This window comes from Psychromonas saccharinae (genome assembly GCF_051201515.1).
In the GTDB taxonomy this organism is placed as follows: domain Bacteria; phylum Pseudomonadota; class Gammaproteobacteria; order Enterobacterales; family Psychromonadaceae; genus Psychromonas.
Genome location: NZ_CP195153.1, coordinates 4383032 through 4492551 on the forward strand (window position 1 = coordinate 4383032; position 109520 = coordinate 4492551).

A 109520-nucleotide genomic window follows, 5' to 3' on the forward strand; every position below is an offset into this window, starting at 1 on the left:
TAAATGGTATGAATTTGATGTATCTGCAAACGCTTATAACCGAACTCAAAAAATAAGAATTAAGTTTAAAGGCAGTGAACCAGATAAACTTGATACTTTTATTCGAGGTGGAGATGAAAATTATCAAGGGGGTGAACGAGTTTTTGATTCATCTTCTTTTCCAGATAAAGAAATTAATTTTGAGGTATTGGCTTTTGATGAAAATGACGTTGAATATGTATTTAAAGCGAGCGGACTTTCATCTGGTATAGTGTTTTATAATGAGGGGGAGCCTCTTATCGGAAAAGTGATAAAAAAAATAAAGGTAAAAGCCAATCTAACTCTCACTAATGCTCAAATAACATGGATTTCTTACACAGGAAAATAATGCTCGCCACTGGGATAAGTAAGCATTGCCATAGCAGCAATAACTAATTGTTTTTAATGAATTTATCAACAAGTCATTCGATGTTTTTAACTTGCTTATTAATGCACTTTTACAGTAAGAAGAGTAACAACTAACGAAGTACAAATAGCATTTTTTCGTTCACTAAAACAAGCCAAAAACAGCAAAGTGAAGAATGATTCGCTTTGGCTGTAAAACCAAGTGAAAACAACTAAATAAATCATATGTTATCTCTACCAGAGTAATTATTTTATCCGTACTAAACCTTTGATAAAATACTCACAACCAACTAATAAATATACACATTTCCCATAATTAATTATCCTCAACTTACTTTTCACGCTCTACCCCTTTAGAGGTATTTGGGTTTCAAATTGATTTCAATCAAGATTGAAACTGTTTTTTTCACTAAAAATGTTCCTATTACGTATCCAAAGGAAATACATTTTATGTGCGACAAAACGAAACTTGTCATCATAGGCAATGGCATGGTTGGGCATCGTTATATTGAAGACCTTGTTGAAAAAACAGATGCTTCAAATATAGAAATTACTGTTTTTTGTGAAGAGCCATTGGTGGCTTATGATCGAGTGCATTTATCCTCGTATTTTTCACATCACACAGCTGAAGAATTATCTTTAGTCTCCCCCGGCTTTTATGAAAACAATGGCATTAATATTCTAGTCGGCGAAAAGGCGATTAATATTAGTCGCGAAAAACAAATTGTTTTTTCCAGTAGTGGTCGTGAAGTTTCCTACGATAAATTAATATTAGCAACCGGCTCTTACCCATGGGTTCCACCAATTAAAGGCTCTCAAAACAGAGACTGCTTTGTTTACCGTACCATCGAAGATCTAGACCTAATTGAAACCGCATCTAAGAAAAGTAAAAGCGGTGTCGTTGTTGGTGGGGGTCTATTGGGTTTGGAAGCAGCAGGTGCCTTGAAGGCATTAGGCGTCGAAACTCATGTTATTGAATTTGCACCCGTGTTGATGGCTGAACAGCTGGATCAACAAGGCGGCATGCAACTGCGTAAAAAAATTGAAAGCATGGGTGTGCAGGTCCATACCGGCAAAAATACACAGGAAATTGTGGCTGGCGGAGAAAATGCGCGTAATACCCTGCTATTTGCCGACGGCAGCAAGCTAGAAGTCGACTTTATCGTATTCTCCACTGGTATCCGCCCTCAAGATAAACTAGCTCGTCAGATGAAGCTAGATATTGCCCCTCGAGGCGGTGTTGGCATTAATGATTATTGTCAGACATCCGATGAAAATATCTACGCTATCGGTGAGTGTGCGTCATGGAATGAACGCTTCTTTGGTCTAGTCGCACCCGGTTATAAGATGGCAACCGTCGCAGTTGATCATTTGCTCGGTAACGAAAGCCGTTTTGAAGGCGCCGATATGAGCGCTAAGCTAAAATTGCTAGGCGTGGATGTAGGCAGTATCGGTGATGCCAATGGCCGGACGCCTGGCTGTAAAAGCTATGTTTATTTGAACGAAGATGAAGAAACCTACAAACGCCTGATTGTTTCTGAAGATGGTAAAACCTTACTCGGTGCGGTACTGGTTGGCGATACGTCCGATTACGGTGATCTACTGCAGTTGAAACTCAATGACATCGAGTTGCCAGAACACCCTGACACTCTCATTTTTCCTGCCTATGCGGGTGGAGAAAAACCAACTTTAGGCGCGGATGCTCTACCGGAAACTGCGGTGATCTGTTCTTGTTTTGATGTAACCAAAGGCAGTATTGCTCAGGCAGTAACAGACGGAAACCACACGATTGCAGCAGTCAAGGCGGCAACGAAAGCCGGTACCGGTTGTGGAGGTTGTGTGCCTCTTGTAACATCGGTGCTTAATGCCGAGCTAGAAAAAGCCGGTATTGAAGTATGTAACGATCTCTGTGAGCACTTTGCATATTCGCGTCAGGAACTATTCCACCTAGTTCGTGTTGAAGGTATTAAAAGTTTTGATGAACTACTGGAAAAACACGGTAAGGGTTATGGTTGTGAAACCTGTAAACCCGTTATCGGCTCTATTCTCGCCTCATGCTGGGGAGATCATATTCTGAAGCCTGCACATGTCGGTCTTCACGATACCAATGATAATTTCCTAGGTAATATACAAAAAGACGGTACCTACTCGGTCATTCCACGTATGGCCGGTGGAGAAGTCACCCCTAAAGCCTTGGGGGCATTGGTTGCTATTGCAGAGGAATACAACCTCTATACCAAGGTAACCGGTGCTCAACGTATTGGTCTTTTTGGTGTTCATAAAGATGATCTCTTAACTATCTGGAAAAGGCTAATTGCTGCTGGATATGAAAGCGGACAGGCCTATGGCAAAACACTGCGTATGGCAAAAACCTGTGTCGGCAGCAACTGGTGTCGTTACGGTGTACAAGACAGTACTGGTCTTGGTGTGATGCTTGAAAACCGTTATAAGGGGATCCGTACTCCTCACAAAATGAAGTTTGGTGTTTCTGGCTGTACCCGTGAATGTTCCGAATCTCAAGGTAAAGATCTAGGTATTATTGCCACCGATAGCGGCTGGAATATGTATGTCTGCGGTAACGGTGGTATGACACCTCGTCACGGCGATTTGCTGGCATGTGATTTAGATGAACAAACACTGCTGAAATACATTGACCGTTTCATGATGTTCTACATCCGCACCGCAGATAAACTGCAGCGCACCTCGGTCTGGATGGACAATCTGGAAGGCGGTATTGATTACCTTAAGGAAGTCATTATGAATGACAAACTGGGGATCAATGACCAGCTTGAGAAGGATATCGGCACCCTGATTGAGAACTACAGTTGTGAGTGGAAAGATACCGTTGAAGATAGCTCCTTGCATCCGCGTTTTGCCCATTTCATCAATACTGATCAACGAGATGATAACTTGGTTTATACGCCTGAACGCAAGCAACACAGACCGGCAACATTTGCTGAAAAGCAATTACAAATGAAAGGTGAAATCATACACATGGAACTGGAGAATCAATGATGAGTGAGTGGCAAAAAGTTTGTGATATAAAAAAAATAACTCCAGGAACTGGCGTATGTGCACTGGTTAACGGAGAGCAGGTTGCCCTATTCCGTCCTTATCAAGATGAACAGGTGTTTGCTATCCATAATATGGATCCGTTTAGCAAATCGAATGTTCTATCTCGAGGTATTATCTGTGAACATCAGGGTGAACTTTGGGTTGCTAGTCCATTGAAAAAACAGCGTTTTAGCCTCAATAATGGACGTTGTCTTGAGGATGAAAAGGTTAATATTGCAGCTTATGAGGTGCGTGTTACCGATGGCATCGTAGAAATGCCGGTTTAAATACTTACATTAGGAATTGTTACAACATGCCCAGTCATTTTGTAACGATTCCTGGTCCAGCTTTAAATAACCAAGGTTGGACAGCCATTATTATTGAAAGCATTAGTGTTTAAAGTAGAAATAAGCTTTTCTGATAAGAGTTTATCTCTGTTTTAAACCTCATTTATTGAGTTCAAATCCTTTCCGATGACGAGCTTTTTAATATGAATAAATTTTGATTTTTAATGGAGTAATTCAATGTCAGATATACAAAAGTGGGATGTAGAAAATCCCGATTTTTGGGAGTCCGAGGGAAAGAAGATTGCTAACCGCAACCTTTGGATCTCAATACCGAGTTTGCTTTGCGGTTTTGCCGTATGGGTTTACTGGGGAATCATTACCATCCAGATGTTGAATCTGGGCTTCCCATTTGCAAAAAGTGAACTATTTACATTAATGGCTATTGCCGGCTTAACCGGTGCAACCCTTAGAATACCAAGTAGTTTCTTTATTCGTTTAACGGGTGGTCGTAACACAATTGTTTTCACAACTGCTTTATTAATGATTCCTGCTCTTGGTGCGGGTATCGCCTTAGAAGATAAAACGACACCTCTCTGGGTATTCCAGGCATTAGCGCTACTATCCGGCTTTGGTGGTGGTAATTTTGCATCATCAATGTCTAATATCAGCTTCTTTTTCCCGAAAAAGAAACAGGGTCTTGCACTAGGCTTGAATGCAGGTTTAGGTAACTTTGGTGTTACTACCATGCAAATCCTGGTTCCACTTGCGATGACTTTTGGTCTATTCGGTGGCGAATCAATGGAGCTGGTTAATACGTCTGGTACGTTAATTGGTAAAATTCCTGCTGGCTCTGAAGCATGGATCCAAAATGCCGGCTATATTTGGCTAGTGTTCCTGATCCCTTTAACGGTTATTGGCTGGTGGGGCATGAACAATATCAAGGCGTCACACGTAACACCTGACCTGCCTAATCCGGTTACTTCATTCTCACTTATATCAGGTATGCTTCTAATTGGTTTTATTACCTCAATCTTCGGTTTGTGGTTAATGCTGCCTGAAACAGTCGGTGGATCTGGTTTTGGTATAAGCAAGTGGATTGTATTACCCATCGTTATTGCGTTGACGGTTTACCTATTAAAACTGATCCCTGGGCAAGTAAAAGAAAACCTAACCCACCAATATAAAATATTCAATAATAAACACACATGGGTGATGAGTATCATCTACACCATGACCTTTGGATCATTTATTGGTTTTTCTGCTGGTTTTGGTTTAGCAATCAAGGTTATCTTCGGTTATCAACACCTTATGGTTGATGGCGTAATGACGCATGATACCATTAATGACCTCGGACCCAGTGCGCTAATGTATGCTTGGATGGGACCTTTCATCGGTGCCTTGATTCGTCCTGTGGGCGGTTGGATTGCCGATAAAGTCGGTGGTGCATTGGTAACTCAAATCTGTGCAATTGTGATGACAGGTAGTGCGGTTGGTGTTGCTTACTATATGCAAATTGCTTATTCATCAGCTACACCGCAGGATGTTTTTGTTCCATTCCTACTTCTGTTCTTGGTTCTATTTACAGCGACGGGTGTCGGTAATGGTTCTACATTCAGAACTATCTCAATGGTATTTAATAAAGAGCAAGCAGGTCCAGTATTAGGTTGGACTTCGGCTGTTGCGGCATACGGCGCATTTATTATTCCTAAGGTACTCGGTGAACAAATTAATCTAACCACTCCGGAAAATGCGCTTTACGGCTTCGCTGTTTTCTATGGTGTATGTATCCTGCTTAACTGGTTCTTCTACCTAAGAAAGAACGGTCAATATTACAATCCTTAGACACTGTCATTTTTAAATACAGCAAGGTGGCTTAGGCCGCCTTTGTTGTTTTATACCAACCGTAATAATTAGCTGATCTATTTTACTTATCAAACACCTATTCAAAATACCCAAAAATATCAATGATTAACAACAAATATTGTTTATCTAAATTGGCAGGCAATGTTGTAGAAGATATTAAAACAAGTGGATGAATTAGCAGCCCGGTAATACTGATTTATTCCGTAGGCTGCTTTTTATTTTGAAGAAGTTTGGTATTAAAAAGTGAACTCGTGGTTATTTTTCAATTTAAAAAAGTCTGAATAATCAATCTTAAAGAGTGATTTTTTAACCTTAGATATGTCCATTTTAGATCTGATTAACTGAGTCAATATACCGGCATAGGAAAGGTCTCCCTGCACGATTGCACCAAAGATAACACCGTCTTTATGGATGATTTTCTTATAGGTTCCCTTGCCGCCCTCATCAACCTCCACGCTATATCCCTGTTCGACATATTCCTGCTCAGGTTTAATAGAATCACCTAGGGAAAGGGTCGGTATATCAAAGAAATTCATGGTCGCCTTTGAGGTAAAGAAGTCGGTCATCTCACAGGCTTCGCCGGTCATATTATTGGTGGCAATGATCCCTTCTTTTACTGCAACGGGCCAAATTGGCGCGATGCCGCTTACATCACCCGCACCATAGACATCTTTGACATTGGTTTCGCCTCGGGCATTAAAGACTAGGCCACACTTGCTCAGTTCCACGTTGGTTCCCTCAAGAAACTCGACATTGGAGCGCACACCGGTTGCGACAATCACCAGATCCGCCGTAACAACTCGGCCATCTCTTAGCCCCAGAGATATCACCTCTTTCTGTTCATTGAGGTTTGCCACCTGAACAAAGCTTTCGAGATAGAGATCAACACCGCCCTTGATTAGTTCATTTTCATATTGGATAGAAGCCTTTTTATCCAACTGAAGTGGTAGTAATCGGTCGTTGGTTTCCACCAATGATAGTTTGGCAGAAACTGACTTTGAATGAAGCAGTCCGGTGACGGCATCCATTCCAATAAGCCCAGCACCGACCACAGCAATGCTTTTGGCTTGTTTAGCCAGCTCGATAACTCTGTCGCAGTCATCAAGTGTTTTCATACCCACGACATTAATCCCCTCTCTCAGGTTCTCAATGGGCGGGATAAAGGGTCTAGAGCCGCTTGCGATAAGCAGTTTGTCATAGTCCACTTCTTGACCATCATCCAATACTACTTTTTTTTCATCTTCAAGAAGTTTGACAGCCGATCTTCCTTTGATCCAGTTGATGTTGGTTTTCTCAAAGAAGTCCTTATCGACAAAGTTGATCCCTTCCTTGGTTCTTTCTCCGGAGATATAGTGATGAATGATGCAGCGTGAATATATATACTCATCGGTAGATACCACTGTAATTTCACCATTGGGATCCATTCTTCTTAGGTTTTCTGCACCGTTCATTCCTGCAGCTGAGGCGCCAATTACTACATATTTCATCACTATTTTATCTCCTCAACGGTGATCGCTTCCATTGGACACTTGGTGACACAGGCAGGTCCCGTTGGATTTTCAACACACATATCACACTTTAAAATCTCTTTTTTGGTTCGATCGTCTTCTTTTAGCACACCATAGGGACAAGCCATCACGCACATATAACAGCTGGCACATTTTTCCTTGTCGTATAGTACCAATCCGGTTTCCAAATCCTTTCTCATCGCGCCGCTCATACAGGTGTAGACACACTCTGGCTGATCACAGTGTCTGCAGAATATTGGTGTCGGCTTCAAGTCGCTGCTCATTACCACACGGTTTCTTGATTCTTCCGAATCTTTTTCAACCATACAGGCGCTGACACAGGTCAGACAGCTGATACATTTATCGCGGTCTATCTGAATTCTTTTCTTCTTTAATTCTCTCATTTTTACCTATTTCCAAAATTTTTAAATACTGTTAAATGCCAATGCACTTAATTCAGGTAAACATAGAAACTTCCAACAGTGCACCACACAAATCATTAATGGGTTACGACCCATCAGTCATTTTCTCTGTGTTGTGCGCAGCACCTCTGTGTCCTCTGTGGTAAACCACCTAAATCATCTACATAAGCATGTATTGTTAATTCACTATCAAACCAGCTTCTCGATATTAACCGGTGCATATTTATATGATGGCTCCTTGGAATAAGGGTCATAGATAGAAAGCGTGAGGTTGTTGGTCTCAATATAGTGGATCGGGGCATAGAGTTGATCCATCGGGACATCTTCAGTCAGTATTGCAATAAATTCGCTGCTTTGTCCGTTTATCGAGCTCACCTTTATATTATCTTTGCTTTGGATATCGAGTTTATTGCCAAGCTCGTTAGAAAGGTAGATATAAGCGTCTTCAGAGGTCGCATCGTTTACCCGCGTTATCTCTTTGCTTCTTGTCTGGGTATGCCATTGACCTACGGTGCCCCTGCCGGTATTAAGGATATAAGGGAACTGATCATTGACCGGTACCGGATTATCGACAACATCTTCAAACATAAACTTGGCTTTTTTATTCGGCGTGTAGAACTGATTATCTTCGTATAGCCTTCTTTCCGCCTTAGCGTCGCTGTGTGTCTGCCCTGCTTTGAATGGCCACTGTGCGCCATATCCTTCATCAAGCAGCGCATAGTTCACACCAGTAAAGTCACAGGGCGAATCTTGGGTGGCTTTGGCCATTAGGTTAAATACATTTTCTGGGGTTTCCCATCCTTTAAGAAGATCGCCCATGCCAAGCGCCTTACCTATGTTGTAGATCACCTCAAAGTCGCATTTCTGTTTTTCGGTTCTAGGAAGCACTGGATTTACCTTGGAGATCCTGCGCTCGGTATTAATAATTGTTCCCTCTTTTTGTAACCCAGAAACCACTGGCAGGAAGAGATCCGCCATCTCAGAGCTATCGGTATTATCGTAAAGATCCTGAACAACAAAGAATTCCAATTTTTTTAATGCTTCGGCAAACTGTGAGTTATTCGCCCAGGAGTGTCTTGGGTTAGTACATAAAATCCACAGTGCTTTGATCTCGCCGCTGATGATCTTTTCAATAATCTGGTTATAGGCGATAGTCGGCGCAGTCGGGAAGATACTCGGATCGCATCCTAGGGCATTACCGACCTTTTCTCTCTGCGCTTGATTAGCATAGTCTCCACCACCATATAAGCCCGTGGTGTTGCTGAATAGTCTAGATCCCATAGCATTACATTGGCCGGTTAATGAGTTAGCACCCGTTCCCGGTCTACCAATATTGCCTGTCATCAATGCTAGGTTGATAATACTTTGTGCCGTTCTTACCGCTTGGAATCCATGGTTGACTCCCATCGTCCACCAGAAAGAAACATTCTCTCCCTGATGGATAAGCTCAGCCAGTTTTTCTACCTGTGCTGCCGTTATTCCCGTTGTTTCCTCTATTGTTTCTAATGTATATCCCTTAACCTGCTCAACAAATCCAGCAAAGTTTTCAGTGTACTTGTCAATATAGCTATTATCGATCCAACCTTTTTGGATAAGCAGATTGGCCAGAGTATACATAAAAGTGATATCTGTTTTCGGCTTGATAGGGTAATGGTAGTCAGAGCGCTTGGCCGTCTCACTTTTTCTCGGGTCTAGGGTAATAATGGTCTTATTGGTGTTTTTTCTGACCCGATCCCAAACGATAGGCTGGGCGACAATCGGGTTTGCACCGATAAAGATAATCACATCGGATAGCTCTAGATCATCCAATGTATAAGGAGGCGCATCAAATCCAAAACTTTGTTTGTGCGCCACCACTGATGTTGCCATACACAATCTGGTATTGCCGTCTAGGTAACCACCGATATGATTTCTGACAACATGGCCAGCCAGTGCCATTTCTTCAAGTGTCAGCTGACCCGTACTGATACCCGCAACACTTTCCGGACCATGTTTTGCAACGATATCCTGAAGCCTTTCTGCCATTGTCGAGTAGGCTTTATCCCAGGTAATCGTTTCCTTATTGCCATTCTTATCTTTTAATAGTGGCTCTAATGGAAAGTCCTGCGAGGTTAATTGTTTGCTAAGACTCAATCCTTTAATACAGCTAAATTTTTTATTTACCGGGTATTTCTTACTGGGTATTACCTTCCTTATTTCACCATCTTCAACAAAGAAATCCATATTGCATGCGATGGAGCAGTAGTTACAGGTAGATTGAATCTTTTTCATCTAGTTCTCTCTTATAATTTTGTTTCAAATATTTTTAATAGCTTTGTTAAATCTGTTTAATGCTTAATTATCGGGTTGAGAAAACCACTTCAACGTATCGTGCAGCTGTGATGCTTTTTCTATGGTAGCGGTTGATGTATTGTCCGAGCCTTAATTGCTCATTGATATACCCGCTCTGTTTAAGGCCCCTATAGAGCACCAGAGTGTGATTTGTCTGTACCAGAGATAACCAGCACAGATAGTCTCCATCTTGCTTGATATGTCCGGTAATAAACTGTTCCCCTGTGAATAACCTCTATGGTCAGTGGGATCTCGGCGTAAGCCATCACACCAGATGCAGTCGTAATACCTAGCACTATTTCTGCGCGGATGTGCTGCTTTGCTAGGTATTCAACCTCTTCACAGCCTCGACTAAAAAATAAAGGGATCGGCTGCCTTGGTTACCAAAGGTAAATAATGTATTTTTAGTGAAGAAACTGATTTGAATCTTGATTTAAATCAGTTTTGAATAGAAATACCCCTAAAGGGGTAGGTGGGGGAATCACAATATTAAACAGTATATATTTGAACTAACAGGTGATTTACTCTTTTTATCCGCAAACGGGGTCTTGCAGGTTTTTACTAAGAACAATAGTTTTGTAGATGCTGCTTCATCAACTCAGCTTTAGCTACACCAATATAATCAGCTTGATAGACCATCACTCCGTTTCTGAGAATCAAAGTCAGATACATTTTAGTAGACCAATTCAGGCAATTGCCGGAGGAAATCGCTTTAATTCTTCTTTTCTAGATAAAGCACAGTCGCCGCAATTCTGGATTTTACTTTCAGCTTTTTCAATAAGCTTTTGATATGTACTTTGACGGTAGATTCTGAAATAAATAACCGGTCGGCTATCTGACGATTACTCAGTCCCAGAGAGAGCTCCCCAAGTACCTGCGCTTCGCGCTCGGTCAGACTACTGAAAAAATCCTCCTCTTCACCTTCCCGGTCAAGTGTTTCCTGTACGAGCTTGCTGTACGCATTGCCGCCTGTCATCGCCTGCTTAATCAGCTGGATCAGCTCATCAGGATCGGTATCTTTGAGCAGGTATCCGTCTGCACCCGCTGCTATCAGAGTTCGGATATCCTTGCTGCTGTCTGATACGGTCAGAATGATCACTGTTGCAGTAATACCTTCCTCCCTAAGGGCTTTTAATGTATCTAGCCCAGACATCCCCTTCATATTCAAATCCAGCAAGATCATATCTGGTTCATTTTGGCAGGCATAGGCAACAGCATCCGCACCATTATTAGCCTCGCCGACAACACTAAACTCCTCTTCAAAGGAGAGCAGTTGATTGATGCCTCGGCGCATAAGAGGGTGATCGTCCACAATTAGTACATTACACTTGTTCATTATTATCTCTTTCTTGCTTTAATTTTTGTATCGGGAAACATAACTGCACCTGGCAGCCACCAGATCCAGTTCTGTTGACCGTGACCTGACCTTCCAGTCGCTCTGCCCTTTCTGTAATGATACTCAGGCCGTAGTGATTAGGCTTTGATATTTCGGCACAGAAACCAATACCGTTATCAATAATAGTCACACTGGCTGATTGATCATTTTGTATGCAACTAACGGTGATTTGAGAAGCTTGAGCATGTTTAATCGCATTAATAACCGCTTCGCGAATGATCTGCAGGACATGCACCTGATGATTAGCCCTAAGTGCAACAGAGGAGAGTTGGTTATCTAAAACTAATTTTGCAGATGTTTGCTCACCCAGAGAGTCGAGTAATTCTTTCAGTGCCTCACCAAAATTAGCATTATCGATAGTAAGCCGGAAGGTACTAATAAGCTCGCGTAGCTGTGTGTAGGTGGCATTAAGCTGCTCTTGGATCTCTTTGGCTGTAATCTTTGACTGGTCGATATCGAGCTTGGCTAGGCTACGGTTCAGTAATGTAAGCTGAATTTTCAGGTAAGAGAGTGATTGTGCAATAGAGTCATGAAGCTCTCGGGCGATAGTTGCTCTTTCTTCCATAAGCAGCAATTGTTGTGTCTGTTTTTGTGATAGGTTGTAATAGATCCCCAAGGAAATTATTTTACTAACATTGCTGATAAGCTCATTATCCGCGAAAGGGGGAGTAACTTGCCATTCAAGGTGACCAAATATTTCACTATCCAAATACAAAAGTTCCTGATTCCACTCCTTCGATAAAGATGGTTCACCTACATCAATATTCCACCCAGCCCCCTGCTCTTCAACGACTACTAGTCTAATCGCTGTTAGTCCATCAGTAACCAGCAATCGGTTAAGAATATTACGGAAAGTATCCTCATCTAAATAACTAGCAGAAAGTTCTTGGGAGCAACCGTAAAGTGTTTCCAGAGAAGCGTTGGCGTGTTTCAACTTGCCGGTTTTTTCCTGAACTTTATGTTCTAGGCCTGAATATAGTTTTTCCAGCTCAGAAGCCATATTATTAAATACATTAGCTAAAATACCGAGTTCATTTTGCATACCATCTGTTAGCTGGATCCGGAAGTTTCCCCCCTGAACTTGCTTACTTGCAGCCACTAATTGGGTTAAAGGGAAAACAACTTTCTTCTGAATATAAAAAATACAGTAGAAAGCAATCAGTGCAATAAGGGTAAAGCCAAGACCATAGGACAAGGTCAGTAACAATAGTTTGCGCTCTGAGAATTCCTGCAGCTCGAACACAAACTGGTCTATCTGATTAACAAAGTCAGCCACATTTTCAATATAAACTCGTTTATGATCAGACTGTAGCGCTGGTTGTAGCTCCTGCCAGCGCTGAATCAAATTATGGTACTTATCGATCAGCGACTGTGGCGTTATCCAACTATCAATAGACTTCAGAGAGGCGGCATCCATCGATGTTTGATAACTAGCCAAGTGCTGACTAAACTGCTGCGATCCTGTTTCAATATCATAAGCCAGTCGATAGCTTTGCATTCGTAATGAACCGGCAACATTAATTGCCCCTGCGTCATCCAAACTGGAAAATAAAGTGAAAATAGCACCTCCGCCCGTCGTTATAGATAACAGCAGTATAAAGAACATCGAACGCGCGATGGTTGTTGTCACTGATACTTGAGGTTTATACACACTTTTCCTTTATTATTAGCAGCGCTTACTGAACTAATTTTCTACTTGATACCTAGAATATGGTCACATCTCAGCTTGCTGATTTGTGCATCTTGATTGGCAATGGGTATTTTGCTGGAGAAACTACGGAATCGATTACCAATCAGGAGGGAATATAACAATTATATTAATAATTGAGAAAGTGTCCTCCCGATTTTCGGGAGAAACCAATCATAATAAACAGTAATTTATTTAACAATTATTCGATATTTTGAACTTGCTCCCGCATTTGTTCGATTAACACCTTGCATTCAACGGCTGCAGCGGTGATTTCGCTATTGATCACTTTCGAGCCCAATGTATTGGCTTCACGGTTAAATTCTTGCATCATAAAGTCTAAACGACGTCCGATTGGACCGCCCTTTGCTAATACTTTACGGGCTTCTGAGATATGAGAATCTAAACGATCGAGTTCTTCTGCCACATCGGTTTTTTGGGCAAGTAACACCAGTTCTTGTTCAACTCGGGTACTGTCTAGGTCTACTTTAGCATCTTCAAATTTTTTCAAAATACGCGATTTTTGCCACACTTGTACTTCTGGCATAGATAAACGAACCTTACTCGCCTGTTCACCAATAGCGACTAAACGTTGCTCGATAAAGACACCAAGATTTGCACCTTCCGCTGCGCGCGCTTCAATAAATTCATTAACAGTTTGTTCAAAACCGGCCATCAGCTCAACGGTAATCGCATCAACATCTTGCTCTGGCGTTTTCATAACGCCAGGCCATGCTAAAACATCAATGGGGTTTAAGGAGCCTGTACCGGCACGATCGATAACCCATTGTGCATTTTGAATAAGCTGTCCGGCTAATTCTTGGTCCATATGCAATGCGTTATCGTTGCGACTACTCGCATCAAAACGTAGGCTACATTCGATTTTTCCACGTTGTAGGCGCTTACGGAATGTTTCTTTTAATTTAGTTTCAAGACCACGAAATTGTTCTGGTAAACGAAAGTAGGTTTCTAAGTAGCGTTGATTTACTGATCGTATTTCCCATACCGCCGTACCCCAATCACCTTTTAATTGCTTACGTGCAAATGCCGTCATACTGTAAATCATAATCACCTCTTTTAATTTGAGCGCTTAGTATAACTGAGATAAGCGCAAACATGCTACGTTAGCACACTATTATTGAACCTTATTTATACCTGAAATCTCTTATCACGGACAATGCATCTAATTCACTGAAAATCTGTCTATTCGTCTGATATTAAATAAATAATAATAAACTTGCTTCACTTATCCCCATGACCAATCAAGATGCATTTATTAGCCTCTCAGATAACAATGGGTATATTATAGCTTAGTGATTTTTGTATTTTGCAAGGTCGCGGGAATATAGTGTTTAAGTGAGAAGATATGTTATGTATTCTCAGGTTAGAAAATACACAACATATATAAATTTAACCTTGTCTGACCGGTATTAATTAGCGATTAAACGCCCTAGTTCTTCACCTGCTTCAATCAGTCCTGCAAACTCTTCCACCAAACCGTCTTTGTTTAGGTTCAGATAATCAGTGAGCAACGGTGGGAAACGGGCAACAATCATTTCAGCGGGTAAATTAGCTCCCCATGCAAAACCGGAGAAGACAGCTAGACGAATTAAAATCGCTTCTTTTGAAGGGTTTTCATAGGACAAGGGATCAAGTTGTTGTTCAATAGCATCACAAAATACCGCTGAAAAGTTCCAGTGTTTGGCTAGCTCAGCGCCAACTTGCGTGTAGTCAAATCCAAAGGTTTCTCGTTGAGCAGATAAACGTGGCTCCCCCATTTCGATGGCCATATCAATCAAAGAACATTCCTGTGGTTTCAATATTTGCAGTAATAATTCCCCGATACTATGCATCATTGCACAGGTAAATGCAGTTTCTTGATTAAGTTTACAATGTCTTGCTAATGCTTTTGCAATATTGGCAGTGGTGAAGGTATCTTGCCAAAATTTGTTTTTATCAAACCCAGGGGTTTCAGGAAATACATTAGAAATAGTGGCTGCAACCACAATGCTACGCACTTGATTAAAGCCTAAACGGATAACGGCCTGTGTGATTGACTCGACTTCTTTACCACGACGGTAAGCCGTTGAGTTTGCCATGCGGATAACCTTGGCACTAATTGCCTGATCCATGCCTATTTTTTTAGCTATTTCTTCAACTTGTACATCTTCATCGGAAAAGCTTTCCATTAACTCCAGTAATAGAATAGGTAAAACCGGTAATTGTTTTACGTTACTAAATAGCTGCGAAAGCTCACTCATTGGACATTCCTTTAATAATTAATAATATTCATGCTAAGCAGAAGGTATAAAGATAGATAATAGGTCTTTTATGCAAATAAAATCAATAACCGACAAAAGCTTTAGTGAAACAGCGCAAATTGTAGACTATTTATGTGCTGAGTTTGTTCAGTCTGGTTATTTTTTAATATTTTGTGCGAACGTATTTATGGTTGTTAAAGTCAGGTGGGAAGATATAATAAATTGTTTCACTATATAAACGCTTTAACTTCACAAGGATTTAACAATGAAATTTAGTCCCTGTACCGATCAATGCACAAGCGATGGCACCCATTGTCGTGGGTGTGGCCGTAGTCATAATGAAATTAGAGATACCAAAGCTTTAGTGCAAAAAGTGGTCGCACATATGCATGATTATGACTATGAAGATCCTGAAAACTTCCTCTCGACGCTGAATAGAAAATCGCTCAAACAACTCGACAGAATTCAAAGCATGAAGTGTAAAAAATAATGGCTAAACATAAAACTGACGTTTCCCAAGAAACTCAAAATGAAGCGATGCAAATTGCCAAAAAAACACAGAAACAAGGCCAAACCAAAGAGCAAACCCGTTTAATTGCTCAGGGCATTCAAAAAGGCATTGCTGAATACAAAAAAACAATCAAAAGCAAACAACGACAAGCAGATAAAGCCAAGAAGAAACACCACAAACAGACCACCGAAAACGAACAACCGGTCGCGGAAACTCAACCTACCGAACCAACTCAAAAAAGCACGGTATTGCCTTGGAGCTTGCTCATTATCAGTTGGTTAGGTTTTGCAGCTTATCTCGCTAGTCACATGAATCAATAAACAAAGGAAGCAACATGATTAAAGTTATCGTAAACGGCGCGAAAGGTCGTATGGGCAGTGAAGCAGTCAACGCAGTTAATAAAGATGAAGCGTTACAACTTGTTGGTGAATGTGATTTCGGTGATGATCTTGCTGCTTTAATCAAACAAACTGGCGCACAAGTGGTTGTTGATTTAACAGCTGCATCGGCAGGATTTAATAATACCCAAACGATTTTAAATGCAGGCGCATGCCCTGTAATTGGCACCAGTGGCTTCCAAGTTGAGCAAGTAAAAGAGTTACAAGCATTAGCTGCGGAAAAACAACTAGGTGGTTTGATTGCTCCTAACTTTTCAATTGGCGCAGTATTAATGATGAAGTTTTCGGCAGAAGCTGCGAAATACCTACCCGATGCCGAAGTCATTGAAGCACATAGTCCACAAAAAGAAGAAAGCCCTTCAGGTACGGGTATTCGCACTGCAGAACTAATTGCAGCCGCTCGTACACAAGCAACCACACCTTGTAGCGATAAAGAATTAATTGAAGGAGCTCGCGGTGCTGAATTACATGGCGTGAAGCTACATTCAGTACGTTTGCCTGGTGTTGTGGCACAACAAACGGTCTTTTTTGGTGGATTAAGTGAAACATTAAAAATTGAACATAATTCTCAACATCGTGAATCGTTTATGCCCGGTATCTGTTTAGCATGTAAAGAGGTGGTTAAACATAGCGAACTTGTTTATGGCCTTGAACATCTAATGAATTAACCTTTACTATCACTCAACGCTGGCACTGTCAGCGTTGTTCATTGCCCTATTCATTTATCCCTCTCTCCTTTCCTTTATGTTAGGCCTTGTATGCTTAAAAAAATTATTTTTTCTATCATTGGCTTAATTTGCTTTTCATTACTCTTTATCGATATCGGCAACTTAATTTCAGAAAGAATCATTGATGCATTATGGCCAATTGGTCACGTCACTGTATTTGCTTTTTGGAGTTTTCTTTTATTGCGTTATCAGCCAACCATAAAAACGGCGAGCCTAAACAAGCAATTCATTTTATTAACTTTATTCTGCTTTTCCTTGGGTATTACCATCGAGCTTATTCAACCTTTTTTCGGACGTTCTCGAGAAGTTGGTGATGTGTTTATGAACTATGTAGGCGTGCTATTAAGCATCTTCATCGTTAATAGGCATCGCATTCATTGGGGATTCAAATTCGCTTATATAAGTTTATTCGGTTATCTGTTACTGCCTTCTGCACTGACTCTTTTTGATGAAGCTAAACTGCGTTATGAATTTCCCGTGCTAGCGTCGTTTCAACAAGATATTGCACTAACCCGTTGGAAGTCTGATCAGCCCTTAAGTCTTGCCTCACCGCTTTCAGAGGGTCATGACATGATGAAAATCACTTTTGTACCACGTCAATACAGCGGGGTTGCATTACGTTATTTTCAAGGTGATTGGGTAAGCTATAAACAGCTAACGATACGTTTTTATAATCCAAACTCAGCTGCGTTGCCTGTCACCCTTATTATGACGGATAAACATTACAATAAAGGGAAACCAAACAGCCAAGATCGCTTTGATAAAGACTTACAAGTTAAACCTGGTTTAAGTCAAATTAAGATCCCCTTAACCACCATCAAAAATGGTGTCGCATTAAGAGATATGGACTTAAGCCAAATGGCTGGCGTCGATTTTTATATGTATGATCTGACGGGTCCCGTGTATTTATACTTAGAAAGTGTGTATCTTGAATAGCTTACAGTATTTTTTTTAAGACTAAATCTGTTTGAATATCACCCGCCATATCAAAGGGATGCTGTCCTATTTCAAAAAATTGATGGTGTTGATAAAACTGTATTGCGCGAAAATTATTTTCCCAAACACCTAACCAAACATAGGCTTTATGGGATTGCTTTGCTAAATCACAAGCAAATTCCATTAGTTCATTGCCTAATCCTTTTCTTAAAAACGTTTTTCGAATATAAAATCGCTCAATCTCAAAAGCATCATCATCGGTAATATCAGTTTGCGCGTTAAATTCATTCACTTTTAAAAAACCAGCAATTTGATCATCAGAATAAATAAAATAAAAGTGACTATTAGGTTGATTAAATTCTGCCGTTAATTTGTCTATATGCAATGCCTCATTGAGATAAGACGCCATTAACGCTTCGCTGTTTGAATCACTAAACGTATCGCGATACGTTTCAATGGCAATCTGTTGTAACTCACCTAATTGTTCACGAGTGCAAGGCTTGATTTGATTAGACATGTTAATTCCAATATTTTGTTAAATAAAAGATGTTCGTATTGCCATTCAATATTCAGCATCTTAATTAGTAATGAGTATTGATGGTTATATCAAATTCACCATTTAAAAGTAACAGGGTAAGATTTAATACTTGTTATTTTATTCATCGCAATGTTAGTTTTATGGTTCACTCTTATACAAATTGTTAGAGGCAATAATGAAATTAGAATCACTTGCGTTACATCATGGCTATAAATCAGAAGAAACAACCAAAGCAGCTGCAGTTCCTATCTATCAAACAACCTCTTATACCTTTGATAATACCCAACACGGCGCGGATCTATTTGATTTAAAAGTGCCCGGAAATATTTACACCCGTATAATGAACCCAACCACCGATGTACTTGAGCAACGTGTTGCGGCAATGGAAGGCGGTATAGCAGCAGTTGCCGTTGCATCGGGTATGGCAGCGATCACTTATGCGCTTCAATGTATCTGTGAAGTGGGCACAAATATTGTCAGTACCAGCCAACTTTATGGCGGAACCTATAACCTATTTGCACATGCTTTTCCAAAACAAGGCATTGAAACGCGCATGGTATCCTTTGATGATTTCCAAGGGTTTGAAGACGCGATTGATGAAAACACGCGCGCTGTATTCTGTGAATCAATCGGTAACCCTGCCGGTAACATTGTTGATATTCAAAAACTGGCAGATATTGCCCACAAACACGGTGTACCATTAATCGTCGATAACACAGTTGCAAGCCCAGTTATCTGTCGTCCCTTTGAATTTGGTGCCGATATTGTTGTCCATTCACTGACTAAATATATTGGTGGTCATGGTACGTCAATCGGCGGTGCGATTGTTGATTCAGGCAAGTTCGATTGGGTTGCAAACAAAGAACGTTTTGCCATGCTAAATGAACCTGATCCCGCTTATCACGGTGTGGTTTATACGGAAGCATTAGGTGCTGCTGCTTATATTGGTCGTTGTCGAGTCGCTCCATTACGTAATACCGGCGCAGCGATTTCACCAATGAATTCTTTCCAAATCATGCAAGGGCTAGAAACCCTTTGTCTACGTATGGAACGTCATTGCGAAAATGCAGAAAAACTTGCCGCTTATTTAAATAATCATGACAAAGTAGAGTGGGTTAATTATGCTGCATTGCCAGACAGTCAATATCACGACGTCTGTCAAAAAATCTGTGGCGGAAAAGCATCTGGTTTAATGAGTTTTGGTATTAAAGGCGGTGCTGTGGCAGGCGGTAAATTTATTGATGCACTGCAAATGATCCTACGTTTGGTGAATATTGGTGATGCAAAATCACTGGCTTGCCATCCTGCCTCAACAACTCACCGACAACTTAATCCCGATGAGCTCAAGGCAGCTGGCGTGAGTGAAGAGTTAATCCGCATTTCTGTGGGTATTGAAAATATCGACGATATTATTGCCGATGTTGAACAAGCTTTAGCGGCCATCTAAATAAACGGCTATAAACAAGCAAGAAACCACAAAAAAATGGTGTGTTTCTTGCTTTTAAACTCATCAATAATTACATTTAATCGTTAATGCCATCCACATTTGATTTAGGGAACGAATATGAGTAGAGAGCAATTATTTGATGAGCACGAAATATTATTATCGACAACCGATATAAACAGCAAAATAAAATACGCCAATGACAATTTTTGTAAAATAGCAGGCTATTCGGTCGAAGAATTGACCGGTCAACCCCACAATATGGTTCGACATCCCGACATGCCCAAAGCTGCGTTTGCAGATTTATGGCAATATATTCAGGCTGGTAGTTCGTGGATGGGACCGGTTAAAAATAGTTGCAAAAATGGCAACTATTATTGGGTTAATGCCTTTGTAACGCCAATTAAAGATGAGCATGGAAAAATTCATGAATATCAATCTATTAGAACTAAACCTGACCGAGAAGTTGTCGACCGAGCTGAAAAAACATATCAACAATTAAATGCCGGTAAAACCCCTTTTCCATTACGCTTTAGCGTTGATCTTACGCTTTGGTTCCAATTATTCTTTCTTTGTTCTTTATGCTTTTCATTGTTTATTGCAATAGCCAGTGATGTAAGCCTGTTTATTAGTGTGCCCATGGTGATCATCTCTCTTATCTTTTCTTTTTTATTCTTTAGCTGGCGATTAAAATTTCAAAAGCTAATCCAAGAAGCGAAAACCGTTTTTGATAACCCATTAATGGCCTACCTTTACTCTGGTAATAATAATGCCATCAGCGCCATCACCTTGGCACTCAGAATGCGCAGTGCAGAATTGAAAGCAATTGTTGGGCGTGTCTGCGATGTATCAGATGACGTTATTAAAACCGCAGAGGAATCCGCAGAATGTGGTCGTACCGTTTCATCAACCTTAGCGCAACAGGCGGCAGAAACAGAACATGAAGCAACAGCAATGAACCAAATGTCTTCTACGGTACAAGAGTTATCTCGCGCCGTGGAAACTGCAGCACAAACAGCGCAAAAAGGGTCGGATATTGCAACGCAGGGACATGTTATCGTCGATAAAAATATGACGGCTAATAATAAATTAGCAGAGCAATTACAAGAAGTTAGACATGCCGTTGAACGATTAATTGATGGTAGCAAGTCGATTGAAACAGTATTAAATGAAATTAACGGGATTGCCGATCAAACCAACTTGTTAGCCTTAAATGCAGCCATTGAAGCCGCGAGAGCCGGTGATCATGGCCGTGGGTTTGCCGTCGTTGCAGACGAAGTTCGCGCACTTGCGATGCGTACTCAACAATCCACCAGTGAAATCAACAACTTACTTGCACAATTGCAGTCTGAATCAGAACTTGCCAACAGCGCCATGCACAAGGGTAATTCGCTATCGGATAACTGTGTTCAGCTTTCCCAAAAAACCGGAGAATCGATCGATCAAATTATGGAATCAGTCAGTGAATTAGCCGACTTAAATGCACAAATAGCAACGGCAGTTCAAGAACAGTCAGTGGTTAGTGAAGAAATCAACCGTAACATTGTGACTATTTCAGATATGGCTGGCACTAGTGAACAAAGTAGCCAGCATTCCGTTGAACTTTCAAATAAACTATTAATAAAACTCAAAGAACAACAATCACTGGTCACTCAGTTTCTTTAGGTTAATAATTGAATAAGGTAAAGATGTGTTAAACGATCCTAAACTGCTTAGCGAAGCCATTAATCAAACCATGCCCTTTGGCAAATATGCCGGGCGGAAATTGATTCACCTGCCAGAACCTTATTTAGTTTGGTTTAATAGTAAAGGATTACCGGAAGGCAAGCTTGGAGAACAGCTTGCCTTAATTTACGAAGTGAAATTAAACGGTCTAGAGAAAATGTTAGCACCGTTAATCAAAGACGAGTATTAATCTAATTCAATCCCTTAGCTTGATGAATCGCATCAAGTACCACATCGGAGGTTAAGATAGTTTGTAATGGGATACCTTCCGGTGCATTGGGGCCATAAACAATATTAAATGGCACTGCCACACGACCATAGGATTGTAGATATTCAGTCACCTCTTCCGATGCCGTTGTCCAATCGCCCTTCATCGCAACGACATCATCCTGTTGCAGTCTGCTATAAACAGGATCTTGTAATATCACCCCAATTTTATTGGCTTTACAGGTAATACACCACGCAGCGGTGACATCAACAAAGACGACTTTCCCCTGTTCAACTTCACGGTCAATCGTTGCACGGTTTAATGTTGCCCATTGCAGTTTATCACCCTGTTGTGATTGCATATTGTAATAGCTGAAGGCAGCAGCACTCGCAACGGTTAAGAAGATAGTCACAGCTACGATTCTAAATAATTTTTTCTGTTGTTTTTGAGATAAGAAATACAGGAAAAAGACCGTTAATAACAACGCTAGATACAGTGTTAAGCTAATACCGATAAAGCTAGTTAATAAACTTAATAACCAATAACTTGTCACTAAGACCATTAAGCCAAAAAAGATTTTTAAGCCATTCATCCAATGACCAGGTTTTGGCAGCCATAGGGCCAAGGAAGGAAACAAGGCAATTAATATCCACGGTAGCGCCATGCCTAAGCCAAGTGCAGTAAAGATTATAAATAACTGTAACCCTGAAGCCCCTAACGAAAATGCCACAGCGGTCCCTAAAAATGGTGCACTACAGGGCGTTGCTAATAGCGTTGCAAAGACACCTTGGAAAAAGTGACCGATATAAGAATGGCTTCCCTTAGTTGCCAACCACGTTTGCATATTCACGGGTAACTGAATGGTAAAAATATCTAACATATTAGCCGCAAACAATGCCGTAATAATCACCATAAAACTAATAAAGTAGGGACTTTGGAATTGAATTCCCCAGCCTAATGCTTGTCCTGATAACTTCAATGTTAAGAGGAAGATAGCAAGTAACCAAAAAGAACTTAATATCCCTAATGATGATGCAATAAATTGTTTACGCACCTGACTACGGTCGATGCCTTGTGCTGATAACACCGCACTTAATTTCATACCCAAGACAGGTAAAACACAGGGCATAATATTTAATATTAACCCACCCAGTAACGCGATAAAAAACATAGAGAGTAGCGTTTCTAGATCACCATTTTGTGGAGACTCGCCTAATGTTGTCGGTACTTCGACAGCTAAACCATTATCGGTCACGGTTAAATTTAACGGGTATTTATCTAAGTTAAGTTCATCACCCCATCGCGTTGCGATTATCTTTGCCGTCAAAATATTTTTATTGATCACTATTTCTGGTTTAGAGAAAGTCACATCATGTACGTCTTCCCTCGGTGAATCGACAAAAATATCTGGCGATGCCCAACCTAAATTATTATTCACTTCAAGGGTGAGTGTTTGTGACTTATTATCCCAAGAAGAATTTAAAACGGTAACCGGAAGTTGTTGCTCTGCAGCCGAAGGTTCAAGTTTAATGGGCACTTGCGCCATCGCTTCTCGATAGTCATATAGTATGGCTTCATCGACACTTAACTGCTCGCTAACAAAAGACAGATAAATGGGGTAATCGTGTTGTACACAAATAGTTGTGCAAGAGGAAACCGTTAATATTCCGTTTAAAATTGACGGTTTTGAAGGATCTTTTACATGTATTGTTATTGGAAAATCGACTTCTCCCTTATAACCTAATGTATCCACACCGAGCACGTTATAACGTGTCGGCGCAGGCCAAGACCACACTACATCATCGATATTAGTCGATGAAGAAAAATCAAATACCGGTGCTGCGCCACCATCGCCGGGTGAACGCCAGTAAGTTTTCCAGCCATCCTGTAATGTTAATTGCAACAGGGCATTCACCGTTTTTAAATTTGAACTCTGCTCACCGGTTAATTGCATCTGTAACGAAACAGCAGAGCCAGCAGACACCGGCGCATCTTGGAAATCGAATAAACCACTCGATGTTGATGAACTCGATACTGATGATTGAAAAGGCGACTCTGCAGCGACAGCGTGTTGAGTCATCACCGTTACAGCAAGTAATAGATACAATAAAATAGTGCGAGAATAATAAATTGCGTTATGCACGTTGGCATCTCCAGAACAACTAGGGAAAGCGAATTGAATAAATTTTTTCCATCTTGAAGTAGATCAAGTATATTATCAAGCCTATTTATTATGAGGAAATACCATGACTTATCAAGCGGCTGTCTTCGATCTCGACGGTCTTCTTCTGGACACCGAAAAAGTATGCATGCAAGCTTTTCGCGATGCCTGTGAAGCGTTATCTCTGCCAATGTTAGAAGATGTTTACTTGGGAATTATTGGTTGTAATGCGCAGGGAATCGAACGAGTTATTCAAACCGGTTACGGCGCCGATCTGGATTACCCAAGATTACGCAATAAATGGATGAGCCTCTACCATCCCATCATCGAGCAACAAGAAATTCCTAAAAAGGAAGGCGTGGTTGCATTATTGGAATGGTTAACATCTCAAAAGATTCCGATTGCCGTCGCAACATCTTCACACCAAAAAGAAGCTTCTGCTAAATTAAAATTATCCGGCTTAGACAATTACGTCTCGAGCCTAAGCACCGGTTGTGAAGTAACCCATGGTAAACCTGATCCTGAAATCTATTTACTTGCTGCACAACGTTTAAATATTCCACCAGCACATTGTCTTGCCTTTGAAGACTCCAGTAATGGTGTACGCGCCGCCGTTGCTGCCGGTATGCAAGTTCATCAAGTACCGGATCTAGTAAAACCAACGGACGATATTATTGCATTAGGCCATAATATTGATGATTCATTGTTGAACGTATTGAATCATTTACAAGCAGCGCAAAAATAACTCGTCGCTCAAAGTAACTTCCATCATTATTTGCCAAAAACAATCTGGGATACTTTTGTGATAACTTAACCATCATCATGGGATATTTACTTCATAGACTGTACTTACTTAATCAAGGAGGCAGTCATGAAACTAAAACAAACAGTAAAATCACTCGCAGTTATCTCTACACTATTTTCAGCCGCACAAGTAAGTGCCGCTAATCTAGATATCACACTTGTCAATTTAACTCACTCTCTTGCGTTTACACCGGTATTAGTGGCTGCACACGATCAAGACAATTCATTATTTACCTTAGGTGAAGAAGCGACGCTTGCTTTACAAAAAATGGCAGAAGGTGGCGATACGTCCGATTTAAAATCTGACGTATCAGCATCGGGCGGTACAACACTAGACTTAACATCAGCACCAACACTAGCAGGCACAACATCAACAGGTACTATCGATACAGAAAGTAACGAATACTTATCGCTCACGGCAATGATACTCCCTACCAATGATGGTTTTGTCGGTTTAGATAGCTGGAAAATCCCGACGGAAGCGGGCACTTATACCATTATGCTGAATGCGTATGACGCTGGTACTGAAATCAACGATGAAATCATCAATGGTGGCGGTTCACCTGGTGTTGCCGGTATCCCCGCAGACCCAAGTGGTAATGCTGGCACAGGGGGAACTGGAGCAAGTCTTAATGAAGCAAACACGAATGTCCATATTCACCCTGGCAGTGTTGGTGATACCGATACCGAAGGTGGTATTTCAGATCTAGATAGCACAGTACACAGATGGTTAAACCCAGTCGCTAAATTGGTTGTCACTGTAAACTAAGGGGATTTGTCATGAAAAAAAATCAAAAGTATAAGTTTATCGGATTATTAGCCATGACAGCCGTTTTATCCGCCTGTGATTACAATGATGACGATAATGATAGCGTAGACAATGATATTGAAGCCGTAGAAACCACAGAGTCCTATGTTTATGAAGTCACATTCACAAACATCACCCAGGGACAAATGTTTTCGCCACCAGCATTAACCACACATGCTTCAGGCGTCACCATGTGGCAAGCTGGGGAATCGGCTAGCGTTGCACTCGAAAGAATAGCGGAAGGTGGCGACAGCAGTGAATTTATTGTCCAAGATGGCGTTGAACATAGTGTCGTCGGCGATAGCGGTCTTGCACCAGGTGAATCACAAACACTGACTCTAGAATTAACACCAACCGATTCGATGAGCATCAGTTTAGCGTCCATGCTAGGCAATACGAATGACGGTTTCACTGGTATTACCAATCTTGACATTAGCAATATCGGCCTTGATCAAAGTTATCAACAAACTTTAATGGGGTACGATGCTGGTACTGAGAAGAATGATGAAATTGAAGTTCCCGGTGTTGGCGGCGAAGCATTTAATGCAAGTCGTAGTGGTGATGTAGACCGTGTTGCAGTCCATGCTGGCATATTAACTGAGCATGAATTATCCGGTTCAATTTTACTTCCTGAACATAAATTTGATAATCCAACTGCACAATTAATTATCACTCGCGTGCAATAAAATCGTTATTTAACCGCTCTTATCTATACACCTTATGGATAAGCGCGGTTAATGTTATGACAAAAAAAATATTATTAGTCGAAGATAATCAAGATATAGCCAATATTATTTCCATTAATTTATCGATGATGGATTATCAAGTTGTTGTCTTTCACGATGGTAGTGAAGCCTATAAACAGCTAAATCAACCCTATGATTTAGCTATTTTAGATATAACGCTCCCTGGTACCGATGGTTTAAAATTATGCAAACGATTACGTCAACTACAACCCGATATTCCCATTGTCATGTTAACCGCTAAAACCTCAGAACTCGACGTCGTAAAAGGCTTAGAGAATGGTGCCGATGACTACTTAACCAAACCTTTCTCAGTGCTCGAGCTACAGGCCAGAGTGAAAGCACACCTAAGACGAAATGCAAACAAGCAGCAAACGCAAGATCCAAGCAAAGACATTCTACAGTTTGGCGATTTAACTATTGATCCGAATTTATACCAAATACAACTCGCAGATAATATTTTAGATAGCACCGCTAAAGAGTTTGAACTCTTGTACTTTCTTGCACAACAGCCACAACGCGTGTTTAGTCGCGAGCAACTACTCGAGAAAATTTGGGGATGTCGTCATGAAGGCTCTGCGCATACGGTTAACTCAACGGTCAATCGGCTTCGCTCAAAACTAGAAATTGAACCCGCAAACCCATTTTGGTTAAAAACCGTGTGGGGCGTAGGTTATAAATTTTCACATTAACATTTTTGTATTCATCGAGGTAAACCATGCTCCGTTCACTCGCTAGTCAACTCACACTGACCATCAGTGCCCTGTTCCTCATTGCGGCATTGGCATTATTTCAATGGTATCTGCATAGTAGTGAAAAATTTGCCGATGAAGTCGAACAAGTTTTGCACCGTGACTTAGCTGCGCATATTGTACATGACAATGAAAAACTCAATAACGGAATCATTGAAGCCAGCAGTTTAACCTCAGCTTTCCATACAAAAATGCTACTCGGGCCAGAGTGGGAATTTTATGCATTAGACATCAATGGCAAGGTGTTAGCCTATTCCGCCCCCGAAGGTGCAGTAAAGCTTAAGTCAGTAAACTTAAAACCAATCAACGATTACCTCAATGGGAAAAACTTTCCCGTTTACGGAGATGATCCTAGAGCATTAGGCACCCAGAAAATATTTTCAGTCACGCCTATTATCAGTGCGCAATCATCACAAACACAGGGGTATTTATACGTTGTTATTGGCGGACAAAAACGCGATTCTGCCACCGCCCTACTTGCAGGGAGTAAAGTATTAAAAGATAGCGCCTTTATTCTCGGGCTTGCTATCCTATTTGGTCTCGCTGCCATGCTAATAGCGGTAACCATTATTACCAAACCACTGAAACAACTCAGTCAACGTACCATCGAATATGTAAATAATGACTTTACCCACCTTAATCAGAGCAAAAATTCATGGCTAGTCAGCAAAGAAATTCAAGATTTAGAAGCGAGCTTTGCCTCCTCTGCGCAACATATCAATAAACAGCTAAGCCAGATAAAAAATACAGAGCAGTTAAGGCGTGAACTGTTGTCCCATATATCACACGATTTTAAAACCCCATTAACTGGCTTAAACGGATATTTAGAAACATGGTTAATTAGCCCAGAAAATAAACGCAGTGTAGAGCTTATTCAACTCGCATTAAAAAATGGTCAACAAATCAATCAATTAGTTGAACAACTCTTTGAATTGGCCCGATTAGAAAGTGGCGATATTCAATTTATCCCCGAGCCAGTAAATGTTGTCGAACTTGCCTACGATGTGATGCAGCGATTACGCTACCAAGCAGAAACACAACGCGTTGCACTTAGCGTCGAAGTCGACACCAACCACGGTATTATTGCCTATGCCGATATTGGTAAATTAGAGCGTGTGTTAGTAAATTTAATTGATAATGCAATCCGCCATACCCATGCCAATGGCGCCGTAAAAATCGAAATCAACGACTTCCGAAATAAAGTTGCGATGAGTATCACCGATAATGGGATGGGTATTCGTCAAGATGAACTCGACGCTATTTTTGAGCCTAAATATCAGGCTTCAAATACGCAGGGTAACCTCAATAATGCAGGACTTGGTTTATCTATTGTTAAGCGTTTACTTGAGATACACAAGAGCGCAATCAGCGTTTCCAGTAAACCAGGAATGGGCAGTAAATTTACCTTTGAGTTAGGAAAAACAGCTCTCTGAAAATAATCATGAGTTGAATTATTTTTACCAAATTTATGTGATAATCACCTGTATTAACCGCAACAAATGATGTATACCCTGAAACGTTTAGTGAATCTTTATCCTATATTTGGGTTCCACCAGCAGGCATAGAGTAAACACAAAAACCTTATAAACAATTGATTTAAAATATATAGCCAACTCCATACTTACTGATTTTTTGCATATTGAATGGTAATGGATATAATTATTTTTTAATTGTCGATCACACCTCAGTGAACGCGACGGTCACAACCCGATACTATCTAATATCTCTAAAAATACAGACTCTCGATTTTTACTGGTTAACGCCGGATATAAACGACATAAACGAATACACTGACCAAATTTCGCTTTACCTAATACGCTGAGTACGCGCGTAAATAATTGTTCATCTAAGTGGAAAGTTTTCACCGCGTGAGTCACAGCCTCATCTAAGCTAACATAGGTGACACCATCAAAATCGAAGCTTTGATGTTCCTCTTCAATAATCAAGGTTTCGTTATTAATCACTAATGGCCAGCCCTTGAAGTTAATTCGCCCTTGAATAATTTCAAACATCGACCACGCACTACGTTTAAATCCTTCAAAAGCACTACCCTCAAGTTCCGATTCTTCAAGCTCTCGTTTAGTCCAATTCGACCCAATGCTTAATGTTTTACGATGCTTTGCCGCCAATGCTTTTTTTATCGCATCGCGATAGGCATAAAGCGAACTAAAAGCACTGCGTTTAACAATAGAAGCACATTCATTACAGCTCGGTAAGCATATAGGTTGGTGGCTTAATAATGTTTCTTCACTGCTATACCTTGGAAAATTAATGATTTTGTCCTTTGGCTCACCACAAAACCAACAACGATCTCGTTCATTAAAAGGAATTTCAATAACAGTATAACGATTCATATTTATCCTTTAAAAGCCTTAAGTTAGTTGTTATCGCTCTCTGGCTTACAACGGTTAGGTAACATTTATGTTTAAAAATTCTGCAATATTGCCAGAAGTTGCCTATTCTCTGCAAGGAAAGCCATTTACGATAACATAACCAAAATCAATGTAAGCAAGGTGATCCATGATCAGACATTTGCCATTTTAACGATAACAGAAAAATTAATTTACAATAATTTGAATTAATTATTCTATTTGGCAGGTCTACTTATTATACCCATTGCAACAGGATGTAATTATTTTGACTAAATCAGAAACCAACATGAATAATGCCTACGTATCTCCAGGCATGCCTGAAATAGATATGAGTGGCAAAAGCACGTCATTTTTTGAATTTTGGCCAGCTTGGGCAATGTATACACCTGTTGTTATACAATCATTATTATTAAGTATTCGTTACCGCTCACTTACTTTACCCTTAATCGCCAACCCTAAATTGCCTTTATCTGGCATGGTTGGTGTTGGAAAAAGTGAGCTATTCAGCCAAGCCGAAGGGGTTTGTCACGATTCGATACTCGCATGGACAACGGTGTTGCGTAATGAAAAATCCATCGACCGACAAGTTACCGATGCATTGGCAAAAATGAAGGCACATAACTTGCAATTTCCAGTGGTTGGTAAACCCGATATTGGTTGTCGCGGTGTTGGCGTTAAGCTATTACATAATGTTGAACAATTAAAAGCCTGTTTAGCAACCTACCCTATTAATTCGATTTTATTGCTGCAAAAATTGGCCAGCTTCGAAGCTGAAGCTGGCATCTTTTTTGTTCGCCACCCAGACCAAGCAGAAGGTAAAATTGTTTCTTTGGCGCTAAAATATACTCCTTATGTCGTAGGTGATGGCGTAAAAACACTCAAACAATTAATTGAAACCGATCCGCGTGCCAGTCAATTGCAACACTTATACATTGAACGCCATAAAGCACATTTAGATGACGTTATTGCAGCGGATCAGCCCTTTAAACTTATCTTTGCCGCTAGTCATAGTCGTGGTGCCATTTTCCGTGATGCTAATGATTTAATTACACCTGAACTTAATAGCGCAATTAATAAAATTATGGCCGATTTACCTGAGTTTTATTACGGCCGCATGGATATTAAATTTTCTGATATTGAACACCTACAACGCGGTGAAGACCTGCAAATAGTGGAAATCAATAGTGCTAGCTCCGAGTCTCTGCATATTTGGGATCGTAAAACGCCCTTTTTAGAAGCGATTCGTTCTTTATTATTTCAATATAACACGCTGTTTAAATTAGGTGCTGCTAACCGCAAACGGGGCTATCGTCCACCTAAATTCAAACAATTGTTAGCACACTGGAAACTAGAACGATCGCTTACTAACCATTACCCAGAAACTGATTGAGGAGCGAACCAATGCGACAGCAGAAAAATCCGTTCAGACTACCGATTAAACCGAAATGGTTAGCAAGCTTGATCGAAAAAGCCTTGTCTCTTTCTGATTTAGCGGATATCTACGAAAAAATGCCGGAAACTCAGCAAACACCTAAAACACCATTGCCTTTTTTACAGCATGCGATTAAATCGCTTGGTTTTTCATTTACGGTCGATAATCCTGAAGCACTTAACGCAGTGCCATCTGAAGGCCCTTTAATTATTGTTGCCAATCACCCTCTTGGTGGATTAGAAGGCATTGCAATGAGTGAACAATTACTAACATTACGACCTGATTTAAAAGTGTTGACCAATGAGCTGTTGGCTACCATTCCAGAAGTGTCCGAACTCTTTATTGGTGTTGATGTTTTGTCAAAAAATGCAGCTAAAAGTAATGCAAAGGGTCTGCGTCAAGCAAGTTCTCATTTATCAAAGGGTGGCGCTTTATTAATCTATCCTGCAGGCAAAGTATCTGAGATGGATCCAAAGACTAAAAAAATAGCAGACAGAAGCTGGAGCACCTTAGTTGGCAGTTTATTAAAACGCCATCAGGCACATTGCCTACCCTGTTATGTTACGGGGCAAAACTCCAAGTTGTTTTATGCGGCAGGTTTTATCCACAGACGATTACGTACTGCTTTATTAGCACGTGAATTAGTTAACAAACAGGGTAAAACCTTTACGATGCGAGTCGGGGAGTTAATCACACCAAAGGATTATCAGTCCATTGATGATAAACAAACGCTAACTGACTACCTTCGTGTCACAACAGATTTATTGAGTATTAAGAAAGAAACAGTCCTCAAAAAAGAAAATAACTTTGCACCATTAAATTTGGTCACTAATTTGCCTAGTAGAGAACAAGCAATTGCGAAGCAACTTCGTTCACTAGAAGACTGCCTGCTAGTCAAAAAACGTAATTTTAGTGTTTACTGTGCCAGTTACCAACGCCTCGGCTTAGTGATGGAAGATATTGCTTTAGCACGCGAAGTCACTTTCCGAGCGGCAGGAGAAGGAACGGGAAAACATTTAGACAGTGATCAGTTTGATCCACATTATTTACACTTATTTGTTTGGGATAATGATGAGAATTGCCTAGTGGGTGGCTATCGTCTCGCTAATGTTCAAAAAATAGTTGCTGAACGAGGCATTGAAGCCCTTTACAGTAATTCGCTTTACCATTTCGATGAAGCTTATATCGAACGTTTAGGCGGATGTCTAGAAATGGGCCGTTCCTTTGTTGTGCCGAAATATCAACGTCATCCACGTGCGCTAGATTTATTGTGGCAAGGGATCGGTCAATATGTTGCGAAGAACCCGCAGTATCACACCCTATTTGGTTGTGTAAGCATTTCTCACGAACACTCGGAGCTAGCACAGGCATTTATTTCAGACTCAATGATCTCCGCCTTTAGGGCAGAACAGCATTATTTGAATGATGTGAAACCACGCACGCCATTGATGGTCAAAGGTAAAGTGTGGTCGACTAAGGTACTCGCTTCATTAAGTAACATCGCCGTCATTAATAAACTCGTCGGACAATGTCAGCCGGGTAAAGCAATACCAATTATTTTAAGGCATTACCTTGCGTTAAATGGACGCTTCGTATGCTTTTCGGTTAATAACAGTTTTAACCAATCACTCGATGGTCTGATTATTGTCGATTTACGAAAAACCCCTGAAAAGTATTTAAATCGTTATCTTGGTCAAGAAGGTAGCCAACGATTCCTAGCGAAATGGAGAGAACATGAAGCAGCTGCATAAGGCCACAACCGAGGCACTTCAACAGGTACAACAACTCATTGATGCCTGTGATCGAGCACAATATAACCAACCTTGTATTCACAGTGAATCCGGTATAGGACGCCATGTTCGCCATATATTGGATCACTTTTTAGCCCTACAAGCTGGATTAACCGATAACTTAATCGACTATAACCGTCGTCATCGTGACAGCAATATTGAGAATGACCCGGAAATTGCATCACAATTAGTGAATAACTTATTACGATGGTTTGCCGATTCTGAAGACGCACTAGCCGATAAAACTATTCAGGTTGAATCTGAAATATCCATCAGTGAAGAACAGAATATGTCCTTTGAAAGCACCATTAATCGTGAATTATGTTATTTGATTAACCATACTATCCACCATGTGGCCTATGCGAAATTAGTCGCGAAAAACCTCGGTGTTAGTCTTGATTCAACTATCGGGATAGCACCAAGTACCGCCACTTATTTACGTCAGCAAGCGAGTTAAAATGTGTACGTTAAGTCTATTTAAAAATGATTCAGAACTGATTATTACGATGAATCGTGATGAGTCGAGACTGCGTCATGAGGCGGGTATCAAAGAGCACACTGACAACGGTATTCATACTTTATTTCCCGTTGATGGCTTAGCAGGAGGAACTTGGTTTGGTGTTAATAACGCGGGCGTTGTCATGGCATTATTAAATCGCTATCAAGATCCGCAGAAACAAGGTGCACCGACTCGTGGCCAAATTATCCCAACGGCATTGGCAGAAGGTCATTACAGCAAGATAATCAAACATTTAAGTGGTGTTGATTTTAGTGACTTTAATCCCTTTGATCTGTTCATTATTGAACTTGAAAATAATTATCATTTTAGCTGGAATGGCCGGGTTATGACGACAAGCCAACATAATGAAAACGCATTGCAATTTAGTTCTTCAGGCTTAAATACAGATTCAGTACTCGCCACCCGCCAAGCACGTTTTGAACAACAGTTACCACTGCATAAAACTTGGCAGGCACCAACAATATTAACGCAATTACACTTACATCAATCACCTCAGGACACCAGCCAATCTGTGCTAATGGCTCGCCCACATACCCATACTAAGAGTATTTGTCAGATACGCTTGCAAGCAGAAAAGTGCCAATTTAGTTACTACCCTGAAACAAGTTTAAACCAATGGCGTACACATTCTGATGCCATCAATCATTTACCACACCAACAACACGAATTAAAAATTAATATTCCCATTAAGGATTTAGTATGAAAAAGTTAATGTTTCTTCTATTTTTATTCAGTAGCTCCGTATTTGCAGCCGATGCTATTTATACACCATGGCATAATAATCTTGCGATCAGAGGCTACGACACCGTTGCCTATTTCACGGAAAATGCGCCCGTTAAAGGCAAAAAAGCGCATAGCATGGAATGGCAAGGGGCCACTTGGCGATTCAGTAGCAACGAAAATTTAGCTCTATTTAAAGCCAATCCTGAAAAATATGCCCCACAATATGGTGGTTACTGTGCCTATGCTGTTGCCAATGGTAGCCTTGCCAGTATTGAACCAGAACAATTTACCATATTAAATGATAAGTTATATCTAAACTACAATGCGGATGTACAACAACAATGGCTAGAAAAAAGAGATGCTTATATTGAGCTTGCCGATAAAAAATGGCCAAGTATCCTCAATGATTAAAGGTTATCAGCGACTACTTAATGCATTCAGTCCTTGGCAAATTGCATTGCTAGCGGCAGTCGGTTACGGCTGCTGGGCGGGATGGGTTAATAGTGAATATGGCAATACGATTGCGTTAAAAACTGGATTAATTCAAGGTACCTACGCTTTTATCTCAACGGCGATTGTTACCCTTATCGCAAAGAAAGTATTAACCCTATTCAGTTACAGTCGCGGATCGCGTTGGCTCGCATTATTGGCAAGTTGGTCGGTTATGTTAGCCATTCCGATCTCCTTGCATACTTGGCAACATACTCCTGATTTACTCCAAGCTATTATCCCCGGCGCCATTATTGGTACGCTGTATTTATGGACTTACTGCCATAGTTGTCAAGCGCCTCAATAACGCTACCTAGGCAAAAAGGCCATTGGCGAGAAAATACTGTACTTGAGCAATAACGCGATTATTTCTCATCATAAATGGGTGTGTTACTGGCATCACTAAATGTGCTTTCATCCCTTCAAGTTTAGTACTTTCAACGGAGACTTTGCCATCATTTTCCCCTTCTAACAATAATGAAAGAATTGGGTTTACCGTCCGTTTCCCAGCAATAATACCTAACTCAAAGGTCGCTTTACCTAAACGATTTGGAAGACTATTTGCAGTGGTACTTAATTGCATACCTGACGTTGATTTTATATCGGGATGGGTAAGGACTTTCTGCAGGATATCAATTAATCGAGAGCCTTTATTTGGCGGCCCTAACATAACCACTCGCCCCAAATGACTTACTTTTTTATTTTGTAAATATAAGCGAACCAAAATACCGCCCATGGAATGAGTTACAAAATGAATGGTATTGTGTTTCTTCACCAGCGCCAATGCCTCATGTATGGTGTTGTCAGCAATCATTTCGATAGGAAGCTTAAAGGAAGCATAACGACAATTAATCACCTGATACCCTGCTTTCTCTAAACTAGCAGCAATTTTTCGCATGCAGTAATCTGTCTTTGCTAAACCATGCAGCAGAATAACGGTTTCATTTTCAACCAGACCAGTTAGTTTATTCATCATCACGCAAACCTCATTTCAATTGAATTATGAATGAGTATGATGAACTTTTAAGGTGTAGCAATTGGAATTAGCTAAGTAGCACAGATAGAGCCACGGGGTATTATATTTTGATACTTTTAGACACTAACAGAATAAATAATATGTTTTATTTAGAAATAACGCAGGGTAAAATTAAACGCAGAATATCTTATGTATTTCACTCCAAACTAATGCAACTGACTAGTTTAACTATTGAACTTAGCCCATTGGTTATAACCAATATCAAGATTATTAACAGGACTAATATTAACTTAGCTTCGATATTTTAATCACTTCTAAAGCACTGATATAAAAAATTTTCAGAGCTCAATACTGAGCTCATTTCATTTATTAACAAAGACTATTAATCAATACAACCTAAAACATTTGAATTTTAAGCTGTAAGATACATGTCTGCCCCTTATTCGTTAGGCTCTGACTTACAAGATCCAATATATCTTCCATTCTCACTCGTTTTTATCTTCATTTTCAAATGACCAGATACACCTAACTCATTATTAAAATTAGATTCCACGAGTTCTTCTCCCATAATAGTAAGGCTTTCACCATTAAAATTCGTTTCCGCAACCCACAACGATGTTCCATTTTGACCTATAGCACATGATATTTCTGATTCCATCTTATTAGCACTAATTCGTTTTATATTTTGATTACATACAACTTTTTCATGTTCATCTTCATCTTCATCAGCATTTTGAATTTGATTTCTAATGTAATGTTCAAAGTCATTAATACATTCGACTTCAGGATCGTCTGAACTTTCACTTTCATAAGACATGCGTATTAATTTTTCCATTCCAGGAGGCGCATCAATTTCTATAATTTCATCTATCGAAGTAAATTCCCACAATCCAGGCTTAAAATTATAATCTTCTGCATAAAGATTCGTTGAAGCGATGATTAATCCTAACAATGCCGCTTTAGATGTTACAACTCTCATTAATTACTCCTTTAATTTATAAATACCAACTTTGATTTCAGCACCTGCTTAACAGATAAAAACGTTGGAGTTATATCCATATTTCAGATTATCTAAAATTAATCAGATACACCAATACCACTAAACCCTCGCTAAACAGACTAATATTATTGCTTCTAATATATAAAACTTCACAAATTAAAATAGGCTGAATTAACCGCTACTTATAAAACAGAAAAATTAATTGATTGGGCATATTTTAGAATATCTTTTTCAACATTAGCTGGACCCTTTATCATAATTACAGACATATTATTTAGCACCATCATAATATTTATTTCATCTCCCCCAAATGGACTGTAAACAGCTTTATTGCCCTGAATATCTACAACCTTAGCACCATATATTGCGACAAGCTTTGGATCCATCATTCCCTGGTACACCTCTACCATAGCTGGAGAATTTGAGAATATTTCAATTGTAATGCGGCTACTTTTCATAGAATAGGACTTAGATATGTTTATCCCGAGCTGACTAACATCGCTATCCTCATTATTTTCTTGCCATCCTGACAGCGGCTTTGGAAAAGCAGCTATAATTTGTTCTGATTTTTTTTGACGAATTAATAATGTAGCATGATCTAGCTGAGATAAAGCACTAGATAAATCGCCGGCTTTGTAGCTTTCAACCCCCTCGGAAAGTGCATTTTCAATTTCTCCACTTATAGCAAAGTGGCTAGTCACTAATAATGATGCAAATATCAGTGATTCTATTATTTTTTTCATTTAGTTTATTTCTCCATCGGTAGAATATTAATAATTAATGACTTAAATTAAGCAAAATAATTGCGTGTAACAATGGAGATATGGCAACTATTTAAATTTGACGCGATAGTAACAAAATCACACTTCAAATCAACAAATATGGAATAACAAAGCAAACAATAGTCACAAAAAATGAAATTTATATATTTAAAATATTTATACCCATAAAATAGGATTTTAGAATAAGCTATAATAATTCCGCTTTGCAAAATGCTTTGAAGTTACTTAAATATTACCCCAACATCGGGTACGTGAATAAGATTGTTAATGCTCAAAGGATTATGTTTTTAATATCGATGCAGCATCTCTGTGATCAATTTTCTAATATTTAAATCACTCACAGTTTAATCTTTAAGCAATTATATTTTGGTTCAGAATGTATAGGACTATCAAAGCAAAGTTGTTTTTTATCTTCACTTAGATAGGGAGCAATATTTTTCTGATCTGCATATATGCTTTTTGTGGTGTCGATAATGTCGCTGATTTCATTATTATTTAGTGCAGCATTAAATAGTTGTATTTTACTATCCATATCCCAAAAATCGGCAATATATTCCTGATAATTTGGAACAGAGACTTGACTTAGCACTGTGCCAATAGAATTCCGAATCCAATGCGTTTTGATGGCAGGTATACGATCACTCAATTGAACCTCCTGAACAAATTCGTTAGCCGGAAGCTCGGAGAGCATAGCAAAATATAAATACCACTTATTACTCTGATTCGTTGTCATATTGGGTTTATACAGTATCCGCGTGACCCAAGATGGAATATGTGGAGATGATAGGTTTGAACTGAAAATATTTTCTGCTCGATCTAATTTACTATACAGTTGATAACCACCTCGAGCATCTCGACTAAAACTATTTACTAGACTTCGATCTTGTTTCGTCAATAATAACAATGGGGTTGATAACGTCAGATTATGAGTCATTGCAAGCAGATTGATAGCATCAATATTTTCCGAAAGAAGGTTTAATACAATCAACTTACCAATCAGCATATCTTGCTTCGTTAGCAGTTTCCTTAATTGCTCATGGCTTTGATATAACGCATTGATAGCTTGCGCTTGCTTCCCTTGAGAAGCTTGCCAAATTTGTTGTAAATTAATTATACGCGTTGCCATAGAAAGATATTCATAGGGAGGGAACGGTTCATCGACACTGGGTTGCGTCAATGTATGGTAATCATCAAGGTGTAAAAAAGTCTGATAACGTTTAATAAACAATGTATTTTTTGACAACAATTGAGGGATTCTATCGAGATTATTATCGATTACAGTCATACATTCTGATTGCCCAACACTACACAACAATTCATCTTCCGGAAAAATTGATTTATCGAGCATTAACTGAATCGGTTTCTGATCTAAATAATTTGCCCTTTGATTATGATTTTCTATTAATTTAATGCCTTCATATAGTTTTTTCCCTTCACTGATAGGGTCTTTATTTTTATCTACCGCTAAGCCTAAAAGATAAAAATAAGCATCACTTTGAGCGGGTGTTTCGCTTAGTTTCATAAAACTAATCTGGTCTTCATCCAATTCGTCATCCATTTGCAATGCAAGGCAAGCAAGTAATAATAAAATGAGAGTACCGACAATAATTTTAACCATTATTTTTAACATTATATTCATCCGTGATTATGTAGTAATGTTGTTCTGCCCTAAATTTCATTTATCCTATGACGAAGCCAAATTATGATGGATTAATTTGTCGATTAAACAGACTTCAGTTTAAAAATAAGCGATAATTTACAATCACCATTCAACATCTATTTTAGCTTTAGGAATTAATTGTTATGTCCCAAGTCGGCACACTTTATATTGTATCAGCCCCAAGTGGCGCAGGAAAATCGAGTCTTATCAATGCACTTTTAGCTGAAAAAAGAGATTGGACGGTACAAGTTTCAGTTTCTCATACAACGCGCTCACCTCGTGTTGGTGAAAACAATGGCGAGCATTATCATTTCGTCGACGTGCCGACTTTCAAACAATTAATTGAAGAAAAAGCATTCTTTGAATGGGCTGAAGTCTTCGGCAATTATTATGGTACGTCACGCATTACTATCGAGAAAGCCTTAGCCGAAGGTATAGATATCTTTTTAGATATTGATTGGCAAGGCGCACGTCAAGTGAGAGAAATGATGCCACAGGCTAAGGGTATTTTTATCCTTCCCCCTAGCCGAGCTGAATTAGAATCACGTTTGAATAAACGAGGACAAGATAGCAAAGAGATCATCGCTAAACGTATGCAAGAAGCACAATCTGAAATGTCGCATTATGATGAATACGACTATCTAATTATTAATGATGATTTTGAACAAGCCACAAAAGAGTTCTCAGCAATTGTTACTGCAATGCGTAATAAAAGAGAGAATCAAGTCAGCAAACACCAACATACAATTAATGAATTATTACGTTAAACAATAACCTTATCGCAACTTGTCGCTTTATTTAAGAAGCAGGTGGCGGCATATCACTATCGCCCATTGGTGGTAGTTGCTCACCTGTTTGTTCACTATTGTTATCATTACTTGGCGGACCTTTTTTATCGCTTTGCTGCGTTTTCTGCGCCTCAGGTTTATTTTTAGTCATTTGATCGCGTGCCATCGATGCACCAGTAGAGTGTATTTGCACATTCACTTCTTCAGAACCTTCATTCGGTGTATCTGAAAAATGTGTATTTCCGTTATCGTCCACCCATGAATACACGGTTGCTTGTGCATAAGGTATCATTGCAATCATTGCGGTTAATGCCAAGTTACGTATCAATTTAAACATACTACTAATTCCTTCTAGTAAAGATGCCCTAGGAGCACACTTTATTATCCTATTTGGTTAAGTGCCCTAATTTAAACACTTATTTGCGCTATAATTTATAGCAAAAGCACATTTTGCTAAAGATATTTCTTTTTAAAGATAAGGAAATTGAGAAGTGTATAATAAAGTAACGGCCCATTTTCATAAATAGACACTCCCTATGACTCAAAAACCCGATCGTGCAACCGCTATGCTCAACCTGATTGAACTAGTAAAAAATGATTTTCCGTTCGATGATCCTAATCGACAAGTGTGTGGTGATGATTGTGTCGGTTGTCCCAAAAAATTATTAGAGCTGGTTGAAACTGAAATAATCTATTGGGAGAATAATATTAACCACGGTGAACAGCCAACATTTAAAGAAATATCTCGCTTTGCCAAGCTGTGTAAAAACGTAAGAAGAGGCCTATTGCGTAATAACCTCGTCTCTCCAGAGATCCCAACCTATCCTATAAAATCTATCGTCCAACCAACATAAACAATGAATTTACATTAATGAAAAGCTGTTCAAGATAAAAATACCCAGTGTACAGGTTAATAATGATGCAACGGTTGTCAGTGCGATGATATTTGCAGCCAACGTTGCATTACCGCCCATGGCTCGCGCCATAATATAACTTGCCGCTGCCGTTGGGGCTGCACTCATAAAGAAAACAATTCCAATTTCAACGCCTCTAAAGCCAAACCAAATCGCAGCCATCGTAATTAACAACGGAGCGATCAATAACTTATTAATGGTCGCAAACCAGGTAATATGTTTATCGCCTCGAAGCGATTTTAAATCCAATGAACCACCACTACATAAAAGGGCAAGAGGTAATGTCATATTGGCAAAATACTGCCCAGCATCAATGACCATATCGGGCACAGGAATTGAGATAAAATAGAAGATTAAACCAACAATAATAGAAATAACTAATGGGTTTTTAGTGATAGTCTTAATCATAATACCCATCACTTTCACAGAACTACTATTATCGCCTTCTTGCTTTTCGGTTAAGGCAATCACGGCCAAAATATTATAGAGCATGGTCATCGGCGCCACATAAATAGCAGCCAATGCAATACCTGCATCGCCATAAACATTGGCAATATATGCTAATCCAACAATGGCGGTATTTGCACGAAAACTACCTTGAATAACAACCCCATTATCACGCGATCCTTTAAATAACTTTTTGGTGAAAAGAGTAACCGCAATAAAAAAAATAACATTACAAGCGAGGCCAAAAATAATAAGTGGCATGCTGCTCGAGAAATCATGCTCGGAACGAACAATGCTTAAAAATAATAATGCGGGTAAAGTAACCTGAAAAACAAGTTTAGAAGCGACATCGATAAAATTATCATTAATTAAACCAATACGTTTTAGCACGACACCAAGTAACAACATTAAACAAATGGGGCCAGTAATACTTGCAGAGAACTGCAGTTGCACTAAAAAATTGTCCATTTTCTTCTCAATTAGTTGATGATGTTAAGCAAGTCACAATAAAAATCAACTTACTCCTACTATTAGTAATACAAATACTATATCGTGCCAAGATACTGTTAACAATCAAAATATTCAGCACATTTAGTAAGGGTTGAAATCAAGCATTCAGCAGAATACTTATATTTTTAAGTCATGACATAATATTACTTGATTTAAATATACTAAAGCCTATATTAATATCTCGAAAATAGGCTTTCTAAGTTTCCTGATTCTTGCATATCCGCAGCAGTTGGGTATATAATAGCCGCCCTTTTTTATGTAATTAATTTTTTGGAGTGCAATAATGGCACGTGTAACCGTTGATGATGCAGTAAATGTAGTCGGTAATCGTTTTGATCTTATCTTAATGGCATCTCGTCGAGCTCGTCAGCTTGCAACTCAAGGAAAAACACCTTTAGTTGAGCCTGAAAATGATAAACCTACGGTTATTGCTTTGCGCGAGATTGAAGAACGTCTTATCACAAATGAGTTGATGGATATTCAAGATCGCCAAGAAAAACATGAAAAACAAGCAGCCGAGCTTGCTGCTGTGGCGGCAATTGCAGAAGGTAGAGGATAATATAACCCACCTTTAACAAACGTCATACACACCATTTTGAGTAAATGGGTGTAGATGTTTTTAAGAACGTCGCACATGTAAATGTCCGGCGTTTTTTTATATATAAAAAAGGATTTACAGATTGTGATAACTTTATTTTTACCCGTGCTGTACATTGTTATTGGCTTTGCTTTACTTATATGGAGTGCTGATAAGTTTGTATTAGGTGCATCAAATACAGCACGAAGCTTTTCCATCTCACCGCTAATTGTGGGTGTTGTTATTGTTGGATTAGGTACCTCGGCGCCAGAAATGTTAGTTTCTGCTATCGCGTCTTTGCAAGGGAAAACCGACTTGGCGATTGGTAATGCCATTGGCTCTAATATTACCAATATCGGTTTAGTTATTGGTTTTGTAGCTATTATTTACCCGATGCATATTCACTCTAAGTTACTGAAGCGTGAGATGCCTTTTTTACTGACAATAACAGTCGGTACTATCTGTTTACTTTGGGATCTTCGTCTTAGCTTTATAGATGGGCTTATCCTCGTTTCATTAATGTTTACAATGCTTGCATATACTGTTTATGAAACAAAAAATAGTAGTGGTGATACTCTGCCGCAAGAAATTCTTGATGAAATGCCGGAAGAAATAAGTAAAGGTGAAGCGTTAAAATGGTTATTATTCGGTGCAATCGTATTAGTTGCTTCCTCACGCCTACTCGTACTCGGCGCTGTCGAAGTGGCACAATATTATAATGTTAGCGATCATGTTATTGGGTTAACCATTGTTGCCATCGGTACTAGCTTACCTGAACTAGCAGCGACCCTTGCAGCGGCACGTCAAAAACAATTTGACCTTGCTGTTGGTAATATAATTGGCTCGAATATTTTTAATTTATTAGGTGTGCTTGGTGTTGCAGGCTTAATTGGCCCTACGAATTTCGAAGCAATTGTCATCTCTCAAGACTCACTGGTTATGTTTGGGTTAACAGTGGCATTAATTGTTTTTTCAATTGCATGGGGCAAAGGCAAAAAAGCCATTATTTGTCGATTGGAAGGCGCTATTTTATTACTGAGTTATCTTTCATATATGGGGTGGCTATTGTACAAAAATGTACTCGTTTAGCTTATCCAAGTAAATAGACAATAAAAAGGCGCGAGGGTTAATTACCCTCGCGCCTTTTTTAATACCCATTTTATATGCTTTAGATAGTAAGACTAACTTATGGTATTACTTAGCATCTATTGCTGGTGCTGTTTTAGCATGAGTTAAGTAAAGTAGAAGACTCGCAAGTACAATACCACCGACAAGGTTACCCAAAATAGTTGGAATTAAGTTAAAGTTCAACCAAGTCGCAATACCAAAATCAGCCCCTAACATCATACCAAGTGGGAACAAAAACATATTAACTACTGTATGTTCAAATACTAACGCAAAGAAGATAAATATTGGCAACTCCATTGCGGTTATTTTTTATTGTGGCTAAACGAAAAAAGCAGAAGACAAGGCCTCTGCTTTAATAACGATAAGTGAGTTATAATTAAACGGGTGCAATCGCTAATGATAGGCCTAATCGATAACACGCATTAGCTTCTTCAAATCTTTCTAATTTTTCCAATTGTTCTGCTAATAACGCATAATCTTTAACGTTTGGATTGGTTTTAATACTTTCCTGTAAACGTTCTATCGCCGACTCAGATTTTTCTTCTTTTATTAAGAGATAAGCAAGCGTTTGATTCAATTCGGCGTTTTCTGGATCATTCAAAAGTTTATTCTCTAATAACAAGATGAAAGGAGCAGGAATGCTGATTACACACTGATTAATATAAGGCACAAGCTCCAATGAAAACTGTTTGTTAAGTTTATCTAATAAGAACTTCTCTGCAAATAAATCATTACCGGCACCAATTTGTGCATCTAAATAGGCTTTCTGATAAGCGAGCTCTTTACGCATCCAACGTGATATATTTTTATCCCAAAATAGCTGCAAAGCTTCGCCACTTTCCGCTGCTTTTTCTTGAAAAAGATGCAAATAACCATCAACTAGCTTTTCCGCTCTATCTTCTTCAGAAAGCGGTAATGGATTACGCTTACGGCTAAGTAAATCAATATAGCTTTGCCATTCACTAAGTTCAGGATAAACCTTAGCTAAAAGATCGCCAATACGTGGTTTTTTCGGGTACTTTTTCTCAAGATCCAATAACGTTTTTTGTGCTTTATCATATTGTTCTGCATCAATCTGCAGCTCAGCCCAAGCCAAACCGGTTGCTAAATGCGATCCTTTACCTTCATCATAAGCATGTTGAAAATGCTGGTCTCGTAGGTTGTATTTACCCTGATTATGAGCGGCACGTGCAGCAGCCATATAAGTGAGTGCAGGAGAATCACTACGCGCGGCTGATTTTTCAAGTAATTTATGCGCTTGCTTGTCATTACCTTCAAACAAAGCCAGCATCCCTAAATTTTTATTTTTTTGCGCTTTCTTGGTTTTTCTTGAAGAGAACCATCCGCGTGTCACGCTATTCATCGATAGCAACTTACGAAGAACCCACTCAATCGCGATCAGTATTAAGTAAAATACAATCGCAATCAAAACCGCACTTATAATAGTTGTCTCATAGGTGGTATAACCATCAATCGACAGTAAAATATAGCCCTTATTAGCACTTAACTCCGGTGCTAAAATAAGTCCAGCCAAGAGTGCAACGATAATAATTAGAATTTTTATCATAATTTACCCCTGTTTTACGCTTGGAGTAGCAAGTGATGTTTTTATCCGTAAATCAATAATACGCTCTAAGATTGGCTCGCTTTTTAATTGATCCGGATACTTCACTGAAATTTTACGTTTGCTAAGCTCTTTAACCGATTTATAAAAATAGTCTGTCGCGCTATCGTTAAGATTATAATAATTATCAAGCATATTGATAACTTCTTGTAACGCTTGGTCATAAACGGTTTGCTGTTCACGATAAACCGCTAATTCTGCCTTTCCTAAATTATGACGTACATTTTCTTTTAAGTACCAACGCTGTTCAGGTGAAAGTAATGCTTCGATTTTACTATCGCGTTTATTTATAACGATAAAACTCCCCATAAAATCAGACCAAGAGCTTTCTAAATTTTGTTTCCAATCCTTCACATCATCGGATAATTGGCCCGTACTTTCAGGATTTTTATCAGATAACTCTGCACCGATAATAGCTAATTTATCGATACGACGTTCTAACTCAGATAAAGTAAGCACCATGCCATCTGGGTCGCGATTAGGAAGCGCGCCAAGCGTATTAATATCTTCTAAAAATGCTCTGCGTAAGTCACTTAAACTGGCATCATTAAGTTCAATAATACGTTGGTCAGCAGCATGCAGTAGTGAGATTGCACTTGGTACATCTTTTTCTAACCATATTTTTCTGCCCGCTAAATTAACCAAATATTCGACTTCAGATAAGATCCAATCATTCGGGTGACGCGCTTTATTAGCCGCCAAAGCACGTTGTAGAGATTGAATATCAGTCTGAGATATCTTACTGGTGTTATTCAAATCCTGTAATTGCAGATTAGTTTGCTCAACTTCACTTTGTAGACTGAGTGTTTTCTGTGATTGCGCACTAAAACTGCTCTTTTGGCTATTAAACTCATTGCTTAATTGGGCAATAGTGGCTTGCTGATTAGCAACAAGCTGCGTGTTTTGTTTATAAAAATAGATAGCCGCTAGAATAACTAAAATGGTCAAAATAAGTGATAATAGGGCAATAACAATCGCTACCTTACTGGTTTTTTTTGATGGTATGTTTTCTGATTCGGTAGTAGTGGATTCCGAGGATAATATCTCCTCTTCAGCTAACACCTCTACTTCATCATTATTTGCATTTCCATTCATAATTTTCCTCGCATCCATTAAGCAATATAGCTATTAATTATTTTAATTATTTAAAATAGTTCAAAACCTGATCATCTTGAACCCCTGGAAAAACTTGAACATTGTTCAAGCCACAACAACGGGCCTTTTCCGCTAAACGTGTACTTGGTACATAGATAGTCAACGTCTTTAGCCAGTCGATTTTATTTTCAGGTACTAATGTTAGTAACCTTTGTAATAACTCGCCACTACTGATAATAGCACCATTAATGCATTGATGTTGCCACTGTTGCACTAATAATTCACCATTTAAGTTTAAAGCAAAACGCTGATATGGTTGATAATATTCAACCTTTGCGCCTCGCTCTGTCAGTTTTTGTGCAAGAAGCTCTCGCCCCCCGACGCCACGTAATATTAATATTTTCTTGCCGGTTAATGTTTCCATACACGACAAATCAAGCAAGCCTTCACTACTAAACCGTGTTTCTGGTATCGTAACCGCTTGTCCCGTGGCCTTAATTAAGGCGGCTTGAGTCGTTTGACCCACTGCAAAATAACGACTAGCCGGCCACTCGCTACCCGATAATGCTTGCTCAGTATAATTTACTGCATTAACGCTAATCGCGATAATATAATCATAAGAATTTGTGAACATAAAACCGACATTATTGAACTCAATTGACTTTCTTACCGCCAACAAAGGTTGCGCGATTGAGAAAATACCATTTGAATTCAGAACATTAGCTAATCGTTGGGCATCTTCTGCAAAACGCGTCACTAATAGCCGTGGTTTATCCATAAACAGCCGCTAAGATTTCTTTCGCGCCACTATCTAATAACTCCTTACCTAAGGTAATACCTAATTGTTCAGCATCGTCTTTATGGCCGATAATTTCTTTACGAACAATTTGTTTTCCATCAACGCTACCAACTAATCCTCGCAAATACAGTTGGTCATTCTCTAATAATGCAAAACTACCAATTGGTACCTGACATCCACCTTGAAGTGTTAAATTCATTGCTCGCTCAGCTGTTACTCGAATTCTTGTTTGCTCATCTTCAAGTGGTTTTAATAATGCAATTGTCGCTTGATCATCCAAACGGCACTCAATGCCGACAGCACCTTGACCAACAGCGGGCAAACTTTCTTCTGTAGGAATAAAACGAGCAATACGCTCTGGCATTTCTAAACGAATTAATCCTGCCGCTGCAAGGATAATCGCATCATATTCACCAGCATCTAACTTCGCTAAACGTGTAATCACATTACCACGTAAATCTTTAATGTTTAGATCTGGACGTAATTCACGCACTTGAGATTGACGTCTCAGGCTTGATGTCCCCACTACGGCGCCAACCGGTAACTCATTGATAGATTTATATTGATTCGAGACAAATGCATCGCGAGGATCTTCACGTTCGCATATAACAGATAACCCCAATCCCTCTGGAAATTCTACCGGGACATCTTTCATTGAATGTACGGCAATATCAGCGCGGTTTTCCATTATCGCGACTTCCAATTCCTTTACAAACAGACCTTTTCCACCAATTTTAGCTAAGGGAGTATCAAGAATTTTATCGCCTTGCGTTTTCATTGCTAACACTTCAACGGTTAAGCCAGGATGATATTTCAGCAACTCTGCTTTAACAAAATTAGCTTGCCACATAGCGAGTAGACTGTGTCTTGTAGCGATACGAATTACTTGTTGAGTCATGTTCTTTTGCTCTCTTTAAGGCTAAAATTGATATCCGATGCTACCAAATATAAAAAAATTTAGCATGTGTAATGGTGATAGAATAACATTTATCGGAAAATAAATAATGTTCTCCCATTGCAGCAAAGAAAGTGCCTGCTAAAATAAATATTCCTTCAACAATCATGTCTCACTGATTTGAGTCTTTGAGTATCGTAATTACTCGCCAGTTGATAAAGAGAGTCTCTATGAATTTACCATCTCCAGAATTACCAAAAATTTTAAAACGTACGCTTGTCGCTAGTAGTCGTTTTTTTAAAATTGAATCATTACAACTAAAATTTAGTAATGGTGAACAACGCGAATTTGAACGTATGCAAGGCGGCAATACCGGCTCAGTACTTATTGTTCCTTTTTATGATAAAGAGACTATTTTACTTATTCGTGAATATTCAGCGGGTACCCACTCTTATCAAATAGGCTTTCCAAAGGGGTTGATTGATCCCGGTGAAACACCCGAAATTGCGGCAAATAGAGAATTGAAAGAGGAAGTCGGATTTGGTGCGCATTCACTTCATGAACTTAAAAAAGTCACGTTAGCCCCCAGTTATTTCAGCAGTCAAATGACTTTATTTATGGCATTTGATCTTTATCCTGAAAAACTATCTGGCGATGAGCCAGAGCCATTGGAAGTCATTAGGTGGCCAGTTGATAATATAGATGAGTTATTAGTAAGGGACGACTTTCAAGAAGCACGTAGTATTGCCGCTTTATTGCTGACAAGAAAAGTATTAGCTGAAAAATAATCGAGATCCGGCTTAGACTTATCACGAGAGCAACTTGCTGATTATTAAATATTGAAGTAGATTAAATATAAATAAATTATAATCAAGTTAAGGAAATCCTTTATGAGTAGTAATTCCATTTCAATCAAATGGCTTATTTATGCATTCATCGTTGGGCTTGCAACCAATGCCTGTTTTGCAATGTTTACCCATCCGATCATTGATCCATCACCTTTCCCGTTTATTGCACTATTTTTTGCTATCAATAATTTATATACCGCTTACGTCTCTGAAACACGCAATGAAATCAGTGTTGGTTCAGCATGGATTGCACTGTTTATCGGTCTTTTCTCTTATTCCGCCTTTCTCGGTGCATTACATCCAGAGTTTGGCTCAAATTTCTTCTCAATCACCACTACGCTTATTTTAGGTATTTGGTTAATGTATAAAATAATGTTTGGCGACAAACATTATTCCGCATAAATAACAAACAAGATGAATTAAAATAAAAAGGCGTATTCATTAATACGCCTTTTTAATATCCAATCTTTCCTATTTTCGATCCATACAATATTAACCAGTAAAATAGATCAACTAATTACGATTTGTATCAGACTCTAAACGCTTCATTAAATCATTGAATAAAGCAATGGATTTTAGTTTCAATTGTTGCGCGTCTTCTTTTGATGCATTTTCATCAAACTCACCTAATTCAGGAAACAAGGAACAAAACATCGGTTGTGGATACATATTTACCGTACCAATTGAAGCAGACTTGGGGGTTTCAAAAAAGACAAAGGATCCCGCCTTATCAAAGTTCTGTAATTTATCTAATAGACAGTCAGCGGTTAATGCTTCAAGAAAGAACTCCTCTTCTTCACTATTCCCGTCCCAATCAGACACGGTAACAAGCGCTCTAAATGGAAATTCTTCCACGGATTCATCTTTTTCGATATAAATAGAATGCAATGCGATTTGTTCAGGGCTTTCTTTTATTTTTAGACCAATAAATTTAAACGTAGGATGAGCAGTAATTAAAGCGGGTAATTGTTTAGCAAAATAAAGCGATAATTGTTCACTATTTTTCATATGTGCACCTCAAAAGAAGAGGGTTAGCGCTTTTAATTAAGGCTAACGAAGATAATATGAGCTTAACTTATGATCGCTATTTTACAAGTTATTATTCATACCCGTTTATAAAAGTAAACCTCATGTCGAATATCTAAAAACATCCACTAGTATCTACTACAAGACCGAGTAATATTTATGAGGTAAAACAGAATACACCAGTCATTTATTCAATCACGAGGAAAAATGATGAATACACCATTAAAATCAAACCATGTGCCTGAAAACGATACTGAAAAACTGATTGAAATATTAGGACTAACCCATAACATTAATGAGGCAGGTTATATTCTCCCTGATGGTCGCTTGCTCCACTTAAATCGCAGCAATACATTCAAACGTAAAAACCATCTCGATGTCTTAAAACTATTACCTGATTTTATTGGCCAGGAACATTCCATTATTGATACCGACATGATTGCTTTTATGGCAAAAGAACATTTAGTGCGGTTTTGTATCGATGGAAAAATTCATACTGCCGTCAAACCAACGGCCATGCAATTAAGAAAAATATACAGTGTGCTTGCCTATCGCTCTAATCCATTTGAAATTATTTTATCCAATCCAATGGGCATGACTTTATCACAGCATACGGTCTCAGGACCCAGTATGAACACCTTAATGAATATATTTAAGGAATATGAAGCTGTTATTGAAGATCGCCTTTCTGAAGATGAGTTTTGCGTTGAAGAAAGTGACGACTGTTTTCGATTAGTATTCCGACCAACCATGAAGCACATTGGTAAAATGAATAAAAAAAGCAAAATGATAAAAATGGATCCACAATACACCGAAGCGACTACTTTATTTTTAAAGCTAATCCGAGAAATCGCATAATCTAAAAACAACAAAGGAGGCTATAAACCTCCTTTGTTAATAATCAATTCACCTCAATGATGAATCAAGGTTTATTAATAACGTTCAAACAGTTTTAATAAAGCATCACTCGTATCGGGGGCAAATTTTTCTTCCTGCTCATTGCCGTACACGCTATCGGCTAATTTTTGTTTACGTGCCTGTAATGCCAATACACGCTCTTCAACGGTTTGCTCACAGATAAGTTTATAAACAAATACCGGCTTGTCTTGGCCAATACGATAAGCTCGGTCAGTTGCTTGGTTCTCTACAGCAGGATTCCACCATGGATCAAAGTGAATCACCGTATCTGCAGCGGTTAAATTGAGCCCGACACCACCCGCTTTTAAAGAGATGAGGAAAACGGGCACATCGCCAGACTGAAACTTATTGATAATATCCGTACGGTTACGCGTTTGTCCGGTTAATTTCACAAAATCAATGCCTTCATTTTGTAGTGATTCTTCAATTAAGCCAAGCATTTGTGCAAATTGAGAGAAGATCAGCACGCGTCGTCCCTCTTCAATCATTTCTGGCAGAATTTGCATCAAAAACTCTAATTTTGCAGAGCCTTTTATATCTTTAGCATGGTCCAATTTAACTAAACGCGGGTCACAACAGACTTGGCGTAATTTGAGAAGAGCATCTAAAAATTCAATGCGACTCCTTGCCATTCCTTTTTCCTTAAGGAGATCACGCACCTTGGCTTCCATCGTAATGCGAATACTTTCGTATAAAGTACGCTGATCGTTAGGTAGCATAATTTTATGAACAATTTCAGTCTTAGCGGGTAACTCTTTAGCCACTTCATCTTTTGTACGACGAAGTAAAAATGGCCGAGTTTTTTGAATTAACCAATCTTGAACCTGTTCGTTACCTTCACCTTCGATCCCTTTACGATAGAATCGATTAAAACTCGTATAAGTACCGAGGAAACCAGGCATAAGAAAATCAAATAATGACCAAAGTTCACCTAAGTGATTTTCCATTGGCGTCCCCGTTAAACAAAGACGCTGCCCCGCATTCAACTGTTTGATGCTTTTGGTCATCTTGGCCAATGGGTTTTTAATGGTTTGTGCTTCATCTAAGATCAAATCTGAGAATTTAAATTCATTAAGATGTTCAAAATCACGACTAACTAATGGATAAGTTGTAATCAATAAATCATAGTCGTTTAATGATGAAAAATATTGATGACGCTCAGTACCGTGCAATACCAATACATTTAAAGTTGGTGTAAATTTTTGCGCTTCCTGTAACCAGTTACCAACTAATGATGTTGGACAAATCACCAATGCAGGCTCATTAATCTGCCCTAACTGTTTTTTATACAACAGATAGGCCAATGTTTGAATCGTTTTCCCCAAGCCCATATCATCGGCCAAAACACCAGAAAAACCATATTCATTTAAAAAAGCGAGCCAGTTCAAGCCACTTAATTGATAATCTCGCAAGGTTGCATTTAATTCAGTCGGCAACTCAACATCTTGAATACCTTGGAAGTTAGTTAGTTTTTCAGCCAAAGCTTTAACATGTCCACCACCGACCCAACGATTTATTTCAGGTAATTGAGCGAGCAAAGCAGCCTGGCTTTGTGGTAAACGAAGATTATCGTTATTAACCTCTCCAAGCTCTTGTAAAATAGATAAAATAGGTTGAATAGATTCACGTTTAATGCGTAAAGGACGGCTATTCGGCTGTGCAAGTAGAATATCAAATTGATGCTGTTGCCAGTCATCATTGCTACGTAACCATTCTAATAAAAGCGGTAATAATTCAACACGCTGCCCTTCAACGTCAATTGAAACACCTAAATCAAACCAACTTCCCTGCTCTTCTATTTCTAAATCAATGCTATTAACTTGTTCGCTATCTAGGGCAAGCTCAGGCGCAATATTAAAATGCCAACCAAGCACTTCTAAACGCGCCTTATGGGCTGTTAATAACGATAACCACTGGAATTGCTGAGTACCTCCTAATTCCGGCGGTAGAATACCTAATAAATGACTGGTTTTAGGTTGTTTAGGATCATACATATTTAAGTCTAGCAAACATAACTGCTCAAACTGCTTTAACGCCAATGATTCAAGTTCAATATCACGATCAACGGTAACAATTTCATTTTCCCACATAAACTGAGTACGACCAGGCTCCTCCAAAACGGAAGGATTCAATATCAGATCTCCGTAATGAAAAGCTAAACGCGCCACAATTAATGGGTGATCTTTAATTTGCTTTTCGTTCAAAGAAAACACGACTTGTAATTTATTTTCAAGCTGACGTTGTGGATAAGTAACCGGGTTTGGTAATACAACATCATCAAAGCGTAGTGAAACTTCTTGGGTAAAGTGCTGACATTGTTTTTCCGCAAGCGCAGGAGTTTGTAATAAAGAAAGGATCCATTCGCGGTCGAATTCGCTGTCGATTTCACCAATCAAGCCGAGTTCAGTATCAATATAATAAGGAGTCGGTGTCGGGATCAGTAGCCATTGCTCACTTCCCTCAAGTGTCACCTCTAATTTCTTCAGGTTTTCTTCTTGCTCAAGCCAACTCAATGATAACTTTTTCTTTTCTGCAGCCTGCAGAGGCAGAGATAACTTCTCCCAAAAACAACGTCCTGTTGCAATAATTTTTTGTAATGCGAGTAAATCATTTTCATTATGAATACAGGTTTTAGCTAACTTAGGAACTCGACCTTCTTTCGCAATAAGTAATTGCAAGATAGAAACATCTTCAGGTTTAACCCACTTATAACTTTCCATCCACGTTTCATTTTCAGCAACAGATACTAAATCTTTTTCAGCAAAGACACTGATATTTTCACCCTTGAGAAAACGAACCGAACCATATTCAACCTGTAAATATTGTAGGGCATGGTTATAAGCCCCCTTATTATAGGACAGACGGAAGTAACCTTGGTAGACGCTGCTATTAACACTATGGTGTTTTTTATCTAACTGACCTTGTAATAACTCAAACCAAGTTTGATAACTGTTCTCGATATTATAATTCGGGGTATCGGCTTGGTAAGCTAATAATAATGCAACCGCATGCTTACAGTTCCAACCGACCGGACAACTACAGGTGCTATGGATAATAAAGCCACCTTTGTTAGATTTTTTGATTACAGCACTAGTTTGATATATTTTTTCAGAGCGCCCTTTAACACTCCCGATGAGCTTTTGTCCTTCTTCATCAAACTCACAAGATAATACGCGGCTTTCTTTAAAGTAACGGGTACCTCGATCAATAATATTACGACCGAAACTAGTGAAAATATCTTTCTGAGTAATTTTAGGCATCTGTGCAAACCAACTTAAAAACGGATCGCTTATGATAGAGATAGTGAGGCAATAAATAAAGGGCTATTCAGGATTTTAAGCGAAACGATGATTATAAAAAAAGGAGCATACGCTCCTTTAATAAAGATAAATCAACCATTAAAAAATTTAAAAACAATAGGTTAAGATAACTAGTTCAATCTATAAATTAAGATTTGGCCCTAACCACTTTTCTGCTGTTAATAAATCCCAGCCCTTACGTTGGGCATAATCTTCCAATTGATCACGTTGAATTTGAGCAATCGCAAAATAACGACTATCGGGATGAGAAAAAATCCAACCCGATACTGCGGAGCCAGGATACATTGCATAACTTGAGGTTAACTGCATCCCAATTTTCTGCTCAACATCCATTAAGTCCCAAATAATTTGTTTTTCTGTATGTTCTGGACAAGCAGGATAACCAGGTGCCGGACGAATACCTTGGTATTTTTCACGAATGAGATCATCATTTAAAAGTGTCTCATCGGCAGCAAACCCCCAATAATCTTTACGTGTTTGTTGATGTAAATATTCAGCAAAAGCTTCAGCAAGACGGTCACACACCGCTTGTACTAAAATCGCATTATAATCATCGTGATTATCTTTATAGCGTTGTGCCACTTCACGCTCACCAATTCCACCGGTAACAGCAAAGGCCGCAATATAATCAGCCACACCTGATTTTTTAGGTGCAATATAATCGGCTAAACAATGATTAACAAACGGGGCTTTTTTCTCACTTTGCTGACGAAGTTGATTACTGACCTGAAGAACTTCAGTACGCGATTCATCACTATAAATCTCGATATCATCACCAACACTATTCGCCGGGAAAATACCCACGATCCCATTGGCAGTAATTTCACCGTCTAAAGCAATTTTATCTAACATGGCTTGTGCATCATCAAACACGCGCTGCGCTTCTTCACCAACCACTTTATCGGACAGAATACGAGGGTATTTTCCTGCTAAGCCCCAGGTTAAAAAGTATGGCGTCCAGTCAATATATTCGCGTAATACATCAACCGACATTTTATTAAACACCTGTATACCTAGCTTATTAGGTACTGGTGGTTGATATGTTTTCCAATCAATTTTTGCTGCATTTTCACGCGCACGTTGCAAAGAAATAGGTTTACTACGTGGTTTTTTATTCGCATGTTGCTCACGAACACGATCATAATCAATATTTAATTTTTCAACGAAAGCCGATTTACTCTTATTACTTAATAACTGCTGACAAACCCCAACAGCACGCGATGCATTTGAAACATAAACAACCGGCTCATCATAATTTTGTTCTATTTTAACAGCCGTGTGTGCCTTAGATGTCGTCGCACCACCAATTAAGAGTGGCAATTTAAAGCCCTGACGTTGCATTTCCTTTGCAACATACACCATTTCATCTAAAGAAGGTGTTATTAAGCCAGACAACCCAATCATATCGGCTTTTTCTGCGATAGCTGTTTTCAGAATTGTTTCACATGAAACCATGACACCGAGGTCAACAATTTCATAGTTATTACACTGCAAAATAACCCCAACAATATTTTTGCCGATATCGTGAACATCGCCTTTTACTGTCGCTAGTACAATTTTACCGTTAGTTTCCCCCACTTCTTTAGTGGCTTCAATAAAAGGATTTAAATAAGCAACCGCTTGTTTCATAACACGTGCTGACTTTACAACTTGAGGTAAGAACATTTTACCGGCACCAAATAAGTCACCGACAATGTTCATTCCATCCATTAATGGTCCTTCGATAACTTCAACCGGCGTATCAGCCTTTAAACGCGCCTCTTCGGTATCGGCTTCGATAAATTCAGTAATTCCTTTAACGAGCGCATGTGCAATACGTTCATCTACGGGCGCATTACGCCACTCTAATGCTTTGCCATCGTCCACTTTTTCATTACTAGCATCACGGTATTTTTCTGCAATATCGAGCAAATCATCGGTTGCATGCAAGCTTTTGTTTAACACAACCGCTTCAACCGCATCCTTTAATTCCTTAGGAATATCATCGTAAATCGCTAATTGTGCTGCATTTACAATCCCCATATCCATACCATTTTTGAAACAGTAATAAAGAAATACAGCATGAATGGCTTCACGAACGGGGTTATTACCACGAAAAGAAAATGACACATTCGAAACACCACCAGAAATCATCGCATGGGGTAAGTGCTCTTTAATGTCTTTAACGGCTTCGATAAAATCAACAGCGTAATTATTATGTTCTTCAATACCCGTTGCAACGGCAAATATATTAGGATCGAAAATAATATCTTCAGGTGGAAAGCCAACCTGTTCTACTAGAATTTCATAGGACCGTTTACATATCTCAAATTTACGTTCGCGGGTATCTGCCTGCCCTTTTTCATCAAAGGCCATCACTATCACAGCAAAACCATAGCGACGAATTAATTTAGCTTGAGCAATAAACTTATCAACACCTTCTTTCATGCTGATAGAGTTTACAATCCCCTTACCTTGCACACATTTAAGGCCAGCTTCTAAAATTTCCCATTTCGAAGAGTCGACCATAATCGGCACTCTTGAAATATCAGGTTCAGATGCACATAAATTAAGGAAACGTTGCATTGCATGTAATGAATCAAGCATCGCTTCATCCATATTAATATCGATAATATCAGCACCCGCTTCAACTTGATGAAGGGCAACTTCTAACGCTTCATCATAAAGTTCATCTTTAATTAAACGTTTAAAACGCGCTGAACCAGTGACGTTCGTCCTTTCACCTACATTTTGAAATAAAGATTCTTTCTTAATAGTAAGTGCTTCCAAACCACTTAAGCGACAAGCAATTTCGATCTCTGGTAATTCACGTGGCTTTATATTAGCAACGACATCGGCCATCGCTTTAATATGTTCCGGTGTTGTACCACAACAACCGCCCACCATATTAACGAAGCCACTTTCCGCCCACTCTTTAATATGAGTCGCCATTTCATCGGCTTCGAGGTCGTATTCACCAAAAGCATTAGGCAATCCCGCATTGGGATGAACAGACACAAAGGTTTCTGATATACGGGACATTTCTTGTACATACTGGCGCAATTCATCAGGCCCGAGTGCACAGTTAAGACCAAATGAAATGGGTTCAACATGACGTAATGAATTATAAAAAGCTTCCGTTGTTTGTCCAGAAAGCGTCCGTCCAGAAGCATCGGTAATCGTACCAGAAATCATAACTGGTAATTTATAACCTAGCTCCTCAAACACACCACTTACTGCAAAGGCAGCAGCTTTCGCATTTAGGGTATCGAAAATGGTTTCGATTAAAATAAGATCACAACCACCTTCAATCAAAGCATGGGTTGATTCGGTATAAGCCACGACCAATTCATCAAAGCTAACGTTACGAAAAGCGGGATCATTCACATCAGGTGAAATAGAACATGTACGGTTAGTTGGCCCTAACACACCCGCCACAAAACGAGGTCTATCTGGTGTTTCAGCCGTTTTCTGATCCGCTGCTAAACGTGCTAAACGTGCGCCCTCTCGATTAATTTCAGCCGATAACGATTCCATTTCGTAATCTGCCATGGCAATAGTTGTTGCATTAAAGGTATTCGTTTCGAGAATATCAGCACCGGCATCTAGATATTCTTTGTGAATACTTAAGATAGTGTCAGGTTGCGTTAGTACCAATAAATCATTATTGCCTTTCACATCACAGGGCCAATCAGTAAAACGTTCCCCTCGGAAGTCCTGTTCTTCAAATTTATAGCTTTGGATCATGGTACCCATTGCACCATCGATAAGAAGAATGTGCTTTTCTAATTGTGCTTTTATAAGCGCACTACGATCACGACCTGACATATATTTCCCTGATACTAAATAATGAACAATGCAAACAACGGATGCACAATTTCGAACCGCAGATATTAACATAAAAGCGCGATGGGTTAGCGTACCAATATAATTTGTTACTTGAAATATTCTATTAACAATAGTGAAAAAATTGAAAGATAGGTTTTTTAGAGGAAAATGTTGCGGTAAAAAAGAGGATTAAAACGGAAACATAAAAAAACGAGCCATCGTTCATAGCTCGTTTTCAATTAAAAAGAACATTGTCATGTCACCATATTAAACAAACATTTTTTATTAATGACTAATTTCAATCATAAAACACTAAGAATTCATCGTATACAAAAATGCGTTTACGCTATGATCAACTCCCTAGCTATAGAAAAGTGGTGAATAACGTGCCAATTTGGCGTTGAGTTGTTTTAAAACAAACTCCTAAAATGTATTACCACTTTTACAAAACTGAGATAAAGTATAAATAATTATTCCCTCCCTAATATAATAAAAAACGATAATTGGTTTTCTTTCAGTCCCAAAACTTATCCGTTCTATTCTATTTGCCGCTAGGCTGATTTGTTACCTAAAGTAACAATAAATTAATTAGAAATAGCCTAATAAGAATAACAATGAAATAATCGCCATCTTTTTATACTGCCTTTAATACACTAATAAATACAAACACTTAAAGTACTTTGTATTACACTAATTCCCTTTAGTGAATTCAGTATAGCAACTAAAAACAGGATTTTTTTCTACCTTTATCACACTTTGACTTAGTTATTTTAAATCCGATAAATCATAAGGTGTTACTTGATAAACACAGTAATTTAACCAATTACTGTAGAGCAAGTTCCCATGGCTTCGCCACGTTGCATGAGGAGCTTGTTTCACATCGTCATTGGGATAATAATTGATAGGTAGCGCAGGGTTAAGACCTTCGCTTAAATCTCGTAAATATTCATTATGTAAGGTTTCTGCATTGTATTCAGGATGACCACTTACAAACACTTGGCGACAATCGGGACTGGCCGCAAAATACAAACCAGCATCGGGTGCATCGGCAAAAATAGTCAAATCGGTATTTTCTAAAATAGTTTCAGAATCAAATTCAGCAAAGCGTGATAAAGGGGCCCAAAAATGATCATCAAAACCACGTACTAAGGGGTGATGGTGATGATGAGTCGTATGTTTATAAATACCCGACAATTTAGTCTCACGGGTTTCCTTTTCAAGATCATATAAATATTTAAATGCAGCCTGTGCAGCCCAACATAAAAAGAGTGTTGAGGTGACATTGTGTTTAGACCATTCCACTATCTCAGTAAATTTATCCCAATAATAAACCTCTTCAAAAGGAATTGTGCCTAGGGGCGCACCTGTAATAATAAAGCCATCCCATTTTTTATCTTTTACACGTTCAAAATCACCATAAAACTTATCAAGGTGATCCTTTGGTGTGTTTTTTGATGCACGCGCGTCTACACGTAGTAATTCGACGTCAACCTGAAGTGGTGTATTAGAGAGTAATCGCATCAACTGTGTTTCGGTCTCAATTTTCTTCGGCATTAAATTTAAAATAAGTACTTTTAACGGACGAATATCTTGAAGACTCGCACGAGATTCAGACATGGTAAAGATGTTTTCTGACTTTAAAATACTTGCAGCGGGAAGACCATCAGGGATACGAATTGGCATTACAATGCTCCATAAAAGTTTTAGACATCTAGAAGTCTAACTGAATTTTAATAAGACAACAAAACATTTATAAAATGATATGCTCTGATGTTCCAACGAATCAACACCGCCACAAAAGGATTTACTATGTTTGACATTATTCAAGCGGATTTAACGCGTCCAGAACATGCACAGGCTTACCTTTCTCTGATGTCTCACTATGCAACGGATCCAATGGGAGGCTCTGAAGACCTCTCTGACTTTACTAAGCAAAATCTTGTAGAGGCACTTTTACAACGTTCCGATGTATTTATTGTGTTGGCATTTAAAGATAATAAACCTGCGGGACTGTTAACGGCTATTGAAGGTTTTTCCACTTTCGCTTGTCAGCCATTACTCAATGTACACGATGTCGTTGTCTATAAGGACTTTCGAAGTCAAGGGATCACTACTTTGCTATTTTCAAAAATTGAAGAGATTGCCAAGCAGCGAAACTGCTGCAAAATCACCTTAGAAGTATTAGCAGGCAATGAGATCGCCAAAAAAGCCTATACTAAACAAGGATTTTCTGGCTATCAACTTAACCCTACATACGGTGATGCATTGTTTTGGACTAAATCATTGCATAATTAACTGCTTATTTTTATCTAGCCTGCTATAAATCCAAAATAAACTCATACCACGTGCCAACATAAAGGCATTCATTGCCAACCATAGGCCATGATTGCCTTGCTCTTCCGCCAAAAACCAGGTGGGAAAATAAACAATACATAGAGAAAAAATCATGCTATTACGCATATTTGTAGCCCGTGTCATGCCGATAAAAACACCATCAAACACATAGCCTAGCATCGAAGTTAATGGAATTAATATTAACCAAGGTAAATAACGATAGGCCTGTTCTTGAACACTCACAATCGAGGTTATTTGGTTGATAATACTTTCACCAAAACAATAAAACAGTAACACTTGCACCACACTAAATAACAATGACCAAAAGATAATAACTTTAATTGCCTCTTTTAGTTTATCTAAACGACGACTACCAATACTTTTCCCGACCAAAGCCTCAGCTGCATATGCCAGACCATCCATTGAAAAAGAGATAAGCGATAAAAATTGCATTAATACCGCATTTGCAGATACAACATCATCACCTAATTTAACACCTTGTAATGTCATAAATGTAAACGCAATTTGCAAGCATAAAGTGCGAAGGAAGATATCACGATTCAACGCAATAAAATACTTGAGCGAAACCCAATTTAATACTGATTTCAACAATACTTGTAACTGCGTTTTATGCCAATCAGGACGAACCATCTTAACAACAAAACTAATACCAACAGCAAGCGCAACGTAATCTGAAATTAATGAAGACCATGCTACTCCCGCTACTCCCCAATGAAAAACAACGACAAATAAAACACTTAAAATAATATTAACGAGATTAGTAATAATCAGCAAAAACATCGGCGCTTTCGCATTTTGCATCCCTAAAAGCCAGCCAAGTAACACCATATTCATCAAAGCCGCTGGCGCACTCCAGATGCGAATAACGAAATACTCACGCGCATAAAACAACACCTGTTCACTACCATCGACAAAATGAAAGGCAATTCGAGCAATAGGCGTTTGCAGCAATAGAATAGCGGAAGCTAACATAACAGCAATAAACATTGATTGAGCTAATAAATGCAGACTTTTTTGGCGATTATTCGCTCCATAGGCCTGCGCAACTAAGCCGGTTGTCGACATACGCAAGAAAATTAATATCCAGAAAAGTAAAGTCACAACCATCGAACCGATGGCGACACCAGCTAGATAATAAGATTCAGGGAGATGACCTATCACAGCAGTATCAACCAAACCAAGTAGTGGAACGCTGATATTAGAAAGCATCATCGGCAAGGCGATGGCAAAGATTTTTTTATGAATAGAACGAGTAAAAAAGTTGGATTTTGTCATTAGAGTAGACATCTTTATTGGCTATCGAGAAAGAAAAACAAATAGTAACATCTAATGTGCTGCAGAAATATACTCAACGCATTGATCACGTCAGCAGGTAAGCCATGCTAGTTATAAAGGCTATTTACTTTATTTTTGCCACTCCCTTTACTCAAATAAAGTAATGTATCGGCTTCTTTTATTAATTCACTCGCCGTTCGACATTGATTATCTAACGAGAAGCTAACGCCAATACTCACGGTGACAATAAACTCACTTTGCTGCCAAGAAAAGCGATGATTATGCAATCGCATTCTAATTTTTTCGGCAATGCTCGTTACCCCCTCAAAAGAGGTGTTTGGTAGAAAAACAATAAATTCTTCACCTCCCCAACGTCCTGCAACTCCATTTTCAGCAACGATATCCAATAAGATACTCGCAAAATACGCAATAACATGATCACCTTGTTGATGCCCATAATTATCATTTACTTGTTTAAAATCATCAATATCAATTAATAAACAGCCAATTGGCTTGGTTTCTCTATATTGCACTTCTAACCAATCATAAATAGCAGAACGATTAAACAGGTTCGTTAATTGATCGTGGGTTGCCTTATACAGCAACTCTTTCTCTAGCAACATTTTCTCGGTTATATCTTCTAAAATTCCCTGAACTGCTGGTAATCCATCCCAATAAATCACATTGTCAGTAATTTTAAACCATCGTTTTTCACCGTCATAACACAAACACTCTGCAATGATATTTTCACTTTCAAGTTTAACGCCTGCAATAAGCGCTTCATTACGTTGTATTGCATGATCTCTACATCCAACAGGCAGTCTGTCTAAAATACTTTGCTGAGATAATACAAATTCAGGCGATGTAGCCCTCATGACATTTGACCACGATTGATTAACTAAAATAGGAACAAAATTTCTATGTAGAACAATAGCCTGCGTAGAATTTAGAATTAAGTTTCTGTAATTCTGATAATTTTCTTGAAGTTGACTTTTCATCTCAACTAGCGGCGTTAAATCGATAACGGTAGTTTGTATTGCAGGACTATTTTCCCATTCGATAACATGAACAATAGAAAAAACAGTAAATTCGCGTCCATGACGATCAATATTTTGAAAAGTCTGTCCACGCGAAGACATTTTACCAGAAATAAAATCATCACAGTTTTGAATAGCTTGAGCATGAAATTTAGGGCTAATCAGATCAAGAAAAGAATCAATACTAGCAAGTAACTCTTCAGAAGAGCTATAACCGTAAATCCGCGCATAGTTATCATCAACCGACATGACTTTCATATCTTGTATGATAATAACGCCGTATGTAGAATCGATACTTATTTCAGGCATATCCATGATAATCTAAAAAAGCACTCCCATTGCTTAATAATTATAATCAAGTGTATACCAATATTATGTTTATCGAACAACTATTTAACGTTCAAAGCGAGATATTTAACTATTGATAGATTGTTGGATAATGAATGCAACGTATTGATTGCAATAACAAGCCACTATTATTGCAAAATAAACGAGTCATTAACATTCATTTTAAGATGAGGTAAAAACAAAGATCACTATTACATCCAATCAGTATTACGGATCACACCAACTGCAATGCCTTCAATATCAAATGACTGGTACTCTAAATCGACTTTAATAGGCGAAAATTTACTATTTTCAGCCTTCAGAGTGACGTTACTGCCTTCGCGGTAAAAACGCTTAACGGTAACATCATCTTCAACACGAGCGACAACAACTTGACCATTATTAATATCTTGCGTTTTATGCACGGCAAGTAAATCTCCATCCATAATTCCAATATCTTTCATACTTTCACCCTGCACACGTAACAAGAAATCGGCATTAGGGTGAAATAAAGAAGGATCGACGTTGTAATGAGACTCAACGTGTTCCTGAGCGAGGATGGGTTCTCCAGCTGCAACTTTACCAATCAACGGCAAGCCTTCTTCAGCTTCTTGAGTCGGTTTTTTGAATTTATCTAATACCCGAATACCACGAGATGTACCAGATACAACCTCAATAGCACCTTTGCGTGCTAATGCTTTAAGGTGTTCTTCAGCAGCATTCGCACTTCTAAAACCAAGAATTTTTGCTAATTCAACACGTGTTGGTGGGCGGCCTGTTTTTTCAATACAGTCTTGAATAACATCCAACACTTCACTTTGACGTTTAGTTAATTCTTTCATAACTCCCCCTATATAGGCTGTAATTACAAACAGTGTATATCCACACACTAATTTATACTAGCTACAATGGGCGTTTTTATTAAAAAAGAGACAATAAAAGAAAATTTTACGCTTCTACTACAACTTTCCATTAAAATTAAGCACAGTCTCGCCATTTTTATTTTTAGCACCAACCCAAGAGAAAACCTCTTTAATATTTGAATTAAGCTGCTCACCGGGTTTTAATAACCCTTGAAGTTGATATAAACCATTTTCTTTTAATAGGAATTTACCCGTTGTGGTTAGTTCTTCTGATTTTTGCTCTATATCTCCGACTAATTGACCCGCATCACAACTTAAATCAATATGCGCCGATTTAAGATCAACTTCTCCAAGTTCGCTATTTACGTTAGCATTATTCCAAACCGCAAACCCATCAACTTCATCACAATAGGGATCACCCTGGGATGCGTATTTTATAACAAGGGAGAGATCGCCAGTAATCTCAGCAGGTACAGTAATATTGGCGTAGGACATCAACTCTGCTGCACTCATATCTACGACAACATTTTCTGCGGACCACCCCGAAAAACCGTATAGCACCGCGCCTTTACCAGACATGGCCTGAACACCATTATGAAAATCGATATCAAATTTTAATTTTAAACCTAGTAATGCCAACCAATCGAATTCCCATTTTACTGCTTGTAATTGAAATTCGTTATTGTAATTAATATGGTTTGCTTGGCCATCCCATAAAGTCCCCGACACTGCTCCAATAGTGACACCACTGTTTTGAGGAATAAAACGCACCACCTGTTGTACAGGTAAAGTAATCAACAATGACCCTAGATACAGTACAACCAATAGTAAAATAATCTTTATCTTCATGCGGATATTATCTCTTTAATTTTTTATTAGTTAGCCAACACTAAACGATTAACTTTTACATGTCCGAGCGGATCTATTTTTGAAAAATCCGTCGATACAACTGAAATGAAATTTTGATTACTCAAATTCGTTAACCACAATATAAATTGATCAAATTCAATATCGGTAATAACAACCTCGACTTGATCCGTTTTACTTTCTATACGGGAAAAATTAATCCCGAATTGTTTCGCACTTCGGCTAATAATTTGTTGTAAAGTTAATGGTTGCAAGCCGACTCGACTACTACCTGCACCTGCTTGCACTAATAGCCCCGCCTTTTCTTCTACCCAAGCTAAGGTTTGCTCACTACTTGCTAATCGTTTTTCACTGGCTTCAATTTGGGTTGAGAGAGGCTTCCATACTCCCCAATAAATAATGGCTAAAAATAAAAAAGCAGCACTAAGTATGGATAATTGACGCTCTCTTTCAGTAATGCTGTCCCACCAGCTTTTAAATTGCTCAATCATTATTTCATCCTTATAGTCAGTAAACCGCTGACTTGGCCGTTGCTATTGCTCAGTGCGCCTTGTTCAACTTCAAATTGCGCAGCTAATGCTTCATTAAACTTCTCAAATGATTGAAAATTATCAGCATTAGCAGAAATTCGCATTTCTCTATTTTTATCATCAAATTTTATATTACTAACCTGTAATTTAGGGCTATTAGCAAAAGCGGGAACCAAATCATTAAGCATTCGTAAAAAATTGGAATCAGCATTGCCATCCAGACCAACAAGCATTGATTGGATCTTTTTCTTAATGCGCACATACCGCAAGCTGCTTTGCTCTGGAAATGCCTGCTTATAAACAGATTCAACACGGGCTTTTACTTGCTCCGTTTGTGCTTCAATTCGCGCATTCTTCAACGATAAATTAACCAACACTAAAACAAACAATCCAACACATAAAATCGCAGGGAGTCGCCATTTTTCAAGCAGGTTATTTCTCTCTTTATAGGGCTTAAACGGCCCTGTTAATAAATTTACTTTATTATTCTTAACTCCCTTGGATAACAACTCAATCGGAAGCAATGGTGATAATTCAGTCCAATGGCCAACTTGGCAATCTGTTGCCGCGCTAAAGCTTTCAATATAAACAGGTTCTTCATCTGTTATTTTACTGGATAGAATTAACGCCAACATATCCTGTTCACAACTCCAAGCAATATCTTGGCTCTCTCTAATAATCCATTGACTACCTAATTGCACTGCTTGCCATTTACCATCCTCACCAACAGGCAATGTCAATCCTTCTGGGATAAACTGTCGACAAGTGATCTCTGCGTCTTCTAACCAACTAAGCCACATGGTTATTTTCTTTTTTTCACAAATAGCAACATGCAGAAGATCAGTTTGCTTAGCAATAACATTAAAGTGTAGGAGCTCGACATCTGAGGCTAAATCATCTTCCACGAGATAAGGTAATGCTTGTTGCATTTGTCGATTAAAACTTCCTTTAATTGGTATTTCGCGGATTGGCACATCGACACAAGGCACAAGACAAACAACGGTCCGATTCTGTGCTTTTTCAGTTAATAGGCTTAACTGCTCTGCATTTTCCAATTCACCCGAAGCGATAATTTCATCTTCATTATCGGACCAAATTAGCCAGTGATTTTTTTGCGAAGCTTTGCTTGCTAAGCGGATTATTAATCGTTCATTCACAAACAACCTCCCTGAAACCCATTATACTCATCAATATTTCCACTTATTTTACCAACATATCTAAGCCGCTATATCAAATACAAGACGACTACACTCCACCAGACTGGTAGCGAATAACACTGGCTTTTTCTGATTCTATATAAAACAAAAACTTAAATACTTGAATGCGATCTTCAAATTCTGCAATACCATCAAATTCAAAAAATTCACTCGTCACTGCAAGTTGACTTTTAACAGCACTTTCAACCGTTATATCATCAAATAAGCTGCTATCTAAAAATTCATCCACATCACTCCAGCCACTAGTCGGCCTTTCTTCTAATAATGCAGTAAAATCATCCACGGTTAAATCTTCATCATTAAAGATTGCATACAAGATCTCCGCTTGATCTACTTTAATGGTATTAACATTAATAGCTTGTTCTATTGATGGAACAGCGCATAAATAAGGTTTTATCTGTTCATATACGTCTTTCGTTACTCCCTGAACAGCACGCAATTCCGTGAGATCAGTCATACTCGCATTAGCTGTTAAATGAGGCACTTTCAAGCCCTCATAGTAACTATCCTCTGCTCCCTGAGAACTATCGCTTTCGTCATCATCATCGACCCAATCCAGCGTAGATTGTGCAACAGTTTCCGCACTGTAATCTTCAATATCAAGTGTATTTAATAACGTTTCAAATTGTGCTTCCGATGTTTCATCGATAACGGCATTAACATTAAAACAGCTTCGTAAATCTTTTATTTCACCCGCAATATGTCCATTATCAAGCGGAAAGATCATATCCGGCGTGGCCCAAATTTGATCCAAACTGACTACATCACTATCGGCAAAATCTTCATCAAGTACCATGCGCCCTAACTCTGCAGCTGCTTGTCCGTACCAATATACCTTCTGCGAGAAAGTAATACCTTCGGTCCGTTTTAAACTCAATGTTAAACGCCCTGTCATCGTCGCAGCAACGGTAACCATAATAGCTAAGATCATTAATACGGTTACCAATGCAAAGCCTTTTTGTGGCTTACGATTTAGCATGGCTAACTCCCAGAGTCCGCAGAAATAATAAATACACGACGAATTTCTGAATATTTTTTAGTTGTAAAACTAATCTCAATACCGTCTGGTAAACTATCTGTAGAGGTCCAGCTATCCTGCCAACTACCATCCCAAAAGCGAAAGCTTAATGTTTCAACATCATTTAATAAAACCTGTTCCTGTGGCTCATCGCCCACTTGCAAATCGGGATATAAAAAATATAACCGCTGTAACTGACCTTCTTTCAACCGATAACGTACTCGAAGCAATTCAGAGCGAGGCAATAGATCAAAAGGGTTTGTCCAACCTAACCGCGTAAATTCAATACCTTGATCGTCAGACTCAAATAATGATTCGCCAGCAGACATCACCTGTAACTCTTCTTCTTCTACATTTTCATCGCGAGACAAGCGATAAGTAATTTGTGAAAAGTCCTGATCAATAATTAACATTGCGCGTTGTAACTCTGTCAGCGCATTACTATGTTCTTTACTAATTTCACCGCTTCGTAAGACACCTTGTAATATTTGATAGGCAGCAAGGCTTAACATTGCAAAAATAGCGATGGCAACTAATACCTCGAGTAGAGTAAACCCTTTATTATTTCGCAACGTAGGTCCTAATATAAGCAAGTGCTTGGCCATCCTCTTTATCACTAACTTCAATATCGAGCGCTTTAAAATCACTGTTTGCGGTCGCCACCAATTGATAGCGAACGTACCAAGTCACCCCACCCATATCATCGGTTTCTTTTGTCCAACTCTCGCCCGGCCAGTTTTGCTCAAGTCGTAAATCAGATAAATGGTTGCTAGCGACCCATAGAGCCAGTGTCTTGTGCTCAAGATATGCTTGGTTATTTAAAGCCCCTGAAGCTGCCTTCATTACTGACAGACCAGATACCGCCAGAATCACTAATGCCAGCATCACTTCTAGTAATGTAATGCCAACTTGTTTAGATAAATACCGAGCAGCGCTGACGTTACGCATTATTCCTCCTCGGATATGGTGACATTACCAGTCGTACTGACCGTAATGGTTATCGCTTGCACATTTGCACTGCTCTCATTAAGCGAAAGCGTCACCGCAAAAGGCGTTACCTCACCACTCGACATCAAATAAACCTGCGGTTTTAAATCCACAGTTCGGTCTTCTCCATCGATATGCACTAAATCATCATCGCTAATAAAAGTATCCTGATCTTCGGTATCAAGCTCATCCCATGCAATACCGGATAAACTGTATTCGAGAGATAAAGTTTCGGGCAATTCAACTTTATTTTGTATTTGTTTATTCTCTATTTGCTGCCAATTTTTAGTTTCATAATCATAAAAAACAAATTGATAACTGTTTTCACTGAAAACTAATCCTAACTGTGATCCGGATATTAATGCTTCATCTTCAGCAAATTGTACTAAAGTACTAAAACGCTGGGCCTGCCATTGCAGTCCATCTTGCGAGTTCGAGGCATTAGGTAGCGTCATCATGACACCCACCGAAATCATCGCCATTAATAAAAAAACCAGCATCAACTCCAGAAGGGTAAAGCCTTGCTGTTGTTTCCGCTGGATTATTTGATATTTATCCACAAAAATAGGGCTTAATTACCACTTAAATTCCAGTTACCAATATCGTCATCGGTTCCTTCTTCACCGTCTAATCCAACGGATAAAATATCAATTTTCCCATGTTCTCCTGGGTTACTTAAAATATATTCATTGCCCCATGGATCTTCAGGAAGACGTTTAATATAGCCATCTTCACGGTAATTACGAGGTTCAGGAGAACCACTTGGTTCAGACACTAATGCTTCCAATCCCTGATCTGAACTTGGGTATGAGCCATTATCTAATTTATACATATCTAAGGCATTTTCTAATGCAACGACATCGGAAACGACTTTTTGACGATCTGCCTTATCTTTGTTACCGAGTAAATTGGGTACAATCATTGAAGCAAGTACCCCTAAAATAACAATCACCACCATTATTTCTAATAAAGTGAAGCCTTTTTCTTTTTTATTGATGTTGCTAACTTGCATTTTCTTACCCTTTATATTTTGAAATAGAAATTGAATTGAGGATCTATCGAACCTCATTGCCTAAAAACTAATTAGCCAGAAACCATATTATTTAATTGTAAAATTGGTTGTAAAATAGCAGTCACAATGAATAAAACGACCCCAGCCATAGAAATAACCAAAGCCGGTTCAAAAATACCTAACGCAATAGTCACCTGCGATGAAAATTGTTTATCTTGATTATCAGCAGAGCGTTCCAACATATTACCGAGCTCGCCACTGCGTTCACCACTGGTAATCATATGCAACATCATCGGCGGAAATAACTTCGTACTTTTCAATGCTTGCCCCAGACTAGCACCTTCTCGAACACGCTCGGTTGCTTCACCCACTTGCTCTCGAATATAAAGATTGCTCAGCACCTGCCCAGCAATGGACATCGCCTCTAAAAGAGGTACAGCACTGCTGTTTAGTATGCTTAAAGTACGTGCGAAACGAGCGGTATTAAGCTCATTAGCAACACGCCCAATCACAGGTAGTTTTAATAGTTGTTTATCAAACGCTAATTGCTTAGCAGGTTTTTTTAATATCTGTTTAATCGTGAACATACTGATAACAACAAAAATCAGAAAATATAATCCATAGCCTCGAATCAAATCACTGGCCGCAATTAAAAACTGTGTTGTTCCCGGTAAATCAGCGCCCATATGCTCAAATTGGCCCACAACCTGTGGTACAACAGAGGCTAATAAAATAGCAATAACGGAAATGGCCACTAAGGTTAGTACAATAGGATAAATCATTGCCTGTAGCATTTTGCTACGCATCTCTTGTCGTTGTTCAACATAATCCGCTAAACGCTCAAGTACTTTATCAAGGTGACCAGACTTTTCGCCCGCTGCGACCATGGCACAAAAAAGGTGATCAAAAATAGCCGGGAATGCACGCATACTATCAGCGAGTGTATGACCTTCAACTACGCCACCACGCACAGCCACAATCATCGTTTTAATTTTAGGCTTGTCGCACTGTTCGGCAACCGCATGTAAACATTCCTCAATGGGGATAGATGATGCCACTAAGGTCGAAAGTTGACGTGTAATAAGGGCTAAATCTGCGGTTTTAATTTTACTACGTAATAAATTGACGCTATTTTTAGAGCTTTTATCTGCTATCGATCCCACCTCAATGGGTGTTAAGCCAGACGCACGCAACTGTTGACGCAATAAACGAGCTGAATCTGCTTCTAAGGTGCCTTTTTTTTGTTTTCCTCGTGCATCAAGTGCTTTATAAAAAAAAGTAGCCACGCTATTCCTCTCTGGTCACTCGTAAAATTTCTTCTAAAGTAGTTTGCCCCGCAAGTACTTTCGCTAACCCATCTTCTCGAATACTAGGTGTATATTGACGAATAACTTTTTCGACGGCCGATTCGCCCGCGCCAGTGTGAATCAATTGGCGAACATCTTCATTGACCATTAATAACTCATGGATCCCTGTACGTCCTTTATATCCACTATGGTTACAAAACTCACAACCAACGGCGCGATAAACAATCGCTTTTTCAGTTTCTGGTAAACCTAAAATATGATTTTCTCGTTCCGTTGTTGCATGCGGTTCTCTACAGTTTGCACATAATCGGCGAACGAGACGTTGTGCTAAGACACCGAGTAAACTCGATGATAATAAAAACGGCTCAATGCCCATATCACGTAAACGGGTAATCGCACCAACAGCACTATTTGTATGCAATGTTGAAAACACTAAATGCCCAGTTAAACTGGCTTGAACCGCAATTTCGGCCGTTTCTAAATCACGAATCTCACCAATCATCACCACATCAGGATCTTGACGTAAGATAGCTCGTAATCCACGCGCAAAGGTCATATCCACTTTGGTATTAACTTGCGTTTGACCAATACCACTAATCGCATACTCTATCGGGTCTTCAACGGTGAGAATATTACGATCTTTCGAATTTATTTCCGATAATCCAGCATATAAAGTTGTACTTTTACCTGATCCCGTCGGTCCAGTAACCAAGACAATACCGTGCGGCTTATGAATAAGTTCGCGCAGTAATTGATGGTTTTGTTCTGTCATTCCAAGGGTTGATAAGTCTAGCTTCACTGCATTTTTATCAAGCAAACGCAAAACAACACGTTCACCATGGCTAGCTGGCATGGTTGAGACACGCACATCTACCGCACGACCACCGATTCGCAGTGATATGCGACCGTCCTGTGGGATACGTTTTTCTGCAATATCAAGCTTCGCCATGACTTTAATACGCGACACTAACAATGCCGCTAATTTACGTTGTGGCTTAAGAATCTCACGCAACACACCATCAATACGAAAACGGATAACCAATGAATTCTCAAAGGTTTCAATATGAATATCCGAGGCTTCGGCCTTAATCGCTTCCCCTAACATTGCATTAATCAGCTTAATGATAGGAGCATCGTCTTCTGTTTCAAGTAAATCTTCATTACCCGGTAGCTCTTCGGCAAGGGTAAAAAAATCATCACTACTGATATCTTCCATCAGTTGTTGTGCTTCCGACGACGACGATTGATAAGCAATCGTCACTAACTGTTCAAAGGCACCTTCATCCACTTGTCGCAGCGTAAACGGACTACCAAGCACTCGAGATATTTCAAGTAATAAAGTCGCATTAGGTTTCTGTTTATAACAAAGCGCAATATCAGAACCTTCATAGGAAATAACAACCTCATGCTTTTTAGAAAAAGGAAAAGGCAGCTGTCCTCGAGGTGTTTCCTCGATAATAGGTTCATTAAAAATAGGCTCTGTTTGTTCCAGCAAACTCATTAGTTTGTTTCCTGCACTTGTGGATTAAATTGCTGACGTTTATTCATATCATCTAATATGGCTTGCGGATTAACCTCATAGCTAGTCCCCCATTCAGGCAATACTGGCTCAAGGCTATTTGGCATTAAATTAATCCCTTCATCTTGGCGAGCTTGCTGTACTTCTCTCATCAGACCATACTTACGGGTACTAAGTTCCCGCATTGTTTTATCATCACGAATAATCGTCGCGCGAATAAAGATCATCAGATTACGTTTTTCGGTACTGCTTTTGGTCGATTTGAATAAATGACCAACTACGGGTAAATCCCCTAACCATGGCACCTTATCTTCAGATTCATTCACATCTTCATCGATCAAACCACCGATAATAACGGTCTCACCCGATTTAGCTAATACCGTTGTTTTCACTGCACGCGTAGCAAAAATAATATCGACGGAGGTTTGGCCTTTAATTGTCGACACTTCCTGTTCAATCACCATTTGCACCGCATCTCCTTCATTGATTTGCGGTGTCACTTTTAATTTAATACCGATATCTTTACGTTCGATAGTTTGAAAAGGATTGTCATTACTAGCGCTTGAGGTTGACCCAGTCAATACAGGTACTTCATCACCAACAATAAAACTAGCTTCTTGGTTATCAAGTGTCGTAATACTCGGCGTTGCTAAAATATTTGAGCTGGTTGAACTACTTAATGCCTGTAATACAACGCCCCAATTACCATCGGTAATACCCAGAATACCACCCGCAATACTTGCTAGTGCACTTGCCGCACTATCAAAATCGTCATCTTCGTCAATTTCGTAAGCAGCCGTGACTAATTCGCCAGTTGTTACACCATTATCGTTAAATTGCGAACCACCAAATTCAGAGCCCCATTGTGTACTCAAGTTAATCCCGTCACTTTCAGACACCTCTGCAACAATCGCTTCCACAAGGACTTGTGCACGACGAATATCCAATTGGCGAATAATATTACTTAACGAAGACATTAATGCCGGCTGTGCAGAAACAACAATCGCATTTGTGCCTTCATGGGCTTCAATGCTTAATGTCGAATTAGCCGATTGTGAATTACCTTTACCATCAACATTATTTTCGAGGGTTTTACTGACCCCTTTCAATACATCAACGACTTTTTCAGCTTTAGCATATTTCAGGTAAAAAACACGTGTATTACCATCATTTTGGAGTTCATTATCAAGCGAACCAATTAGCTTCACAATGCGAGCACGAGATTGCGGTTCACCACTGATAATAATTGAATTAGTACGTTCGTCGGCAACTAACCGTGGTTTTAACACATTTGACGTACTATTTTTGCTCGATGAAGTAGGACTTTGAATGGCACTCACTACTTTCACCATTTCTAAGGCACTGGCGTATTTTAATTTAACAATATCAACTTCTTGATCGCCCGCTTTATCAACACGTTGAATAATTTGAACCAAACGATTTACAACGGCAGCACGACCCGTAATCATAATCACATTGGCGGGATCATAATGAACAACATTACCACCACCAGCATTATCATTAAGTTGGCGCAATAATGGTGCGAGTTCTCGAACTGAAACGTTGATAACAGGCACAACACGCGTCACCATTTCATCACCGTAAAATTGCGTCCCGTTATCAATGACAGGGATAGCAGCGACTTTGGCATCCTTAGATTTAATCACCTTAACGACATCGTTATCCATTTCAACAACAGCAAAACCATACACTTCCAAGACATTTAGAAAGAAGTGGTAATATTGTTGTTCATCGAGCAGATCATAACTACGGACATTAATACTGCCTCGTACAGCTGGGTCAACGATAATCGTTTTTTGCAAATTTTTGCCCACAATATTAACAAACTCATTAATATCAGCATTTTTAAAACTCGCAGAATATTCCGTCGCAGACACAATCATCGGATTTGCCGTACACAACAACAGTGCTAATACCGATCGCTTTAACCATCTTGTCGGCCTATTCTTTTTACCTAAAAACAACATTTATTTAAAACTCCAAGTCTTTCATTCCATTAGCAAATGGCTATATCAATAAAATCAGTTTGGTTAATTTTTTGAATTAAGGAATATTAAGGGATAATTCATGTAACTGACCATCTCGCTCTACAGTTACATTTATTTCGGTCATTGTTGGAAACTCTTTCATCAATGAAAATGCTTGTTGAGTATCTAAAAGATCCACGCCATTTAATTCAACAGCAAGATCATTTTTTTCAAAACCAGCCTGTTCAAATAACTCTGGATTTTTACCCGGGCGTAATCGATATCCCAATACTTGTCCATCTTCTCGATAGGGTGATATACGAACATAATCGGTCAGTTTACTCGGATCATCGAGAATTTCTTGTCGATCTAGTGCCACATCAACGGGCGCTTTTTCTGTTTTAACGCGACGCTCTCTTGGCTGACGTACAGCCTTGCTAGCCGGTTTACCATCAACACCATCTAACATTAATGTCTGAAATGCACCGTCGACATTAAGAATAACCCGATCAGAATATATCTCTGATACTGACGCTTGAGTTCCTTCTATTTCTGAATCAATAAAGTAACTACCCTGTTTACTTTTATAACTAATAATAGCACTAGAATAATGCGGGTCACTCGCCGCCACGACACCAACTAAAATAAGATTCAATTTAGTTTTAGGTGCAACACTAACTGACTTAGTCGGTTTAGCGACTTTTTTCACTTCAATGACTTCGCCAAAGAGATGTTGTTGTTGTAATTCACGAGTATCAACTTGACTACTAACAGCCTTCCCCTTTGGGATAACCCACTGATAGTCGTCTTCCTGATTAGGAAAAACAGACCACGTAAGTATTGCAAATTGATAGGCAAGCATTCCCCCAATAATAACGGTCGCTACTCCCGAAAATTTTTGTAAAAAAGTAGATAATGGCACTGGCACACCTTTTATTATTTCAAGTCTTAACTCGCCACAGGTTGTTATCACAGTACGATTTCAAAAATTAACGAAAAGCGCAGTGGTCATAAAACAAGCCGCTAAAAACCACATGCTACAGTATGTCTATAAAGATAAGCAACAAACATGCATGGGGAATAAGACAGAATGTAAACCATGATATTAAAAATATAGAAAAAAAATCTCAAAACAGAAAGAAAAACTGCTCGATAAAATGGAATTTGCTATACTTATTTATCAATATATAAGTGAGTAAAGTGATGGCTGATAAAAAAATTCGCTTGGATAAATGGTTATGGGCAGCCCGTTTTTATAAAACCCGCAGTATTGCTCGCGATATGATTCAAGGTGGCAAGGTTCACTATAACGGTCAACGTGGTAAAGCCAGTAAAATAGTAGAAGAAGGCGCGCTGCTTTCGATCAGACAGGGTGATATATTCAAACAAGTACGAGTAGAAATACTATCGGACCAACGCCGTGGTGCCCCCATTGCCGAAACACTTTACACTGAAACTCCTGAAAGTATTAAAAAACGCGAAGAATACCAAACCCTACGCAAATTAAGCTTACAAAATGCACCACATCCCGATCGTAAACCCAATAAAAAACAGCGCCGTGAGCTAATTCAAGCAAAAGCCCAGCGTAATACTGCTATTTACGACTAACCAGAACATCAGAGAAATGATTTCTCTCCAAATAATAAATAACAAGAGAACCAAAAAATGAGTGATCAACTACAACGTTTTATTTTTGACGATTATCAAATTCGCGGTGAAATCGCCCATGCACATGACAGCTATAATGAAATAATATCAAACCATGAATACAGTGTAGAAGTCGCAAATGTGCTTGGTGAATTGTTAGTTGCAACTTGCCTATTAACTGCGACATTGAAATTCGAAGGTAAAATTGCAGTGCAATTACAGGGTGATGGTCCATTATCGATGGCCGTGATCAATGCAAACCAAGATCTAGAACTACGTGGTACTGCACGTGCGGAAGGAGACACAACAGGACTTTCTTTCAGAGAATTAGTTGGTAAAGGGCACTTGATGATAACCATTACGCCTGAAGATGGGGAGCGTTATCAAGGTATTATCGCATTAGATAAAGACTCGTTAAGCGGGTGTCTTGAAGACTATTTTACACAATCAGAACAGCTACCAACACGTATTATTTTGCATGCTAGCCACATTGAAAAGCCACAGGCAGCCGGATTATTAATACAAACATTGCCTGCTGTCGATCAAGAAAACCATGAAGAACAATTTCAACATGTCACAACTTTAGCGGCGACGGTTAAGGAAGATGAGTTATATACACTACCTAATGACCAGCTATTATATCGTTTATACCATCAAGAAACGGTACATTTATTTAACGAGCAACCTATCGCATTTAAATGCAACTGTTCAAAAGAACGCTGTCTTTCTTCTTTAGCTTCAATCTCTTCTGACGAACTACAGGATATATTACAAGAGCAAGGTGCTATCGATATGCACTGTGAATATTGTGGTAGTGACTATCATCTTAACGAAAGTGACTTGCAAATATTATTAGCGAATCCGAACGAAACACAACATTAAATAAGCCATCAAACTACTCTTGCATAAAAAGAGTAGTTTGATTTATGCGACTTTATGCACGGAAAAATAACACCATAAATGCCTTATTGAATTATCAAAAAATAATTCTTCCCCACATATTTATACAACCTCAAAAAATAGATTTATATCACTATGAATTATCACTTTTAGTCCATTTTTTGAACTAGATCTCCCCTAAGTTATTCAGGATACCCTACCCTGAACCATGACATTTTATTCAAAAATACAAATAAAATTTCAAACACTTAATGAGGAATTGATATATGACAAGAGTTAAATCACTGTCCACTAGCGAGCTTCAAAAGTACGGCATTACCGATGTTTCTGAAATTATTTACAACCCAAGTTACGACACTCTTTTCGAAGAAGAAATGTCACCTGACCTAACAGGTTTTGAAAAAGGCACTCTCACCACTAGCGGCACCGTTGCCGTTGATACCGGTATTTTCACAGGCCGTTCCCCAAAAGATAAATACATTGTAAAAGATGATGTGACTCGCGATACATTCTGGTGGGCAGATCAAGGTAAAAATGATAATAAGGCCATCACGCAAGAAGTATGGCAAGACCTTAAACACCTCGTTTCAGAAGAACTTTCCAATAAACGTATATTTGTTGTCGATACATTTTGTGGTGCAAATAGCACAAACCGTTTAAAAGTACGTTTTGTAATGGAAGTTGCTTGGCAGGCACACTTTGTAAAAAACATGTTTATTCGCCCAACGGATGAAGAATTAGCCGAATTTGAACCTGACTTTGTGGTATTGACAGGCTCTAAAACCGTTAATCCTAATTGGAAAGAACATGGCCTTCACTCTGAAAACTTTGTTGCCTTTAACTTGACCGAAAATATGAGTGTTATTGGCGGTACTTGGTACGGTGGTGAAATGAAAAAAGGTATATTCTCGATGATGAATTACCTACTGCCGTTAAATGGTGTTGCTGCTATGCACTGTTCTGCAAACATTGGAGAAAAAGGCGATACCGCTATCTTCTTCGGTTTATCTGGAACAGGTAAAACAACTCTTTCAACGGATCCGAAACGTGCCTTAATTGGTGATGATGAGCATGGTTGGGACGATGATGGTGTATTCAACTTTGAAGGGGGTTGTTACGCTAAAACAATCCGATTATGTGCTGAAGCAGAACCAGATATTTATAATGCGATAAAACGCGATGCATTACTCGAGAATGTCGTTGTTGATGAAAATGGCGTCGTTGATTATGACGATGCGAGTAAAACTGAAAATGCGCGTGTTTCATACCCAATCTATCATATTAATAATATAGTAAAACCTATTTCCAAAGGTGGCCATGCACAAAAAGTTATCTTCTTAACCGCAGATGCATTTGGCGTATTACCGCCCGTTTCAAAACTAACGGCAGAACAAACCCAATATCATTTCTTATCTGGCTTTACTGCTAAGCTAGCAGGTACTGAATTAGGTATTACAGAACCTGTACCTACTTTTTCCGCTTGTTTTGGCGCGGCTTTCTTAAGTCTTCACCCAACAAAATATGCAGAAGAGTTAGTCAAACGAATGGAAGCCTGTGGTGCCGAAGCTTACCTAGTTAATACTGGTTGGAATGGTTCAGGTAAACGAATTTCTATTCAAGATACACGCGGTATTATTGATGCGATTTTAGATGGCTCAATCGAAACAGCTGAAACGAAAAAAATACCTTACTTTAATCTCGATGTACCATTAGCTTTACCGGGCGTTAACCCTGCTATTTTAGATCCTCGTGATACTTACTCGACACCAGAAGAATGGACGGTGAAAGCAAAAGAATTGGCGGAGTTATTTATTAAAAACTTTGACCAATATACGGATAAGCCAGCAGGTAAAGCATTAGTCACAGCGGGGCCTCAATTAGAGAAATAATATCAAAGAGTAACTATCTTGATATTACCCCAATTGCGCTAACAAATGTTCAACCATCTGTTTAGCGCCATCCTCACAAGCTTGTGCCCTTGGGTATTCAAGCTTGTTTACTTTTTCAATGACCGCTTTTAACGACTCTCCCTGTAATTGATTAATATTAATTTCACTAAAAGGCACCCGCTCCATTAAAAACTGATTTAAAAAAGGTGTCTCTGGCCAATCTGGCCGCGCTAAACTAATCACACGAATGCTTTTTTTCGCTGCAACAGCAGCAATTTCACAATAGGTGCCGTAACCGGGTTTAGTTAAAATAACATCACAGCTTCCCAACAATGCTAAAAATGATAGATCAAGCTCCTCAACCTGCGTCATATCATTACGCAAATGCTGACTCGGTTGATCCACTAACCAATGCAAACCTGAAATGATTGGCCATTCTTGAAAATTCAATGTGATAGGCAAACCACCAAGTGCGACTAACGCAATCGAAGTTGTCCCCTTGGGTAATTGCTCAAGTAACCTTTGCCGCTGTGAATAGGGTTGACTGTTAATACTCGCAATATTAATTTCATTTAAATCCGAATTTGGGACTGAAGGCAAGGGTTTATAGATATAATCAACGCTCTTATAAATACGCTGCATCCGCTTATACACTGCAACCGTTTGTTTATCCTGTTTATTAAGACAATAACGCTGATAAATTTGAGCCCAATTAAATGGGGCAACCGTTGCAGTAGGTATTCCCAACTTCATTGCCGCTTCTAAAGTAATAGGAGACACATTGCTAATCACACAGTTTGGTTGAATTTGCTTTAAAATATCGACTTCTTGCTGTACAACTCGTTGCCAATTTTTATCAAGTTCAGCGTATTTTTCTCGACTACTGTCGACATCAACTTCGATCGGTGAATGCATCAACATACCGAAATCATGTCCAACTTGAATATGGGTATAAGATCCAGAAAGCCGTGAATCTAGATAACTTTTAGGTAAAAGCGTCAGAATGGTGATTTTAATCGATGGAAAATCATCCATAACCTGTTGGATCACTGCGGTAGAGATAGCACCATGACCAAATCCATGGGCCGTGATAGAGAAGCATAAGTGCATATTTTTTATTATTCTCAATAGATAGATAAGTAACACAACTTAAGACAGGTCAAGAATAAGCTAAAAAGTAACTAAAATGAACGCTTGAGCATTGTTATTTTATACCGTTAGTCTAAAATCTGCCCAAAATTTAATTAAGAGAGATTATTTAATGTCTGACAAAGTATTTATTAGCGCTCAGGAGCTACTAGAAGACTCATTCCGACTTGCAGCGCAAGTCTATGATAGCGGTTTCCGTCCACAATTCATTGTCGGCATCTGGCGAGGAGGCGCGCCAATTGGTATCGCCGTTCAAGAATTCTTTGAATATAAAAAAGTTGAGGCGGACCATATCGCAGTACGCACTTCATCTTATTACGGAATTGGCCAACAAAGTAAAACAATTAAAGTACACGGATTAGATTACATTATTGAACGTGCTAACGCTGAAGATGGCCTACTTATTGTTGACGATGTGTTTGACTCTGGACGAAGTGTCACTGCGTTAATCGAAAAATTGACTGAAAAAATGCGTTTAAACATGCCACGTGACGTACGTGTAGCAACGCCTTACTACAAACCCAAAAATAAAGCTGTTGAAATGGTTCCGGATTATTTTGTTCATGAATCCGAAGACTGGTTAGTCTTCCCGCATGAAATTGCAGGCTTATCAATGGAAGAACTTAGTAAAGGAAAACGCGACCTGAAAAATCTACAAGATCTATTTAGTGAGTAATCACTGAAACGAAGGAGGCTATCTAGCCTCCTTTTTTATTACCAATAATTGCGTGTGCTCAATGGTTTTTTGTAAGACATCCGGATACAAAATAAAAAACTGTTCCAACAATATTTCATAGTGCTTTTCTAATATCTCGCCGGTCATCGCCAAGGGTGCTAACCTCTCACTTCTCGTTGACATTTTCTCAAGACCAAACTGTGTATTTTTCAACAATGTATAATGTTCAAACCATTTGTTTTTCCATACCTGATTTGATACATGTATAAAGCGAGATGGTAATTCATTAGTTTCTAATCGACATTCAGCTTTTATCGTTTGCTCGGCAAAATGGCAAAAGCGTTCCAATGACGATGATTCAAAGTGATGCCAATGCTTAGCTAAGCAGTGATCCCAAAACATATCGAGCGCAATAAGCGCATAACGTCGTAATTCACTTGGAAACAGTAACTTAAGCGATTTCGTTAATGGGTGGTAGTCAGTATAACTATCAACAAAACGATGCAGTTGAATTCCCTGAACAATATCTGCATTAAATTTCCCCTCGGGACGCCCCTTTACAAAATCACCAAGAAAATTGCCAGTAAAACTGGTTTTAGTATGTGAAGCAATATGTAAATGAGCAAGAAAATTCATAGATAACCTAATTTAAAAAAGAAACACATCAACAAGATGAAAGAACTCAATCTCTATCATCTTAACAAATGATTTTGTTATAAGTTATGTAATTAAGATATTTCCTTTATATCTCCCCTGGCGCAATAATTATATTGTCGATTACCCGTAGGGAGATTCTATTTTGATTAATAAAATAATTATTGTTGCCGTTGTCTTATGCCTGTTCTTCTCAATTATGAGTAAAGGACTGCTTTCTGCGAGTTTTGATTTATCGGCCTTTACCTTACTAATGTATTACCTATATAAAAAGAAATCAGCGGAACATTAATGGCAGAGAATCAGTTACATAAACAATTGAATATAGGTCAATGAACTGGTTCCAATAATGCCCCATAAGACCACACCCAATATTAAAGGCTTCGCACCAGCCTCTTTAATTTTATTAATAGTAATACCCGCACCAATTAAAAATAAACATAGGACGAGGGTTTGCTTTGAAACCATAAAAATACTCTGGTACAACGCATGAAAGTGAGGCACAAAGTGTGCAAACAAAATCGCAATACAATAAAAAAAGATAAAGAATGGAATCGTGACCTTTTTACTTTTACCTTTAAACAATAGCGCACTAATAAATGCAACAGGAATAATCCATAAAGCACGTGCTAATTTGAGGGTTGTTGCGGTCACCAAAGCCTCTTGCCCATAGGCAGATGCAGCACCAACAACAGAAGATGTATCATGGATAGCAATGGCACACCAGACCCCAAATGCATGTTGACTCATTGCTAATAAATGCCCAATAAATGGGAAAAGAAATAATGCGACCGAATTCAATGTAAAAACAGTCGCTAACGCTAATGAGGTTTGATCTTCTTCAGCTTCAATAGCAGGTGCAACTGCAGCAATCGCACTTCCACCGCAAATAGCCGTACCAGAAGCGATGAGGTAACCAGTTTTTTTATCCATATGAATAAAACGCGTTAATATCCAACCAATAACCAAGGTGCTAAAAATAGATGTCATAATCAAGCCGATGCCATTTTGGCTAACCTCAATGGCCTGATCCAGATTAATGCCAAACCCTAGTCCTATAATTGAATAGGATAATAATTTTTTAGTAATAAGATGCAATTTAATCTGCTCGGGGACTAAACCAAGTATCACCAGCACTAAACCCAGTAATAACGCGATCGGGGAGGATATAATTGGAGTCAAACACAGTATTGCTACAGAAAAAAAGATTAAATCTCGTTTTTGCCATTTAGTGCTGAATATTAACGTTCGCATATCTATATCCTATATTTAATGAATGATGGATTATAAACCCACAAACTCTGTTCAAGATAGTCGAATAAAACTAACTAATTGTTAAGTTTTACTTAACTAAAGAATATAAATACGATATAGAATCATAAGTTTAGATTCACTTATTGGTGATTACTGTTTACAGTTATCTCTGTATCAGCATTCTTAAGAGGTAATTAATGTTACGTATTTATTTTAGCCAGTTAATGTTATTACTTTGGAAGTTATCCACAGTTTATATTATTCCAATCATTATTATTTCCTATGTTGATATTCTTAACTTCTATGCCAGTGGATTCACATTTCAAGATCTAGATACAGGCCAAAACATCCATAAATTATCAGTATTTGCGATTTACCTTATTTACTTATTATTTTGGAATCGTTGTAATAAATACATAGTTTCTTACTTAAAAAGATTAGAGTATTAATGATTGATTTATCGAACAAACTTATTTTAGCGGGAATAATTGCAAGTGTTATTTGCTTATTTATCTTACCGTTATATTTTTATTTCCGTAGCCGCCAAGCCAATCAGGAACTTAATTTACAATTGCAATTAAACCAACAGGAATTGCAATTTCAGACCAATATTGCACAGGAAAAAACCGCCCTATTAAATGAAAAACAAGTCCTTATAGAGTCACTGCAATTACAAACAAATAAGCTAAAAACACGTATTCGAGAATCTGAAGTTCGCTTACAAGCAGGTGAACAAAGATTGTTAGACCAAAGACTAAGTGAAGAAAAACTCAGTGAACAATTTGAATTACTTTCTCAACGTATTTTTAATGATAAATCAGCCCAATTTAAAACCCTCAACCAAGAAAGTTTAAATCAACTTCTGGCGCCTTTTAAAACTCAATTAGATGGTTTTAAGAAACAGGTAAGCGACTGTTATATCAATGAAAGTAAAGAACGTTATAACCTCCAAAATGAGATAACGAAACTCGCTAAGATCAATCAGCAGATGCAGCAAGAAACGACCAATCTGACAAATGCATTAAAGGGGGATAATAAACAACAGGGGAATTGGGGAGAAGTTATTCTACAGCGCATACTTGAATCTTCAGGATTACGAGAGGGGCATGAATATCAAACCCAAGTAAGCTATAAAAACGAGCACGGTCATCGCTTGCAACCCGATGTGATTGTTCATTTACCACAAAATAAAAATATAATAATCGATTCAAAAGTATCACTAGTCGCCTATGAACGATACTTTAATAGTGAAGACTTACAAACCCAAAAAGAAGCTCTTAATGCGCATGTCCTTTCAGTAAGACAGCATATTCGAGGATTAGGAAAAAAGGATTACCAAAAATTAATTGGCACTAACTCCTTAGACTATGTCTTACTATTTGTGGCAGTTGAACCTGCTTTTATTGCTGCGATTGAACACGATCCAGAACTGGTTAAACTGGCTCTGGATAACAACATTCTGCTAGCAAGCCCAACAAATCTAATGATTGCACTGCGCACAATTGAAAACCTATGGCGCTTTGAACAGCAAGAGAAAAATGGCAGATTAATCGCAAATCAAGCAGGGAAACTATACGATAAGCTGCGTTTATTTAGTCAAAATATGATTGATTTGGGTTCACAACTCAATAAAGCACAAAATACCTATGACCATGCGTTAAAGCAATTTAGTCAGGGCCGTGGCAATATTGTAACCCAAACAGAAAACCTCAAAGAAATGGGAGCGCCAGTGAAGCAATCACTCCCACAGGAATTAATTGAACAATCAACGCAATTAGCGCAATCTACCGACGCCAAAAATGACGAGTAAACATAACCACAACGGTTAAAATCTCAAGGCGCCCCATCAACATGCCGACTGATAAAATCCATTTGGAGATATTCGGAAAGTCCGCAAAATTTCCCGATGGGCCAATTGATGGTGACAAACCTGGCCCCACATTAGAAACAGCTGTTATCGACGCACTCAGAGACACCATCGCGCTAGAACCAAATAGGGTAAGCAAGAGAGTAGAAACAAAAATAGTGGCCATATAAGCCAGTATAAACGCAATTAACGAACGTAAAATATCATCGCTAACCGTTCGGTTATTGTATTTCTGAGGGAAAATACCATGGGGATGCATCAACAACATAAGTTGGCGTTTTAATAAACTCAACGCTATTTGGAATCGGAAAATTTTAATCCCACCCGAAGTTGATCCAGAACAGGCACCAAAAAAGAATAAGATAAAAAAGACCATCACACTAAAGTCCCCCCAAGATATGAAATCATCTAATCCAAATCCCGTGGTGGTCATAACTGAAACGACATTAAATAAACTAAGTCGAATTGCATCCGGTAATAAAAATTGCCCGGTTAACACTAAATATACAGTGAGTATGGTGGTAAAGAAAAACACTAAACGCATAAAACCAAGCACCTGTGCATCGTTAAAAAGATGCAAAATATTACGATGCCTAAAAGCCCTAATAAATAATAAAAAAGGCAGTCCACCCAAAAACATAAAAATAATTGCGTTCCAATGTGCACCCTTCGAAAAATGCCCCATAGAACCATCTGAAGTCGAATAACCACCAGTAGAGATAGTTGTCATCGCGTGATTTAAAGCATCAAAGTTTTCCATCCCCGTATAACGATAGCCAATAAAACAACAAATCGTAAGCGCAATATAGACAAGCAAAATATCAATCGCAACGCGTCGTGTTTTAGATTCGGCTTTATCAGACCAATCGGAAGATTCGGTTTGGAACAAACGCATACCACCGACATTGAGAAAAGGGAGGATTGCTACGCCCATCACAATAAATCCAACACCGCCTAACCACTGTAAAATTGAACGCCATAATAGAATACTGGGGTGCATCGTATCTAAGCCGTGTAGAACAGTACTCCCCGTTGTTGTAATACCCGACATGGTTTCAAAAAATGCATCGCTGTAACTGATATGTTCAATCATCACAAAGGGCAGTGCCGCAAATAAACTAGCTGACACCCAAACGGCGGTAGTAAGCAAAAACATTTCTCGCACACCGAGTCGAGAACGCTCCTCTTCATTACCGATAAAACAAAATACAATAGAGGTTAAATGGGTGATAACGATGGCAGACAAAAACTCAATACCGCCTAATCCACCATTGTAAAAAGCAAAAGCCATCGGAAAATACATAAAAAATGCTATTTTCGATAGTACCAATCCGGTGATAAAAAGTAGTGGACGATAAGCCATAACAGTACGAACGCTCTAAAGAAAGAAAGGACTAGGTTGGAATAGTTTTTCAATATCACTAATGTATTTTTTATTAACCAAGAATAAAATTACATGGTCATCACTTTCTACAACCGTTGTATCATGGGCAATTAAGACTTCTTCATTACGTACAATCGCGCCAATACTGGTACCCGGAGGCAGTTTGAGCTTACCTAATTCCTGACCAACAACTTTTGAAGTAGAACTATCACCACGGGCGACAATTTCAATTGCCTCTGCTAATCCTTCTCTTAATGAATAAACATGTTTTAAATCGGCGCGACGTACATGGGTTAATAGGGCTGAAATGGTGGCTTGTTGTGGAGAGATTGCAATATTAAGAATACTACCTGCGACTAGGTCAACGTAAGCACTACGCTGGATCAGCACCATGGTTTTACGTGCTCCCATACGCTTTGCTAGCATGGCAGACATAATATTGGCTTCATCTTCATTTGTCACCGTAATAAACAGATCGATTTGCTCAATATTTTCCTCTGCAAGTAACTCGGGATCAGAAGAATCACCACAAAAAACAATGGTATTGGAAAGTAATTCAGATAATTGCTCTGAACGTTTTAAATCTTTTTCAATTAATTTAACTGAATTTTCTTTTTCTAATCTTCTTGCTAAGTTTTCACCAATGTAACCGCCCCCAACAATCATAATACGTTTATAGGGATGTTCGAGCTTTTGCATTTCACTCATAATCGCACGAATATGTTGACTGGCAGTAATAAAGAAAACCTCATCATCGGCTTCGATAATAGTTGTGCCTTGCGGTCTAATCGCTTTACCACGCCTAAAGATCGCTGCAACACGAGCATCGATATTCGGCATATGTTCTTTTAAAGCAGATAAGGCATTGCCGACTAAAGAACCACCGTAATATGCTTTCACCGCAACTAACCCAACTTTACCATCGGCAAAGTTAGCCACTTGCAATGCACCGGGGTGTTCAATCAACTGGATAATGTAATCGCTTACTAACTTTTCAGGTGCAATAACATGGTCGATAGGAAAGGCATCGGTATTAAATAATTCCTGTTCGCGTGTAACAATACTTTGTGAACGAATTCGCGCTATTTTTTTAGGCACATTAAAGAGGGTATATGCCAATTGGCAGGCAACAATATTCACTTCATCGGAGTTAGTCACCGCAATCAACATATCTGAATCATCGGCACCCGCTTCTGCTAATGTATCAGGACAAGAGGCACTTCCGTGAACAACACGCAAGTCAAATCGGTCTTGCAAAGCTTGTAAGCGCTCACTTGAATGATCAATAACCGTAATATCGTTATTCTCATCAACTAAATTTTCAGCTAATGATGCACCAACCTGCCCTGCACCTAAAATAATAATTTTCATATCGCTTTATTATCCATTTATTTTTCAGTCCAGAGACTGACAATTAACACGTCATAGCTAAAAGCCATCAAACATTGTGCTATTTTTACAAAGATTTCTGTAATTTAGCGTAATAAAAACCATCCATGCCAGATTCATTAGGCAGTAACTGCCTGCCTTTTTCGCCCGGATTACATTGTTCAGAAAGTGCAATGATAGAAGCGTCCGGTGTATTTTGTAAAAAGCTTGTTATTTGTTGTTCATTTTCATCGGGCAAGATTGAACACGTTGCATAAAGCAAGACACCACCAGGTTTTAACTTCGCCCACAGTGCATCTAATATACGTTTTTGAAGGGACACTAACTCGGCAATATCACTATCACGACGAAGCCAGCGTATATCGGGATGACGACGGATAACACCAGTTGCACTACAAGGAGCATCGCATAAAATCCGATCAAATTGCTCACCCTTCCACCAGGAATTCGGTTGAGCTGCATCGCCATGAATGACCGTTGCCTTAAGTTGCAAACGATCTAAATTTTCTTGAACACGTACCAATCTTTTAGCATCAGCATCTACAGCAACCATTTGTTTTAATTGAGGTTGTAGTTCTAACGTGTGTACTGTTTTCCCACCAGGCGCACTACAAGCATCAAGAATCAACTCTCCCGGTTGCGCATCTAAATAATGTGCAGCTAATTGTGCCGCCCCATCTTGCACAGATACCCAACCTTGTTCAAAACCTGGTAGTTTATAAACATCGGTCGCTTTCTCTAAACACAGTGCATTACTATTATCTGTATCTTCTGCAACGATGCTCGAAAGCTCAACGTCATTTAATAGCTTTTGATAGTTTTCTCGAGAATGATGGCGTGCATTTACACGAAGCCACATTGGGGCTTGATGATTATTTTCATTCATTATACTTGCAGCAATTTCTTTGCCATAAGCATTTTGCAACCGCTTAACCAACCAGCCTGGGTGACAGTAACGTAAAGTATCTTGCTGGTCGGCTTGCTCAATTAAACTATCTTGTTCACGTAAAAAATTACGTAAAACACCATTAACCATGCCCTTTAACGCTTGTTTCTTTAATGCTTTTGCACCATTCACCGTTTCACCAACAGCGGCATGGCTAGGAATACGCGTATAAAGTAATTGATAGATGCCAACTAAAATCAAAAAGTGCATATTACGCTGCTTCCCCGTTAATGGCTTTTTCATCAATGAACGACAGAAAAAGTCCAACCTTGGAAGTGTACGTAACACACCGTAACAAAGCACCTGTACTAATGCTTTATCCTTTGGTGATAGCTCCTGTTGTGCAGCAGGTAGAGCCTGTGATAAAGATACGCCCTGTTCAACGACTTGATTTAACACATTGGCAGCAAGTGCTCTCGTATTCATTTTAGTTATCCTGCTGCTGTAAATTAGTACCCACGGCAAATTGTTCGCGGCGAGAGTTTAAAATATCTTGAACTGGCATGGCTTTTTTACCTGCCATTTGAATAATTTCTAAATTTAATACACCTGCACCAGTCACAACCTGAATACCCGATTTATCGGCACCAATAATAGTACCAGCGCCTTTACTACTGCTCATATCCAACAAGCTCGCTTTATGTACTTTAATGGCTTGATCGTCAAACATAAAATAACTCATTGGCCAGGGATTAAAGGCACGAACACAACGTTCAATTACCGCCCCATCATCTGACCAATTAATTAACGCTTCGGCTTTACTCAATTTTTTCGCATAATTTGCTTGGCTTTCATCTTGAACTTCAGCGGTCAATTCACCTGCCGCTAATTTTTTGATGGTATCAACTAAAGCCAGCGGCGCTTGATCGGCTAATTTATTATATAACGATGCACTTGTTTCATCGGCAGCAATCGGACAAATCACTTTACTGAGCATATCTCCGGTATCTAACCCTGCATTCATTTGCATAATGGTCACACCGGTTTCTTTGTCTCCTGCCCAAATTGCACGTTGAATCGGTGCAGCACCACGCCAACGAGGTAATAAAGAGCCATGTACATTAAGACAACCAAGCTTAGGCGTTTGTAAAACTACTTCGGGTAAAATTAACCCATATGCAACCACAATCATTAAATCTGCATTCTGTGCAGCCAATTGTTCGACTGATTCTGGTTCTTTAAAGTTTACTGGTTGATAGACTGGAATATTGGCATCTAAGGCAACATGCTTCACTGCACTTGCCGTTAATTTTTTGCCTCGTCCAGCGGGGCGATCTGGTTGCGTATAGACCGCAACCACATTGAATTCTGATTCAAGTAACACGCTAAGGTGTTTTGCTGCAAAATCAGGCGTACCTGCAAAAATGAGATTTAATTTATCCAAGAGTAACCCTAGTTATAAATAATAATGACGTATTAAAGATTTTTTTCGTTTAAACGTTTTAATTTTTCAAGCTTTGTTTTTATTCGACTTTGTTTCAATGGAGACAAGTAATCAATAAACAATTTACCCTTTAAATGATCCATTTCATGTTGAATACACACAGCAAGCAAGCTATCGGCTTCTATTTTCTGTGTATTACCATCAAGGTCCATATATTGAAGCGTTACAAATTCACTGCGTTGAACCTTTGCATTGGTTTCAGGCACAGATAAACACCCTTCTTCAGTTACCTCTTCACCTGACTGATCAATAATTTCAGGATTGATCACGACCAGTGGCTCATCACGCCCTTCAGAGACATCAATAACTACAATGCGTTGATGAATATCAACTTGTGTCGCAGCAAGACCCACACCATTTTCTAAATACATGGTTTCCAACATATTTTCAGCAATCACCTTAATCTCTGGTGTGATCTCTGCAACAGGTTTAGCAACCTTTCTTAATCGTTGATCGGGAAAATGTAATACTTCTAGTACAGCCATGGTATTATCTTGCTCCATAGTTAATGTTTAAAGACGTTAATTCTATACCTATTCAACCTCAACATGCAAAATCAGCCGTTTGTGAGTTGTCTAGGCTATGATACCAAATTCGATAATTATATATTCATTTAAGCTTGTTAAAATAAATGCTCGCGATACTATTGATTTTACAATAAGAAAAACTAATTTCCGTAATCAATATTTTGCTTTAATCTATTTTTTAGCATGCGTAAATTAATCGCCTAATTAAGGAAATTGGCATAACCATATTTTTGGGTAAAACATTTAATGACACACTAGATAGGGATTGTTATGAAACTAAAATTAATTACCTCCTTGTTGATAGCCTCTGTGTTTTCATTTGCCGCCATGGCCGATGTACTGAAGCTTCGAGAAGACCATCCAGAAACCTATATCGTCGTAAAAGGAGATACGCTATGGGATATTTCAGCTCACTTTTTAAACACACCTTGGTTATGGCCTCGTTTATGGCAAGCAAATAGCCAGATCGCAAACCCCCATTTAATTTATCCAGGTGATGTATTAACGCTAATCTGGGTAGACGGTCAGCCAAGATTAACCCGTAAAGAATTAAAAAAATTATCTCCAACACCACGGTTAGCTGAAAAATTAGAGCCTATTCCAACAATTCCGCTTAATGTTATTTCTCCGTTTTTATCTAAAGATCACGTGATAGATGAAGATTTACTTAAAGGCGCACCGATGGTGCTAGGCGATGCATCTGCAACACCAGCATTCTATGAAGGTGATACCTTCTACGGTAAAGGCAAATTTAATACGAATAAATTATATGGCGTATACCGTTTAAATACCCCTTACTTAGATCCACAAACTGAAGAGAATTTAGGTGCTAAGCTAACATTCCTTGGCCATGCTCAGGTATCAAAAAATCCTGACTTTTCTTCAACTGATCAAGTAACGCCATTAGATTTCATTAATAGTAAACGAGAAGCGCGTCAAGGTGACCTTATCCTACCGCTACCTGAATATGACAGCTTACCAGCTTTCTTCTCACCACAGCCAGTACCAGCTTCAGTAACAGGTAACATTCTAGGTGCAACTTCAGACTCAAGTGTTATTGCTAAATGGGACCCCGTTGTTATCAACCGAGGTAAACGCGATAATATTACCATTGGTTCAATGTTCGCGATTATGCAGCCTGGACCAGAAGTTTTGATTCATGCTGATGATGACAGCGAATCTGTTGAATATCGTGTTGATGCAAGTCGATTCGATAAACAAAAAGATCCTGATATTATTTTACCACCTAAAAAAGTTGGTGAGTTAATGGTCTTCAAAGTATACGAAAAAGTTAGTATTGCTATCGTTATGCGTGGTACTGAATTAATCAAAACAGACAACACAATTAAAGGTATCGAATTTTAGACTACTATTAGGTGGTGAGCCGTAGGGCTTATCACCTAAATTTATTGGAGGCTAATATCGAATTGTTTACTCCGCAGGACAAGCCGTTAACGGATCAACAACATATCAGAGCATGGCTGGTATTAAATACTATTCCTAGCTTACCCAAGCGCTCGATTTTAAAACTACTCACTAAACATTCCGCAGAACAATTACTACAACTATCAACTCAACAACTTCAACATTACCGACTTAATGACGCTCAAATCAATGCGATTCATCACCCTGATCAACAATTAATCGATGAAAGTTTACATTGGTTAGCAAGTAGTCCTGATAAACACATTATCTGTTTTGATAGTCCTTATTACCCTACACAATTAAAGCAGATTAGTAGCGCCCCTCTACTACTCTACCTTCAAGGTGATATATCGTTATTAACAGAACCCCAAATAGGTATTGTTGGTAGCCGTAAATGTACGCCATACGGACAAGAAAAAGCATACCAATTTGCAGGTTCTTTAGGCGAGGCGGGTTTTACTATTACTAGCGGATTAGCAATTGGCGTTGATGGTTTAGCCCATCGTGGAACACTGGATAAACAGGGCAAAACAATTGCAGTATTAGGGACTGGATTAAATAATATTTATCCTAAACGCCACCGTAAGTTAGCACAGCAAATTATTGAAACGGGTTTACTTGTTTCTGAATTTTGGCCTAGTGCACCGGCTTTACCAGCAAACTTTCCACGTCGTAATCGCATTATTTCGGGGTTAAGCTTAGGCGTATTAGTGATAGAAGCGTCAATACGCAGTGGATCACTTATTACTGCTCGCTATGCAATAGAACAAAACAGGGATGTGTTTGCGCTGCCCGGATCAATTGATAATCCAGAAGCTTGTGGGTGCAATCATTTAATACAACAGGGAGCAAAATTAATCACGAGTAGCGATGATATTTGTGATGAGTACTTATATTTAAATCTCACTCATTCCAACATTGAAGAAAAGAGTACATCAAGCACTTCAACGGATAATCCTTTACTCCAATATATCGATTATCACATTACTTCACTTGAGCAACTACTTGAACGAAGTGGTTTAGATATTGTTAACTTACAAAATCAGTTAATAGAATTAGAGATTACTGGTAATATTACGGTGACAGCACAAGGTTACATTAAACTAAAAAATTAAGTATGCTTATTAGTCGTCACCTGTCTTTGATAAATATAAGGCCAAATATGTTTGAAGTAATAATGTATCTCTTTGAAAGCTATATGCAAATGGAGCAAACCATTGAGATAGATGCGCATGAAATAACCGATGAGTTATTAGAAGAAGGCTTTCAGAAAAGTGATATTAACAAAGCGCTAGCATGGTTAGACAACTTTACGCATTTGCAAGAACAAGACCCAGAAAATAGAACACAACAGCAAGCAACAACATCACAACGAATTTATAGCCAAATAGAGCAACAACACTTAGACGGTGAATGCCGTGGATATATCGCTTACCTAGAAGAAGCGAACCTATTAAATACACATACTCGTGAATTAGTGATTGATTGCGTCATGTCACTAGAGCTTGAGACACTGCCTCTGTATCAATTAAAATGGCTTATCTTATTGGTTTTATTTAATGATCCACAGAGTACGGATGCATTTATACAATTCGAATCCATGCTTTTAGACTTTGAAGACGGGTTAATTCATTGATATGAGCCAAAAACCCCTCGGTTTAGACAGTACACATCAAAACAATCAGGAAATGTGTCCGGAATGCGGTGCACCTTTACATATCCGTAATGGCAAACAAGGTGCATTCTTAGGCTGTTCCACCTATCCTGCCTGCAACTATTTGCGCCCGCTACATGAAAAAAGCGATATAAAAAAAATATTGACCGGTACAAGTTGCCCTCTATGCACTAAAGAGCTGGTACTTAAGCAAGGGCGTTTTGGCTTGTTTATTGGTTGCAGTGGTTATCCCGATTGCGCTTACACCGCACAACTAACAGAAGATGTGAAGCATCAAGAACATCAAGATACGGGAATAACTTGTCCAGTCTGCAAGAAAGGAAAGCTAACAAAGCGCCAATCACGTTATGGAAAAATTTTCTATGCTTGCGATAATTATCCAAGCTGTAAATATATTGTAAATGGTAAACCAGTTAACGAATTCTGCCCTGATTGCCATTGGCCAATATTAATTGAACGTAAAACATCCAGCACTCTTCGCATAATATGTCCAAAAAAAGGATGTGGTTATCGTAGTAAGCCTATATAATAAATAATTACAATAAACTTTGATTACAATCAAAGTTTGCACTATTTATCTATTAATACATAAATATACACTGTAAGGAAAAAACAATGTCTAAACCTTTTGTTGCTATTTTAATGGGATCTGATTCAGATCTGCCTGTCATGCAAAATACAATCGATGTACTAAAATCTTTCGATATTGCCTTTGAAGTGAAGGTCACTTCTGCACACCGTACACCTGCTGCAACTCATGCTTATGTTAGCGATGCAGAAACGCGTGGTTGTAAAGTATTTATTTGTGCGGCAGGACTTGCAGCCCATTTAGCAGGCGCAGTTGCAGGTATTACTACTCGCCCAATTATCGGTGTGCCAATTGATTGCGGTCCACTAAATGGTCAAGATGCATTACTATCAACAGTCATGATGCCTGCAGGTGTCCCAGTTGCAACAGTCGCTATCGGTAAAGCCGGCGCCAAAAATGCAGCTTACCTTGCAGCACAAATCCTAGCAGTTGCCGATGATCAACTGGCAGCACGCGTTGCTGAAGATCGCGCAGAAAATGCAAAGGCAGTATTAGCAAAAGATGCGGCACTTCAAGCTAAACTAGCAAGCTTATAATACCGATCGAATATGACTAATATTGATTTATCTAACGCCCTGAACGTATTAAATACCCAGGGCGTTATTGCATACCCCACAGAAGCCGTGTTTGGGCTTGGTTGCGATCCTGATTCTTCCATCGCCATCGAAAAAGTACTGCAACTCAAAAAACGCCCTGCCTCTAAAGGCTTAATTCTGATTGCGGCAAATATCGAACAACTCCAACATTATGCTGATTTTAGTTTATTAAACAGCACACAACTCAGTGCCATACAAAAAACATGGCCGGGTCCATTTACTTGGATTGTACCTGCTAAAAAGAACCTCAGTAAATTAATTTCAGGTGATTTTGAAAGTATCGCGGTAAGAGTAAGCGCTCACCCTGTTGTTCAACAATTATGCTTACAATTTGGTAAGCCCATTATATCCACAAGTGCAAACTTATCTGGCCTTACACCGTGTTCGACGAGCCAACAGGTCGAAATAATGTTCGCTAAACACCCTTTATTAGAAAACATTATTGATGCCCCGGTCAGTGGGTTAGCAAACCCTTCTCAAATTCATGATGCTATTTCTGGGAAACGTTTACGCTAAAACACCAAGCTGTTTTATATCCAAGCAACTTTATCTAAGACTTGATAAGTGATAAATTAAGTCTTTAAGGTAAATAACCTGAATGTTTTTATCTAGGTTATATTGAATACCTGATATTCTTATTTTGGAGTTTTTATGGATAAGTATGCCGTTTTTGGTAATCCTATTAAACACAGTAAATCCCCTTTTATTCACACCTTATTTGCAAACCAAACCGGTCAGCAAATTATCTATGATGTAATAGAAGCACCGCTTGATAGTTTTAAAGAAAATCTCGATTTATTTTTTAATAGCCAAGGAAAAGGTTGCAATATTACAGCGCCATTTAAAGAACAAGCCTATGAATATGCTCAACAACTAACGGAGCGTGCGAGGTTAGCCGGTGCAGTGAATACATTAAAGTTAACCGATGATGGTATTCTTATCGGCGACAATACCGATGGTGCAGGCCTTGTTCAAGATCTCAAGAACAATCATATTGCCATTGAAGAAGCACGTATTCTTATTGTCGGTGCAGGTGGTGCAGCACGTGGTGTATGCGGGCCTTTACTAGCAGAAAACCCAACCGAGTTGGTGATTGCAAACCGTACCTACGAAAAAGCCCAACAACTCGCTGCTCTTTTTCCAAATGACACGAGAATTTCAGCCTGTGAGATAGGACAGTTATCGGGCACATTCAATTTAATTATTAATTCGACTTCAGCTGGTCTTCATGGACAAATACCTGCGATTAATCCAGATATAATCCACCCAGAAACGGCCATTTATGACATGATGTATAGTGCACAAATAACCCCATTTAATGCTTGGGCACGCGAACAAGGCGCACGATTTGTTATGGATGGACTGGGAATGTTAGTTGGACAAGCAGCAGAAAGCTTTGCCATCTGGCGAGGTTTAAAACCAGGTGCTAAACAAGTTTTAAATGAATTACGCCAAAATCTTAAAAACTAATTGAAGGAAAACTGCCATGCAATGCCATCGTATCAATGAAATACTGGAACTATTAGCTCCTTATTGGTTAAAAAATCAAGAGTTAAGCTTAATAGAAATTCTAACCCTTGTAGCCAAAGAGTCCGGATTAGAGGGCAAACTAGAAGAATTAAGTGATGAAGTCATTATTTATCACTTAAAAATGGATCAAACCGAAAAAGGCGAAATGATCCCTGGTATCGCAAAAGATTGTGAAGATGACTTTCAAACTGCAATTTTAAAAGCACGCGGTTTACTTTAACGAGCAGGTTGATTAGTGAATAATAAAATATGAGCGATGACAATTTCAGTTATTTATCGTTAACCCCAGAGGTTCAACTGGATGCACTTGCCACTATTGGTATTTATCCAGAAACAGGATTAACTGCCCTTAACTCCTATGAAAATCGCGTTTTTTTATTCACCGATGAGAATAAAATTCGCTATGTCGTCAAATTCTATCGACCAAACCGATGGAATAAATCACAATTGCAGGAAGAACATGCATTCTGCCTGGCATTACATCAAGAAAGTTGCCCGATTGCACCGCCCGTTGTCATCAATGGAGAAACGCTATTTTTCTTTGAAGGCTATTATTTTGCTTTATTTAATAGCTTATCGGCTCGCACCATGGAACCTGATAATATTGACTTACTTTATGATGTCGGTCAGGCACTTGGAAAAATACACCATATTGGTGCGCAACAGTCATTCCATCATCGTGAACACCTTGATGTGCAGACAATGCTAATTTCGCCAATAAAAGAATTACATCAAAGTAAGTTAATTCCCACTTTTATTCGAGAACCTTTTTTTGCTAGTTTATCTACGCTCGAAAATAAAATTATCGAACATTATGATGGCAATATTCCAATGATCTGCCTTCATGGTGATTGTCATACCAGCAATATTCTTATCAATAAAGACGAACCTTTTTTTGTTGATTTTGACGATTGTAAAATGGGGCCTGCTGTTCAAGATTTATGGATGTTACTCAACGGTGATAAAGCAGAAAAACAATTACAACTATCAATGTTATTAGAGGGATACCAAGAAGAGCATGATTTTAATAACAAAGAATTAGCCTTAATTGAACCTCTACGCAGTATGCGTATGATAAATTATGTGAACTGGATCAACAAACGTTGGACAGATCCCGCCTTCCCGATGAACTTTCCTTGGTTTACATCAGACCAATACTGGAAAGAGTTGTTACAATCGCTCAATCAACAAATTACAGCGATGGACGACAATCCTCTTACGCTACAACCTAATTATTAATTTTAAAAGGAATACACAATGAAAAAGCTTTTTATACTTTTTCTAGGCTTAATATTACTTCCAGTAAGCGCACAATCAGCCGATTTCAAGGAAGGTGAAAACTATACAGTGATCAGTCAAACCGCCAGTGAAACACCACAGGTTACCGAGTACTTTTCTTTTTATTGCGGTCATTGCCGCGCCTTTGAGCCGATTATGAAGGCGTTAAAACCTGAACTATTAGAAGGTGTTACATTCAAGAAAAATCATGTCAACTTTCTCGGTGGAGAGATGGGTGTCGCGCTAACCAATGCTTACGCAGCAGCAGAAATCCTTCAAGTTGAAGATATATTTACAGATTTGGTTTTCAATCACCTTCAAATTCAACGTAAAAAAATTACAGGTGAAGAAGATATTCTTGATATTTTTGAGCAAGCAGGTGTGAATCGCCAAGAAGCAAAATCGGCTTTACAAAGTTTCACGGTTGTTGGACGCGCATCTCAAATGAAACGTAACACTGAAAAATCAGCCATTCGTGGCGTACCTGCGGTTATTGTAAATGGTAAATATGAGGTTAATAGAGGTTCAGTAAAAGATACCAAAGAATTTATCGCTTTAGTGAACTATCTCACCCAAAAGAAAGACTAATAATCAACCTAAAACTATCTTAACAAAGACGTTTAGGTATATATTATAAGATTCGCATAATAGGCTGTAACAGGCCTTTTTTGTGTCTAATCGTTTTTATGGCATAATGTCGTGGCAATTTAATAGACAGTCTAATATCCCATAACAAAAGAATGCATTACTAGCTTAATAAATAGACCTCGTAATGCCAACTAGCTTCAATATTGACTTACCTCTTTTGTTCAAAAATTATAAGAATAGGGTGTTATTCATGTTCCATATATATAGGAATTTTCTCGTTGAAAACAGTATTCAATAGCGCAGTTCAAATTACATCTGTTATAAAAGATCTGCAAAACAAAAGAGAGTCGACAAAAGCCTTAGTTGTTGCCATTAGTGGTATTGAAGGTGGTGGAAAGCAAGCACTAACAAAAAAAATAGCTTCTGCACTTAAACTCGAAGGGCTAAACGTTGCGATTATTCATGGTGATGACTGGGAAGCGCCTAAAAGTGTTCGCTTTAATGTAATGAGTAGTCCTGAAGAATATTACCTACATGCCTACCGCTTTGATGAGATGGTTGAACAGCTCATATTGCCTTTAAAACTCTTCGGAAGTATTAAAACATCGGTAACTCTAGATGATGTAATGATCCCTCGTACCGTCAACTATGATCTGGAAGACATTGATATTATTATAATTGAAGGTGTTTATCTGTTACAGGAATCCTATTTAGACTTGTATGATTTCACGTGCTGGGTTGATAGTGACTTTGATGCTGCTTTTAAACGTTTATCTGAGCAAAACAACGTTGAACAATCACAAGAAGCGCTGCTTAATATTTTTGAATTATTAATCAAACCAGCTGGGCAATACCACATATACACAGATAACCCTCAGGGGCATGCTGACTCGATCTATATCGAAGAAGAAACCAATGAAACAGCACAGCACTCAGCATAACCCTCACGATGCCTATATTCAGTTTAAACGCCATGAATGGTCTTTACTCCGTGATAATGTAAAGCTACCACTTTCAGAGCTTGAACTATTTGAACTGCAAGGCATTAATGAATCATTGTCGATGCAAGAAGTGGTCGATATTTATTTACCTTTATCGCGACTACTCAATTTATACGTAAAAGCACGCCAGTACAGACACGAAGTTTGTGATCAGTTTTTAAATAAAAAAAATGATCATATTCCTTATATTATTGGGATTGCAGGTAGTGTCGCTGTTGGTAAAAGTACAACCGCTCGTATCCTACAAGCACTACTATCACGATGGCCTGAGCATCCTAAAGTTGAACTAGTCACAACCGATGGCTTTCTAAGGAGTAATAAAGAGCTTGTTGCACGCAATATAATGCATCGTAAAGGATTTCCAGAAAGTTTTGATATCAAGGCCCTCGTACAATTTGTTGCCGATTTAAAATCCGGAAAAGAGCATGTTTGCGCGCCAATATATTCGCATTTAACCTATGATATTTTACCCGATGAAAAAGTGTGCATTGATAAACCTGATATTGTTATCCTAGAAGGACTCAATGTATTACAAAGTGCGATTAACTACCCTGGACTTGAGCATCGTGTCTTTGTATCTGATTTTGTAGACTTTTCTATTTTTGTCGATGCAGATACGAAACTGCTGAAACAATGGTATGTACAACGTTTTTTAAAATTCAGAGAAGGTGCGTTTACGAACCCTAATGCATATTTTCATAGCTACTCACAAATGCCAGAAAACGAAGCAATTGATATAGCAGAAAAAGTATGGGATGAAATTAATGGTATTAATCTTAATGAAAATATCCGCCCTACTCGAGAACGCGCGAGTTTAGTATTAAAAAAAGGTGCAAACCATCAAATTTGTAATGTAAAACTGCGTAAATAATCTCGCCCAACAGTGTATTGCGATGTATTCCTAAAAGTTGTAAGTTATTAATATTAAATAATAAAAAAGGTGCTCAATGAGCACCTTTTTTGCTTTTAGCTATGATTAAAAATTATACGCGTTGTATTATGTATGTAATGTAGACGGTGTTCCTTTACAAAACTTTTAACAATGAAATAAACAATGTTTAACCCGTAAAATAGATCCACTAATTATTATCAGACTACAAAATAATATTTTTCAAATCAGGGTGTTTACGATCTAAGTTATGGGTGGAACGAATGCGACGTATAGTACGAGAATTACCACGTACGACTAACGTTTCAGTCGTCGCCAAACGCCCATTAACAGTAACACCTTCAACTAAATCACCTTTCGTGATTCCCGTAGCAGAGAAAATAACATTATCGTTCTTAACGAGGTCTTCTAGCTTCAATACCGTATTAACAGCAACACCAGAAGCTTCACAACGTGCTACTTCCTCTTCTCCGATTTTAATGTTTTCTTCCGTTGGGCCTTTAACCATGGGACGTGGTAATAAGCGCGCTTGCATATTGCCGTCTAAGGCTCGTACAACTGCAGCAGATATAATCCCTTCTGGTGCACCGCCAATACAATACAACACATCAACTTGGCTATAAGGTACACAAGCTAAAATCGAAATCGCCACATCACCATCAGGAATAGCAAATACGCGCACACCTAAGCCTTGCATATCTTTAATGATACGATCATGGCGAGGTTTTGCTAAGGTTGCAACGGTCAATTCTTTCAGTGGTTTATCAAGTGCAATGGCAATCGCTTTTAAGTTTTGCTCTAGCGATAACTCTAAATTAATTGCTTCACGTGCATTTGGACCAACAATTAATTTTTCCATATACATGTCGGGCGCTTGTAAAAAACTCCCCTTTTCACCAACAGCCAAAACAGCAAGCGCATTAGACTGCCCCATTGCTGTCATGCGTGTGCCTTCAATAGGATCGACAGCAATATCTAATTTTTCACCTTCACCGGTACCGACATGCTCTCCAATATATAGCATGGGGGCTTCGTCAATTTCACCTTCACCGATAACAATCGTGCCATCAATTTTAATTTGATTGAAAATCAAACGCATTGCTTCTACAGCTGCGCCATCCGCTGTGTTTTTATCGCCTCTACCTAACCACTTATAACCCGCTAATGCTGCCGCTTCTGTCACTCGAGAAAATTCAATTGCTAATTCGCGTCTCATTGTTTGAGCTCCCAATTCGAAATACTATTTTATAAATAAACTTAATCGTTTATTTATTTACTAAAATTAAGCGCTATTACTCTTCAATATCAAAGGACGTGAATCAGATTTGAAGTTAAAGAGAAATAATTCATATCTCGATTATAAAGGGTAAAGCGCAACAATTCTTGGTTTTTCTCATTTTAAAGTAACCGCTTGTAGTGCTTTTTTGAATTTAGTCATTGCTTCTTTTATTTCTTCATCACTAATATTCAAAGCAGGAGCGAAACGAATCACATTTGCGCCAGCAACTAACACTAACAGTCCAACCTCAGCACTCGCTAATAAAAACTCTTTTGCTCGTCCTTCGTACTGTGCATTTAATACGGCACCTAATAGTAAACCAGCACCACGAATTTCCTCAAAAACAGCAAACTCTTGATTAAGATCTGAGAGTAATTGGCGCATTAGCTGTTCTTTTTGTTTCACACCTTCAAGTAAAATAGGATCATTGATCAAATCAAAGGCTTTATTGGCCACGGCACATGCTAATGGATTACCACCAAAAGTTGTACCATGAGTGCCCACTGTGAGGCTATTGGCAAACTTCGTAAGGGTTAGCATTGCAGCAATAGGGAAACCCGCTCCTAAGGATTTTGCCGATGTTAATACATCTGGCACGACACCGAGGCCCATGTAAGCAAACAATTCCCCCGTTCTTCCCATTCCCGTTTGTACTTCATCGAAAATCATAAGTGCATTGTGTTTATCACATAATGCTCTGACACCGAGTGCAAACTCTTTATCTATAGGTAAAACCCCACCCTCACCTTGAAGCGGTTCGAGGATAACTGCACAGGTTTTATCTGAAATAGCTTTTTCAAGTTCAGTTAAATTATTATATTCCAGATGTGTTATATCCGCAGGTTTCGGTCCAAACCCATCTGAATACGTCGCTTGTCCGCCCGCAGTAACCGTGAAAAAAGTACGTCCATGAAAGCCTTTGTAAAAAGCAATAATTTCAGTTTTCTCGGGTGAATAATTATCGAATGCAACACGACGCGCTAATTTTAATGCGGCTTCATTCGCCTCTGCACCAGAATTGGCAAAAAAGACACGCTCAGCAAAGGTATTATCTACTAATTTTTGAGCCAGCATCAATGTCGGTTCATTGGTATAAATATTACTCACATGCCAAACTTTATTAGCCTGCTCCATTAATGCTTTATTTAACTCAGGGTGCGCATGTCCTAGCGCATTAACCGCTATCCCTCCAGTTAAGTCTAAATATTCATTATCATTTTGATCCCAAACACGTGAACCTTTCCCGTGAACAGGGATCATATTTAAAGGCGCATAATTAGGAACCATTATTTGATCGTAAAGCGAACGAGATATTTGTGTGTTTGACATAACAACATCCTTTATCTAAAACAAAAAGTGAATAAAATCTCATTTAAAGTACATTATTATTCAATTTTCAGCAAGTAATACAATGCCTATCACACTCATTACTTAAGAAAATTATTAAGTAATTGTAATCCTTGCTCTGACATAATACTTTCAGGATGAAACTGTACTCCTTCGAGCGCAAAATGTTTATGTCTAATTGCCATTATTTCATCACTACCAAGAACAGTTGCTGAAACATCAAAACAAGCGGGAAGGGTGTCTGGTTCAATAACTAAACTGTGGTAACGAGTAATATCTAATGGGTTATTTAGACCATCAAACACACCTTTACTGTTATGCTGTATTAATGAATTTTTACCATGCATAACTTTATTTGCACGTACAATATTGGCACCAAACGCTTGAGCAATACATTGATGTCCAAGACAAACCCCTAATAAAGGAATATGTCCTGCAAATCGCTCGATAGCAGATAACGAAATACCAGCCTCATTAGGTGTACAGGGACCAGGGGAAATCACTAAATAATCAGGATTTAAGTCTGCGATTTCCTGCAAACTTAATTGATCGTTTCTTTTAACAACAACTTCTTGCTCTAGTTCACCAAAATATTGAACCAGGTTATAGGTAAAAGAATCATAATTATCAATCATTAACAACATTGCAGCAGTTTACCTGTGAAAATAAAACAAACTAAGATCTTATACCAATTGTATTAAATATGTGATTTAAATTTTGTACGGGAAAAATGGTTTACTTTGAGGCAAAAGTTGATGTAAGTGGTTATTCCCTTTTCGAAACGTTCAATAAAGAAATAAATAATTTTAACCAGTCAAATAGATCTGCTAATTATTGCGATGGGAATTAACATCAGCAAAGCATTGGTACGACTTATTTCATGGGGAATTTTATTAGATCGGATTATTTAATAACAGTGGAATAATATCAAACATTTTGGAGAGAAATTGAACTGTATAGGTAAAAACGAGAAAGGGCAGCCTAAGCTGCCCTCAAATAGTCGTTTAGCAAGTCTACAAATGCATCCACAATAAACCGACTTGAATAAATAGCCCGCCCCCAGTTCCTTTGGTTACATCCCGTACGTATCCTTACCAGATTAACAACCTTGTCATCTGCCATCTCCCATTCCTAGGAGGTTTCCTTTTTCCATCCTTGTGATAATAATGATCCTATTATTATCAACTTCCATCCTAGAAGCTATCCTTAACTACATCCTATAGCTTGTCCATTTCTTCCTTGAGATAATAACAATCCCGTTACTATCAACTTCCATCCTAGAAGCTATCCTTGACTACATCCTGTAGCTTGTCCATTTCTTCCTTGAGATAATAACAATCCCGTTACTATCAATTTCCATCCTAGAAGCTATCCTTAACTACATCCTGTAGCTTGTCCTTTTCTTCCTTGAGATAATAACAATCCTGTTACTATCAACTTCCATCCTAAAAGCTATCCTTAACTACATCCTGTAGTTTGTCCTTTTCTTCCTTGAGATAATAACAATCCCGTTACTACCAACTTCAATCCTAGAAGCTATCCTTAACTACATCCTGTAGTTTGTCCTTTCGTCTCCTGACAAGATAAACAATCTTTGCTTACCTTCAATAACAACATCCTGTCGTCACACTTTCCTTGTGAAATGAATAATACGTGCTATCTTTAAATAAAAAATGAACTAAATGCTACTATTTAATGTCTTACAAAGATAACTCACAACCGATCATCTTAATAATCAACAACATAGAATAATAATACAAATTAAAAGCAGCCAATGCACAATGCAATAAGCATAATATCCTCGCTTAACAATGGTCGATCTCTCACAAGCTAATTTTTGACAATTTACGTAATAAGAACCACTACCAATAAATTGTATTAAAATTAGTCAAATAGACTATTTTTCTCCTCTTTTTAATATCCCAATAAAAGAATCATTGTGAATTTAATCGATATAAAATGGTCAATATATACCCGTTACCATTCAAGATGCAGAAATCAGCAAGACGAGAGGTGAGCAGATTCTAGGCATAAAGGTGAAGATCTAACGGGTTAAATCGAGACTTTATAACAACGAAGATGTTTGCCTATCGTCTTGCCCTGCGGGTCACTAGCTCGAACACCAATACTGCGTTATAACTAGCCATTGTCATCATGTTACGCCTTGCCTTGGTATCCGAGCTAGCGACTGATAAACGCATCTTGATTGGTAACGGGTATAGTTACATTGATGCAAAACAGAAGGCATTAAAAACTAAAAATCCCAGCATAGAGCCAGGATATAAATCAGACATGGATTTGTCGTCTAAAAGTTATAACGAAGTCCAGCAATAATTTCATCGTTCGCATCATCTATATTATTCATTTTATAAGAAAGAATCGCACGGATTGAACTATTGAAACGATATTGCCCCTCGATCGCAACATAATCTGTTACGTCTTGATCATCTTCTTCCGCAGCAGAATAAATGCCGATCATACGGAATGCTTTTGTAAATTTATATTGAGCCGCAATTTCTAAAGAAGTGAAATCTGTATCGTCATCAACGTCACCCACTGCATAGCTAGCCGCCAAATAGAAATCTTCATAAGTATAGCCAATTGCAAACGTCGCTTGATTTTCTTCATCTTCATTAGAATAAGCAGCACCAAGATCTACACCAGAGTCCATTGAGTATAATAAGGAAATACCAAATGCATCTTCAGGATCGTTAGAAGAGTCATCGTCTGCTTCATCACCATTCGCAATATAGTTTGCTTGCACAGACAAATGACTGAATTCACCGGAATATAGGAAAGTATTATTTTCTTTATCAGATGCAGAACCAATGTATTGTTGCTCACCAGAGTGGTATGAAGAAATATCAGTCATATCCGAAACTTGCACATTAGCTGTATCTTGGCGACCGTAAGAAAAATCCCCAACCTGAGTACTAATACCAGCATATAAATACCGATTTGACACTTCGTCATCACCCGCTTTAATTTCATATTCCATAACACCGAAACCAGCTAATTCATCAGATATTTGAGTTTTACCTTTAAAATTAATACGCGAACGGCTTTTGTCTTCCATAGAACCATCAACATCATCGCCAAACAAACCACGCGCTTCTACACGCCCTCCAACTTTCATTGTTGTACCATCTTTTTCGTATACCGTTGCTGCACTAGCAGTTGCAGAAACTAAACCAGCTAAAATAGCTGTTATTAATAGTGTCTTTTTCATATTTATTCCATTTATTTTAAGAGTAATTTTTCACTTTAAACTCAACTGTTTAGTCAAAACCAGATGAACACTAACAACTCTAATGGTTGTTTACGAAGAGCAGCATACCGTTGAAATATGACAAAAATACGCATGTTTAATGACAGGTTTATTACAGATAATTAAATGAAAAGAAGGGGATTAATTTTTAACGATGAAAAGCTTGATAAATAAAATGGGAAGAGTGGATCTGGGGAAATATTTAAAGTTAATAACAAAATAAACGGTGATCCTGTTGCCAAGATCACCCATTTTTACTTTTACTTTCCAATACAAAAGCTTGAGAAGATCCTGCCTAATAAATCATCGGAGCTAAACTCCCCGGTAATTTCATTCAATGACTGTTGTGTTAAACGCAATTCTTCGGCTAATAACTCACCCGCTTGATATTCTTCAAGTTGAACCTTACCTTCAGCCAAATGTGCTTGAGCATTATCAATGGCTTCTAAATGACGTCTTCTTGCCATAAATCCACCTTGGCTATGTCCTTGATAACCCATAATATCTTTTAAATGTGTTTTCAACGCATCGACACCTAAACCTGTTTTCGCTGAAATTCGATACACCGGATGCTCATTTCCCTTGGTCACGGTTAATGCTTCGCCAGTTAAATCGGCTTTATTACGAACGACAGTTAAGCCAATATTTTTAGGTAACTTATCGATAAAATCAGGCCAAATATCATAGGGATTTTCTGCATCGGTAGTGGTTGCATCTAACATAAACAAAACGCGATCTGCACTCTTTATTTCAGACCATGCACGTTCAATACCGATTTTTTCAACCTCATCAGCACCTTCTCGTAAGCCCGCAGTATCGATAATATGTAATGGCATACCATCAATATGAATGTGCTCACGCATAACATCGCGAGTGGTACCTGCAATATCCGTTACGATCGCACTTTCTTTACCCACAAGGTTATTAAGTAAGCTTGATTTACCTGCATTAGGTCGCCCCGCAATAACCACTTTCATGCCATCTCGTAAAATAGCACCTTGCTGTGCTTGCTTCTTAACGGCTTCTAAATTATCAATAATTTGATATAAATCACCGGCAATTTTACCATCATTTAAGAAGTCCACTTCTTCTTCGGGAAAGTCAATCGCTGCTTCGACGTAAATTCGCAAGTGAATTAAGCTTTCAACTAATTTTTCAATCTTTGCTGAAAACTCTCCTTGTAGTGAATTTAAAGCACTTTTAGCAGCCTGCTCTGAAGTTGCTTCAATCAAATCTGCAATCGCTTCTGCTTGTGCCAAGTCGAGCTTATCGTTCATAAAAGCACGCTCTGAAAACTCACCAGGATTTGCACTGCGTGTATTTTTTAAGGTGAGGATAGCTTTAATTAACATATCCATTACTACCGGACCACCGTGCCCTTGTAGCTCAAGCACGTCTTCACCAGTAAAAGAATTTGGAGCCTTGAATAATAAAGCAATTCCTTGGTCTAAAACGGTTTGATTATTATCCATAAAAGGTAAATATTCAGCATACCTAACCCGAGGTAATTTGCCTAAAATAGCTTTAGCTACTGCCTCAACACCAGGGCCAGATACGCGAACAATACCGACACCACCACGACCGGGTGCCGTCGCCTGTGCAACAATCGTGTCGCTCATGGTTTACTCCTAAAAATACAAATTATAAATACAAAAAAGGCGACTTTATAAGTCGCCTTTTATTTTACCTAACAGGCAACACTATTTCTTATCGTGTAAACCTTGCTTTTCAAAGTTACGATAAATAATGGTTTGTTGAATCAAGGTAACGATATTACTCATTAACCAGTACAGTACAAGGCCGGCAGGGAACATAACAAAGAAACCAGTAAAGATAACAGGCATAAACTTCATTACTTTCTGTTGCATTGGATCCTGTACCGTCGTTGGTGACATTTTTTGGATAAAGAACATACTTACACCCATTAATACAGGCAAGATAAAGTATGGGTCACGAACTGATAAATCTTGAATCCATAACATAAATGGTGCGTGACGTAATTCAACCGATTCCATCAACGACCAGTATAATGCAATAAAGATAGGCATTTGTAAGAAGATAGGGAAACAACCACCCAGTGGGTTAACTTTCTCTTTCTTATAAAGCTCCATCATGCCTTTTGATACTTTCTGACGATCTTCACCATAACGATCACGTAACGCTTTTATCTTAGGCTGTAGCAAACGCATTTTCGCCATCGATGTATATTGTGCTTTAGTCAGTGGGTAAAGTGCACCTTTCACCGTGAAGGTAATTAGGATTATCGCAAAGCCCCAGTTACCAACAATACCGTGGAAGAAGAGTAAAAGTTTAAACATCGGTTGTGCAATAAACCATAACCATCCGTAATCAACTGTGAGATCTAGATGCTCTGCAGCAATAGCCATTTGATCTTGTATTTTAGGACCAACCCAAAGCTTCGCTTTGATTTCGCCTGTACTGTTTGCATTGATTGTTTTAACGGGTGCTTTAAAACCGATTGCCGCATCTTTATTTTGAATAATGTTTGAATATAAATGATTCGTTTCAGTTGGAGAAGGGATCCAAGCTGACACAAAATAATGCTGTAACATACCAACCCAACCACCTTGAGTTGTTTCGTTTAATGCAGCTTCTTTCATATCATCGTATTTATATTTCTGATAACGCACATCAGACGTAGAGTATGCACCACCACGGTAGACAGGCATCATTAAACTACCCGTACTTTTTTCAGAAAGTGATTCTTTTAATTGCCCGTACAATTGTACTTCTAAAGGCTCACTTGTATTATTTTCAACGGTATACGCTACATTAACAACGTACTCACCACGTTTTAATGTAAAGGTTTTAATGAATACATTACCTTTATCATCAACAAAACGAAGTGCAGCTGAGACTTCAGAATCTCCTTCTGTTAACACGAACTTGTCATTATCAACGGTATAGAAAGGACGACCTTTTTTACTTGAATCAGGACCTTGGCCAATCAAACCACTTTGAGCGATATAAGTGAAGTCTTTACTGTTTTCTAGTAAACGGAAGGGCGTATCCGAATCAAGCTCATCATCATGCTCTAATAGGTCAGCTGAAATCACGTCACCACCAACCAATGAAATAGCTAGGCGTAAACGATCATTTTCCAACATGATAGATGCACTTTGCGATGCAGTAGAAGGGACGTCTTCAATTGCAGCGTTAGTCGCACTTGGCGTTGAGTTAGGTACATCAGCACTCAAATTACTGCTTGATGAAACGGCAGGGGATTGCTGAGTTGCGGCTGCAGATTGTTGCTGCACATCCTGTTGAGGATTATTATCACCCAGCCACGCTTGGTATAGCAAAAAGCTAACAAACAGCAGAGCGAGTAAAAGTAAATTGCGTTGGGATTCCATAACGTTTCTTAATCTCTTTTTTTTGGTTTATTTTTATTAGCACAACAAGTAGGTACAGGATCGTAGCCACCTTTACATAGTGGGTGACATCTTATAAGACGTCGGCCCGCTAGCCAACCCCCTTTTACAATTCCGTGTAAATTTATCGCTTGGATCGCATAATGAGAGCAGGTTGGCGTAAAACGACAACGCTGCCCAATCATTGGGCTGATGAATATCTGATAGCCCCGAATTAATTTAATGACTAGCCATTGCAACGCTGCACTAATTTTCGCCATAATTTATCCAAAACTTTATTAATTTCTTGATTTGATAAATCCGCAATACCCGCTTTAGCAATCACAACAATATCAATTGCAGGAAGTTGGTGTTGTTGATGGCGGAACTGTTCTCTTACTAAACGACGAATACGGTTACGTCCAACGGCATGTTTAATATGCTTTTTAGGAATAGCCATTCCTATACGAGGATGTTCTAACGTGTTTTTTCGAGCAAGAAGAGTAAGGTGCGGTGATACTGCTGGGACAGCATTTTTAAAAACGGGTTGAAAATCATCGGGAGTTAACAGACGTAACTCCCGAGAAAACGAATAATTTATCACGTCTGATAAATTAAGCGCTTAAGCTTGCGCGACCTTTAGCACGACGACGAGCTAGTACGGCACGACCATTTTTAGTCGCCATACGAGTTCTAAAACCGTGTGAATGCTTACGCTTAATGTTGCTAGGTTGAAAAGTACGTTTCATGCTCTTTTCCACTTATTAGTTAAGTACTGTACAGTAGCTAATGTTTTTAGCTTATTATTAATAAATAACTTAAAAAGTTAATCACTAATAATAAAGAAAAAGAGTTAGCCGATTAAAAAGAGAGCGAATTCTATGTGTAGATAGACTAAAAGTCAATCAGAGATGCTTCTTTAAGACAGAATAAATTACATCCTAGAAAAAATTCATTTTCAAGGGACTTATTTAAACTGTGATCCAGACTCAAAAGTCAAGGTGGGTGGATTATATACAAGCGTCATTAATAAGCAAGGATCTATCTGTGATCTTTGTATTTTTGTTTCCGCTCAAGGATAACAACTTTAAATCTACTCGCGAATAAAATAAGGATCTTTTCCTTCATTTTTTGTCCTCTAAAAGATCTTTCAGTTAAATAAAATAAGTTCAAGGATCTTTTTTACTTATTTATTAACAGATATTGTGGCGAAAAATAGATCTTATCGGTAGAATTATCCACCCGAAATTAATAACTGGAGTTAGTC

Annotated in this window: 106 protein-coding genes (1 of these 106 cut by a window edge); 48 read left to right on the forward strand and 58 right to left on the reverse strand. The window is 38.7% G+C overall.

What is annotated here, in order from left to right; all coding sequences use genetic code 11:
- The 4 genes from ACR30L_RS19585 to ACR30L_RS19600 form a co-directional block, all read left to right on the forward strand.
- Positions 1-367, forward strand: partial view of a hypothetical protein gene (locus tag ACR30L_RS19585; protein ID WP_435235911.1) — the 3' portion only. It extends 146 nt beyond the left edge of the window; 367 of the gene's 513 nt are visible here — the last part of the coding sequence; its start codon lies off the left edge, out of view; its stop codon occupies positions 365-367.
- A gap of 467 nt (positions 368-834) precedes the next feature.
- Entirely contained in the window at positions 835-3399 is a 2565-nt protein-coding gene (nirB, locus tag ACR30L_RS19590) for a nitrite reductase large subunit NirB (protein ID WP_435237927.1), read from the forward strand.
- The gene (gene nirD / locus ACR30L_RS19595; protein WP_435237928.1) at positions 3399-3725 is read left to right on the forward strand and encodes a nitrite reductase small subunit NirD; all 327 of its coding nucleotides are present in this window, start codon (positions 3399-3401) and stop codon (positions 3723-3725) included. Before nirB ends, nirD begins: the two co-directional genes overlap by 1 nt.
- Before the next feature lie 237 nt (positions 3726-3962).
- On the forward strand, positions 3963-5567 hold the full coding sequence (locus tag ACR30L_RS19600) for an antiporter (RefSeq protein WP_435235912.1): 1605 nt from the start codon (positions 3963-3965) through the stop codon (positions 5565-5567).
- Positions 5568-5824: 257 nt separating this feature from the next.
- Here the strand turns inward: ACR30L_RS19600 and ACR30L_RS19605 are convergent, their stop codons facing one another.
- From ACR30L_RS19605 to ACR30L_RS19640, 8 genes are all read right to left on the reverse strand, one after another.
- Positions 5825-7075 (reverse strand): NAD(P)/FAD-dependent oxidoreductase, encoded by a 1251-nt coding sequence (locus tag ACR30L_RS19605; protein ID WP_435235913.1) that lies wholly within the window; start codon positions 7073-7075, stop codon positions 5825-5827.
- Positions 7076-7077: 2 nt separating this feature from the next.
- Positions 7078-7500 carry a 4Fe-4S dicluster domain-containing protein gene (locus tag ACR30L_RS19610; RefSeq protein WP_435235914.1) on the reverse strand — a complete coding sequence of 141 codons (423 nt, stop codon included), beginning with the start codon at positions 7498-7500 and terminating at the stop codon, positions 7078-7080.
- Positions 7501-7707: 207 nt separating this feature from the next.
- Positions 7708-9789: a molybdopterin oxidoreductase family protein gene (locus ACR30L_RS19615; RefSeq protein WP_435235915.1), complete on the reverse strand. Its 2082-nt coding sequence runs from the start codon at positions 9787-9789 to the stop codon at positions 7708-7710.
- Positions 9790-9977: 188 nt separating this feature from the next.
- Positions 9978-10217 (reverse strand): SAM-dependent methyltransferase, encoded by a 240-nt coding sequence (locus ACR30L_RS19620; RefSeq protein WP_435237929.1) that lies wholly within the window; start codon positions 10215-10217, stop codon positions 9978-9980.
- Positions 10218-10561: 344 nt separating this feature from the next.
- Entirely contained in the window at positions 10562-11185 is a 624-nt protein-coding gene (locus tag ACR30L_RS19625) for a response regulator (protein ID WP_435235916.1), read from the reverse strand.
- The gene (narQ, locus tag ACR30L_RS19630; RefSeq protein WP_435235917.1) at positions 11172-12896 is read right to left on the reverse strand and encodes a nitrate/nitrite two-component system sensor histidine kinase NarQ; all 1725 of its coding nucleotides are present in this window, start codon (positions 12894-12896) and stop codon (positions 11172-11174) included. The genes ACR30L_RS19625 and narQ overlap by 14 nt, the downstream gene beginning before the upstream one ends.
- A 238-nt stretch (positions 12897-13134) precedes the next feature.
- Positions 13135-13998: a YicC/YloC family endoribonuclease gene (locus ACR30L_RS19635; RefSeq protein WP_435235918.1), complete on the reverse strand. Its 864-nt coding sequence runs from the start codon at positions 13996-13998 to the stop codon at positions 13135-13137.
- A 364-nt stretch (positions 13999-14362) separates the two neighbouring features.
- Positions 14363-15193, reverse strand: a complete 831-nt coding sequence (locus ACR30L_RS19640) for an HDOD domain-containing protein (protein WP_435235919.1) — start codon at positions 15191-15193, stop codon at positions 14363-14365.
- 265 nt (positions 15194-15458) lie between these two features.
- On the opposite strand from ACR30L_RS19640, the gene ACR30L_RS19645 reads away from it, so the two are divergent.
- From ACR30L_RS19645 to ACR30L_RS19660, 4 genes are all read left to right on the forward strand, one after another.
- Positions 15459-15683: a DUF1289 domain-containing protein gene (locus tag ACR30L_RS19645; protein ID WP_435235920.1), complete on the forward strand. Its 225-nt coding sequence runs from the start codon at positions 15459-15461 to the stop codon at positions 15681-15683.
- Complete coding sequence (locus ACR30L_RS19650) at positions 15683-16024, forward strand: DUF2956 domain-containing protein (protein WP_435235921.1); 342 nt, start codon at positions 15683-15685, stop codon at positions 16022-16024. Before ACR30L_RS19645 ends, ACR30L_RS19650 begins: the two co-directional genes overlap by 1 nt.
- A gap of 14 nt (positions 16025-16038) precedes the next feature.
- Positions 16039-16770: a 4-hydroxy-tetrahydrodipicolinate reductase gene (dapB, locus tag ACR30L_RS19655; protein ID WP_435235922.1), complete on the forward strand. Its 732-nt coding sequence runs from the start codon at positions 16039-16041 to the stop codon at positions 16768-16770.
- Positions 16771-16860: 90 nt separating this feature from the next.
- Positions 16861-17766, forward strand: a complete 906-nt coding sequence (locus tag ACR30L_RS19660) for a VanZ family protein (RefSeq protein WP_435235923.1) — start codon at positions 16861-16863, stop codon at positions 17764-17766.
- Between the two features lies 1 nt (position 17767).
- Here ACR30L_RS19660 and ACR30L_RS19665 read toward each other — a convergent pair whose 3' ends face one another.
- Positions 17768-18283 carry a GNAT family N-acetyltransferase gene (locus ACR30L_RS19665; protein WP_435235924.1) on the reverse strand — a complete coding sequence of 172 codons (516 nt, stop codon included), beginning with the start codon at positions 18281-18283 and terminating at the stop codon, positions 17768-17770.
- 196 nt (positions 18284-18479) lie between these two features.
- Here ACR30L_RS19665 and ACR30L_RS19670 point away from each other — a divergent pair, with 196 nt between their 5' ends.
- The 3 genes from ACR30L_RS19670 (at position 18480) to ACR30L_RS19680 (ending at position 21663) form a co-directional block, all read left to right on the forward strand.
- A complete protein-coding gene (locus ACR30L_RS19670; protein WP_435235925.1) occupies positions 18480-19751 on the forward strand; it encodes an O-acetylhomoserine aminocarboxypropyltransferase/cysteine synthase family protein in 1272 nt (423 codons plus the stop codon).
- Between the two features lie 117 nt (positions 19752-19868).
- A complete protein-coding gene (locus ACR30L_RS19675) occupies positions 19869-21413 on the forward strand; it encodes a methyl-accepting chemotaxis protein (protein ID WP_435235926.1) in 1545 nt (514 codons plus the stop codon).
- A gap of 25 nt (positions 21414-21438) precedes the next feature.
- Positions 21439-21663 (forward strand): DUF3820 family protein, encoded by a 225-nt coding sequence (locus tag ACR30L_RS19680; protein ID WP_435235927.1) that lies wholly within the window; start codon positions 21439-21441, stop codon positions 21661-21663.
- A 1-nt stretch (position 21664) separates the two neighbouring features.
- On the opposite strand, the gene ACR30L_RS19685 is transcribed toward ACR30L_RS19680, so the two are convergent.
- A complete protein-coding gene (locus ACR30L_RS19685; protein WP_435235928.1) occupies positions 21665-23824 on the reverse strand; it encodes a protein-disulfide reductase DsbD family protein in 2160 nt (719 codons plus the stop codon).
- Between the two features lie 103 nt (positions 23825-23927).
- Between ACR30L_RS19685 and ACR30L_RS19690 the strand changes: the two genes are divergently transcribed.
- The 5 genes from ACR30L_RS19690 (at position 23928) to ACR30L_RS19710 (ending at position 28382) form a co-directional block, all read left to right on the forward strand.
- Positions 23928-24587: an HAD family hydrolase gene (locus ACR30L_RS19690; protein WP_435235929.1), complete on the forward strand. Its 660-nt coding sequence runs from the start codon at positions 23928-23930 to the stop codon at positions 24585-24587.
- 126 nt (positions 24588-24713) lie between these two features.
- Positions 24714-25415 (forward strand): spondin domain-containing protein, encoded by a 702-nt coding sequence (locus ACR30L_RS19695; protein WP_435235930.1) that lies wholly within the window; start codon positions 24714-24716, stop codon positions 25413-25415.
- A gap of 11 nt (positions 25416-25426) precedes the next feature.
- Positions 25427-26140: a spondin domain-containing protein gene (locus tag ACR30L_RS19700; RefSeq protein ID WP_435235931.1), complete on the forward strand. Its 714-nt coding sequence runs from the start codon at positions 25427-25429 to the stop codon at positions 26138-26140.
- A gap of 56 nt (positions 26141-26196) precedes the next feature.
- The gene (locus ACR30L_RS19705; protein ID WP_435235932.1) at positions 26197-26889 is read left to right on the forward strand and encodes a response regulator transcription factor; all 693 of its coding nucleotides are present in this window, start codon (positions 26197-26199) and stop codon (positions 26887-26889) included.
- A 26-nt stretch (positions 26890-26915) separates the two neighbouring features.
- Positions 26916-28382, forward strand: coding sequence for a sensor histidine kinase (locus ACR30L_RS19710; protein ID WP_435235933.1), 1467 nt, complete (start codon positions 26916-26918; stop codon positions 28380-28382).
- Between the two features lie 267 nt (positions 28383-28649).
- Here the strand turns inward: ACR30L_RS19710 and ACR30L_RS19715 are convergent, their stop codons facing one another.
- A complete protein-coding gene (locus ACR30L_RS19715; protein ID WP_435235934.1) occupies positions 28650-29303 on the reverse strand; it encodes a hypothetical protein in 654 nt (217 codons plus the stop codon).
- A 283-nt stretch (positions 29304-29586) separates the two neighbouring features.
- On the opposite strand from ACR30L_RS19715, the gene ACR30L_RS19720 reads away from it, so the two are divergent.
- From ACR30L_RS19720 to ACR30L_RS19745, 6 genes are read left to right on the forward strand one after another with little or no spacing between them, the layout of a single operon-like run.
- Positions 29587-30711, forward strand: coding sequence for a D-alanine--D-alanine ligase (locus ACR30L_RS19720; RefSeq protein WP_435235935.1), 1125 nt, complete (start codon positions 29587-29589; stop codon positions 30709-30711).
- Between the two features lie 11 nt (positions 30712-30722).
- On the forward strand, positions 30723-32504 hold the full coding sequence (locus ACR30L_RS19725; RefSeq protein WP_435235936.1) for a lysophospholipid acyltransferase family protein: 1782 nt from the start codon (positions 30723-30725) through the stop codon (positions 32502-32504).
- Positions 32488-33000, forward strand: a complete 513-nt coding sequence (locus tag ACR30L_RS19730; protein WP_435235937.1) for a DinB family protein — start codon at positions 32488-32490, stop codon at positions 32998-33000. Before ACR30L_RS19725 ends, ACR30L_RS19730 begins: the two co-directional genes overlap by 17 nt.
- 1 nt (position 33001) lies before the next feature.
- Entirely contained in the window at positions 33002-33766 is a 765-nt protein-coding gene (locus ACR30L_RS19735; RefSeq protein ID WP_435235938.1) for an NRDE family protein, read from the forward strand.
- Positions 33763-34197, forward strand: a complete 435-nt coding sequence (locus ACR30L_RS19740) for a YHS domain-containing (seleno)protein (RefSeq protein ID WP_435235939.1) — start codon at positions 33763-33765, stop codon at positions 34195-34197. Before ACR30L_RS19735 ends, ACR30L_RS19740 begins: the two co-directional genes overlap by 4 nt.
- The gene (locus ACR30L_RS19745) at positions 34190-34582 is read left to right on the forward strand and encodes a hypothetical protein (protein ID WP_435235940.1); all 393 of its coding nucleotides are present in this window, start codon (positions 34190-34192) and stop codon (positions 34580-34582) included. The genes ACR30L_RS19740 and ACR30L_RS19745 overlap by 8 nt, the downstream gene beginning before the upstream one ends.
- Positions 34583-34588: 6 nt before the next feature.
- Here ACR30L_RS19745 and ACR30L_RS19750 read toward each other — a convergent pair whose 3' ends face one another.
- The 4 genes from ACR30L_RS19750 to ACR30L_RS19765 form a co-directional block, all read right to left on the reverse strand.
- Complete coding sequence (locus ACR30L_RS19750) at positions 34589-35251, reverse strand: esterase/lipase family protein (protein ID WP_435235941.1); 663 nt, start codon at positions 35249-35251, stop codon at positions 34589-34591.
- 439 nt (positions 35252-35690) lie between these two features.
- Positions 35691-36230 (reverse strand): DUF3617 domain-containing protein, encoded by a 540-nt coding sequence (locus ACR30L_RS19755; RefSeq protein WP_435235942.1) that lies wholly within the window; start codon positions 36228-36230, stop codon positions 35691-35693.
- 203 nt (positions 36231-36433) lie between these two features.
- The gene (locus tag ACR30L_RS19760; RefSeq protein WP_435235943.1) at positions 36434-36994 is read right to left on the reverse strand and encodes a hypothetical protein; all 561 of its coding nucleotides are present in this window, start codon (positions 36992-36994) and stop codon (positions 36434-36436) included.
- Between the two features lie 376 nt (positions 36995-37370).
- Positions 37371-38663, reverse strand: coding sequence for a hypothetical protein (locus tag ACR30L_RS19765; protein WP_435235944.1), 1293 nt, complete (start codon positions 38661-38663; stop codon positions 37371-37373).
- 173 nt (positions 38664-38836) lie between these two features.
- Here ACR30L_RS19765 and gmk point away from each other — a divergent pair, with 173 nt between their 5' ends.
- Complete coding sequence (gmk, locus tag ACR30L_RS19770) at positions 38837-39460, forward strand: guanylate kinase (RefSeq protein ID WP_435235945.1); 624 nt, start codon at positions 38837-38839, stop codon at positions 39458-39460.
- A 31-nt stretch (positions 39461-39491) separates the two neighbouring features.
- Here the strand turns inward: gmk and ACR30L_RS19775 are convergent, their stop codons facing one another.
- Positions 39492-39818 carry a DUF4124 domain-containing protein gene (locus ACR30L_RS19775; protein WP_435235946.1) on the reverse strand — a complete coding sequence of 109 codons (327 nt, stop codon included), beginning with the start codon at positions 39816-39818 and terminating at the stop codon, positions 39492-39494.
- Positions 39819-40017: 199 nt separating this feature from the next.
- Between ACR30L_RS19775 and ACR30L_RS19780 the strand changes: the two genes are divergently transcribed.
- The gene (locus ACR30L_RS19780; RefSeq protein WP_435235947.1) at positions 40018-40335 is read left to right on the forward strand and encodes a hypothetical protein; all 318 of its coding nucleotides are present in this window, start codon (positions 40018-40020) and stop codon (positions 40333-40335) included.
- Positions 40336-40344: 9 nt separating this feature from the next.
- On the opposite strand, the gene ACR30L_RS19785 is transcribed toward ACR30L_RS19780, so the two are convergent.
- A complete protein-coding gene (locus ACR30L_RS19785) occupies positions 40345-41310 on the reverse strand; it encodes an AEC family transporter (RefSeq protein WP_435235948.1) in 966 nt (321 codons plus the stop codon).
- 325 nt (positions 41311-41635) lie between these two features.
- Between ACR30L_RS19785 and rpoZ the strand changes: the two genes are divergently transcribed.
- Positions 41636-41911: a DNA-directed RNA polymerase subunit omega gene (gene rpoZ, locus ACR30L_RS19790; RefSeq protein ID WP_435235949.1), complete on the forward strand. Its 276-nt coding sequence runs from the start codon at positions 41636-41638 to the stop codon at positions 41909-41911.
- Positions 41912-42034: 123 nt separating this feature from the next.
- Entirely contained in the window at positions 42035-43018 is a 984-nt protein-coding gene (locus ACR30L_RS19795) for a calcium/sodium antiporter (RefSeq protein ID WP_435235950.1), read from the forward strand.
- 105 nt (positions 43019-43123) lie between these two features.
- Here the strand turns inward: ACR30L_RS19795 and ACR30L_RS19800 are convergent, their stop codons facing one another.
- The 5 genes from ACR30L_RS19800 to hemC form a co-directional block, all read right to left on the reverse strand.
- Positions 43124-43354, reverse strand: a complete 231-nt coding sequence (locus ACR30L_RS19800) for a formate/nitrite transporter family protein (RefSeq protein WP_435235951.1) — start codon at positions 43352-43354, stop codon at positions 43124-43126.
- Positions 43355-43433: 79 nt separating this feature from the next.
- Entirely contained in the window at positions 43434-44624 is a 1191-nt protein-coding gene (locus tag ACR30L_RS19805) for a heme biosynthesis HemY N-terminal domain-containing protein (protein ID WP_435235952.1), read from the reverse strand.
- A gap of 3 nt (positions 44625-44627) precedes the next feature.
- Positions 44628-45776 (reverse strand): uroporphyrinogen-III C-methyltransferase, encoded by a 1149-nt coding sequence (locus ACR30L_RS19810; RefSeq protein WP_435235953.1) that lies wholly within the window; start codon positions 45774-45776, stop codon positions 44628-44630.
- A 46-nt stretch (positions 45777-45822) separates the two neighbouring features.
- The gene (locus tag ACR30L_RS19815; RefSeq protein WP_435235954.1) at positions 45823-46554 is read right to left on the reverse strand and encodes a uroporphyrinogen-III synthase; all 732 of its coding nucleotides are present in this window, start codon (positions 46552-46554) and stop codon (positions 45823-45825) included.
- Positions 46547-47473, reverse strand: coding sequence for a hydroxymethylbilane synthase (gene hemC / locus ACR30L_RS19820; RefSeq protein WP_435235955.1), 927 nt, complete (start codon positions 47471-47473; stop codon positions 46547-46549). Before hemC ends, ACR30L_RS19815 begins: the two co-directional genes overlap by 8 nt.
- Before the next feature lie 227 nt (positions 47474-47700).
- Between hemC and nudE the strand changes: the two genes are divergently transcribed.
- Together nudE and ACR30L_RS19830 are read left to right on the forward strand one after the other, a co-directional pair.
- On the forward strand, positions 47701-48258 hold the full coding sequence (gene nudE, locus ACR30L_RS19825; RefSeq protein ID WP_435235956.1) for an ADP compounds hydrolase NudE: 558 nt from the start codon (positions 47701-47703) through the stop codon (positions 48256-48258).
- A gap of 102 nt (positions 48259-48360) precedes the next feature.
- Positions 48361-48720, forward strand: a complete 360-nt coding sequence (locus ACR30L_RS19830) for a DUF1422 family protein (RefSeq protein ID WP_435235957.1) — start codon at positions 48361-48363, stop codon at positions 48718-48720.
- A 111-nt stretch (positions 48721-48831) separates the two neighbouring features.
- Here the strand turns inward: ACR30L_RS19830 and ACR30L_RS19835 are convergent, their stop codons facing one another.
- Positions 48832-49326: a hypothetical protein gene (locus tag ACR30L_RS19835; RefSeq protein ID WP_435235958.1), complete on the reverse strand. Its 495-nt coding sequence runs from the start codon at positions 49324-49326 to the stop codon at positions 48832-48834.
- Positions 49327-49554: 228 nt separating this feature from the next.
- Between ACR30L_RS19835 and ACR30L_RS19840 the strand changes: the two genes are divergently transcribed.
- Positions 49555-50202: a hypothetical protein gene (locus ACR30L_RS19840; protein WP_435235959.1), complete on the forward strand. Its 648-nt coding sequence runs from the start codon at positions 49555-49557 to the stop codon at positions 50200-50202.
- A gap of 74 nt (positions 50203-50276) precedes the next feature.
- On the opposite strand, the gene ACR30L_RS19845 is transcribed toward ACR30L_RS19840, so the two are convergent.
- The 3 genes from ACR30L_RS19845 to metA form a co-directional block, all read right to left on the reverse strand.
- Positions 50277-53522 carry an SNF2-related protein gene (locus ACR30L_RS19845; protein WP_435235960.1) on the reverse strand — a complete coding sequence of 1082 codons (3246 nt, stop codon included), beginning with the start codon at positions 53520-53522 and terminating at the stop codon, positions 50277-50279.
- Positions 53523-53702: 180 nt separating this feature from the next.
- The gene (gene metH / locus ACR30L_RS19850; protein ID WP_435235961.1) at positions 53703-57389 is read right to left on the reverse strand and encodes a methionine synthase; all 3687 of its coding nucleotides are present in this window, start codon (positions 57387-57389) and stop codon (positions 53703-53705) included.
- A gap of 765 nt (positions 57390-58154) precedes the next feature.
- Complete coding sequence (gene metA, locus ACR30L_RS19855) at positions 58155-59072, reverse strand: homoserine O-succinyltransferase MetA (protein ID WP_435235962.1); 918 nt, start codon at positions 59070-59072, stop codon at positions 58155-58157.
- A 126-nt stretch (positions 59073-59198) separates the two neighbouring features.
- Here metA and ACR30L_RS19860 point away from each other — a divergent pair, with 126 nt between their 5' ends.
- Positions 59199-59684 carry a GNAT family N-acetyltransferase gene (locus tag ACR30L_RS19860; protein ID WP_435235963.1) on the forward strand — a complete coding sequence of 162 codons (486 nt, stop codon included), beginning with the start codon at positions 59199-59201 and terminating at the stop codon, positions 59682-59684.
- Here ACR30L_RS19860 and dinF read toward each other — a convergent pair.
- The 15 genes from dinF to gspC all read right to left on the reverse strand — a co-directional run bounded on the left by dinF (position 59670) and on the right by gspC (position 74613).
- Entirely contained in the window at positions 59670-61019 is a 1350-nt protein-coding gene (gene dinF / locus ACR30L_RS19865) for an MATE family efflux transporter DinF (protein WP_435235964.1), read from the reverse strand. The two genes, ACR30L_RS19860 and dinF, sit on opposite strands and share 15 nt — an antisense overlap.
- 107 nt (positions 61020-61126) lie before the next feature.
- Positions 61127-62365, reverse strand: coding sequence for a sensor domain-containing diguanylate cyclase (locus ACR30L_RS19870; protein ID WP_435235965.1), 1239 nt, complete (start codon positions 62363-62365; stop codon positions 61127-61129).
- 230 nt (positions 62366-62595) lie between these two features.
- Positions 62596-63225 (reverse strand): transcriptional repressor LexA, encoded by a 630-nt coding sequence (gene lexA / locus ACR30L_RS19875; protein ID WP_435235966.1) that lies wholly within the window; start codon positions 63223-63225, stop codon positions 62596-62598.
- Positions 63226-63342: 117 nt separating this feature from the next.
- Positions 63343-64095 carry a type II secretion system protein N gene (locus tag ACR30L_RS19880; RefSeq protein ID WP_435235967.1) on the reverse strand — a complete coding sequence of 251 codons (753 nt, stop codon included), beginning with the start codon at positions 64093-64095 and terminating at the stop codon, positions 63343-63345.
- Between the two features lie 26 nt (positions 64096-64121).
- Positions 64122-64604 carry a type II secretion system protein GspM gene (gene gspM, locus ACR30L_RS19885; RefSeq protein ID WP_435235968.1) on the reverse strand — a complete coding sequence of 161 codons (483 nt, stop codon included), beginning with the start codon at positions 64602-64604 and terminating at the stop codon, positions 64122-64124.
- A complete protein-coding gene (gspL, locus tag ACR30L_RS19890) occupies positions 64604-65800 on the reverse strand; it encodes a type II secretion system protein GspL (protein WP_435235969.1) in 1197 nt (398 codons plus the stop codon). Before gspL ends, gspM begins: the two co-directional genes overlap by 1 nt.
- A gap of 88 nt (positions 65801-65888) precedes the next feature.
- Positions 65889-66839, reverse strand: a complete 951-nt coding sequence (gene gspK / locus ACR30L_RS19895) for a type II secretion system minor pseudopilin GspK (protein WP_435235970.1) — start codon at positions 66837-66839, stop codon at positions 65889-65891.
- A gap of 2 nt (positions 66840-66841) precedes the next feature.
- Positions 66842-67450 (reverse strand): type II secretion system minor pseudopilin GspJ, encoded by a 609-nt coding sequence (gene gspJ, locus ACR30L_RS19900; RefSeq protein WP_435235971.1) that lies wholly within the window; start codon positions 67448-67450, stop codon positions 66842-66844.
- Positions 67440-67826: a type II secretion system minor pseudopilin GspI gene (gene gspI, locus ACR30L_RS19905; RefSeq protein ID WP_435235972.1), complete on the reverse strand. Its 387-nt coding sequence runs from the start codon at positions 67824-67826 to the stop codon at positions 67440-67442. Before gspI ends, gspJ begins: the two co-directional genes overlap by 11 nt.
- Complete coding sequence (gene gspH, locus ACR30L_RS19910) at positions 67826-68425, reverse strand: type II secretion system minor pseudopilin GspH (RefSeq protein WP_435235973.1); 600 nt, start codon at positions 68423-68425, stop codon at positions 67826-67828. Before gspH ends, gspI begins: the two co-directional genes overlap by 1 nt.
- Positions 68426-68436: 11 nt before the next feature.
- Complete coding sequence (gene gspG / locus ACR30L_RS19915; protein ID WP_435235974.1) at positions 68437-68877, reverse strand: type II secretion system major pseudopilin GspG; 441 nt, start codon at positions 68875-68877, stop codon at positions 68437-68439.
- Between the two features lie 71 nt (positions 68878-68948).
- Complete coding sequence (gene gspF, locus ACR30L_RS19920; protein WP_435235975.1) at positions 68949-70163, reverse strand: type II secretion system inner membrane protein GspF; 1215 nt, start codon at positions 70161-70163, stop codon at positions 68949-68951.
- Between the two features lies 1 nt (position 70164).
- Entirely contained in the window at positions 70165-71685 is a 1521-nt protein-coding gene (gspE, locus tag ACR30L_RS19925) for a type II secretion system ATPase GspE (protein ID WP_435235976.1), read from the reverse strand.
- Positions 71685-73691 carry a type II secretion system secretin GspD gene (gene gspD, locus ACR30L_RS19930; RefSeq protein ID WP_435235977.1) on the reverse strand — a complete coding sequence of 669 codons (2007 nt, stop codon included), beginning with the start codon at positions 73689-73691 and terminating at the stop codon, positions 71685-71687. The genes gspE and gspD overlap by 1 nt, the downstream gene beginning before the upstream one ends.
- A gap of 76 nt (positions 73692-73767) precedes the next feature.
- Positions 73768-74613 carry a type II secretion system protein GspC gene (gspC, locus tag ACR30L_RS19935; RefSeq protein ID WP_435235978.1) on the reverse strand — a complete coding sequence of 282 codons (846 nt, stop codon included), beginning with the start codon at positions 74611-74613 and terminating at the stop codon, positions 73768-73770.
- A 281-nt stretch (positions 74614-74894) separates the two neighbouring features.
- Between gspC and hslR the strand changes: the two genes are divergently transcribed.
- The 3 genes from hslR to pckA all read left to right on the forward strand — a co-directional run bounded on the left by hslR (position 74895) and on the right by pckA (position 78127).
- Complete coding sequence (gene hslR / locus ACR30L_RS19940; RefSeq protein ID WP_435235979.1) at positions 74895-75299, forward strand: ribosome-associated heat shock protein Hsp15; 405 nt, start codon at positions 74895-74897, stop codon at positions 75297-75299.
- Between the two features lie 57 nt (positions 75300-75356).
- Positions 75357-76220: an Hsp33 family molecular chaperone HslO gene (gene hslO / locus ACR30L_RS19945; protein ID WP_435235980.1), complete on the forward strand. Its 864-nt coding sequence runs from the start codon at positions 75357-75359 to the stop codon at positions 76218-76220.
- A 302-nt stretch (positions 76221-76522) separates the two neighbouring features.
- Entirely contained in the window at positions 76523-78127 is a 1605-nt protein-coding gene (gene pckA / locus ACR30L_RS19950) for a phosphoenolpyruvate carboxykinase (ATP) (protein ID WP_435237930.1), read from the forward strand.
- Positions 78128-78151: 24 nt separating this feature from the next.
- Here pckA and ACR30L_RS19955 read toward each other — a convergent pair whose 3' ends face one another.
- Positions 78152-79237, reverse strand: a complete 1086-nt coding sequence (locus ACR30L_RS19955; RefSeq protein ID WP_435235981.1) for a hypothetical protein — start codon at positions 79235-79237, stop codon at positions 78152-78154.
- A 151-nt stretch (positions 79238-79388) separates the two neighbouring features.
- Between ACR30L_RS19955 and ACR30L_RS19960 the strand changes: the two genes are divergently transcribed.
- Positions 79389-79952, forward strand: coding sequence for a phosphoribosyltransferase (locus tag ACR30L_RS19960; protein WP_435235982.1), 564 nt, complete (start codon positions 79389-79391; stop codon positions 79950-79952).
- An 18-nt stretch (positions 79953-79970) separates the two neighbouring features.
- Here the strand turns inward: ACR30L_RS19960 and ACR30L_RS19965 are convergent, their stop codons facing one another.
- Entirely contained in the window at positions 79971-80588 is a 618-nt protein-coding gene (locus ACR30L_RS19965; RefSeq protein WP_435235983.1) for an ACP phosphodiesterase, read from the reverse strand.
- Positions 80589-80751: 163 nt separating this feature from the next.
- Between ACR30L_RS19965 and ACR30L_RS19970 the strand changes: the two genes are divergently transcribed.
- A complete protein-coding gene (locus tag ACR30L_RS19970) occupies positions 80752-80898 on the forward strand; it encodes a hypothetical protein (protein ID WP_435235984.1) in 147 nt (48 codons plus the stop codon).
- A 14-nt stretch (positions 80899-80912) separates the two neighbouring features.
- Here the strand turns inward: ACR30L_RS19970 and ACR30L_RS19975 are convergent, their stop codons facing one another.
- On the reverse strand, positions 80913-81860 hold the full coding sequence (locus ACR30L_RS19975; protein ID WP_435235985.1) for a YeiH family protein: 948 nt from the start codon (positions 81858-81860) through the stop codon (positions 80913-80915).
- 448 nt (positions 81861-82308) lie between these two features.
- Here ACR30L_RS19975 and rmuC point away from each other — a divergent pair, with 448 nt between their 5' ends.
- Positions 82309-83670: a DNA recombination protein RmuC gene (gene rmuC, locus ACR30L_RS19980; protein WP_435235986.1), complete on the forward strand. Its 1362-nt coding sequence runs from the start codon at positions 82309-82311 to the stop codon at positions 83668-83670.
- On the opposite strand, the gene ACR30L_RS19985 is transcribed toward rmuC, so the two are convergent.
- From ACR30L_RS19985 to def, 5 genes are all read right to left on the reverse strand, one after another.
- On the reverse strand, positions 83645-85090 hold the full coding sequence (locus ACR30L_RS19985) for a TrkH family potassium uptake protein (protein WP_435235987.1): 1446 nt from the start codon (positions 85088-85090) through the stop codon (positions 83645-83647). The two genes, rmuC and ACR30L_RS19985, sit on opposite strands and share 26 nt — an antisense overlap.
- A 15-nt stretch (positions 85091-85105) precedes the next feature.
- Complete coding sequence (gene trkA / locus ACR30L_RS19990) at positions 85106-86482, reverse strand: Trk system potassium transporter TrkA (protein WP_435235988.1); 1377 nt, start codon at positions 86480-86482, stop codon at positions 85106-85108.
- 85 nt (positions 86483-86567) lie between these two features.
- Positions 86568-87872, reverse strand: a complete 1305-nt coding sequence (gene rsmB, locus ACR30L_RS19995) for a 16S rRNA (cytosine(967)-C(5))-methyltransferase RsmB (RefSeq protein ID WP_435235989.1) — start codon at positions 87870-87872, stop codon at positions 86568-86570.
- 1 nt (position 87873) lies between these two features.
- Positions 87874-88830: a methionyl-tRNA formyltransferase gene (gene fmt / locus ACR30L_RS20000; protein WP_435235990.1), complete on the reverse strand. Its 957-nt coding sequence runs from the start codon at positions 88828-88830 to the stop codon at positions 87874-87876.
- 32 nt (positions 88831-88862) lie between these two features.
- A complete protein-coding gene (def, locus tag ACR30L_RS20005) occupies positions 88863-89375 on the reverse strand; it encodes a peptide deformylase (protein WP_435237931.1) in 513 nt (170 codons plus the stop codon).
- Between the two features lie 312 nt (positions 89376-89687).
- On the opposite strand from def, the gene ACR30L_RS20010 reads away from it, so the two are divergent.
- From ACR30L_RS20010 to coaA, 12 genes are all read left to right on the forward strand, one after another.
- Positions 89688-90782, forward strand: coding sequence for a LysM peptidoglycan-binding domain-containing protein (locus tag ACR30L_RS20010; protein ID WP_435235991.1), 1095 nt, complete (start codon positions 89688-89690; stop codon positions 90780-90782).
- A 62-nt stretch (positions 90783-90844) separates the two neighbouring features.
- A complete protein-coding gene (gene dprA / locus ACR30L_RS20015; protein ID WP_435235992.1) occupies positions 90845-91957 on the forward strand; it encodes a DNA-processing protein DprA in 1113 nt (370 codons plus the stop codon).
- 47 nt (positions 91958-92004) lie between these two features.
- The gene (locus ACR30L_RS20020) at positions 92005-92478 is read left to right on the forward strand and encodes a DUF494 domain-containing protein (RefSeq protein ID WP_435235993.1); all 474 of its coding nucleotides are present in this window, start codon (positions 92005-92007) and stop codon (positions 92476-92478) included.
- 1 nt (position 92479) lies between these two features.
- Positions 92480-93046 (forward strand): DNA topoisomerase family protein, encoded by a 567-nt coding sequence (locus tag ACR30L_RS20025; protein WP_435235994.1) that lies wholly within the window; start codon positions 92480-92482, stop codon positions 93044-93046.
- Between the two features lie 86 nt (positions 93047-93132).
- A complete protein-coding gene (purE, locus tag ACR30L_RS20030) occupies positions 93133-93642 on the forward strand; it encodes a 5-(carboxyamino)imidazole ribonucleotide mutase (RefSeq protein WP_435235995.1) in 510 nt (169 codons plus the stop codon).
- A gap of 12 nt (positions 93643-93654) precedes the next feature.
- Positions 93655-94218: a Sua5/YciO/YrdC/YwlC family protein gene (locus ACR30L_RS20035; protein ID WP_435235996.1), complete on the forward strand. Its 564-nt coding sequence runs from the start codon at positions 93655-93657 to the stop codon at positions 94216-94218.
- A gap of 135 nt (positions 94219-94353) precedes the next feature.
- Positions 94354-95172: a shikimate dehydrogenase gene (aroE, locus tag ACR30L_RS20040; protein WP_435235997.1), complete on the forward strand. Its 819-nt coding sequence runs from the start codon at positions 94354-94356 to the stop codon at positions 95170-95172.
- A 16-nt stretch (positions 95173-95188) separates the two neighbouring features.
- Entirely contained in the window at positions 95189-95452 is a 264-nt protein-coding gene (locus ACR30L_RS20045; RefSeq protein ID WP_435235998.1) for a YihD family protein, read from the forward strand.
- A gap of 29 nt (positions 95453-95481) precedes the next feature.
- The gene (locus ACR30L_RS20050) at positions 95482-96471 is read left to right on the forward strand and encodes a serine/threonine protein kinase (protein WP_435235999.1); all 990 of its coding nucleotides are present in this window, start codon (positions 95482-95484) and stop codon (positions 96469-96471) included.
- Between the two features lie 18 nt (positions 96472-96489).
- Positions 96490-97098, forward strand: coding sequence for a thiol:disulfide interchange protein DsbA/DsbL (locus tag ACR30L_RS20055; protein ID WP_435236000.1), 609 nt, complete (start codon positions 96490-96492; stop codon positions 97096-97098).
- Between the two features lie 278 nt (positions 97099-97376).
- Positions 97377-98039 carry a uridine kinase gene (locus ACR30L_RS20060; RefSeq protein WP_435236001.1) on the forward strand — a complete coding sequence of 221 codons (663 nt, stop codon included), beginning with the start codon at positions 97377-97379 and terminating at the stop codon, positions 98037-98039.
- Positions 98014-98970, forward strand: coding sequence for a type I pantothenate kinase (gene coaA / locus ACR30L_RS20065; RefSeq protein WP_435236002.1), 957 nt, complete (start codon positions 98014-98016; stop codon positions 98968-98970). The genes ACR30L_RS20060 and coaA overlap by 26 nt, the downstream gene beginning before the upstream one ends.
- 223 nt (positions 98971-99193) lie before the next feature.
- Here coaA and glpX read toward each other — a convergent pair whose 3' ends face one another.
- The 9 genes from glpX to rpmH form a co-directional block, all read right to left on the reverse strand.
- Positions 99194-100204, reverse strand: coding sequence for a class II fructose-bisphosphatase (glpX, locus tag ACR30L_RS20070; protein WP_435236003.1), 1011 nt, complete (start codon positions 100202-100204; stop codon positions 99194-99196).
- 177 nt (positions 100205-100381) lie between these two features.
- Complete coding sequence (locus ACR30L_RS20075) at positions 100382-101596, reverse strand: aspartate aminotransferase family protein (protein WP_435236004.1); 1215 nt, start codon at positions 101594-101596, stop codon at positions 100382-100384.
- Positions 101597-101694: 98 nt separating this feature from the next.
- Positions 101695-102258: an anthranilate synthase component II gene (locus ACR30L_RS20080; protein WP_435236005.1), complete on the reverse strand. Its 564-nt coding sequence runs from the start codon at positions 102256-102258 to the stop codon at positions 101695-101697.
- 1661 nt (positions 102259-103919) lie between these two features.
- Positions 103920-104843, reverse strand: a complete 924-nt coding sequence (locus tag ACR30L_RS20085) for a porin (protein ID WP_435236006.1) — start codon at positions 104841-104843, stop codon at positions 103920-103922.
- A gap of 299 nt (positions 104844-105142) precedes the next feature.
- Entirely contained in the window at positions 105143-106501 is a 1359-nt protein-coding gene (mnmE, locus tag ACR30L_RS20090; RefSeq protein ID WP_435236007.1) for a tRNA uridine-5-carboxymethylaminomethyl(34) synthesis GTPase MnmE, read from the reverse strand.
- Between the two features lie 81 nt (positions 106502-106582).
- Positions 106583-108256 (reverse strand): membrane protein insertase YidC, encoded by a 1674-nt coding sequence (gene yidC, locus ACR30L_RS20095; protein WP_435236008.1) that lies wholly within the window; start codon positions 108254-108256, stop codon positions 106583-106585.
- Positions 108257-108264: 8 nt separating this feature from the next.
- Positions 108265-108534, reverse strand: coding sequence for a membrane protein insertion efficiency factor YidD (yidD, locus tag ACR30L_RS20100; RefSeq protein WP_435236009.1), 270 nt, complete (start codon positions 108532-108534; stop codon positions 108265-108267).
- Positions 108501-108857 carry a ribonuclease P protein component gene (gene rnpA / locus ACR30L_RS20105; RefSeq protein ID WP_435236010.1) on the reverse strand — a complete coding sequence of 119 codons (357 nt, stop codon included), beginning with the start codon at positions 108855-108857 and terminating at the stop codon, positions 108501-108503. The genes yidD and rnpA overlap by 34 nt, the downstream gene beginning before the upstream one ends.
- Positions 108858-108867: 10 nt before the next feature.
- On the reverse strand, positions 108868-109002 hold the full coding sequence (gene rpmH / locus ACR30L_RS20110; protein WP_435236011.1) for a 50S ribosomal protein L34: 135 nt from the start codon (positions 109000-109002) through the stop codon (positions 108868-108870).
- Positions 109003-109520: the final 518 nt, after the last annotated feature.

What these genes read in the sequence shown, in the direction of transcription:
- nirB (WP_435237927.1), top strand. Translation starts at nt 835, where the DNA reads ATGTGCGACAAAACGAAACTTGTCATCATAGGCAATGGCATGGTTGGG.
- nirD (WP_435237928.1), top strand. Translation starts at nt 3,399, where the DNA reads ATGAGTGAGTGGCAAAAAGTTTGTGATATAAAAAAAATAACTCCAGGA.
- ACR30L_RS19600 (WP_435235912.1), top strand. Translation starts at nt 3,963, where the DNA reads ATGTCAGATATACAAAAGTGGGATGTAGAAAATCCCGATTTTTGGGAG.
- ACR30L_RS19605 (WP_435235913.1), bottom strand. Translation starts at nt 7,075, where the DNA reads ATGAAATATGTAGTAATTGGCGCCTCAGCTGCAGGAATGAACGGTGCA.
- ACR30L_RS19610 (WP_435235914.1), bottom strand. Translation starts at nt 7,500, where the DNA reads ATGAGAGAATTAAAGAAGAAAAGAATTCAGATAGACCGCGATAAATGT.
- ACR30L_RS19615 (WP_435235915.1), bottom strand. Translation starts at nt 9,789, where the DNA reads ATGAAAAAGATTCAATCTACCTGTAACTACTGCTCCATCGCATGCAAT.
- ACR30L_RS19625 (WP_435235916.1), bottom strand. Translation starts at nt 11,185, where the DNA reads ATGAACAAGTGTAATGTACTAATTGTGGACGATCACCCTCTTATGCGC.
- ACR30L_RS19635 (WP_435235918.1), bottom strand. Translation starts at nt 13,998, where the DNA reads ATGATTTACAGTATGACGGCATTTGCACGTAAGCAATTAAAAGGTGAT.
- ACR30L_RS19640 (WP_435235919.1), bottom strand. Translation starts at nt 15,193, where the DNA reads ATGAGTGAGCTTTCGCAGCTATTTAGTAACGTAAAACAATTACCGGTT.
- ACR30L_RS19645 (WP_435235920.1), top strand. Translation starts at nt 15,459, where the DNA reads ATGAAATTTAGTCCCTGTACCGATCAATGCACAAGCGATGGCACCCAT.
- ACR30L_RS19650 (WP_435235921.1), top strand. Translation starts at nt 15,683, where the DNA reads ATGGCTAAACATAAAACTGACGTTTCCCAAGAAACTCAAAATGAAGCG.
- dapB (WP_435235922.1), top strand. Translation starts at nt 16,039, where the DNA reads ATGATTAAAGTTATCGTAAACGGCGCGAAAGGTCGTATGGGCAGTGAA.
- ACR30L_RS19660 (WP_435235923.1), top strand. Translation starts at nt 16,861, where the DNA reads ATGCTTAAAAAAATTATTTTTTCTATCATTGGCTTAATTTGCTTTTCA.
- ACR30L_RS19665 (WP_435235924.1), bottom strand. Translation starts at nt 18,283, where the DNA reads ATGTCTAATCAAATCAAGCCTTGCACTCGTGAACAATTAGGTGAGTTA.
- ACR30L_RS19670 (WP_435235925.1), top strand. Translation starts at nt 18,480, where the DNA reads ATGAAATTAGAATCACTTGCGTTACATCATGGCTATAAATCAGAAGAA.
- ACR30L_RS19675 (WP_435235926.1), top strand. Translation starts at nt 19,869, where the DNA reads ATGAGTAGAGAGCAATTATTTGATGAGCACGAAATATTATTATCGACA.
- ACR30L_RS19690 (WP_435235929.1), top strand. Translation starts at nt 23,928, where the DNA reads ATGACTTATCAAGCGGCTGTCTTCGATCTCGACGGTCTTCTTCTGGAC.
- ACR30L_RS19695 (WP_435235930.1), top strand. Translation starts at nt 24,714, where the DNA reads ATGAAACTAAAACAAACAGTAAAATCACTCGCAGTTATCTCTACACTA.
- ACR30L_RS19700 (WP_435235931.1), top strand. Translation starts at nt 25,427, where the DNA reads ATGAAAAAAAATCAAAAGTATAAGTTTATCGGATTATTAGCCATGACA.
- ACR30L_RS19705 (WP_435235932.1), top strand. Translation starts at nt 26,197, where the DNA reads ATGACAAAAAAAATATTATTAGTCGAAGATAATCAAGATATAGCCAAT.
- ACR30L_RS19710 (WP_435235933.1), top strand. Translation starts at nt 26,916, where the DNA reads ATGCTCCGTTCACTCGCTAGTCAACTCACACTGACCATCAGTGCCCTG.
- ACR30L_RS19715 (WP_435235934.1), bottom strand. Translation starts at nt 29,303, where the DNA reads ATGAATCGTTATACTGTTATTGAAATTCCTTTTAATGAACGAGATCGT.
- ACR30L_RS19725 (WP_435235936.1), top strand. Translation starts at nt 30,723, where the DNA reads ATGCGACAGCAGAAAAATCCGTTCAGACTACCGATTAAACCGAAATGG.
- ACR30L_RS19730 (WP_435235937.1), top strand. Translation starts at nt 32,488, where the DNA reads ATGAAGCAGCTGCATAAGGCCACAACCGAGGCACTTCAACAGGTACAA.
- ACR30L_RS19735 (WP_435235938.1), top strand. Translation starts at nt 33,002, where the DNA reads ATGTGTACGTTAAGTCTATTTAAAAATGATTCAGAACTGATTATTACG.
- ACR30L_RS19740 (WP_435235939.1), top strand. Translation starts at nt 33,763, where the DNA reads ATGAAAAAGTTAATGTTTCTTCTATTTTTATTCAGTAGCTCCGTATTT.
- ACR30L_RS19745 (WP_435235940.1), top strand. Translation starts at nt 34,190, where the DNA reads ATGATTAAAGGTTATCAGCGACTACTTAATGCATTCAGTCCTTGGCAA.
- ACR30L_RS19750 (WP_435235941.1), bottom strand. Translation starts at nt 35,251, where the DNA reads ATGATGAATAAACTAACTGGTCTGGTTGAAAATGAAACCGTTATTCTG.
- ACR30L_RS19755 (WP_435235942.1), bottom strand. Translation starts at nt 36,230, where the DNA reads ATGAGAGTTGTAACATCTAAAGCGGCATTGTTAGGATTAATCATCGCT.
- ACR30L_RS19760 (WP_435235943.1), bottom strand. Translation starts at nt 36,994, where the DNA reads ATGAAAAAAATAATAGAATCACTGATATTTGCATCATTATTAGTGACT.
- ACR30L_RS19765 (WP_435235944.1), bottom strand. Translation starts at nt 38,663, where the DNA reads ATGTTAAAAATAATGGTTAAAATTATTGTCGGTACTCTCATTTTATTA.
- gmk (WP_435235945.1), top strand. Translation starts at nt 38,837, where the DNA reads ATGTCCCAAGTCGGCACACTTTATATTGTATCAGCCCCAAGTGGCGCA.
- ACR30L_RS19775 (WP_435235946.1), bottom strand. Translation starts at nt 39,818, where the DNA reads ATGTTTAAATTGATACGTAACTTGGCATTAACCGCAATGATTGCAATG.
- ACR30L_RS19780 (WP_435235947.1), top strand. Translation starts at nt 40,018, where the DNA reads ATGACTCAAAAACCCGATCGTGCAACCGCTATGCTCAACCTGATTGAA.
- ACR30L_RS19785 (WP_435235948.1), bottom strand. Translation starts at nt 41,310, where the DNA reads ATGGACAATTTTTTAGTGCAACTGCAGTTCTCTGCAAGTATTACTGGC.
- rpoZ (WP_435235949.1), top strand. Translation starts at nt 41,636, where the DNA reads ATGGCACGTGTAACCGTTGATGATGCAGTAAATGTAGTCGGTAATCGT.
- ACR30L_RS19800 (WP_435235951.1), bottom strand. Translation starts at nt 43,354, where the DNA reads ATGGAGTTGCCAATATTTATCTTCTTTGCGTTAGTATTTGAACATACA.
- ACR30L_RS19805 (WP_435235952.1), bottom strand. Translation starts at nt 44,624, where the DNA reads ATGATAAAAATTCTAATTATTATCGTTGCACTCTTGGCTGGACTTATT.
- ACR30L_RS19810 (WP_435235953.1), bottom strand. Translation starts at nt 45,776, where the DNA reads ATGAATGGAAATGCAAATAATGATGAAGTAGAGGTGTTAGCTGAAGAG.
- ACR30L_RS19815 (WP_435235954.1), bottom strand. Translation starts at nt 46,554, where the DNA reads ATGGATAAACCACGGCTATTAGTGACGCGTTTTGCAGAAGATGCCCAA.
- hemC (WP_435235955.1), bottom strand. Translation starts at nt 47,473, where the DNA reads ATGACTCAACAAGTAATTCGTATCGCTACAAGACACAGTCTACTCGCT.
- nudE (WP_435235956.1), top strand. Translation starts at nt 47,701, where the DNA reads ATGAATTTACCATCTCCAGAATTACCAAAAATTTTAAAACGTACGCTT.
- ACR30L_RS19830 (WP_435235957.1), top strand. Translation starts at nt 48,361, where the DNA reads ATGAGTAGTAATTCCATTTCAATCAAATGGCTTATTTATGCATTCATC.
- ACR30L_RS19835 (WP_435235958.1), bottom strand. Translation starts at nt 49,326, where the DNA reads ATGAAAAATAGTGAACAATTATCGCTTTATTTTGCTAAACAATTACCC.
- ACR30L_RS19840 (WP_435235959.1), top strand. Translation starts at nt 49,555, where the DNA reads ATGAATACACCATTAAAATCAAACCATGTGCCTGAAAACGATACTGAA.
- ACR30L_RS19845 (WP_435235960.1), bottom strand. Translation starts at nt 53,522, where the DNA reads ATGCCTAAAATTACTCAGAAAGATATTTTCACTAGTTTCGGTCGTAAT.
- metH (WP_435235961.1), bottom strand. Translation starts at nt 57,389, where the DNA reads ATGTCAGGTCGTGATCGTAGTGCGCTTATAAAAGCACAATTAGAAAAG.
- metA (WP_435235962.1), bottom strand. Translation starts at nt 59,072, where the DNA reads ATGCCAATTCGTATCCCTGATGGTCTTCCCGCTGCAAGTATTTTAAAG.
- ACR30L_RS19860 (WP_435235963.1), top strand. Translation starts at nt 59,199, where the DNA reads ATGTTTGACATTATTCAAGCGGATTTAACGCGTCCAGAACATGCACAG.
- dinF (WP_435235964.1), bottom strand. Translation starts at nt 61,019, where the DNA reads ATGACAAAATCCAACTTTTTTACTCGTTCTATTCATAAAAAAATCTTT.
- ACR30L_RS19870 (WP_435235965.1), bottom strand. Translation starts at nt 62,365, where the DNA reads ATGCCTGAAATAAGTATCGATTCTACATACGGCGTTATTATCATACAA.
- lexA (WP_435235966.1), bottom strand. Translation starts at nt 63,225, where the DNA reads ATGAAAGAATTAACTAAACGTCAAAGTGAAGTGTTGGATGTTATTCAA.
- ACR30L_RS19880 (WP_435235967.1), bottom strand. Translation starts at nt 64,095, where the DNA reads ATGAAGATAAAGATTATTTTACTATTGGTTGTACTGTATCTAGGGTCA.
- gspM (WP_435235968.1), bottom strand. Translation starts at nt 64,604, where the DNA reads ATGATTGAGCAATTTAAAAGCTGGTGGGACAGCATTACTGAAAGAGAG.
- gspK (WP_435235970.1), bottom strand. Translation starts at nt 66,839, where the DNA reads ATGCTAAATCGTAAGCCACAAAAAGGCTTTGCATTGGTAACCGTATTA.
- gspI (WP_435235972.1), bottom strand. Translation starts at nt 67,826, where the DNA reads ATGCGTAACGTCAGCGCTGCTCGGTATTTATCTAAACAAGTTGGCATT.
- gspG (WP_435235974.1), bottom strand. Translation starts at nt 68,877, where the DNA reads ATGCAAGTTAGCAACATCAATAAAAAAGAAAAAGGCTTCACTTTATTA.
- gspE (WP_435235976.1), bottom strand. Translation starts at nt 71,685, where the DNA reads ATGAGTTTGCTGGAACAAACAGAGCCTATTTTTAATGAACCTATTATC.
- gspD (WP_435235977.1), bottom strand. Translation starts at nt 73,691, where the DNA reads ATGTTGTTTTTAGGTAAAAAGAATAGGCCGACAAGATGGTTAAAGCGA.
- hslR (WP_435235979.1), top strand. Translation starts at nt 74,895, where the DNA reads ATGGCTGATAAAAAAATTCGCTTGGATAAATGGTTATGGGCAGCCCGT.
- hslO (WP_435235980.1), top strand. Translation starts at nt 75,357, where the DNA reads ATGAGTGATCAACTACAACGTTTTATTTTTGACGATTATCAAATTCGC.
- ACR30L_RS19955 (WP_435235981.1), bottom strand. Translation starts at nt 79,237, where the DNA reads ATGCACTTATGCTTCTCTATCACGGCCCATGGATTTGGTCATGGTGCT.
- ACR30L_RS19960 (WP_435235982.1), top strand. Translation starts at nt 79,389, where the DNA reads ATGTCTGACAAAGTATTTATTAGCGCTCAGGAGCTACTAGAAGACTCA.
- ACR30L_RS19965 (WP_435235983.1), bottom strand. Translation starts at nt 80,588, where the DNA reads ATGAATTTTCTTGCTCATTTACATATTGCTTCACATACTAAAACCAGT.
- ACR30L_RS19975 (WP_435235985.1), bottom strand. Translation starts at nt 81,860, where the DNA reads ATGCGAACGTTAATATTCAGCACTAAATGGCAAAAACGAGATTTAATC.
- rmuC (WP_435235986.1), top strand. Translation starts at nt 82,309, where the DNA reads ATGATTGATTTATCGAACAAACTTATTTTAGCGGGAATAATTGCAAGT.
- ACR30L_RS19985 (WP_435235987.1), bottom strand. Translation starts at nt 85,090, where the DNA reads ATGGCTTATCGTCCACTACTTTTTATCACCGGATTGGTACTATCGAAA.
- trkA (WP_435235988.1), bottom strand. Translation starts at nt 86,482, where the DNA reads ATGAAAATTATTATTTTAGGTGCAGGGCAGGTTGGTGCATCATTAGCT.
- rsmB (WP_435235989.1), bottom strand. Translation starts at nt 87,872, where the DNA reads ATGAATACGAGAGCACTTGCTGCCAATGTGTTAAATCAAGTCGTTGAA.
- def (WP_435237931.1), bottom strand. Translation starts at nt 89,375, where the DNA reads ATGGCTGTACTAGAAGTATTACATTTTCCCGATCAACGATTAAGAAAG.
- ACR30L_RS20010 (WP_435235991.1), top strand. Translation starts at nt 89,688, where the DNA reads ATGAAACTAAAATTAATTACCTCCTTGTTGATAGCCTCTGTGTTTTCA.
- ACR30L_RS20020 (WP_435235993.1), top strand. Translation starts at nt 92,005, where the DNA reads ATGTTTGAAGTAATAATGTATCTCTTTGAAAGCTATATGCAAATGGAG.
- ACR30L_RS20025 (WP_435235994.1), top strand. Translation starts at nt 92,480, where the DNA reads ATGAGCCAAAAACCCCTCGGTTTAGACAGTACACATCAAAACAATCAG.
- purE (WP_435235995.1), top strand. Translation starts at nt 93,133, where the DNA reads ATGTCTAAACCTTTTGTTGCTATTTTAATGGGATCTGATTCAGATCTG.
- ACR30L_RS20035 (WP_435235996.1), top strand. Translation starts at nt 93,655, where the DNA reads ATGACTAATATTGATTTATCTAACGCCCTGAACGTATTAAATACCCAG.
- aroE (WP_435235997.1), top strand. Translation starts at nt 94,354, where the DNA reads ATGGATAAGTATGCCGTTTTTGGTAATCCTATTAAACACAGTAAATCC.
- ACR30L_RS20045 (WP_435235998.1), top strand. Translation starts at nt 95,189, where the DNA reads ATGCAATGCCATCGTATCAATGAAATACTGGAACTATTAGCTCCTTAT.
- ACR30L_RS20050 (WP_435235999.1), top strand. Translation starts at nt 95,482, where the DNA reads ATGAGCGATGACAATTTCAGTTATTTATCGTTAACCCCAGAGGTTCAA.
- ACR30L_RS20055 (WP_435236000.1), top strand. Translation starts at nt 96,490, where the DNA reads ATGAAAAAGCTTTTTATACTTTTTCTAGGCTTAATATTACTTCCAGTA.
- coaA (WP_435236002.1), top strand. Translation starts at nt 98,014, where the DNA reads ATGAAACAGCACAGCACTCAGCATAACCCTCACGATGCCTATATTCAG.
- glpX (WP_435236003.1), bottom strand. Translation starts at nt 100,204, where the DNA reads ATGAGACGCGAATTAGCAATTGAATTTTCTCGAGTGACAGAAGCGGCA.
- ACR30L_RS20075 (WP_435236004.1), bottom strand. Translation starts at nt 101,596, where the DNA reads ATGTCAAACACACAAATATCTCGTTCGCTTTACGATCAAATAATGGTT.
- ACR30L_RS20080 (WP_435236005.1), bottom strand. Translation starts at nt 102,258, where the DNA reads ATGTTGTTAATGATTGATAATTATGATTCTTTTACCTATAACCTGGTT.
- ACR30L_RS20085 (WP_435236006.1), bottom strand. Translation starts at nt 104,843, where the DNA reads ATGAAAAAGACACTATTAATAACAGCTATTTTAGCTGGTTTAGTTTCT.
- mnmE (WP_435236007.1), bottom strand. Translation starts at nt 106,501, where the DNA reads ATGAGCGACACGATTGTTGCACAGGCGACGGCACCCGGTCGTGGTGGT.
- yidC (WP_435236008.1), bottom strand. Translation starts at nt 108,256, where the DNA reads ATGGAATCCCAACGCAATTTACTTTTACTCGCTCTGCTGTTTGTTAGC.
- yidD (WP_435236009.1), bottom strand. Translation starts at nt 108,534, where the DNA reads ATGGCGAAAATTAGTGCAGCGTTGCAATGGCTAGTCATTAAATTAATT.
- rpmH (WP_435236011.1), bottom strand. Translation starts at nt 109,002, where the DNA reads ATGAAACGTACTTTTCAACCTAGCAACATTAAGCGTAAGCATTCACAC.